Below are 115,343 nucleotides of genomic sequence, written 5' to 3' on the forward strand. Positions count from 1 at the left end.
TTTGAATTGAAAAAGAAAAAGCTATTTATGGGAACTATTATTGCATGTGTGGCGCTAACATTGTCTGCGTGTGGTTCCTCAGAAAATGTTGCAACATCAAAAGTAGGAAACGTGACAGAGAAAGAGTTAAGTAAAGAATTAAGGCAAACATATGGAAAAAGTACTTTATCTCAAATGATGTTAAATAAGGCATTGCTAGATAAATATAAAGTTTCAGATGAAGAAGCTAAAAAACAAGTAGAAGCAGCGAAGGAACAAATGGGTGACAAGTTTAAAGTGGCTTTAGAGCAAGTAGGATTAAAGAATGAAGATGAATTAAAAGAGAGAATGAAGCCAGAAATTGCACTTGAGAAAGCGATTAGAGCGACTGTCACAGATAAAGATGTGAAAGATAACCATAAACCTGAAATGAAGGTAAGTCACATTTTAGTAAAAGATGAAAAAACTGCGAAAGAAGTAAAAGAGAAAATAAATAATGGTGAAGATTTTACTGCTTTAGCGAAACAGTATTCGGAAGATACTGGTTCAAAGGAACAGGGCGGAGAAATAGCTGGTTTTGCTCCTGGTCAAACTGTGAAAGAGTTTGAGGAAGCTGCGTATAAATTAGATGCAGGACAAGTAAGTGAGCCAATAAAAACATCTTATGGTTATCATATAATAAAAGTGACGGATAAAAAAGAATTGAAACCATTTGATGAAGTAAAAGATACGATTCGAAAAGATTTAGAACAACAAAGACTGCAAGATGCGACAGGTAAATGGAAACAACAAGTAATCGATGATCTATTGAAAGAAGCAGATATTAAAGTAACAGATAAAGAATTTAAAGATACATTTAAATTCTTAGATGAGAAATAAGGTTTAGAAGAAAAACAGAGATTTAGCATAATGCTATATTTCTGTTTTTTTGTTTTCAATAGAAAAGGGAACTCATATAGAGTTCCCTTTTCGCGTTAGTGTGTGAGTTATAAATAGATAGTAAGACAATACAATATTACATTTAAATATTAAGAATTACAATAGGAAAATTTGGATGTAGATAAAAGGAATAAGTAATTAAATTCGCAAAATGTTGAAATGATAATGTTTTAGTTAATTAATTTTGTTAAATATAAACTAAATATATTTTCGTGGAGAGTGAATTGAGGACATAATTTAAAGAATGGTACATATCATATTTATTGGATTATAAATTAACTTTATAGGAAGTGACATGTTGAACATTTAGTACAAAAGGATGTTCTTAGTGATGATAAGAATTATTTATCCCGCTATTTGTGGGAGTCTTACTGCTCGTAAAAGCCCGATTGGTGAAGGCTAATAATCAGTGGGTGATGGACAAAACCCCCACTGATTATTAGCCTTCACTTTATTAAAATAGGATGAATATTTTTATATTTACTAGATTATTAAATTAATTTGGGGGAGAATATATGAAAGTTATTTTTAAGAGAGAAGGCGGAGGGAAAATTTTTGAATCATCTAATGAAAATATAAGCGTTCTATTAGCTGTATTAAAAGAAACAAAAGGGATAAAGATTGGGATGGTTGAGTATGAAGTATTAGAATATAAACTGGAATATTATCGGAATCCGAAAAAAACAGAAACAGAGAGAGAGTTACATATTATAATGCAACCCAAGCATATTCAATAAAGAAAGTGAAAAATTGATGAGTGTGAATCTTACTGCCTACAAATAGCAGGATAAATGGTAGTAATTGTCGATATGTATGAAACTTATGAGGAATGAATTGTTTTACATCATAAGTTTCTAAAGCTTTGTGAGTTCGTTCATAATAAAAGTGTATGCTTTTGTTGAAGGATGGTTAATGAGATATAGCTGAAATTTGTATTCCAGAAAGAACGTTAGTTAGGATAGAAAAGTAAAATTAGAAATATAATTAGTTCAATAAAAGCGACTTCACATTAGGTGGAGTCGCTTTTATTGTTGCTACACGTATTCTATGATGCGATAGGAAGTGCAAAGAAATTTGATTAATAAAAGGGAGTAATAAATGAGTATGAATAAACTTCATATATTAAAGTTGCATTTTGTTTGAAAAATTTACATGTTGCACTTCCGAAAGAACGTTCGTTCGTGTATAATTAGAACGAATGTTCTTTTGAAGTGGAGATTTCTACAAATTCATAAATAGTTTTGAATTGGAAAGCTACGCTACATATAAATAAGAGATGGATAAAGTGTATTTAGAAGTGAAATTAGTGAGGTATCATGGTCACAGTTTCGAACCATGTTGGAATATAAAGCAAAATGATACGGCAAACAAGTCATTGTCGTATCGAAAACATTTGCTTCAAGCCAATTATGTTCTTGTTGTAGATATCAAAACAAAGACGTTAAAAATCTAAACCTACGTAAATGGGACTGCCCTTCTTGTAGTACACATCATGATAGGGATATTAACGCAAGTATCAATCTAAAGAATGAAGCGATAAGGCTTCTAACCACAAGGACTGCGGAGATAGCCTAATAAATTAGAGTTCGATAGAACTCTTTACTTAGGAATCCCCCACTTCTAAACGAAGTGAAAGTGGGGTAGTTCAAGAATGGATAGATATAGAAAATTGAGGAGTAAAGAAAATGAATTATGTAAAGATACAGGAAAAAGGAAGAGAGTGGGTTCCGTTTACAGTAATGTCGGAACAATTATTAAGTATGAAAAAAATTATTGGAGAGAAATTAAAAGTCCAAAGACCGCTAATAACAAATGAAGCGAAAGACAGCATTTCAGACAAATTATTAACTTCATTATTGTCTGAAGAAGAGATGTTAGTGACATATTTTGAAGAAGGATACATACTTACGAGTTATATGACAGTGGTGCATATAAATCCAATTCAACAAATTGTAAAATGTACAGATGCATTTTATAAAACATATATATTTTCTGCAATGGACATAATTGATGTAACCTAAAAGAAGCTGAATTTTGAAGTTTAGCTTCTTTAATTTATCAAGCTATTTACGGACAGGCAGATTCACACCTCAAAATTCGGCTGTGAGTCAGGCTACCTGTTAAAACCAAATTTTTTGAAGAGGTGAAGAACTAAATGAAAAAGCAGCTAGCTGCAAGCTAGCTGCTTAGCCCCAGGGAAAGGGAGAAAAAGATTGGCACTCAAAAAATCAATGATAGCTGTGTATCAGCCTGAGTATAGTATAGACAAATTTTAAAATGTTATACAAAAATGATTACAGATCTGGTTAGGCCGTACCAACTTGGTTTTGATCTGCTAGATCAGAATCAAATGTATTAGTCGCGCTAACCCCACTAAAAGTGTTCACTACGAAACCAACGTTAGATGCGCCAGAGCCGTTATAAGCTTTCGTATTCTCTTTTGGAGAAACATTGTAGAAATCACCTAAGTTAAAAGATCCGTTACTATTTTGTACAACTAAATTCCCAACAACTGAGGGCATAATTTTCACCTGCTTTATAAGTAATTGTTTGCATTACTATATGAAGGTATAGTCTAATTGGTTCATTTGACAAATATTCCGGAATAGAAAAATGTTTGAAGCTTTGTTTAATCAATCGAGCAAAAAGTATGTTAAAATTAATGAAGAGCTGAATTTTAAAAAGAATAAATTTGAATAATTAATATATATGGAATTAAAGGAGGCAAAATGTAATGGATAATGTTATAAAAACAGTGGATTTAACAGATACAGAATCAAGTAAACTTGTTGCTTATATTTATAGTAATGATGTCACATTGATCGAAAAAGCATTTTGTCCTAATGAAATAAAATTAAAGTTTAATGAAATAGCAATTTTATCGGCAATTAAAACCGCATATATTACGAAAGTATCTATAAGGAAAGAACTTGAAGCAATTTTTCACGATACAGGCGTTTTATTAGTAAAGCAAAATGTTGGAAGGAATAGTATTCAATCTATAACAATGCATTTTGAGCAATTTAAAAAGTTGCAAAATGAGATTGAGAATTTAAATAAAAGTATGTTATAAGACTAGGTGGAAATTTATTGATAGAGGTGGGCTCTGTTAAGTTGAAAAAGTGGATTGAAAAGTATTTGGATAAATCGAACCGTAAACATAAATATACTTTCATTAAGGTGTAACCTATATTTATCGATGTGAGAAATGTAGGGAATAGAAGATACAATTTAAAAATAATAACGATACAAACAAAAAGAGTAACTATGATGGTTACTCTTTTTGTTTGTAATATGTAATATCAAAAATACTTCTAAAGTATGAAATGAATTGATACTTAAGTGAGAAGTTGAATAAGAATAAAAAGAGTAATATTAATGGAAAGGAGGAGATGAAATTGGAGCGAAACGACATTGGGAAACTTGTAATTATTACTGGAGTAACGCAAGGGTTAGGACGTGCAATGGTTGATAGGTTTCATGAATTGGGGTGGAACATAGCAGGTTGTGGACGCTCAAAAAATAAAATTGAAGAGCTTAATAAATATTACGGTGCTTCACATGATTTTCAAATAATTGATGTTTCAAATCATCACCAAGTTAGTAAATGGGCAAGTCGTATTCTTAATAAGTATAGGGCTCCCGATATGTTAATAAATAATGCATCGATTGTTAATCAAAATGCACCTCTATGGAAAGTTACCGCACAAGAATTTGAAAGTGTAATGAGTGTAAATGTGAACGGGGTAGTAAATGTCATTAGGGCGTTCGTCCCGGCGATGATAGCTAGGAAAGAAGGAATTATTATTAACATGAGCTCTAGTTGGGGAAGAGAAGGCGAGGCTGAACTTGCGCCATATTGTGCCTCGAAGTTTGCTGTTGAAGGTATCACACAGTCAATGGCAATGGAACTGCCAAATGGTATGGCAGTAGTTGCTTTAGATCCAGGTGGCAGTATTAGCACTCCAATGCTTCACTTATGTGCACCTCAATATGTAAAAGAATCTCCTACACCTGAAATGTGGTCACATAAAGCAATTCATTATATATTAAATATATCAATAGATAAAAACGGTGAGTCATTGACATGTCCGGCATACATTCATTGAGAAACTCCTTGTCAAAAAGAGCGCCTGAAAGGTGCTCTTTTGTATTATTAGTACATTAGGTGATGCACAAAATTACATATGAAAAATAGAATAATGAATTAAAGGTGATATTTGTTTGTTTTGAATGTACTAGAAAATTTAAATATAGGTGATGGGAAATGAACCTACGCGATTTAGAATTGACAGGTGCCTGGTTTCAAGTAGGAGGAAATCTTATAGCAGCAATTGGAACAACTAGAGGGTTTGCAGGGGAAGGAAAGATTGAGTCGGATCTCGTTATTGTAGGGAGTTCATTACAAGCTCTCGGATATATATTACAAATTATAGCAACTAATGATGTGAAAGATGAAGATAAATGTGAGAAGCAAGAGGTAACTATAGATAATAAAAATAAAGCGCTAGCGAAAACGGGGATTGAGTTATTAGCTTTAGGTAATATTTCAAATGTAATAGGAACGTATTTTAATCTTAATGAACAAATGAAAGAAAATGATTTCCTTATAATTACTGGAAATAGTTTGCAATCAATTGGCGCTTTTTTAGGAGTAGAAGTAGCATTGAATGAGATAAATGGAATACAGTGGATTATCGTATTAGGGAATTCAATGCAAAGTTTAGGTGCGGGATTACAAGCATATGAAGGTATTAAAAATATACCAAAAGAAGAAAAGGGAAAAGAAGACAGTAATATAGATAAAGAAGATCAACGTATACTAGGGCTAATAGGTATTTGGATACAGGCAATAGGTACTGTAATTTCAGCAATTGGATTAACCGAAATAGTAGAGGAACAACGATTGGAATCTAAGAAAAGGTGATGAAATACTCATTTCAATGAAGTTTGGAGTATTTCAATTTTAGAAGTAGGACAAGATGGATGTGTTAATTGTTTTTGTAGGCTTTTTCATATAGGCGTAGAATATACATATAAACGAACAGGTGAAAATAGCTTGTTAACGTTAGTGAGAGGTTCCTCATTTAGTTATACTATTATATGTGATTTTTGTAATGATGAGTTCTTATATACGCTTTTAGAAATAACATGATTTCATAGGTTTGGTAGTATAGGAGATGGATGGGGAAGAATCGAAAAATAAACATTAAGGAGTTTTTCAGACATGATGTACTTATTAGCAATTCTACTTCCGCCGGTAGCTGTTTTATTTTGCGGAAAGCCGTTTCAAGCGATTATTAATTTCATTTTAACCTTAATTTTTTGGGTTCCAGGAGCGATACACGCAGTTCTTGTCGTACATGATAAAAAAGCCGACAGGCGACTTAAAAAACAAGTTCAAGCGTACGATGAAATTAATAAAAGAAATAGAAGGTAAATTGCGATTGACATACAAAAAAGAAAGGGGATTTGATTCGCCTTTCTTTTTTGTATGTCAATCAAGTTTAAATTTTAGTATAGCGGTAAGAATTTTTAATATAAGTATTATGATAATAACTTTTAGAGTGTGCGTTTAATAAACCGGTGTAAATGCTTTCTGGAACATTAAAGAAATCATACATACCATTCTTTAGTTGAATACGTAAAATCATAGAAAAAGGATTATAGCCAACAGCAACTAATTTTTTTGAAATAACGGGAGATAGCTTCATCATTACGCAACTCCTTATTTTTCATTTTAGATGGTTTCTTGTAGAGAAGGGGATTGTCGTGTTGAAATCCTAATAATTAAAGGAGTATTATACTTATATGCAATATATTAAATGTTTGTTATACGTAATTATAAGGAAGTTCACACGAAGTACATATCGTTGTGCTATTTTTATTTCACCTTTGATTTATAAATAAGAAAATATTGACCATTTGAAAAAAAGGTATATTATTTATACGAGGTATTAAAAATTCACTTCTTACATTCTATGCTTTAAGGGGCAGTATTATTAGAAAGAATAGAAGTGAAAATAGTTTGTATAAGAAGTATTCTAAAATGTATAATCTGTGAATTGGGAAAATATTGAATGCTCCAGGTCAATATACTTTCTTGATTAAATGTATTTGGGAAAGTGACCTCAATATTTTCAAGTAAATCAACGGGAGAATTGAAAGGCAGGAGAAAGTAACATGTCAGAAAATTATCGTTCTCGAGAGGAGCGACGACAAGTTCAAAAGAAAAAACAGCCAGCTTCTAAAAAAACAAAACCAAAAGGTAAAACATCGTTTTTTCGTAAATTTTTAATCAGTTGTTTACTACTTGGTATTGTAGGTTTAGTGGCAGGGGTTGCTACCTTTTTCGTAATGATTAAGGATGCACCAAAACTTGAGAAAGCAAAACTTGTTAATCCGTTATCCTCAAAAATTTATGATAAAGACGGGAATTTGGTATATGAATATGGGAAAGAAAAGCGGACGAATGTTACGTATGATCAAATCCCTAAATTGGTAGAAAATGCATTTTTAGCAACAGAAGATTCGCGTTTTTATGAGCATAGCGGAGTAGATTTTAAAGGTACTGCTCGTGCAGTTTTAGTTAGTCTTAAGGGAGATTATGGCTCTCAAGGTGGTAGTACGATAACGCAGCAAGTTATTAAAAACTACTTCTTATCGATGGAAAAAACATCAAAACGTAAAGTTCAGGAAATATATTTAGCGTATAAGTTAGAACAACAGTATTCAAAACATGAAATTTTAGAGATGTATTTAAATAAAATTAATTTAGGTAATCGTTCATATGGAATCGCAACAGCAGCACAAAACTACTACGGTAAAGAATTGAAAGATTTAACATTACCAGAAGTTGCGATGCTTGCCGGTTTACCAAAAGCACCGAATAACTATGACCCAACGAAAAAAGAAAATGTTCAAAGGGCAACAGAAAGAAGAAATACTGTACTAGGGTTAATGAATCGACATGGTTATATTACAAAGGCAGAAATGGAAGAAGCATCGAAAGTACCAGTGGATAAAAATATTAAGAGTGCAGCTGAACTACAAGCGATGCCACATACTGCATTTATGGATGCAGTTGTGAAAGAAGTAGAAAAAGAAATACCAGATGTTAATATTGGATCTGACGGTTTAGAAATTTATACAACTTTGGATCCAAAAGCGCAAGATTTTGCTGATCAGCTTTTAAATGCAAATATTATTAATTATCCAAACGATAAGTTCCAAGGTGCTTTCACATTTATGGATACGAAAACTGGAGAAGTTCGCGCTATAGGTAGTGGGCGCGGTGAAAATAAAGCAGTATTTAAAGGACATAATATGGCGATTGAATTAGATCGTGCAGCTGGTTCAACGATGAAGCCAATCTTTGATTATGCACCGGCTATTGAATATTTAAAATGGGCTACGTATCATCAAATCGATGACTCTCCATTTAAGTATTCAACTGGCCAAGAAGTGAGAAATGCAGATAGAAGTCATTTAGGGCCAATCTCAATGCGTGAAGCACTAACAAAGTCACGTAATATCCCAGCTATTAAAACAGCTAAAGAGGTAGGTATTAGTAAATCGAAAGAGTTCTCTGAGAAATTAGGTATTACATTTAATGTAGCACCGACAGAATCAACAGCGATCGGTACAAATGAAGCGTCACCAACTGAAATTGCAGGTGCTTATGCGGCATTTGGGAATGACGGTAAGTATACGAAGCCGCATTTTGTTAAGAAAGTAGTTTATCCAGACGGCAAGTCACAAAGTTTTGGACAAAAACCAAAACCAGTTATGGCGGATTCTACAGCATATATGATTACTGATATGCTTCGTTCTGTAGTTACATCAGGTACTGGTACATCGGCAAATGTGGCCTCTTTAGATGTAGCTGGTAAAACAGGTACAACTAACTATTCTTCAAAACAACTAGCACAATATGGAATTCCAGAAAGTGCAACTCGTGATAGTTGGTTTGCAGGATATACACCGCAATATACGATGGCAGTATGGACTGGATATACGAAAGATGGTAAAGACGAGTATATTAGTAGTAAAAATACGAAAATTGCACAGTTGATCTTTAAAGAAATGATGATCAAGATGGCTACAGATAAATCACGCTTTAAAATGCCAAGTAGTGTTATTCAAGAAGGTAGTGAATTGCGTATAAAAGGTGAAAAACGTGATTCATCTCCAAATACTAGCGTACCGGATACAACGGAACAACCAAAACAAGATCAACAGCAAAAAACTGAAGAAGAGAAAAATCAAGAGGAATTAAAGAAACAGGAAGAACTTAAGAAACAAGAAGAGCAAAAGAAACAAGATGAACTTAAGAAGCAAGAAGAGCTTAAGAAGCAAGAAGAGCAAAAGAAACAAGATGAACAGAATAAGCAAAATGAACAAAACAATGGAAATGGTCAAGGAACTCCAAATCCACCAACTAATGGAGGCGGCCAAGGAACTCCAAATCCACCAACCACTGGAGGTGGCCAAGGAACTCCAAATCCACCAACCACTGGAGGTGGTCAAGGAACTCCAAATCCGCCAACCACTGGAGGTGGCCAAGGAACTCCAAATCCACCAACCACTGGAGGTGGCCAAGGAACTCCAAATCCACCAACCACTGGAGGTGGCCAAGAAACTCCAACCCCACCAACTACTGGCGGGAACACAGGAGAGGCTCCTTCCGATAATGGACAATAAATAATGCATTTAAAAAGCACCAAAGGTACCGATAAAACGGTTTCTTTGGTGCTTTTTATATTATAAAAATTAATATTATTTTTAAATGTTAAAAGTACCATAGAAATTTTGAAAGTAAATTGATGGGAAATGATAAAAAATTTGAGTCGGAGGTATTGGATAACTAGGGCTATAAAAAGTAGTACTACTAGGGTGTGTACCATGATGCCAAAATGAAGGGGTGACTTGGTCAGTCGATTGATATTGTTGCCAAACGGCAGGAAGTTCGATACCAACATCAGAACTAGCTGTATGAACGGCAGGAACATGTATTGAGGGAGCTGATGGGACAACGGCGGTTATTCTTGGTGATACCCACATGAAAACGATCACTCCTAAGTTTAATAATAAAATAGTATATTCTTCTAGAACATATAAAGGTACATATATAGGTTTTTTGCTTAAAACATAGGCATAAAGTCGTAAGACCAACTTAAATTGATGGTAGACCATTTATTATGAAAAGATACGTCTATTAGCGGAGGGCAAGGGAACATGAAAAATATACAATTGATGTGTTGATTGTAATATTTTACGTGTTTATGGAGGGATTTTAATGGAACGATTATGGACGAAATCATTTATACAAATGACTATCGCGATGTTATTTTTATTTACGGGGTTTTATTTACTTGTTCCAACGCTCCCGCTCTTTATTAAAGAGATTGGTGGAAATGAATCGCAAGTTGGACTGATGATGGGAATGTTTACAATAGCGGCAGTTGTAATACGACCGATTATTGGAGGTATGTTAGATCAATATGGTAGAAGATCTTTTATTATTTTCGGACTCATATTTTTTGGGATAACGATGTATTCGTATAATTTAGCATCGACTATTGTCCTTTTAGCTGTTTTACGCGTTATTCACGGAGTGACGTGGGCTGTTTCTACAACAGCAGTTGGAACAGCGATAACTGATATTATTCCAGATTCACGTCGTGGTGAAGGGATGGGCTGGTATGGCATGGCGATGACAATCGCGATGGCAATTGGCCCGATGATTGGATTATGGGTTGTACAAAATTATTCATTTCATGGTCTATTCTTGTTAGCAACTCTTTTATCCTTTATGGCAGTCGTATTATCGTTAATAACGAAAATGCCATTCACGCCACAAAAAGAAAAAGGGAAAATTCAGCTGTTTGAAAAATCCGTTTTATCAATAACGGTTGTTGTTTTCTTTTTATCATTTGCATATGGAGGAATAACAACATTTTTACCGTTATTCGCGTCATCAATTGATGTGAATCCTGGGACATTCTTTCTTGTATATGCAATTGCTTTAACAATTGTACGACCTATTTCAGGAAAACTATTAGATAAGTATGGAGAAGTTTTTATCATACTTCCGGCACTATGTATTACTATTTTAGCGATAGTTGTACTAACGATTTCAAATGGTTTGATAGGTGTAATGATTGCAGCGGCATTATATGGTGTTGGATTCGGTTCAGCACAGCCCGCTTTACAAGCAGCGATGCTGACAATTGTTGATCCTAGTAAAAGAGGAGTTGCTAACGCTTCATTCTTTACCGCTTTTGATTTAGGGATTGGATTAGGTGCGATTTTACTTGGAGTTGTTTCACAAATGTTTGGTTACCGTATTTTATTCGCAGGTAGTGCAATTTCAGGATTAATAGCTTTAATTATATTTGTCATTTTTGTAAAACAACGATTAGGCAAAAAAGATTTTGCGTAAACAGGAAGAGCGAAGATGAAAATTTCAATTGAACATGATGCTCGACGATGCTTTAAGGAAGAATTACGTATAAAGCATGATGAATCTATTTGATGTATTGTAAGGTACGGAGGAAATAGCTCAATTCAGCCCGGATATTCTTTAGGGATTGTTTCTGAGAAATCAGTTCGGGAAATAGTGTCAGTTGAGAAAGACGGTAGTTCATTTTTATAGATTTTGATAATCTTTCGTACTTTCAAAACTATGAATTAGTTGTAAGCTATCGTAAAGAAACGGAAGAAATTTAATTTAATTATGTAAAATAATAATTTTATTAAAAATAAATAAATTTTATATAAGAATTATATTTATGAGAATATGAAATAAATATTATAAAAAACCGAGCTGTGCATGAGTGCAGCTCGGTTTTTTATGTTTGCTGAAGAAAAAGGGATTAAAGGTATATTTAGTGGGATTATATGGATAATTGTTATATTTCGTTTTAAAACATTGTAAAAGGATGTCTGTCCTTTCTTTATAAAAGATGAAAGTTATTTTTGAAAAATTGTATTATTACATCGGTAAAAGTATAGGAAACTTATCATTATAAAATAAATTGAAATCTTCTAAAAACTCTGATACATTGAAATAGAAATGTAGTTTCATATTATTGTAAAGGCTTACAGTTATGTGCACGAAGATCTATTAGGATTGGAGGAAATAATGATGAAAGCTGAAGAAAAATTTTCCCCGGGATTAGATGGTGTAGTAGCAGCGGAAACGAAAATTTCGTTTCTTGACACAGTAAAAGGTGAAATTGTAATTCAAGGGTATGATTTAATCGAACTCTCAAAAACAAAAGAGTATTTAGACATTGTGCACCTTTTATTAGAAGAACGTTTACCGAATGAGGATGAGAAAGCAACAATTGAAAAGAAATTAAAAGAAGAATATGCAGTGCCAGAAGGTGTATTCAATGTTCTAAAGGCATTGCCTAAGGAAACGCATCCTATGGATGGGCTACGTACAGGTGTGTCTGCATTAGCTGGTTACGATAGTGATATCGAAAACCGCTCGTTAGAAGTGAATAAAAGTCGAGGATACAAGCTTTTAAGTAAAGTGCCAAATATTGTAGCGAATAGCTACCATATTTTAAATAATGAGGAACCAATTGAGCCTCTTCAAGAATTGTCATATAGTGCGAATTTCTTCTATATGTTAACTGGAAAGAAACCAAGTGAACTTGAAGAGAAAATCTTTGATCGTTCCCTTGTTTTATATAGTGAACATGAAATGCCAAACTCTACATTTACAGCACGCGTTATTGCATCAACGCAATCCGACTTATACGGCGCTTTAACAGGAGCAGTTGCATCCTTAAAAGGAAGTCTTCATGGCGGTGCGAATGAAGCGGTTATGTACATGCTTTTAGAAGCTGGTAATGTTGAGAAATTTGAAGAGTTATTACAGAAGAAACTATATAACAAAGAAAAAATTATGGGCTTTGGACACCGTGTTTATATGAAAAAGATGGATCCAAGAGCACTTATGATGAAGGAAGCATTAAAGCAGTTATGTGATGTGAAAGGCGATTATACACTATATGAAATGTGTGAAGCTGGAGAAAAAATTATGGAGAAGGAAAAAGGAATTTATCCGAATCTTGATTATTATGCTGCTCCAGTATATTGGATGCTTGGTATTCCAATTCAACTTTACACACCAATCTTCTTTAGTTCTAGAACAGTAGGGCTATGTGCACACGTAATTGAGCAACATGCGAACAATCGTTTGTTCCGTCCACGTGTAAATTATATTGGCGAGCGACATGCATTTAGTAAATAAAAACAACTGGGGAGTTGTTAGCGCCGCCCGCCAGATGGGTGTTTGACCGACACCCATCATTAATAATAACGAATTTTCGACAGAAAGGGAAGAATAGCATGATTAAAACAAATGAAATTAAACAAAAAGATGCATTATTAGAAGAAATTACGGACTATGTATTAAATAAAGAGGTTACAAGTGCAGAGGCATTTAGTACGGCTCGCTACGTATTACTTGATACACTTGGATGTGGAATTTTAGCACTACAATACCCAGAGTGTACGAAATTATTAGGACCAGTTGTACCAGGAACAATCGTGCCAAATGGTACACGTGTACCAGGAACATCTTATGTGCTAGATCCAGTAAAAGGCGCATTTAATATCGGATGTATGATCCGTTGGTTAGACTATAACGATACTTGGCTTGCAGCAGAGTGGGGACATCCATCTGATAACTTAGGCGGAATTTTAGCAGTTGCAGATTATATTAGCCGCGTTCGTATTTCAGAAGGAAAAGAACCATTAAAAGTACGTGAAGTACTAGAAATGATGATTAAAGCACATGAAATTCAAGGTGTACTTGCTTTAGAAAACAGCTTAAACCGTGTTGGTCTTGATCACGTATTATACGTAAAAGTAGCAACAACTGCAGTAGTTGCAAAAATGCTTGGCGGAACGCGTGAGGAAATCTTTAATGCATTATCACATGCGTGGATTGATAATTCTAGTCTTCGTACATATCGTCATGCTCCAAATACAGGTTCACGTAAATCATGGGCAGCAGGTGATGCGACGAGCCGCGGTGTTCATCTCGCAATGACTGCATTAAAAGGTGAAATGGGTTACCCAACGGCATTATCTGCACCAGGATGGGGATTCCAAGATGTGTTATTTAACAAGCAAGAATTAAAATTAGCAAGACCGCTAGAATCTTATGTAATGGAAAATGTATTATTCAAAGTGTCATTCCCAGCAGAATTCCATGCACAAACAGCTGCAGAATGTGCAGTGAAATTACATCCGGAACTTAAAGAAAGATTAGATGAAATTGATCGTATTACAATTACAACTCATGAGTCAGCAATTCGTATTATCGATAAAGAAGGTCCATTAAATAACCCAGCTGATCGCGATCACTGCCTACAATACATTACGGCAATAGGTTTATTAAAAGGAGATATCGTTGCGGATGATTATGAGGATGTAGTAGCGAATGATCCACGTGTAGATGAATTACGTAATAAGATGGTTGTTGTTGAAAATAAACAGTACAGTTTAGATTACCTTGACCCGAACAAGCGCTCAATCGCCAATGCTGTTCAAGTTCATTTTAAAGATGGTACTGTAACAGAAAATGTGGAATGTGAATACCCACTTGGCCACCGTTTCCGTAGAGACGAAGCAATTCCAAAAGTTGTTCGAAAATTCACTGCAAATATGGCAGGTCATTATTCTAGTAAGCAACAAGAAAAAATCCATGAAGCTTGTCTAAATGAAGAAAAACTAGAAAATATGAATGTAAACGAATTTGTAGATCTATTCTTAATTTAATAATAGGGGGAATTTAGAATGGCTTGGGTTGTGAATAAACAGTCGACACAAGAGGAGCTTACGAATCGCTTCCGAGCTTTAGTAGAAGCAAATGAAATTTTGCAAATTCCGGGTGCTCATGATGCAATGGCGGCTCTTGTTGCGAAAAATACAGGTTTTTCAGCTCTATATTTATCGGGAGCTGCTTACACTGCAAGTAAAGGACTACCAGATTTAGGAATCGTGACGTCTACTGAAGTAGCAGAGAGAGCAAGGGATCTAGTTAGAGCTACAGATTTACCAGTTCTTGTTGATATTGATACAGGATTTGGTGGAGTACTAAACGTAGCGAGAACAGCTGTAGAAATGGTGGAAGCGAAAGTTGCGGCTGTTCAGATTGAAGATCAACAATTACCAAAGAAATGTGGACATTTAAATGGTAAGAAACTTGTTACTACAGAAGAATTAGTTCAAAAAATTAAAGCGATTAAAGAAGTTGCGCCAAGTTTATATATTGTAGCACGCACAGATGCTCGCGGCGTGGAAGGATTAGATGCAGCGATTGAAAGAGCGAATGCATATGTAAAAGCAGGGGCAGATGCAATATTCCCAGAAGCGCTTCAATCGGAAGAAGAATTTCGTTTATTTACTAGCAAAGTGAATGCACCTTTACTAGCAAATATGACTGAGTTCGGAAAAACACCATATTATAGTGCAGAGGAATTTGCGAATATGGGCTTCCAAATGGTAATTTATCCTGTAACTTCACTTCGTGTTGCTGCAAAAGCATATGAGAATGTGTTTACGCTAATTAAGGAAACAGGTTCTCAAAAAGATGCACTTTCTAATATGCAAACGAGAAGTGAATTATATGAAACAATTTCATATCATGACTTTGAAGAGTTAGATACTGGAATTGCAAAAACAGTATTATCTGAAGATCAATAGGTAGAAGTATTTAGGCGATGAAAATACATCTTTGGCAAAACGAACTGCTTGATGTGAAAAATCATCGCCTTCTGTTTTCCATAATAAGATATTCCACTCATCGTAGACGAGCATATGCAAAGATCAACGAAGGCCGAAATGATAGGGGGATTCAGATGGAGAAAACGAAGTTACCATGGGATGAATTTTTTTCACTCAATAAAGATGTGAATAATACTTTCTTTACACCAGAAGATTTTTCAGGGGATGAAGATTTAATTGCAAAAACGACAGAACAATTCGTTAAACAAGAAATTGTCCCGCAAATTGAGAATATTGAACAACATAACTATAAAGTTTCTCGCCAATTATTTGAGAAAGCTGGTGAACTTGGATTATTAGGCATTGAGGTACCAGAAGATTATGGCGGATTCGAGTTAGGAAAGGCTGTCTCAGGTCTTGTAGCAGAGAAAATGGGTTACGCTGGTGCATTTAGCGTTTCTTTTAATATACACGCCGGTGTAGGTACATTGCCTTACATATATTATGGAACGAAAGAACAGAAAGAAAAATATTTACCGAAAATCGCATCGGGAGAATGGATTGGGGCTTATGCTTTAACTGAGCCAAATGCTGGTTCTGATGCATTAAGTGCAAAAACGAGTGCAGTATTGAATGAAGATGGTACTGCTTGGAAGTTGAATGGTGAGAAGCAGTGGATTACAAATGCTCATATGGCAGATGTATACGTTGTTTTTGCGAAGACAAATAAAGGAATGACAGCGTTTATTGTCGAAAGAACATGTGAAGGTGTATCAATAGGATTAGAAGAAAAGAAGATGGGGATTAAAGGATCTTCAACAGCGACGCTTATTTTAGAAGATGTTGTCATCCCTGCTGAAAATATTTTAGGGGAAGTTGGGAAAGGGCATCACGTAGCTCTTAATATTCTTAACTTCGCTAGACTAAAACTTGCTTTTGGAAATATTGGAACAGCCAAACAAGCAATCGGTTTATCAGTTCAATATGGAAAAGAGCGAAAACAGTTCCAAACGGAATTAGTAGATTTTACGATGATTCAAGAGAAAATTGCCAATATGATTATTTCTACATATGGAGCAGAAAGTGCAGCTTACCGTACAGCGGGTGTAATTGATGAAGCAATTCATGAGAGTGATGAAGATCTTATGAAAAAAATGTCCCAATTTGCAATTGAATGTGCACTGAATAAAGTAAACGCTTCTGAAACACTTGCTTATATCGTAGATGAAGCTGTACAAATTCATGGTGGTTACGGTTATATGCAAGAATACGAAGTAGAACGATTATATCGTGATGCTAGAATTAGTCGTATTTTTGAAGGAACGAATGAAATTAATAGATTAACAGTTGCAAAAATGTTAATGAAGCAAATCGAGCAAATAGAAGATGCTGAAGTAGAAATTGATGTGGCAAATGTAGAAAGAAACCATCGTTACATTTTATTAGCGAAAAAATTGTTGAAACAATCTTTGAAAACGCTCTCTAAAACTCCAGGTTTAAAAATTGAGCAAGAGCAAGAATATTCACGCGTATTATCAAATATGTTGACGGACGTGTACGTCATGGAATCAGCATTTTTACGTACGAGGAAAGCAGTTAGTAAAAATGGTGAGGAAAAAGAGCGTACGAAGCAAATGATAACAGGTGTTATTTGTGAAGAAGGATATCGTAAAGTAGAAGAAGCTGCGATTTCCATTCTTTCAGCAGCTGTCACAGAAGAACAAAATAGACAAGAAATATTAGCTGAAATCCGTCAATTATTAGTGCCATTATACTCAAACTTATTTACGAAAAAGAGAGATATTGCGAAAGTTATTATAAATCGCGGGAAATATATTGTGTAAATAGGAGGAAAGTGATATGAAAAAGATTGGTTTTATCGGTTTAGGTAACATGGGTCTTCCAATGTCTAAAAATTTAGTTAAATCTAGCTACACAGTATATGGAGTGGACTTGAATAAAGAGGCGGAAGCTTCCTTTGAAAAAGAAGGAGGAATTATCGGCCTATCAATCTCAAAACTAGCAGAGACATGCGATGTGATTTTTACAAGTTTGCCTTCACCTCGTGCTGTGGAAGCGGTATATTTTGGGGAAGAAGGATTATTTGAAAATAGTCACTCGAATGTAGCTTTAATTGATACAAGTACAGTATCTCCACAATTAAACAAACAATTAGAGGAATCGGCGAAGGAAAAGAAAGTAGACTTTTTAGCAGCACCTGTTAGCGGTGGGGTAATTGGTGCAGAAAACCGTACATTAACGTTTATGGTTGGTGGATCGAAAGAAGTATATGAGAAAACTGAATCTGTCATGGAAGTACTTGGAGCGAATGTTTTCCATGTTAGTGAGCAGATTGATAGTGGTACAACTGTTAAATTAATTAATAATCTATTAATTGGTTTTTATACAGCTGGTGTGAGTGAAGCTTTAACATTAGCGAAAAAGAACAATATGGATTTAGATAAAATGTTTGATATTTTAAATGTAAGTTACGGTCAAAGTAGAATTTATGAGCGTAATTATAAAAGTTTCATTGCATCAGAAAATTATGAGCCAGGCTTTACTGTAAATTTATTAAAGAAAGATTTAGGATTTGCGATAGAGTTAGCTAAAGAAAGTGAACTTCACTTACCGGTAAGTGAGATGCTATTAAACGTATATGAAGAAGCGAGTGAGGCAGGATATGGTGAAAACGATATGGCTGCTTTATATAAGAAAGTTAGCGAACAATTAATTTCTAATCAAAAATAGTGCACTTATAAAAACCATGATAAAAAAGGAGAGAATATAATGATTACAACTGAAATTAAACGAGTGAAAAATCATATTAATGGCGAATGGGTAGAATCTACTGGTACGGAAGTAGAAGCGGTTCCGAATCCGGCAACTGGAAAAATCATCGCTTACGTTCCACTTTCTCCAAAAGAAGATGTTGAAAAAGCTGTTGAAGCGGCAAAAGCGGCATACAAAACATGGTCTAAAGTGCCAGTTCCAAATCGTTCAAGACAACTATACAAATATCTACAACTGTTACAAGAAAATAAAGATGAGCTTGCAAAAATCATTACGCTAGAAAACGGTAAAACGCTAACGGATGCAACTGGTGAAGTACAGCGTGGTATTGAAGCGGTAGAACTTGCAACATCAGCACCAAATTTAATGATGGGACAAGCTCTTCCGAATATTGCTAGTGGAATTGATGGATCGATTTGGCGCTACCCAATCGGAGTTGTTGCTGGTATTACACCGTTTAACTTCCCGATGATGATTCCATTATGGATGTTCCCACTTGCAATTGCTTGCGGTAATACATTCGTATTAAAAACATCTGAAAGAACGCCACTTTTAGCTGAGCGACTTGTAGAGTTATTCTATGAAGCTGGTTTTCCAAAAGGGGTATTAAATTTAGTACAAGGCGGAAAAGATGTTGTAAATAGTATTTTAGAAAATAAAGATATTCAAGCAGTTTCGTTTGTTGGCTCTGAGCCAGTGGCACGCTACGTATATGAAACTGGTACAAAAAATGGTAAACGTGTACAAGCGTTAGCAGGTGCGAAAAACCATGCAGTTGTTATGCCAGATTGCAACCTTGAGAAAACAGTACAAGGTGTAATTGGTTCTGCGTTTGCAAGTAGTGGAGAGCGCTGCATGGCATGTTCAGTAGTAGCAGTAGTTGATGAAATTGCTGATGAATTCATTGATGTATTAGTAGCGGAAACGAAGAAGTTAAAAGTAGGTGACGGTTTCAACGAAGATAATTATGTTGGACCATTAATCCGTGAATCTCATAAAGAACGTGTTTTAGGCTATATTAATAGTGGTGTAGCAGATGGAGCAACTTTACTAGTAGATGGCCGTAAAATCAATGAAGAAGTTGGAGAAGGTTACTTTGTTGGTGCAACAATCTTTGATGGTGTAAATCAAGAAATGAAAATTTGGCAAGATGAAATTTTCGCTCCGGTATTAAGTATTGTAAGAGTAAAAGATTTAGAAGAAGGTATTAAGCTGACAAATCAATCGAAATTTGCGAATGGTGCTGTTATTTATACATCAAATGGAAAACATGCACAAACATTCCGAGACAATATTGATGCTGGTATGATTGGTGTAAACGTTAATGTTCCAGCACCAATGGCATTCTTCGCATTTGCAGGAAACAAAGCTTCATTCTTTGGAGATCTTGGTACAAATGGTACGGATGGCGTCCAATTTTATACACGTAAAAAAGTTGTAACTGAGCGCTGGTTTTAATAAAGTGAAATGGTAATGAGTGGGGGGCATTCCCACTCATTATAAAAATAATACAAACGAAAATACACTACTCATAATGGAGTAGTGTATTTTCGTTTGTATTGTGTTAACTATTTCTTTCAAAGGCTAATTTAATACCAAACCCAATTAAGACGATTCCTGTAATCCCTTGAATATAACGTTGTGTCTTCGGTTTTTTCATAAAAGCACTAATTTTATCAATTAAAAATATATAAAAAGCAAACCAAATGACTGTTAAAATGAGATAAGTAAGTCCCATAACGAGAAGTTGTATAAATGTATTATGATTTGGATTTAAAAACTGTGGTAAAAAAGTTAAAAAGAAGACTGCAACCTTAGGGTTTAGTAAATTTGTAAGAAACCCTTGGCGAAAGCAAGAAGTATGTTTATCGTCATTATTTATTGGAACGTCATTTGTATTTAAGTCTTCTGTATTTCTTACTGCTAAAAGGGCTTTAATACCAATATAGACTAAATATACAGCACCAACATATTTAAAAATAGAAAATAAAAGAGCAGACTTTACAATAAGTGCTGAAAGACCAATTACAGCAGCTAAAGTGTGAATTAAAAGCGCAACACAAGTACCAAAAACAGTTTTTACGCCGCCGATTTTGCCGGCAATCAATGTGTTTTTCGTAGCCATTGCTGTATCAGGACCGGGTAGAATAATAAGACATATAGACATAATAATAAACAGAAAAAAATTTTCCATAATGTTATCCGCCTTCCTTTGTTGTTTTTAGAAAATTCGATTAACGTTAGTTTAACATACATTTTAGTTAAATAAAATTAAATTATATTTAAAATTATTTAACTAAAAAGAAGAGGCCATATAGAGTAGCTGAGAGTGTGCTACAATATATGGCCTCTTTGTTTAAGCGTTAAGTAAGTTAAAGAATCGATTTACATCTTCTTCTGAAACATCACTTAATTGTTTATATTTATAATTTGGATTTTGGTCTTTATCAACTACAACGGACCGTACTCCTTCAAAAAAATCTTCATGTCGCATGAAGTTTTTAGCGAGTATAAGATCTGTCGCGAAACATTCTTCAACTGACTTTTCTTGGCCATCAATAAACTGTTTTAATGTTACCTTTAATGAAACAGGGGATTTGGATAATAGCTTTTCTTTCGTTGTTTGGGCAAATGGACTTTGATCTTTCTCTAACGATTGAATGATTCCCTCAATTGTATCGAATGCAAAATGCGAATTAATTTCTTCTACTGAAGAAGAAAGATTGCCATCTAAGTTTGGAGCAGTTGCAAATGTACGAATAACTTCTTTTAAATGAGTATGTACATCTTCTTTTTTCCAATTTACATTTTCAAGTGCGGTAAGGAAATTTGGTAATGAATCTGATGTCATAAAGTAATCAGCAGCGTTAATATATAATACATCAGGAGCTTTTAAAATAGATGCCGTTAAAGCAACATATCGACCAGTATATCCAGGCGCTTTATTTAAGAAATAAGCAGCACCGACATCAGGGAAGAAACCGATGTTCATTTCAGGCATTGCCCACTTCGTACGCTCTGTTACAATTCGATACGTCGCTCCATTTGTCAGACCGACACCACCGCCCATTACAATTCCATCTAAACAAGCGATAATTGGTTTTTTGTATTGATAAATAAATGTATCAATTTCATATTCTTCTTCAAAAAACTGCTCTGCATGTTGTAATGCAACTTCGTTAGAACGTGCTTCGTATAGCGTTTTAATATCACCACCTGCACAAAAACCTTTCGTCCCAGCTCCTTTTAAAACGATGAGTTCAATACGCTCATCTTGCTCCCATTCTTTAAGTTTTTGCCCAATTGGTTGTAACATGTCATAGGATAAAGAATTAAGTGCTTTTGGACGGTTTAAAGTAATAGATGCAACGCCGTTTTCGCTAACAGAAAATAAAACGTGTTCAGTCATTATAAATCCTCCCTTACTTATCTTTCTATTCTTATTTCTTGATACATGCTGAAATGTCCTCTATAATTTTTGTCTAAATTAGGTGCTTAGTGTTAGTATTTATCGCATATTTTGACGAGTTATATTTGCAGGATTTCAGAGAATGACGAGGAATATTACAACATTACTGTAAGTGCTATTATTTGAAAATGTCGTGTTGAAGGCGCTATTATATGTATAACTTATATTGAGTTAGTATACGTGGCGTAAATTAAAGAGTTGATGTAGAAAAAGTTAAAAGGCTGAATTATCTAACTTTTAAAGAGCGCGGGGTTTGTATATAATTAGAAATAGAGAAAGGAGAGATCGGAATGCCAGGACCTTTACTATTGTCGGTTATTATTTTGTCATCTCTTATGGTAGGAATTACACAGTATTTTCATCATACAGATACGACAGAAGAAGTGAAGGCTAAGGTACGTCTCGTGTTTCCGATTTTTATAATATCTATTTCCATATGCTTTTTATTAAATAAAGATGGGTATGTTGTGGCCGTATTTGCGTTTTTTGTAGCGATTGTCTTAATAACTGTATTGTACTACGTTATGAAAGAGTACTTACAAAAATAAGGATGCCTGAAAGGGCATTTTTATTTTTGTAGATTAATAATTTCACATACCGTATTTCATATAAAAAAACATAAAATATTTATAATTAAAAAAGTATGTACATCGCGGTGTATTTACTTGTCAATCTTGCATGACCACTATACTATTAAAATGTAGAGATTAGAAAAAAGGGGTTGTATCTAGCATGAAATTTGAGATGCATACAAAAATTATTTCAAATGAAAAAGAAGTAAGATTACATATAGAAGATAATTTATTTCAATTAATTTTAGATGGTTATCATCTATTTACTATTCAAGAAATATTGCCTTTATATAAATCAAACGAAGAAAGAATCGGTAGTGCAATTGTCCAAAAGTTAGAATGGGAGAATGGAAAAACTACACTAAACTATCAGCTTGTTTCACTACAATCAGTAAACTAAAAGGAGAAGGGTAATATGAAGTTTTTTCATACAGCGGATTGGCATTTAGGTAAGCTTGTTCATGGTGTATATATGACTGAAGATCAAAAAATTGTGTTAGATCAGTTTGTACAAGCTGTTGAAGAGGAAAAACCGGATGCTGTAATTATTGCAGGAGATTTATATGACCGAGCAATTCCACCTACAGAAGCAGTAGACTTATTAAATGATGTATTACAAAAGATAGTTATTGATTTACAAACACCAATAATCGCAGTTGCAGGAAACCACGATAGTCCGGACCGCATACATTTTGGTAGTAATTTAATGAAAAAACAAGGATTACATATTGTTGGACAATTCCAGTTTCCATACAATCCTGTTGTTTTAAATGATGAATACGGAGAGGTTCATTTCCATCTCGTTCCGTATGCAGATCCAAGTATTGTTAGACACATATTGAAAAATGAAGATGTTCGTTCTCATGATGATGCGATGCGTATTTTTATGAACGAACTCTCTGAAACGATGGATAAAGAAGCGAGACACATATTTGTAGGACATGCATTTGTAACTTCTTCAGGAGAGGCAGAGGAAAATACGAGTGATGCGGAACGACCACTTTCAATTGGTGGTGCTGAATATGTAAATAGCCATTATTTTGATAAGTTTCATTACACGGCGCTTGGCCATTTACATCAAGCGCATTTTGTACGTAATGAGACAATTCGTTATTCAGGTTCACCACTTGCATATTCTATTTCTGAAGAAAAGCATAAAAAAGGATATTATATTGTGGAACTGGATGAAAAAGGTGAAACAACAATTGAAAAACGTTTACTTACACCACGTCGTAAAATGCGTACAGTAGAAGCGAAAATAGACGATTTATTGCTTCATCCAGTGAGTGAAGATTATGTATTTGTGAAATTATTAGATGAAAATCCTGTCTTGCAGCCAATGGAAAAAATACGTTCTGTATACCCAAATGCAATGCATGTTGAAAGATCTATTCAAAGACGAGAGTTCACAGATGAAAATGAAGTAACTGTTTCAAGACATAAAACGGATGATTTATCTCTTTTAAAAGCATTTTATAAAGAAATGAAAGGGCTAGATTTATCAGAAGAGAAAGAACGTCTATTTTTAGATGTTTTGCAAACAGTGCAAGAACGGGAAGGTGAGCGAGGATGAGACCGATTCAGCTTATAATGACCGCGTTTGGTCCATATAAACAGAAAGAAGTAATCGATTTTAAAGATCTTGGTGAGCATCGTATTTTCGCTATTTCTGGAAATACAGGAGCTGGAAAGACAACGATTTTTGATGCGATTTGTTATGTATTATATGGAGAGGCTAGTGGAGAAGAGCGCAGTGATACAAACATGCTTCGTAGCCAATTTGCTGATGATGATGTTTATACAAGTGTGGAATTAACTTTTCAATTAAAAGGAAAAAGTTATGAAATTAAACGACAACTGGGCCATAAAAAACAAGGAAATAAAACAATTACAGGACATGCAGTCGAATTATATGAAGTAATTGATGAGGAAAAAGTTCCATGTGTCGATCGTTTTCATGTAACGGATGTAAATAAAAAAGTTGAAGATTTAATTGGATTAAGTAAACATCAATTTAGCCAAATTGTCATGTTACCGCAAGGAGAGTTCCGAAAATTATTAACATCTGAAACGGAAAATAAAGAAGAAATACTACGCCGCATTTTTAAAACAGATCGTTATAAATTAATGCGTGAGATATTAGATCAAAAGCGTAAACAATGGAAAGACGTCTTACAAGAAAAACAAAAAGAACGTGAGCTATATTTCCGTAATGTATTTAAATTACCAATACGTGATGGAGCATTATTAGAGACATTAGTGGAGCAAGAGCATGTAAATACACATCAAGTAGTAGAGGCATTAGAACAAGAAACAATTTGGTACAATGCAGAGGTTGAGCAATTACACTTAGAACAAAATGACAAAACGAAACAATTAAAAGAAGCAGAGGCACGTTTTCATGCAGCAAAAGCTGTAAATGAGAAATTCAAAGATTTAGAACAAAAGAATGAGAAGTACAGTATTTTACAAGAAAACCGTGCCGTAATCGAAATGAAAGAAAAATCTTTTAAACATGCGGAACAGGCGAAGCGATTATTACCATTTGAGCAATGGTATGAGGAAGCGATGCAATATGAACAGCAGTCTGAAAGTTTGTTAAAACAGATAATCGCAAAAAAAGAGCATATAATGAACAGTTTTGCACTTGCTCAGGAGAAATATGAAGCATTAAAGAATAAGGCATCCGAGCGAGAAAATGCTAAAAAACAAGTTCAAAGACTAGAAGAGTTACAGCCAATTATTGCATCATTAGCTGAGAAAAAGTTAAATTTGCAAAATGCTGAAATTCAAATAGGAAAATTAAAAGAAGGTATGCAAAAGTTAGATGAACAACTAGAAGCGCATAAAAATGAAAAACAAAGAATGTCTGGCGAATTACAGCAATTAGAAGCAGCGCTTGAACAATATGTAGCTAAAGTAGAAGAACTAACGAATATGCGAGAAGATGCAAAAGTATTAAAGCAGGCATATGATGTATGGCAAGAAAAACAAAAATACGAGCTAGAAAAAGAAAGTGCGTTTCATAAGATGCAACAGGCAGTTAGTACATATGAAAATATTGAACGCCGCTGGTTAAGTGAACAAGCTGGTATATTAGCTCTTCATTTACATGATGGTGAATCTTGTCCAGTATGTGGTAGTATGGACCACCCGAAAAAAGCTACAGAGCAAAGTAATGCAATTGATGAAAAAGAGTTAAATGAGCTAAGAGAAAAGAAAAATATTGCGGAAAAATTACATGTTCAATTAGAAGAAAAGTGGAATTTCTATCGAGTTCAATATGAACAAGTGATAGAAGAAGTGCTAAAGCGAGGCTATCGCTCAGAAGAATTAGTAGAAACATATAGTGCGCTTGTTCAAAAAGGGAAGCAATTAGCAGCAGAAGTTAATGCGTTAAAAGCAAGTGAAGAAACGCGTAAGCAAATTGCTGTGAATATAAAAAGCGTAGAAGAAAAAGTAGAAGAACTCCAGAAACAAAAGCGTGAAGTAGAAACTGTGCAGCACCGTACTGAAATGGAGTGTATGCAGCTTCGTACGTCATATGAACATGATAAGCAAAATATTCCGGAAAGCTTGCAAACGGTACAAGCTTGGAAAGTACAGTTTGACCAAGCTCTGCAAGAACTTAGGTTAATGGAAGATGAATGGGAGAAAGTACAAGAGGCGTATCAACATTGGCAAAATGAAAATATACGTATTCAAGTAGAACATGATAATGCTTCTAATCAATTTAATAGTGCAAAAGATAAGAAAGAAGAGACTTTCACACGCTTTATGAAAGAGCTAGAACAAAGTGGATTTACAGATCAATTAACATATAAAGAATCCAAATTAAATGATGCTGAGATGGATAAGTTACAACAAGAAATCCAAAGTTATTACTCATCTCTAGAAGTACTTACAAAACAAATTGACGAATTAAAAGCAGACTTAAAAGATAAAGAGTATATGGACATTTCTTCATTAGATGAGCAAGTGAGAGAATTGGAAATTAGCCTTGATATTATTAAAGAAAAACGACAACGTGCTCAAAACGCCGTATCATATATTACGGATTTACATGAAAATATTAAACGAATTGATGAACAAATTCATGAGGAAGAAAAAGCATTCCAAGAACTTGTTGATTTATATGAAGTAATGAAAGGGGATAACGATAGTCGTATATCCTTTGAACGTTACATCTTAATTGAGTATTTAGAACAAATTGTTCAAATTGCGAACGAACGACTACGTAAATTATCAAATGGACAATTTTATTTAAAACGAAGCGAACGAGTTGAAAAGAGGAATCGACAAAGTGGATTAGGATTAGATGTATATGATGCATATACAGGTCAAACCCGAGATGTAAAAACATTATCTGGCGGTGAGAAATTTAACGCATCACTTTGCTTAGCACTTGGAATGGCAGATGTAATTCAAGCGTATGAGGGTGGTATTTCCATCGAAACGATGTTTATCGATGAAGGATTCGGCTCATTAGATGAAGAGTCATTAACGAAAGCAGTTGACGCCCTAATCGACTTGCAAAAATCAGGTCGCTTTATCGGTGTAATTTCACACGTTCAAGAACTGAAAAACGCAATGCCAGCCGTATTAGAGGTAACGAAGCAGAAGGATGGGTGTAGTCAGACGAGGTTTGTGGTGAAATAAGCTTGTCAAATTGAAAGTATCTATCCTTACTTTGAACATTGTACCAAATTGTTATAACGTTTTTTCAATTAAGTTCAAATGAATTTAATAATGTTTTTATATAAAGCCGTCTCTATAGTAGAGGCGGCATCTTTATTATTTAAAGGAATGAATGATGCAATTATGAATCATTTGAAGAAGGTGGTGTATTTGCCAAACGATTATAACTTTTAAAGGCTGAAATTGCAGATATAACACCACCTGTTAAAAATAAAGCTGAACCACCAACTAAAATAATACGACTGACATACGTTTCACGAGCTTCTTCAACTTGTTCTTGTGACGGTGTTGGCATATAAAGTCCCCCTCAATAAGAATGTGTTTTGCAATAGTATATACAAATGCCTAACATGTGTTAAAAATGAAGAAGTTGTCTGTATAAGCATCTAAGTGAATTTAATGTTTAGCCAGTGTTAGTATTAAGTTCAACGCTTCTGCACAACTTCTGCACAAGTTTCAGTAGTTTATATGTCATGATATATCCGTAAAGTTAAATATTTAATAATAATGAATGAAACATTCGTTCATTATTAAGTGTGAGTTTCTTACGCACTCCCAAAAACAAGTGTCTTTATTGTTATTCTTTTGCATCAAAGCCCTCATCACACTACAAGGTATAACAAGAAGGGGATACGAACATGAATAATCGAATTTTAAAACACTTACAAAACATGAAAATGAATAAGAAAAGTTTAGGAGCCGTAGCATTAACGGCTGGAATCATAGGCACGACTCTCATTCCTCAAAATGCATATGCGCACGGTTTTGTTGAAAAACCTGGAAGTCGTTCTGCTTTATGTAGCCCAACTTATGGCGTACTGAACATGAACTGCGGAAGTGTTATGTATGAACCACAAAGTTTAGAAGCTCCAAAAGGATTTCCACAAGGTGGCCCAGTTGATGGACAAATAGCTTCCGCAGGTGGTAATTTTGGTGGTATTCTAGATCAACAAACAGCAGATCGTTGGTTTAAAAATACGATAACTGGTGGAGAGAATACGTTTACATGGAAATATACAGCTCCTCACTTAACTAGCCAATGGCATTACTACATTACGAAAAAGAATTGGAATCCAAATAAACCGCTAACAAGAGCTGACTTTGAGCCAATTGGAACTGTACAACATGATGGTTCTGCAGCTTCAAACAATTTAAATCACAAAATTAACGTACCTACTGATCGTAGTGGATACCATGTTATTTTAGCGGTATGGGATGTAGCTGATACAGCAAATGCATTCTATAATGTAATTGATGTAAATCTAGTCAATAATGAAAAACCAGACACAGAAGCACCAAGTAATCCAAATGGGCTTGAGGCAAGAAAAGTTACAGCAAATAGTGTAGAACTAGCATGGAACGCTTCTACGGATAATGTAGGGGTAAAAGGTTATCAGGTCCTACGCAATGGAGAGATTATTGACACAGTACCAGGCACTCATTTTATTGATAAACAATTACAACCAAGTACTGAATACTCTTATACTGTAAAAGCGATTGACGCAGCTGGAAATGTATCGAAGGTAAGTACGGCAGTTAAAGTGAAAACATCAGTAGCGACTCTTGATACAGAAGCACCTACACAGCCAAAAGGATTACACAGCATGGGAACGACAGCATCAAGCGTTGATCTGATGTGGAGTCCGTCTGACGATAATGACGGTGTAGACCATTACGATATCTCCAGAGAAATATCAGGCGTAATGAAAAAAATTGGAATATCCAACACTACTTCTCATATGGACAAAAATTTGCTTGCTAATACTACATATAAATATACGGTGAAAGCTGTTGATGTGGCTGGAAATGAATCAGCACAAAGCGATGTATTCACAGTTACTACAAAAACTGAAAGCGCTTCATACGAAGCGTGGGATTCAAAGAAGGCATATAAAAAGGGAGATAGAGTCGTACACGAAGGGAAAGTGTATGAAGCTGTCCAAAATTATCAAGGAAATGGGGATCCAAACTGGATTTATGCTTTATCATTATGGAAAACAGTGTAAGCTTTTACTGGTTTTGAACTAAGGAATGACTGACGGGCTTTGATGCAATAAAGTAATAATGAGAGTTCACTTTAAAGTTGAAACAAAAAAGACGACATATAAAATGTCGTCTTTTTTGTACGGATTTATTTTTTCTCCTGGTTTTCTACCTTTTCCGTTTTAGAAGCAAATCCACTTTTAAACCCATCAATAAAATTACAACCACTTAATGAAAATACAAATACACATATAAGACCAACTAAAATACCCTTTTTGTAATTCACTTTACAACAGCCTCCTAATTATCAATTCGCAAACTACATATTACTATACTTGAATTGTTAATATAAATTAAAATTACCTTAAAAATGAATTGTTAAATCATATAGTTGTAGGATATGACGTCATCTTATGAATATTTTTATACAGTAGATATATTTATTACTCATATAGTATTACTTCGAAAAGTAATTTCATTACAAAGAGGCATCTCTATACCTCTCCAACATACCACTAGACTGTAAAAATACATAATGTGTGTACCTTTTTGGATAGGTGAAGATATGTAAAAATATGAGGGTGAGAGTGAATGTGATTTTTAACGATTTTAGCTCACCGAAGGCTACGAGGTAAAAATAACTGAAGGAATACTAAAAAAATAATAACCGACGGATTTTCGTTTGAATACAAATGACTTTTATGGATTCATGAACTTGGCTCTTCAGGAAGAGCATTTTTGATAGCTTAATATAGGAGGTAAATAAATTATGAACGTTAACTATGGTAGACATACTATTATTGAAGTTGATTTAAATGCACTGCAACGTAATTTCCAACAGTACAAACAAGCTATTCCATTTGGTACAGCGATTATGACAGTTGTAAAAGCGAATGCCTATGGACACGGGGCAGTTCCGATTGCGAAGGCGGTAATAGAGGCAGGCACAAGTTACTTGGCAGTTGCGTTTGTAGATGAAGGAATTGAACTTAGAGAAGCTGGTATAACTGTACCAATATTAATCTTTGGATACACACCGTATGAAGCGATAGTAGATGCAATTACGTATGATTTAAGCATGACAGTATATACAATTGAGGATTTGCATGCTATAGAAGAGGTTGCTTCACAAATGGAAAAGAATGCGTACATCCATATTAAAATTGACACTGGAATGAGCCGAATCGGTTTACAACTTAATGAAGTCACATTGTTTTTACAAACATTAAAGTGTACAAAATATATTCAGGTTGAAGGAATGTACACGCACTTCGCTTGTGCAGATGAAAGGGATAAAGCATATACTCTCATGCAACAAGAGGTATTCCAAAAAGCCGTAAGCAAAGCAGAAGAGTTACAAATTGTTATTCCATGGATTCATGCCAATAATAGTGCTGCTACAATTGATATGAGAGAAACAAAAGGAAATATGGTCCGCCTTGGAATCGCGTTATACGGTCTCTATCCATCTGCAGATGTCAATCAAGAAGCTATTTCGTTACAGCCTATCCTGACATTTAAATCAAAAGTTGCGCATATCAAAAAAGTAAAAAAAGGAAATGGGGTTAGCTATGGAGCAACATACACAGCGAAAGGAGAAGAATGGATTGCGACGATACCGGTTGGATATGCGGATGGTGTCAGCAGGCAACTCTCGAATAAAGGGTTTGTATTAATAAAGGATGTGAAAGTTCCTATTATAGGACGTATTTGTATGGACCAGTTAATGTTGGACGTAACAAAAATCATGCCAATACATGTTGGGGATGAGGTGGTCTTTTATGGTAATCAAGGCGAGGAATCAATAAGTGTAGATTGCGTTGCAGATACATTAAGTACAATTAATTATGAGATTACTTGTATGTTAAGTAGAAGGATACCTCGCATCTATATAAAAGACAATAAGCCAATCGAAATAATAAATGAACTACGAAGAAGTCCTATCAGTTTATGTATAAATGAATGAAGAATCTTCATCATAAATTTATGCTAACTTCACATACAGCACATATTAAAATTGTATTATGTATATGTACCAAATAAATAAAATAAAAAACATTTCTGTTTTTAATGAAATGAAATCCTGTTATTTCTATATAAGGGTCTTATTTGCATATTGGGGATTGCGGTTTTCTTTAGAAATGGATCTAAATAAAAAGGAATCAATATAAAAGGGGAATGTCTTATGACAACATATACGAGCGAGATAAAAAAAAGTTTAGTAACTGAAGAAGATGTGGATATTTTAAAAATAATGGCGCATCCAATACGATTACAAATTGTAAATGAATTAAGTGCACGCAAAACTTGTAATGTAACACAATTAACAGAAATATTAAATATTCCTCAATCGACTGTTTCACAGCATTTATCAAAAATGAAAGGTAAAGTGCTAAGAGCTGAGAGAAGAGGGTTAGAAATTTATTATTATATTAATAATTTAAAAGCAAGCAAGATTGTTAGTGTTTTAGGATATGTAAATTAATGAATTGTTATTATACAAAATAGCCTCCGCTGTTAAGCAGGGGCTATTTTGTATTGTATTGTTTTATTTATTTGCATTTAAAATTTTATAGTTTTTATGATTTACAATTGTTCGGTCAAATTCAAAAGTACCACCGCTTACATCTGTGACTTCAACTAAGACCGATTCAGTGTATAGTTTTAGTACAGATGCTGTGATCTTTAAGTTATTTCGTTGAAATAGTATAGTATCGCCTACGTTTGCTTTCATAGTACCTCCTTATAAAAGTCAGAAATGTTTGTTTATTATATATATTAAACCACGTATAGATATATTAGTGAATGTTTAGTTTTATTTATCAATAAAATATTTGTTGTTTAGTAAAAATTAAAGTGCAACATTATGTAAATGAATTATATATTTTCTATTTTTTATGTATAAAATTGTAAAAAAACGTTGTAATTCTGTATGTTTCGTTGAAAAACAAGATATATGGAAGTTAAAATGTATAAAAGATGGAATTTTTGATTACAAGCATTGTAATGAGAAGCCAGATTACAAGACTATTAAATGATTTGTATCAAGAAATACAGACGCAACATGTTATAAACGTTGAAGAGTTAAATAAGAATAGGATAAGCAAAATATTGAAGTCCAGCCATGGATAATTCGATAATTTTTTTGGTAAAAGAGGATGTGAAAGCTCCGTAAGTCGTATTGATGCAAAACATTGTAAAAGCTGCTACGTATTTAACAAGCAGTTTTTTGTATTTCACCCTTCGTTTTCTGTAACTGATTCCATATTTTTGACGCTCCATCTTGTAAGTGCTTACATAAACGAAAACATCCTATACAATGAAGTTGTTAAGTCGAATGAGGTGGCGAAAATAAAAATAAAAAAAGCATATTTAGCGAATAGCATTGAAATAGAAAGAGGAGGAGAGATGGTATGAAAAAATCATCGGTTAATCCATGGCTTGTTGTCCTTGGAACAGTCATAGTACAAATGGGGCTTGGTACGATATATACATGGAGTTTATTCAATCAGCCCTTAGTGAGTAAATACGGTTGGAGTCTTAACGCTGTTGCTATAACTTTCTCAATTACTAGCCTGTCTTTAGCGTTTTCAACTTTGTTTGCGAGTAAATTGCAAGAAAAATGGGGACTTCGTAAACTTATTATGATAGCTGGACTAGCATTAGGAATTGGATTAATACTTAGTTCACAAGCTTCCTCATTAATATTGCTTTATGTACTAGCAGGGGTTGTTGTAGGTTATGCAGATGGTACAGCATATATCACTTCATTATCCAATTTAATAAAGTGGTTTCCAAAGCGTAAAGGTTTAATTGCTGGTATTTCTGTCTCTGCATATGGTTCGGGTAGCTTAATTTTTAAATATATTAACGCACAGTTAATTGAATCAGTTGGTGTATCACAAGCGTTTATATACTGGGGTTTAATTGTTACAGCTATGATTGTCCTTGGCGCTTGTTTAATCCATCAAGCTGCAGATCAAGGAGCAGTTCATGAAACAAAAACTCAGGAATATACAACGAAAGAAATGTTAGGCACAAAACAAGTATACTTATTATTTATTATGTTATTTACATCATGTATGAGTGGCTTATACTTAATTGGTATGGTAAAAGACATTGGTGTTCAACTTGTAGGGCTTAGCGCAGCGACAGCAGCTAATGCGGTGGCTATGGTTGCAATCTTCAATACATTAGGTCGTATTATTTTAGGACCGTTATCAGATAAAATCGGCCGTTTAAAAATCGTTACTGGTACATTTGTTGCTATGGCAGCTTCAGTCTTGGTTTTAAGTTTCGTAGATTTAAATTATGGTATCTACTTCGTATGTGTAGCAAGTGTAGCGTTTTGCTTTGGTGGAAATATCACTATTTTCCCAGCTATCGTTGGTGATTTCTACGGTATGAAAAACCATAGTAAGAACTACGGAATTGTGTATCAAGGATTTGGATTTGGAGCGCTCGCTGGTTCCTTTATCGGTGCAGTTCTAGGTGGATTCAAACCAACTTTCATGGTGATCGGCGTATTATGTGTCGTATCATTTATTATCGCACTTTTAATCCAAGTGCCTAAGCAGAAAAAAGAAAAAGAAGAAGAGTATCGCAGTGTAGCGTAAGTATATAAATCTTCTTTAACACTATGTTTACTAAAAAGCACCCTATTTAATAGGGTGCTTTTTTATGAATTACAACATGTGGAATTTTCTAGAGGCAAAAAAATGAGTAAAGTATCCGTTTGGATTATATTGGAATATCATAAATTGATATATTATATTCGAAATACTTATTAAATCTTAAATTATAAACACGACATGCATCGGTAATTGCAAGATATACTTTCTCGATATTTTCAGAAAAATGTTGAGAAAGTATATACTTGAGTTTTTGGTAAGGCTTTGTAAATGAAGGTATCTACAGTTTATCTTCTTCAATTTTAAAAAGAGGAGTACGAATTAAATTTTTTAATGTAAGTACTTATTAATGCTTTTAGATGTAATTGTATTGAGAAGTACTAAAATATTTTATCTGAAAAATAAAAATAGGTTGACAAGTTTATTGAGAAAGATTATCATTTCGGTGTAAGGATATTAAATGAAAAACATTATCAATGAATAATATTTTGATGAAAAGTACACTTGACCAATTAGTTTAGTAAGTGTATTATTTTTTACGTTGATAGTGATAATCGTTATCATTATTGCTATTTGTTTAATTAGATTAATTTTCAAATGAAAGGATAGAGGAAATGAACTTAGGGGAATTTGATGGAAAAACGGTTTTAGTAACAGGTGCAGCTCAAGGTATAGGCAGTGTTGTTGCCAAAATGTTTTTAGAAAGAGGAGCTACAGTTATTGCGGTTGATCAAAATGAAGAGGGGTTAAACGTACTCTTAAATGAAAATGAATTAAATGAAACACGTATGAAAACATTTCATTTAGATGTGAGTGATAGTACCGCTGTTGAAGATATGGTAAACGGTATTGAAAATGATATAGCACCAATAGATATATTAATAAATGTTGCAGGGGTATTACGTATGGGACCAATTCACTCTTTAAGTGATGAAGATTGGAATAAAACCTTCTCTGTAAATTCTACAGGAGTTTTCTATATGTCTCGAGCAGTAAGTAAACATATGATGCAAAGAAAGTCAGGGGCAATTGTTACAGTTGGTTCAAATGCGGCAAATACTCCGAGAATGGAAATGGCTGCGTACGCTGCATCAAAAGCCGCAACGACAATGTTTATGAAGTGTTTAGGATTAGAGCTTGCAGCATACAATATTCGCTGCAACTTAGTTTCTCCTGGTTCTACTGAAACTGAAATGCAAAGATTACTATGGGCTGATGAGAATGGAGCTGAAAATATAATTGCTGGTTCTCAAAATACATATAGACTCGGTATTCCGTTACAAAAAATTGCACAACCTTCAGAAATTGCTGAAGCAGTATTGTTTTTAGCTTCTGATAAAGCGAGTCATATTACAATGCACAATTTATGTGTCGATGGCGGAGCTGCATTAGGAGTTTAATAAAAAATTCAGGAGGTTATTATATTATGAATGAACTTACAGCCGTAAAGGAACTGTCAGAAAAACTTTTAGAAGATTATAAGACAGAATCTTCATTCTTTTTCGCTTCACCAACTCGAACAATATTAGCAGAAGGAGAGTTTACTACAGTAAAACATCGTGAAATTGAAAGCTTTCCAGAACTTGTACAAGCGGTATTAAGTAATGCAAAACAAGCCGGAAATCCGAATCCTATCGTTGTTGGTGCTTTGCCCTTTGATCGTAGAAAAGAAGTTCAACTTATCGTACCAGAACATAGTAGAATTACTGAGCGTTTACAGTTAGAGACGACAAATGAGATAAAACGAAATGAGAAACTGACATTTGAAATGACACCGGTTCCAGCTCCTGAAGTTTATATGGATGGTGTGAAGCAAGGAATAGCAAAAATTCAGGACGGAGATTTAAGGAAAATCGTTCTATCTAGATCATTGGATGTTAAATCTTCCGAGAAAATTGATCAACAAAAACTACTTCGTGAATTAGCGGAACATAATAAGCACGGCTACACATTTGCTGTTAATTTGCCGAAAGATGAAAACGAGTACAGTAAGACGTTAATTGGAGCAAGTCCTGAATTACTTGTTTCACGTCATGGTATGCAAGTAATTTCTAATCCGTTGGCTGGCTCAAGACCACGAAGTGAGGATCCAGTAGAAGATAAAAGAAGGGCAGAAGAATTACTTTCTTCTCCAAAAGATTTACATGAACATGCGGTAGTAGTTGAAGCGGTTGCCGCTGCGCTTCGCCCTTACTGTCATATATTACATGTTCCAGAAAAACCCTCAGTTATTCATAGTGAAGCAATGTGGCATTTGTCTACGGAAGTGAAAGGTGAACTAAAGGACCCAAATACGTCTTCTTTAGAATTAGCAATTGCTCTTCATCCTACGCCAGCAGTTTGCGGAACTCCAATGGAAGAAGCGAGAGAGGCTATTCAAAAAATTGAGCCATTTGACCGTGAATTCTTTACAGGAATGTTAGGGTGGAGCGATTTAAATGGAGATGGCGAATGGATTGTTACAATTCGTTGTGCTGAAGTGCAAGAGAATATACTTCGCTTATATGCAGGTGCTGGAGTTGTTGCTGAATCAAAGCCAGAAGATGAGTTAGCAGAAACATCAGCTAAGTTCCAAACAATGCTGAAGGCTTTAGGGTTAAGAGATAATTCGCTGAATGAAAAATAGGGGGAAGAAAGAATGTTAATAGGTTATACGGAATGGCCAAAAGAATTTGCCAATCGCTATCGAGAAGAAGGGTGTTGGCTTGGAGAAACATTTGGTTCGATGTTAAAAGAACGTGCTGAAAAATATGGGGATCAAATTGCGGTTGTAAGTAGTAATACGCATATAACGTATAGTGAACTTGATAAAAAGGTAGATCGCTTAGCTTCAGGTTTACTGAATTTAGGAATAAAGAAAGAGGACCGAGTTGTAATCCAGTTACCTAATATTATAGAGTTTTTCGAAATATGCTTTGCGCTATTTCGCATTGGAGCGCTTCCTGTTTTTGCACTACCTTCTCATCGCAGTAGTGAAATTAGTTATTTTTGCGAGTTTGGTGAGGTGAGTGCTTACATTATTTCAGATAAGGCTCTCGGCTTTGATTACCGAAAACTAGCAAGAGAAGTGAAAGAGAAAGTTCCCGCTTTACAACATGTAATCGTAGTGGGGGAAGAAGAAGAATTCGTGAATATAACTGATCTTTATATGGATCCGATTCCGTTACCAGAAGTTCAGCCAAGTGATGTTGCGTTTCTCCAATTATCAGGAGGGACGACAGGACTTTCTAAATTAATTCCTAGAACACATGATGACTATATTTATAGTTTACGTGTTAGCGTTGACATTTGTAATTTAAATGCAGAAAGCGTCTATATGGCAGTTCTTCCAGTAGCACACAATTACCCGATGAGTTCTCCAGGAACATTTGGAACTTTCTATGCGGGTGGAAAAGTAGTATTGGCAACTGGAGGTAGTCCAGATGAGTCATTTGCTCTTATCGAAAAAGAAAAAGTTACGATTACAGGGCTCGTTCCACCATTAGCAATGATTTGGCTTGATGCAGCATCTTCCCGTAACGACGATTTATCGAGCCTGCAAGTTATTCAAGTAGGAGGTGCGAAATTTAGTGCCGAAGTTGCGAAGCGTATTCGCCCTACATTTGGATGTACGTTACAGCAAGTGTTCGGTATGGCAGAAGGGTTAGTAAATTACACAAGATTAAATGATCCTGAAGAAATCATTATTCATACGCAAGGTAGACCGATGTCTACATTCGATGAAGTAAGGGTTGTTGATGAAAATGATAACGATGTAAAACCCGGTGAAGTAGGAAGTTTATTAACAAGAGGGCCATATACAATTCGTGGTTATTATAAAGCGGAAGAGCATAATGCACGATCATTTACAAAGGATGGATTTTATCGTACAGGAGATCTTGTGAAAGTAAATGAACAAGGTTACATCATTGTAGAAGGAAGAGATAAAGATCAAATTAATCGTGGCGGTGAGAAGGTTGCTGCGGAAGAGGTTGAAAATCATCTATTAGCACATGATGCAGTACATGATGTAGCAATTGTATCTATGCCTGACGATTATTTAGGAGAACGCACTTGCGCTTTTGTTATCGCTCGTGGACAAGTCCTAACTGCAAACGAATTAAAAATGTTCTTAAGAGAACGTGGTATAGCAGCTTATAAGATTCCAGATCGAATTGAATTTATTGAATCATTCCCACAAACAGGTATTGGAAAAGTAAGCAAAAAAGAATTACGTAAAGTCATTGCTGAAAAACTTATTAGAGTAAAACAATAATAAAAATCGGAAGGAAGTGATTAGATGGCTATCCCATCTATTTCAGTATATAAAATGCCAATTGAATCAGAACTACCAAAAAATAAAGTGAATTGGACGCCAAATCCGAAACGTGCAGTTCTTTTAATTCATGACATGCAAGAATATTTTCTTGATGCATATAGCGATAAAGAATCGCCAAAAGTAGAACTCATTTCAAATATTAAGGTGATAAGAGAAAGATGTAAGGAACTTGGTATACCAGTTGTTTATACAGCACAACCTGGTGGACAAACGTTAGAACAACGAGGGTTATTACAAGATTTTTGGGGTGACGGTATTCCTGCTGGACCAGATAAAAAGAAAATTGTGGATGAACTTACTCCAGATGAGGATGATATATTCCTAACCAAATGGAGATATAGTGCATTTAAAAAGACGAATCTATTTGAAATTTTAAATGAGCAGGGAAGAGATCAACTTATTATTTGCGGTATTTATGCGCATATTGGCTGCCTTTTAACAGCTTGTGAAGCATTTATGGATGGTATAGAGCCATTTTTTGTAGCAGATGCAGTTGCTGATTTTTCACTAGAGCATCATAAACAAGCATTGCAGTATGCATCAAATAGATGTGCAGTAACGACATCAACAAACTTACTATTAAAAGATTTACAAAGTGTAAAAAGCGATGAGAGTGAAGGAATCACTTTACAGAAAGTACATGAACTAGTTGCACAACTACTCCGTGAGCCAGTAGAGAGTATCGAAGTTGATGAAGACTTATTAAATAGAGGACTTGATTCGGTCAGAATTATGAGTTTAGTAGAGAAATGGCGTCGCGAAGGGAAAGAAATCACTTTTGCAGATTTAGCAGAACGTCCAACTGTTGATGATTGGTACCGTTTACTATCTTCACAAGCAGCACAAGTGCTGTAACAAATAGACTACATAATAAAGGGGTAGTAAAGAATGCCTAATAGTCAAAAGATTCGTTATTCGTTATCATCTGCGCAGTCTGGTATGTGGTTTGCGCAACAATTAGATCCGCTTAATCCGATTTATAATACTGGGGAATATATAGAAATAAACGGAAATATTAATCATGAAATTTTCGAGTTAGCTGTACGTAAAGTGGTAAAAGAAGCAGAAGCACTTCATGTTCGTTTCGAAGAGGATGAAATTGGCCCATGGCAAGTTATTGAGGAATCGTCAACGTTTCATATGCATTTTATTGACGTTCGTAAAGAGGGAAATCCTGAAGAAGCTGCTAAAGTATGGATGAAAAATGATTTATCTGTACCGATAGATTTAAAAGAAGATAAATTATTTACTGAAGCACTTATTCAAGTTGAAAATAATCGTTTCTTTTGGTATCAGCGCATCCATCACATTGTGATGGATGGCTATGGATTTTCACTTCTTAGCCAAAAGGTAGCGAATGAGTATACATCACTTATAGAAGAAACAAATAAGAATGAAAAGCCATTTGGTTCTCTTGCAAAAATTGTACAAGAAGATAATGAGTATCGTGAATCTAAACAATTTCAGGAAAATCGTACTTTTTGGCTAGAAAAGTTTGCAAATGAACCGGAAGTTATAAGTTTAGCAGAACGAGCGCCGAGAACATCAAATGGATTTTTACGAGAAACTGCTTATTTATCAAATGCTAGTACGAAAACTTTACTAGAAGATATTAATATTTCGTTAACGAGTTGGCCCGAATTTGTTGTAGCTGTAACAAGTATTTATATGCATAAATTAACAGGTGCAAATGATATTGTTTTAGGTTTACCGATGATGGGGCGTCTTGGTTCTGTATCTATTCATACACCTAGCATGGTAATGAATTTAGTTCCACTTCGTCTAAAGTTAACTCCAAATATAACTTTTGCAGAATTAATACAGCAAGTTTCTAAAGAAATTCGAGACGTACGTCGTCATCATAAATATCGTCATGAGGAATTAAGAAGAGACTTAAAGTTACTAGGTGAAAATCAAAGGTTGTTTGGGCCGTTAGTGAATGTTATGCCTTTTGATTACGGGCTTAACTTTGCTGGAAATCGTGGTATTACACATAATTTATCAGCAGGACCTGTCGATGACTTATCGATTAATGTATATAAGCGCTTCGATGAAAATAAGTTAATGATTCATTTTGATGCGAATCCGGAAGTATATAGCGATACGGAACTAGCATTGCATAAAGAAAGATTTATGAATCTATTAGAATTAGTGATAAATAATTATCATAAAGACGAGCCGATTGGAAAAATAAACATTACTCTTCCTGAAGAAAATCATAAAGTTTTATTGGAATGGAATGAAACGAAGAAAGCTGAAGAGCTAATTAATCTACCTATATTATTTGAAAAACAAGTACAAAAAAATCCAAATAAAATAGCAGTTACTTGTAATGGGATAAAACTTACGTATAAAGAGCTAAATGAACGAGCGAATGAACTAGCACACTATTTATTAGAAGAAGGAATAGAAGTAAATCAGTTTGTTGCCTTAGTATTTCCAAGATCAATAGAAATGGTAGTTAGTATGCTAGCAGTCCTAAAGGCTGGTGCAGCGTATTTACCGATAGATCCAGAATACCCAGCCGAGCGAATTCATTATATAGTAAATGATGCAAATCCAGTTTGTATCATAACACATTCATCTGTTTCATCTACTTTAGTTATAGAAAATGATATTAAAAAAATCATATTAGATAGCGAAGAAACGAAAATAGCGTTAAAAACATATTCTCATATGAATCTACCATTTAAAAATGATGAATCACTTTTAAACCAAGCTTATACAATTTACACTTCAGGATCAACTGGAAATCCAAAAGGTGTAATTGTTCCTATGAAAGGTTTAAGTAACTTCTTATTAGCTATGAAAGATATGTTTTCATTAAATGAAAACGATCATTTATTAGCAGTTACAACGTTTGCGTTTGATATTTCTGCTCTAGAAATTTATTTACCTCTTATTAGTGGTGCAAGTTTAACAATTGCACAAAAAGAGGTAATCCAAGAGCCTTCTGCGTTAACGACATTGTTACAAGAAGAAAGAGCGACAATTATGCAAGCTACACCGACGCTCTGGCAGGCGTTAATAACTGAATATCCAGAGAGGTTACAAAGGCTAAACGTACTCGTTGGCGGTGAAGCTCTTCCGGCACATTTAGCAAATAAATTAAAAGAATTAGGTTGCTCTATAACTAACTTATATGGACCAACTGAAACGACTATTTGGTCTACTTTCATAAATATTGATGACAGTGAAAATGGTATACCTCCTATTGGAAGACCAATTTGGAATACAGAAGTGTACGTTTTGGATGCAGGGTTACAGCCTGTTCCACCTGGAGTTATCGGTGAATTATATATTGCAGGAGAAGGACTTGCGAACGGATATTTAGGAAAACCAGCGTTAACGGCTGAACGGTTTGTTGCAAACCCTTATGGAAAAGCTGGAGCACGTATGTATCGCACAGGTGATCTTGTGAAGTGGCGTAAGGATGGTGTGTTAGAGTACATTAGTCGCGCAGATCATCAAATTAAAATTCGCGGTTTCCGAATTGAATTAGCTGAAATTGAAACGGTATTACAACGACATGAAAATATACAACAAGCAGTGGTAATGGTACGAGAAGATCGTCCAAATGATAAACGAATCATTGCGTATATCGTTGCCGAAGAGAAGGAAATGATTCATCTTTCAGAAATTCGCTCTTATGTTTCAGAAAGTTTAGCGAATTATATGGTACCATCAGCATTTGTTGTGCTAGAAGAATTACCATTAACACCAAATGGTAAGGTTGATAGAAAGAAATTACCTGCTCCTGATTTTAATGGAATGAACAATGAGAGAGTTGCTAGAAATCCGAAAGAAGAAATACTATGTGATTTATTTGCAGAAGTACTTGGTGTTTCGCGAATTAGTATAGATGATAATTTCTTTGAAATGGGTGGCCATTCGCTTCTTGCATCTCGTTTAATGGCAAGAATTCGTGAAACGTTAAGTGTAGAATTAGGAATTGGAAAGCTATTTGAATCACCAACTGTTGCTGAATTAGCGAACCAGTTGGATCGTGCAAAAAGCGCAAGACCAGCTATTAAGAAAGTAAGTAGGCCAAATGAAGTTCCACTTTCATTTGCACAGCGCAGGTTATGGTTCTTAAATTGTTTAGAAGGTCCAAGTCCTACTTATAATATTCCGTTAGTCATTCGTATGTCTGGAAAATTGAATGAGGAAGCACTGCAAGGTGCCTTTTATGATGTAGTTGAGAAACATGAAACACTTAGAACGATTTTCCCGAATTCACTTGGCAGTTCATATCAAAGAATTCTAGAAATGGATAAATTGAATTTAAAAATGATTATAACAAATACATGTAAGGATGAATTAGAAAGTACACTGTCTGAAGCTGTAAGATATAGCTTTAATCTTGATATCGAACCAGCAATTCGTTTGCAACTTTTTAAAGTGAGTGAAAACGAACATGTTTTACTATTTCTTTTGCATCATATTGTAGGAGATGGATGGTCATTACAAGCGTTAACGAGAGACTTTACAGCGGCTTATAAAGCACGATGTCAAGGTGATAGTGTTCAACTAGAAACCCTTCCAGTTCAATACGCAGATTATTCACTATGGCAACAACAGCTATTAGGTGATGAAACAAAACCAGACAGTATTATTTCAACACAATTAGATTTTTGGAAAGAAGGGTTAAAAGGTTTACCAGATCAAATGGAGTTACCTACAGATTACCAGCGCCCAATTGAAACTAGTTATCGCGGGGAAACAATTCATTTTCATTTAGATGAAGGTATGCATAGTAGGTTAGTGGAGCTCGCTCGTAAAAATGGAGTTAGTTTGTTTATGGTGTTGCAAGCAGGACTAAGTGCCTTATTTACAAGATTAGGTGCTGGAACTGATATACCATTAGGTAGTCCGATTGCTGGAAGAAACGACGATGTACTCACGGATATAGTTGGTTTATTTGTAAATACATTAGTGTTACGCACAAATACATCAGGAGATCCAAGTTTTAAAGAATTATTAAATAGAGTGAAACAGGTAAACCTTGCAGCTTATGAAAATCAAGATGTTCCATTTGAACGACTTGTTGAAGTATTAAACCCAGTAAGAACTCGAAATAGTCATCCGCTGTTTCAAGTTATGTTAGCTTTCCAAAATACGCCAGAAGCAACGTTTAATGTACCGGATTTAGAAGCGAGCCTTGAAATTCAAAGTGTTGGTTCTGCAAAATTTGATTTAACATTTGAAATTAGCGAGAGTAACAGAGTTGATGGTACTCCAAACGGCTTACACGGATTGTTAGAGTTTAGTACCGATTTATATAAACGTGAAACGGTTCAAAAACTAATAGAACGATTCATTCTATTATTAGATGATGCAGAGAAACATCCGGATCAATCAATTGGTAGATTAGAAATATTAACTTTAGCAGAGCGAAATACAGTTTTAGAAAAGTGGAATGGTGGTTTTCAAATTGTACCTGAAATGACATTGCCACAATTATTTGAAAAGCAGGCTCATGTAAATCAAAATTCTATTGCTGTCGTCTTTGAAGATGAAAAGCTAACTTATGAAGAGTTAAATAGAAAAGCGAATAAAATAGCTCGTTTGTTAATAGCGAAAGGAATCGGTCCTGATCAACTTGTTGCTTTAGCGATGCCGAGATCTTTAAATATGGTTGTAAGCTTACTTGCTGTTCTTAAAGCTGGTGCGGGATACCTTCCGTTAGATCCGGATTATCCGTCAGATCGTATCTCATTTATGCTACACGATGCGAAACCATCATGTGTTTTAACAAATTCAGATGTGGAAATTGAATGTGATGAGGCACTAAAGATTTTAGTTGATGATGTGAACGTAATAGAAGAAATTGAGAAATATAGTGAAGACAATATAGATGAAATGGAGCGCATGAAGCCGTTATCTCCTTCACATATTGCTTACGTTATTTATACGTCAGGCTCAACAGGTAGACCGAAAGGGGTTATGATACCTCATCAAAATGTAGTAAGACTTTTAGGAGCAACTGATCATTGGTTCCAATTTGACGCAGACGATGTGTGGACGATGTTCCATTCATACGCTTTTGATTTCTCGGTTTGGGAAATTTGGGGACCTTTATTATATGGAGGGCGTTTAGTTGTAGTACCACATACTGTAAGTCGCTCGCCGAAAGAATTTTTACAGCTTCTTGTTAAGGAAAAGGTTACTGTTTTAAACCAAACTCCATCAGCGTTCTATCAATTGATGCAAGCAGATCGTGAAAATGAAGAGGTTGGTCAAAAATTATCTTTACGATATGTTGTTTTTGGCGGAGAAGCACTTGAACTAAGTCGATTAGAAGATTGGTATAGTCGTCATCCTTATAACGCACCGAAGCTTATTAATATGTACGGAATAACGGAGACGACAGTACATGTTAGTTATATTGAATTAGATGAAAGTATCGTATCTTTACGAGCAAATAGTTTAATCGGGTGCAGTATACCGGATCTTAAAGTATACGTATTAGATAACTATTTACAACCGATGCCACCTGGAGTAGTTGGAGAAATATATGTTGCAGGTGCAGGGCTCGCTCGTGGATATTTAGGAAGAGCAGGATTAACTGCTGAACGTTTTATCGCAGATCCATTTGGTAAGCCAGGTACAAGAATGTATCGTACAGGAGACCTAGCGCGCTGGCGTCAAGATGGGACGTTAGATTATATAGGACGTGCAGATCATCAAATTAAAATTCGTGGATTCCGAATTGAATTAGGGGAAATAGAAGCGGTAATAATGAAACATCCTAAAGTTGAACAAGTAGCTGTTATTGTACGGGAAGATCAACCAGGGGATAAACGATTAGTTTCTTATATCGTCGCATCAAATAATGAAACGATCGATACGAATGAAATGCGTCAGTATGTTGGAGGTAGTTTGCCAGATTATATGGTTCCATACGCTTTTGTAGTAGTAAATGAATTACCTTTAACTCCAAACGGTAAATTAGATAGAAAGGCATTGCCAGCTCCAGAATTTATTGCATCATCTTCTAGCCGCGGACCGAGAACACCGCAAGAAGAAATGTTATGTGACTTGTTTACAGAAGTTTTAAGTGTGTCTCAAATTGGAATTGATGATGGATTCTTTGATCTTGGTGGTCATTCACTTCTTGCAGTGCAGCTGATGAGTCGCATTAAAGAGGCACTTGGAGTTGAACTAAATATCGGAACTTTATTTGCAGCACCTACTGTTGCAGGGCTTGCTGAAAGACTTGAAATGGGGAATGGTCAAAGTGCACTTGATGTGTTGCTTCCATTACGAGCAAGCGGAGATCAATTACCACTATTTTGTGTACATCCAGCAGGTGGATTAAGTTGGTGCTATGCAGGACTTATGAAATCTTTAGGAACAGATTATCCAATCTATGGTGTACAAGCACGTGGTATCGCTGAAAATGAAGAACTTCCAAAAAGCTTAGAGGAGATGGCGGCGGATTATTTAAAACACGTTCGTGAAATACAGCCTCACGGACCATATCGTTTACTCGGATGGTCGCTTGGAGGAAATGTTGTTCATGCTATGGCGGCGCAACTTCAAAATGAAGGGGAAGAAGTAGAATTACTCGTTATGCTGGATTCGTATCCTGGTCACTTCTTACCGAATACGGAAGCACCTACTGAAGAAGAAGCGTTAATCGCATTACTTGCTTTAGGTGGATATGATCCAGATAACATGGATGGTAAACCACTTACTATGGAAAGTGCGGTTGCAATACTTCGCAAAGATGGAAGTGCATTAGCAAGTCTTGAGGAAGAGACTATTTTAAACTTGAAAGAAACATATGTAAATTCAGTAGGGTTGTTAGGGAAATACGTGCCAAAAGTTTATAACGGGGATATTTTATTCTTTAGATCTACTGTTATACCAGACTGGTTTGATCCTATTTCTCCAAATACGTGGCTAAATTATTTAGACGGGGAAATCGTGCAGCATGACATTGATTGTAGACATAAAGATTTATGTCAGCCAGGTCCACTTACAGAAATTGGACAAGTGCTAGCGAAATATTTGCAGAATAAGAAAGGGGTAAGTAAAGTATGACGAATCCATTTGAAAATGATAATTACACATATAAAGTATTAATGAATGAGGAGGGCCAGTATTCTCTCTGGCCTGCCTTTCTCGATGTACCAATTGGATGGAATGTCGTACATGAAGAAGCTAGCAGACAAGTTTGCTTAGAATACGTTGAAGTTAACTGGAATGATTTAGAGCCGAAAAAAAATCAAATTAGCGAAAAAATATTAGTAGGAAAACAATAATGAAAGTAAAAATAAATCCAAAAGTAGTTGTAAGCATCGTTTATATAACAGCGATGTTTATGGCTGCGATGGATGCAACGATTGTGAATGTAGCACTGCAAACGATAAGCAAAGAACTGCAAGTACCCCCATCTGCAATGGGGACAGTAAATGTTGGGTATTTAGTTAGCTTAGCTGTTTTTCTTCCGATTTCTGGTTGGTTAGGCGATCGTTTTGGTACGAAAAAAGTATTTTTAACTGCCCTTTTCGTTTTTACAATTGCATCTGCATTATGTGGAATTGCGAATGATATTACTTCATTAAACATTTTTCGTATCATTCAAGGTGCTGGTGGCGGGCTTTTAACACCAGTCGGGATGGCGATGTTATTCCGAACATTTTCACCAGAGGAAAGACCAAAAATTTCTCGATTTATTGTACTTCCAATTGCTGTAGCACCAGCGATCGGACCAATTATTGGTGGTTTCTTTGTAGATCAAATGTCTTGGCGCTGGGCATTTTATATTAATCTGCCGTTTGGTATCATTGCGTTGCTATTTGGACTTCTATTTTTAGCAGAGCATATTGGAAAATCGGCTGGTCGTTTTGATTCTCTCGGTTTTGTTCTTTCAGCACCAGGTTTTGCGATGCTCATCTATGCACTCAGTCAAGGCCCGTCAAAAGGTTGGGTTTCTCCAGAAATAATTAGTATTGGGATAGCTGGGATTGTATTACTTACATTGTTTATTATTGTAGAACTTAAAGTAAAGCAACCGATGTTAGATTTACACTTATTAAAAGAACCGGTCTTTAGAAAAATGAGTCTTATTTCGTTGTTTTCATCAGCTGGTTTACTAGGAATGTTATTTATTTTTCCGCTTATGTATCAAAATGTAATAGGAGTTTCCGCGCTGGAATCGGGTCTTACGACATTCCCAGAGGCGATTGGATTAATGATTTCTTCGCAGATTGTACCATGGTCATATAAGAAATTAGGAGCTCGAAAGGTAATCTCTATTGGATTAGTAAGTACGGCGGTTATCTTTATTTTATTAAGTTTTGTAAATCATGATACGAATCCATGGCAAATTCGGGCACTATTGTTTGGCATTGGTATTTTCTTAGGTCAATCTGTCGGTGCGGTTCAATTTTCTGCTTTTAACAATATCACGCCACCTTCTATGGGGAGAGCAACTACTATATTCAATGTGCAAAACCGATTAGGATCTGCAATAGGAGTTGCTGTTTTAGCTAGTATACTATCTGGTTTTGGAAGTAATAACGTACAGAATAATGCACAGTCAGATTTTTTACCATATCAAGCTGCATTAATTGGATCAGCAATATTTTTACTCATAGCATTACTATTTTCTTTACGTATTTCTGATAAAGAGGTAATGTCAAAGAAGAATAAAAAGCCGTTATCTGTATTACAAAAAGAGAAAGAAGTTGTAAATGAATGAGTTGCAGCATGCTAATACTCTTTTGAAATAAAGTAATATTGGCATTTAAAAGGAGAGAGTTTTTACATGATAGAGAGTAAAGTTGTAGATTCTGTACCAACCCTTAATGAGAATAGTTGTCAAATATGGTGGGCAAGAATTTCAGATTTACAATCATGGCATTACAATTTACTAAATGATGTAGAGCGAGAGAAAGCAAATTCATATCATCATTCGGCAGACCGTGCACGTTTTATAATAGGTTGTGTAATTAGTAGATTAGTACTTGGAAAGGTACTTTCTATGTCGCCAGTTCAAGTACCGATTAATCGGATGTGCCCAGTATGTAAGTTACAACACGGTAGACCTCAATTACCAGAAGGTATGCCGCAAATATCAGTCTCACATTCGGGTGAGTGGGTTGTTGTTGCATTTACTAAATCTGCACCTGTGGGTGTTGATGTTGAGCAAATGAATCCAAATATAGATGTTATGAAAATGGCAGAGGGCGTATTAACAGACATTGAAATAGCACAAGTTATGAAATTACCTGATGAGCAGCGACTAGAAGGATTTTTAACATATTGGACTCGAAAAGAAGCAGTGCTGAAAGCGACAGGTGAAGGACTATTGATTCCACCAGTAGAAATTACAGTATCAGCTCCAAATGACCCTCCAAAATTGTTGATTTTTAAAGATAGACAAGAGTTAGCAGAAAATACAATGATGGAAGATGTAAGACCTAGTTTAGATTATATGGCTTCCATTGCAATATTTAGTAAAGAAGTAACTGAAATTACGCAGTTAGACGCGGGATTGCTATTAAATCATCGTTAATTTTTAATAAAATTTCTTATAGAAGAGGTGTTCCTCATGTTAGTAGCGGAAAATAGAAAAACTGAATTAATTTATAATGTACAGGCAATTAAAGATATGTTGTTTTCTAGAAATACGTCATCTATTCTAGCTTTAGAAAAACTTGTAAAAGATACAGTTCAGTTTGATGTACTTGAACAGGAAGCGCTCGATAGACAATACATTCCGAAAGAAGCAAAGAATTTCTTTGATAAAAACGGAACATTTCTTTATCGCGTATCTAATGTTAGTTATAAAGGTAAGGTGTTATCTGAAAATCTAATTTTTGCAGACACTTCGTTTTTACCGGATACAATAAAGAGTGAATTAGAGAGTGGAAATATTCCTGTTGAAAACCTTATAGAAAAGATGGAAGTAAGAAGAAACGTATTATATGAAGGATATCAGCCATCTGGAAATATTATCGAATTGTTTGATGGATGTTCTGTTGCGGCGAATGTTTATCCAACTAGAAAATATCAAATTGTAAATAACTGCAAATGTGTATTTTATATTTGTGAAGTGTATCATGCAGAGAATATAAAGGAACTGCTTAAATAAGAAATAAACAATAAACAATAAATAATAAACAAGAAACCAGCCTATAAAATGGCTGGTTTCTTGTTTATTTAACAGCTTCTTTTAATTCTTTTCCTGCTTTAAATGCTGGAACTTTACCAGCAGCAATCTGAATTTCTTCTCCAGTTTGCGGATTACGCCCTGTACGAGCAGATCTTTCACGCACTTCAAAAGTTCCAAAGCCGATTAGTTGCACTTTATCGCCAGATTGTAATGCATTAGCAATTGTGTCAAATACGGATTGTACAGCTGCAGAAGCATCCTTTTGAGAAATATCAGCTGATTGTGCTACATTTTTAACTAATTCTGTTTTGTTCATGTTTTCACCTCATAAAAAATTTTTTAGAATGAATGTTTTAGTATAATGGTTAGTAGAGATAAAGCTAACTTTGTGATTAGAAAGAATGCTGTATATTTATGTTAATTTCGTTGAAAGAAACTGAATCCCTGCTAATATTTAGGGATTAATTAAGAATTGATGCATACAACAAGCTGTAATATGAGGATGAGGGGGAATATACGGATGATTTTTCGTGAAAAGAATGAGAAAGAAAGTATATTAATTCGTCAACATGATCATGGTTTTTTAGCTGGTGAAATTGCAAGACATATAATAGAAGATTTTTTTGAAGATAAAATATACTTAAAAGAGACAATTGATGCTATATATGAGCATGATAGAGGATGGATAGAGCTTGATAAAGTACCAATTTTGAATGATACTAAAAATATTCCATATACATTTATGGATTGTCCAAGTTCATTACGCTTTGTTTTTTATACGATTGGTTTGAATGCAATTGAAGAGTCAAATCCATACGGGGCGCTACTTTGTAGTAAGCACTTTTTATCATTTTCATTAAATGAGGAAGATGAAGAGATGATGTCTTTTTATAAAAATGAATTGGAACGACAAAAAAGAATTTTGAAAACGTTAACAAAAGAACAATATGCGATGTTTGATAAACATTATAGATTATTAAAGTTTTGTGATGAACTTTCTTTATATGTATGTATGAATAAACCTGGTGTAAAAAAGAAAGATGAAATTGATTTATTTAAAGAGGGTTTTGAAGGAACAGAAATGTTTAATAGTAAGGGGGAGAAGCCTATTCAAGCTGAATGGGTGGATGAAGAAACAATTCAAATTACATCGTTTCCATTTAAAACGGAATTTTATACATATGTAAAATATAAAACTATAAATAAACATGAAGTTAAAGAAAAAGGGATTGTAAAAGCTGATAGAGAAGCGGAAGTGAAGAAGCAAAACATCCGTTTCATACAATAAGGAGGAGATTTAGATTGAAAGATTACATGTTAAAACAGTTTGATTACCATGCTTGGGCTAATACACGATTATTCAACCGACTAAAAGAGTTACCAAACTATGAGACAATTTTTAATGAACAGATACAGAGTGTATTCCCATCAATTAAGGATACTTTTGTACATATTTATATTACAGATCAAGTGTGGTTACACATATTGCATGGTAAAAGTATGGGTGAAGTAATACAAGACCGAGAAAAATTACGAAAACAAATCGAAACTAAATCGTTACATGAATTAGAAAAAATGTTTGAAAACATGGCAAATCAATATAAAGAATTTTTAAGTAGAATACAAGACGTAAATACTGTATTTGTTATTGAGAACCCATATGCAGGTGCATTAGACACTTCCATTTTAGAGTTAGTGCAACACGTCGTAAATCATGGTACATATCATAGAGGGAATATAACAGCAATGATCCGTCAACTTGGTTATTCATCTACAATGATGGATTTTGTACTTTATTTACATATGGTTCAGGAGGGAAAGGAATTGAAATAGAGAAAAAAGGAATGGCTTATTATAAATGAGCCATTCCTTTTTTTAGTGATTAACTTGCCTGTTTTTTATGACTTTCTTTCAATTTCTCTGCTTGTAAAAAGCGATTCGTTTCAGCGACAACAATACCACTTAATCCGATTAGACCAATTAAGTTTGGAATCGCCATAAGTCCATTTGCAATATCGGCAAATGTCCATACGACACCTAGCTTTAAATTAGCACCTATTGCAATCATAACGATAAAGATTGCTTTATAATATCGTACAGCACCTTGTCCGAATAAATAAGCTACACACTTCTCTCCGTAATACGACCAACCTAAAATAGTAGAGTAGGCGAATAATATAATGGCGATACCGAGAATCATACTACCAGCAGTACCGAATACGGATTGGAATGCTAATGTTGTAGCTTCAACACCAGTTTTACCTGATTTCCATGCGCCTGTAGTAATTAATACTAGCCCCGTAATTGTACATACAATAAATGTATCTAGAAAAGTACCAGTCATAGAAACTAAAGCTTGTTTTGCAGGTGAATCTGTTTTGGCAGCAGCCGCAGCAATAGGAGCACTCCCTAAGCCAGCCTCGTTAGCAAATACACCACGTGCCATTCCTATTTGAATTGCAGATGCAACTGTTGCTCCGATAAAACCACCAGCGGCTGCAGTACCTTGAAATGCACCAGAAAAAATAAGTGAAAATGCTTCTGGAATTTGATCAAAGTGATAGAAAATAATAATAAGGCCAGCGATTATATAAAAGAATGCTTTAATAGGAACGATATATCCAGTAACTCTACCAATCTTTTTTACACCGCCCAAAATAACGATAGCGATTAAGAATGACATGAGTATACCAGTTAATGCAGGAGGGAAAGAAAAATTGATTCGCATTGCCTCTGCAACTGAATTAGATTGAACCATATTACCGATACCGAAAGAAGCAGCTGTGCCGAATATAGCGAATAAAACAGCCAGCCATTTTTTCCCTAAACCACGTTCTAAATAATACATTGGTCCACCGGAGTATTCACCATTTTCATTACTAACACGGTATTTCACCGCAAGGATTGCTTCGGCATACTTTGTTGCCATTCCAAATAAAGCAGTAATCCACATCCAAAAGATTGCGCCGGGTCCACCGATTGTCACAGCAGTTGCGACACCTGCTATATTTCCCATACCAATCGTTGCAGCCATAGCTGTCATCAGTGCTTGGAAGTGACTAATATCTCCAGAAGATGATGTATCCTCTGATTTTTTAAAAGCTAGCTTGTGAGCGTATATTAGTTTACTAAACTGTAAACCTTTTAAGCGCACTGTGAGAATGATACCAGTTCCAACGAGTAGCAACAAAGTTGGTAACCCCCACACATACTGATTAATTTGTTCTAATACTTTACTTACTGTCTCCATCTGTATTCTCCTTTTTTAGAAAAAATAAAAACCACTTCAAGGAAATGAAATGGTCTCTGGAGAAACAAGGGATAGAAAAATAAACCGATACAAATCGGCATTTTCTTTCGCTTGTCTCTGTCCTTTTACCTGAGAGATTATCCGCTAGATTAGCGGATTTGCTCCTTCGGTGCTCGTTTTCCTCCGCGCTATATTAAGCGAGAGGGAGTCTCTCCAGAGATTCGTCCCCATGCAGTTCTACTTGTAAACAAGACCTGAGAGTTTCAAAGTTGGTTCAGCAACTTTTTGCCCCGTCGGTAGATCAATAGACCTTCTCCTGAATGGTTCATCCGAATTATAAAATTAAAAACTTAAACGCATTGATTCTGTATAGAATCAATAAAAACATTATAGATATACAATTAGTGAAATGCAATCATTTTTTATTTTGAAATAGTAAATAAACTTATTTTTTTGGTATTCCTAATTTATCTTCTATTTTATGATCTCAGGAGAGATTACTTATTATATATTCGAAAAATGAATGGTGATAAAAGAGATAGGACGTAACAATGTAGGATTATTTATGTCTTACTTTCAAATTTTCAATTCTGAATTATTTGAATTATAATTGTTGTATGTGTGGAATAAACCAATATTTTATAGGGAAATGAGTTGATAAATTGCCAAGAATAAAAAAAATAGGGCGTTTTTGTCCTGTGGATGATGAAGGATTTATTATAAACGATGCACATTTTAATAAAATTCAGCCTGTGTTTTTGGAGGTAATACAAGAAATAAAGGATACTTGTTGTCAATTTTTGCGGGATGATTTGCACAGTGTTTATATAAGGGGTTCTATTCCAAGAGGGATTGGGATAGAAGGGGTTGCAGATGTAGATATGATTATATTAGTTCGAAAGAATCCTCAAGTAATTGACTTAAGCTGGAGAAAGGAGCTAGAAGTCCAAATTACACAGCAGTTTAATTGTATATCAGGAGTGGAGTTAAGTTTTTATAGTGAAAAAGAAGTAATAAACTCAGAGGATTTTTCTTTTATAGGATTTATGATTCAGACACATAGTGTATGTATATTAGGTGAAGACGTAAAATTATATTTACCTAAATATAAAGTAAGTCAGGAGATAGTGTATGAACATCTCATTCATTTGCGGAAACAAATTGAACAAACACACGAAGAGTTAATTCATAATAAGGACGTAGATGATATAGAGGATTGTTGTCGTTGGATCATGAAGATTGTAGTCAGGGCAGGTCTAGCATTAACAATTGATAGAGAAGGGCTGTATTCCAGGGACTTATATCCAGCATATGAGTTATTTAGTAAGCATTTTCCCGAACAAGAAAAAAATATGAGGAAAGCACTACAATATGTAATTGAACCGATAAAAGATATAGAAGAAATCTTATCATTTTTAGATACGTTTGGTGATTGGTTGATAGAAAAAGCAGAGGATTCTTTGAAAAATATACAAATTTAATAAACTATAATTTCATTATGTAAACAGATTGTATTGAAGAATAGAAGAGAGGAGAGATATTGGGATTTTTACATTGTGGATGTATTCTCGCAAGGCAAGTATTCAGGTAATCAACTTGCATTATTTATGGAAAATTAGGAATTTTATAGTTAGGGAATCAATGATCTTAATGTCCGTGATTTTGCAGATTATTATGGAATCACAGAGGATATGGCAACAGGAAGCTCAAATGGATGTTTAGCGGCGTATCTTATAAAATATCGTTATCTTGGAACGGAAAAGATAAATATGCATGTTGAACAAGGGTATGAGATAAATCGCCATTCTCTAATACACATACAAGCAGAGGTGATTGAGAGTAAAATTAATGTTTGCATTGGTGGAAAAATAGAAAGTATTGCAAGTGGGAAATGGACCGTATCATAAGGGGGATTAGAAATGCTATTAAAAACAATATTTTGCAAGGTGGAAGAAGAGAAAAGGGAATTGTTTTCTGATGCGCAAGAAAAATGGCGTGATTTACAGTATTTAGACGGATTCTATGGACAATTTGGTGGGTGGAATGAAGCTGAAGCGTGTGTGTATACTTTATGGGAAGATCGAAATGCATATCAATCGTTTATGAATGAGGCTCACGATACAATTTATTTAAATAGTAATCAAAAAGATACGTTTCTTTCATGTGAAATTGAACTATTTCAAACGTTGTATGATATAACAGAAACTCCTTTGAAAGACGTAATTGCACAAGGGTCATTTGTAAGAGTTGCAATTTGCGATGTGAAAGAAGGAAAAGAAAAGTGTTTTTTACATACGCAAGAAACAATTTGGAATAAAGGAATGGAAAATGCAAAAGGAATGTTAGGTGGAGTTGTTGGGAAGTCTTTAAAGACTGAAAATCGTTACATAGTATTAACGTATTGGCAAGATGAAATAGCACATGAACTCTATATGAAAGAAATTTTCCCAGAGTTATATCAGTTAGCAAATGTAAATCAGTATGTTGAAAATATAAATGGGAAGAGAGTTATTCGGAAGGAAGAATGGTCTGTTGCCGCTTCTAAATAAAGTTAGAACTTATTAAAGTAGCTAGTTTCGAAAAATTTGATACAGAACATTAGTTCTTGTATAATTACTTTGTACAAGAATAAGAGGGGAGATATTTAAATGAGTAGAGTTTTAAGATTTGAATTGCAAGTCCCAAACCCTGAAGAAGCTATTCAATTTTATACAAATAGTTTTGGATGGAAGTTTGAAAAAATGCCTGGGCCACATGACTATTGGTTCATAATTACAGGTGAGAGTGATAGACCTGGTATCGATGGTGGATTAATGAAATCACCTGATGGTGCTACTAGGACAACTAATTCGATTGAAGTACCTTCAGTTGATGAGTACATAAATAAAGTTATTGAAAATGGTGGACAAGTAGTTGTACCTAAAACTGCTATTCCTAATATGGGTTACTTTGCTTATTGTATAGATAATCAAGGGCTTCTTTTTGGAGTATGTGAAGAAAATAGTGAAGCGTAAAAAATTAGGGGAGTTCGAGATTATTTTGTTTGTTGAACGATGTTTTCTATCAAAGATTATAATTATTGAACACTTTTGTATAAAAACTAGTATTCGTTTAGTTGAAGAAGGATCCATTTTGATTATTTTCAAAAGGGTTCTTTTTTATTTTTCACATATTGTGAGTTATTTAGGCATGATTAATCAAACTTATATCGGTATATTATCTATGAAAAAAGTAAATAAATGATGTTATATTCAAGGGTTAATCTATTGACTGCTAAACAGTTTGAGGTGAAAAGGAAAAGAGGACCAATTATTTTCGTGTAAACATGTAATTAAGTGAAGACGTCATATACCCTTTCATGTTAATATATTTAAGTTATAATAGGAGGCTTACCCTTTTGTATTGTACGGTAGAAGCAGTGTGAGCTTGAAATTTTTTATGAAAAGGATGTGCCTAACTTGCGTATCAATAAATTTATTAGTGAAGCTGGAAAAGCGTCTCGACGTGGAGCAGATAAGTTAATTAACGAGAGAAAAGTAATTATTAACGGTAAGGTTGCAAAAATTGGTGACCAAGTAAATCCAGGTGATGACGTACGAGTAAATGGAGAGCAACTTCGTATTGCTCGAGACCATGTGTATATCGCTTTAAATAAACCAGTAGGTATTACATGTACAAGTGAAAAAGCAGTAAAAGGTAATATTATCGATTTAGTGAATCATCCTTTACGAATTAATCACATCGGACGTCTCGACAAAGACTCAGACGGTTTAATTTTGTTAACGAATGATGGCGATATCGTTAATGAGATTTTACGTGCTGAAAACAAACATGAGAAAGAATATATCGTTTCAGTAGATAAGCCGATTACACCGGAGTTTTTAGAAAAAATGGCAGCAGGTGTTAAAATTTTAGATACAAAAACACTTCCTTGTGAAGTAACACAGTTATCAAAATATGAGTTCCAAATTATTTTAACACAGGGGCTAAATCGTCAAATTCGCCGTATGTGTGAAGCTTTGGGTTATCAAGTATACACGTTAAAACGTACGAGAATTATGAATATTGAGTTGAATAATTTACCAGTCGGACAGTGGAGAGATTTATCGAAAAAAGAGAAAAAACGCCTATTTTCAGACTTAAATTACGAACCACAAGATTGGTAAAAAAGAGAAGGGAGACCAAAAAATGTTTTTGGTTTCTTTTTTTGAATAAAAAATATATTTTTAACACTTGTAAAAATAAAATGAATAGGATATATTAAATAACAATAAATGTAATTGTTACAAAAGCAAAGAAAAGGACACGAGTTATTTTAAACGGTTATACAGAGAAGGAAGGAAAGCTGAGAACTTCCTAACGCAGTAAAATAACTTACCACCTTAGAGCTGCACTGGGGAAATCAAGTATCTAGTGCCGTGTAAGCGACGTTATCGCAAAAGAAGCCATTATGTTTTTTGTGATGGGAATCTGGGTGGAACCACGAATATAAGCATATTCGTCCCTATTTACTAGGGATGAATATGCTTTTTTATATTTTATTTCATAATAAGCGAAGAAAAGGACACGAGTTATTTTAAACGGTTATACAGAGAAGGAAGAAAAGCTGAGAACTTCCTAACGCAGTAAAATAACTTACCACCTTAGAGCTGCACTGGGGAAATCAAGTATCTAGTGCCGTGTAAACGACGTTACCGTAAAAGAAGCCATTGTATATTTGCGATGGGAATCTGGGTGGAACCACGGGTAAAAGCACACTCGTCCCTATTTTAGGGATGAGTGTGCTTTTTATTATGAAATGGAGAGATGAAAAATGAAAGAACAGATGATCGAAATTAAATTTCCAGATGGTAGCGTTAAAGAATTTGTGAAAGGCATTACTTTAGAAGAAATTGCTGGGGCAATTAGTAGTAGCTTGAAAAAGAAAGCAGTCGCAGGAAAAGTCAATGATAAGTCTTTTGATTTACGACGAAACATTGAAGAAAGTGCGAAAGTTGAAATCATTACTATGGATTCAGATGAAGGGGTAAAAATTGCAAGACACTCTGCGGCACATATATTAGCGCAAGCTGTAAAAAGAATTTATGGTGTTGTAAACCTTGGTGTAGGGCCAGTCATTGAAAATGGATTTTATTATGATATGGATCTTCAAAGTAGTGTAAACGTAGAAGATTTACCGAAAATAGAAAAAGAAATGAAAAATATTATAAATGAAAATGTAAAGATAGAGCGAGTTGAGGTTTCTCGAGAAGAAGCAAAAGAATTGTTTCAAGAAATGAATGATAGTTTGAAATTAGAGCTTTTAGAAGCAATTCCTAATGTGGAAAGTGTAACACTGTATAAACAAGGTGAATTTGTAGATTTATGTAGGGGACCACATTTGCCATCTACTGGTTATTTGAAAGCATTTCAATTAACTCAAGTTTCTGGTGCATATTGGCGAGGCGATAGTAACAATCAAGTGCTTCAGCGTATATATGGTGTTGCTTTCTCTTCTCAACAAAAATTAGAAGAGTATTTACATTTTGTTGAGGAGGCCGCAAAGAGAAATCATCGGAAATTAGGTAGTGAACTTGAATTGTTTATGTTTTCGGAAGAGGCTCCGGGAATGCCCTTTTACTTGCCAAAAGGACAGATTATTCGCAATGAATTAGAAGCATTTTTAAGAGAAATTCAAAATGAGTACAATTATCAAGAAGTGCGTACTCCATTTATGATGAATCAAGAATTATGGGAGAAGTCAGGACACTGGGGACATTACAAAGACAATATGTATTTCTCAGAAGTAGATCATAAAAGTTTTGCGTTAAAACCGATGAATTGCCCAGGCCATATGCTTATGTTTAAAAATAAATTACATTCTTATCGTGAATTACCGATTCGTATGTGTGAGTTCGGTCAAGTGCATCGACATGAATTTAGTGGCGCTTTAAACGGATTATTAAGAGTTCGTACTTTCTGCCAAGATGATGCTCATTTATTTGTAACACCAGAACAAATTGAAGATGAAATCAAATCAGTGTTGGCGCAAATTGACTATGTGTATAAAACTTTTGGTTTCGAGTATGAAGTAGAGCTTTCTACCCGTCCAGAAGATTCAATGGGTGATGATAAATTATGGGAGCAAGCAGAATTGGCATTAGAAAATGTATTACAGTCATTAAATTATAAATATAGATTAAATGAAGGTGACGGTGCATTTTACGGTCCGAAAATTGATTTCCATATTAAAGATGCTTTAAATAGAAGTCATCAGTGCGGAACAGTCCAACTTGATTTCCAAATGCCAGAAAAATTTGATTTAAATTATATAGATGAAAATAATGAAAAAAGAAGACCGGTTGTAATCCACCGCGCTGTATTAGGATCTTTAGATCGCTTTTTAGCGATATTAATTGAACACTTTGGAGGCGCGTTCCCAGCGTGGGTGGCACCGGTTCAAGTGAAAGTAATTCCAGTTTCAAATGCAGTGCATGAAAAATATGCAAATAGGATTGCAGATAAATTAGCACAAGCCGGAATTCGTGTCGAACGAGATATACGAGATGAAAAGTTAGGATATAAAATTAGAGAAGCGCAAATGCAAAAAGTTCCGTATGTTCTTGTTATTGGGGATAAGGAAATGGAAAGCGAAGCTGTAAATGTACGGAAATATGGTGAAGAGAAGTCAGAAGTTGTTGAACTAGATGCGTTTGTGGAAAGTATGAAAGAGGAAATTAAAAATAGGAAATAGAGATTGATAATAAAACACACCATTAATATGTAATACTGAAGTTAAAGTAATTAAAGATATATTAAATAACAATAATAAACGCAGAGAAGGGATAGCTTAATTGCTATCCCTTCATTTTAATTTCACTATTTAATCCCATTGATTGAAGAAAGTTGTTGTCTGTATTTATTGAGTGAATTCGTCGCTTTTGTACTCCAAAATATCACCTGGTTGACAATCTAAAGTCTTACATATCGCTTCTAATGTTGAAAAACGAACCGCTTTTGCTTTCCCATTTTTCAGAATGGAAAGATTCGCCATCGTAATCCCAACCCTCTCCGAAAGCTCCGTTACGCTCATTTTTCGTTTTGCTAACATCACATCAATATTAATAATAATTGCCATATTCTCCACCTCAGACCGTTAAATCATTTTCTGATTTTATATTAATAGCTTCTTGTAAAAGCCTTTGGAGAACAGCAGCAAAAACGGCGATCACCATAGAGGCGAAAATGATGGTCAATCCGATTGGTATGAAACTTGGAGGATCAATTTTTTTTGCCATGAGATAGTAGAGTGGCATACCTAGCAAGTACAAGGTACTGATCGTGATGGCACAGTATTTTATATTCTTTAAAGCCTTTACCGATAATTCCGAGAACGCTTGGTTCTTATCAATATAGCTTAAAAGTTTAAAAGCTTGATACAGAGCAAAGTAAAAAGGTATCACTGCCGCGTACATATCGATTAAAACGAGAGATTTCATATAAGCAATATCTGGATACAACTCTCCAGCAAAATTCCCAATCTTAGGCACCAAAAATATGCACAATGCAAGAACTGGGAATCCTATAAAAATAATAGCTAGCTTTAAAAAGAGTGTCGTAACTTGTTTCATAAAAAGCACCTCACTTATGTAATAACAACATGATTTTATCATGCGATTTATCGTTTTGCAATAAAAATGTATTGTTTTTTATTGTGTTATTATTTTTATTGAAATATCTTTTAAATTTTGATAACAATAAAAAGCATTTCTCATTCCAAAGAAATGCTCTTATGAAGTGGTTTGTTTTTTAACCTTACAAAAATGTAAGGTAAATGTAAGGGAAATCGAATGAAAGGATTTTAGAAAAGTGAGAATATTAAGCAGAGAAATCGTTTGTATTTCTTATGTATCTCAATCTGCATTTGGAAAATTTAAAAATTCTTAAGAATTTTTATGAGAAAAATATAAGAAATATATGGGAAATTTATACTATACAAAAGGGATGGAGTGAAAGAGATGTCAACAAATGTAGTTACTGTAGAAAGTGTAGAAAAAACGTATGGGAAAAGAAATGAGAATCAGTCAAAAGCATTAAGGGGTGTTTCATTAAGTATTAAAGAAGGAGAGTTTGTAGGGATTATGGGTCCTTCTGGATCTGGTAAAACGACATTATTAAATGTGATTAGTACACTTGATCAAGCGACAGGTGGTAGTGTAACAATAGCTGGCACAAATATTACTTCTATGAAGGGGAATGCATTATCAGATTTTCGTTCTCAAAAACTAGGATTTATTTTTCAAGACTTTAATCTACTAGAAAATTTATCAATTTATGAAAATATCGCTTTACCACTTTCCTTGCAAGGCGTACCGTCAAGTGAGATTACTGGAAAAGTAAATGGGGTTGCGACGAAATTAGGGATCACTGAAATTTTAACAAAATATCCGACTGCTGTTTCTGGTGGACAAAAACAAAGAACAGCGGCAGCACGAGCTTTAGTACATAATCCGGCAATCGTATTAGCAGATGAACCGACAGGAGCACTTGATAGTAAAAATGCAAAAAGTTTATTAGAAGCGATGCAAGATTTACATGAAAATCACAATGTAAGTATTTTGATGGTAACACACGATGCATTTAGTGCGAGCTATTGTGAACGTATTTTATTTATACAGGATGGACTTCTTTATAAAGAGTTAAAACGTCAAGGAACACGAGAAAATTTCTATCAAGATATTTTAGGTGTGCTTGCCCAAATGGGCTCAGCAACTGAGTCGAAGTAAGGGGGGCGAGACTATGTTATTCAAATTATCACGTCATAGTATGAAAAAAATGTTAAAGGATTATATGGTTTTACTTATTGGTCTAGTCATTAGTATTAGTATTTTTTACATGTTCCAAACGATGGCGATGAATAGTGAATTTACAAAAGATAATAGTCTCATTAGTAGTATCAGGCTCGTCTTCTGGGTCGGTGCAATATTACTTTCTTTCATAACTGTATTTTATATTATATATGCCAATTCTTTTTTACTTACACTAAGAAGAAAAGAACTCGGTATGTACATGATGCTTGGAGCGAAAAAGAAAAAAGTAGCGCAATTATTATTTATTGAGACTTTTGGTATGGGGATTGTCAGTATTATTATCGGTATTTTAGTAGGAATAGTACTTGCTAGTGTAGCAGGAAATTTTTTAATGAATGGAATGGAAATTTCAGCAAAAGGTAATTACGCATCTGTGTACACACCAGCTATATTAGTTACATCTATTTTCTTCTTAATATTATTTTTCATTACTGGTTTAATGAATAGTTTCCGATTATTACGTAAAACAGAATTAGAGTTAATACGTGAAGATGAAACGCAAGATGAGGTGAAGAAAAGTAAGACTCGCACTGTTATTATGACAGTACTAGGTGTATTGCTAGTAAGTACAGGATACTATTTTATGGTGAATATAAAAATGTTTGCTGAACTAGGATTTATAATAGCGACAATTGTTACGACAGTAGGAACGTATTTCATTTTTAGCTCGTTGCTCCCACTTTTTGTAATGAAAATTAAGGGAAATAAAAAACGAAATGAAACGGGATTAAATAGTTTTACTTATGCACAGTTACGTTTTCGAGTAACTAGTTTATCGAAGGTACTAGGCACTGTAGCGATGTTAATTGCATTAGGTGCAGGTGCAATGACAGCAGGTATGGCGTTTCAAAAGAATGTAGGCATTATGACAGACTTCTCACGTGTATATGATGTCGTAATTCATGATCCAAATGAACAAGATAAAGCGGCATTAAAAGAAATGGAAATTGTTGAAGAAAGCAAGTATAAGTATAAAGTAGATGGAGAAGCGGTTTATTATTTACGTAACGACTTAACTGAAAAACCCCCACTTATTTCAGATCATTTTGATACAAAGACTTTAAAAGAACCTGCTCGTAAACGTGTGGCTACACCTTTAACTGAACCTGTCTATTCTGCTTTGGAAGCTCCTGAAGTAGCGAATAAGCTTCCTCGTATGCCAAAAGATTGGGAAGATGCGGTTGTAAGAGAGATACAAATTACACATAATCAGTTTAACGGAAAACCGGTAAGAATTGCAGATGAAGAGCATTACAAAGGAATTCAAGGAACAGAGCATACTGTAACATTAGCAAAAGTAGATGATATGAAAAAATATAAACCGTTATTGACAGAAATTGATAAGAGGCAAAAAGAACAAATTGAAAAAACAACAGGTACAAAAGTAGAATTATATACGAAAATGACAACTTATCAGTTCGTGAACAGTTTCATGAGCGGAACAATGTTTATGGGATTTTTCCTTGGAATTGCATTTTTAGCAATGATGGCGAGTTCTCTTATGTTCAAAATATTAACAGGAGCTTCTCGTGATGTACGCCGTTATGAAATGTTACGAAAAATTGGTGTGAGACGTAGTATGTTAACAAAAAGTATATATAAAGAGATTTCATATTTATTTATCTTCCCAGCAATTATTGGAATCTCCCACGTTTTAGTAGGGCTTAACTTATTCAGTTTCATATTAGTTGACCCATTTGTAAAAGTGTGGATGCCAATAGGAATCTTCATAGTAATTTATTTCATTTATTATTGGATTACTGTCCAACTTTATAAAGGTATGGTAATGCCGAAAGAAGAAGTTGTGAAATAAAACAGTTTAATGGAAAAGTCCTTGTATGAAAACAAGGGCTTTTTTAATAGTATGTTCTTTATAAAGAAGGGAAAGATTGGATAATCGTCGAAAAATATAATATGACTTCCGAGAAATGACGGAAATCGATATGTTTTGTCGAGAGAAAGGGTATTTCCTTACAAGGTATAGGTACTATACATGAAGAATATTTCTGAATATTCATTTAAATAGAGGGGTAATAGTTATGTTCATTCGAATTGGTAAGTGGTGTGGGGTTACATGTTTACAATTATTTGCGGCGCTTATTTGTATTCTATTTTTAGGGGCACTACCGCGTTTATTTAAGGGATTACAAATTGATCTAATCGGTTTTTGGAACACAGTTGTGTTTCTTGGAGAGAAGTTACTTCAACCAGGTGAAATTACGTATGGATTTCGGAATTCAAGAAAGTTATTTCCACAAATATGGATTCATTATGTAGAGACAATGTTTGTATTTATTTCGGCATTTATACTATCTTTACTCATTGCGTATCTTATCGTTGTGTGGGTATTACAGCGCTCTCAATCAAAGCAACGTATGTGGAATGGGATTTTCGTCGCACTTGAAAGTATTCCGGACATTTTATTAATTTTATTATCTCAACTTCTAGTAGTAATAATCTTTCAAAAGACAGGTTTTATGCCAGTGAAATTTGCAGGACTTGGAGAGGAAAGGGCTCGCCTGTTACCAATAATATGCCTTACTTTACCTACAACATTATTATTTATTAAGTTACTACTATTACGTTTCAGAGAAGAATTAGAGAAAGATTATAGTATATTTGCTAAGAGTAAAGGGCTAAGTTTAAGACATATTTTGACGCACCATATTTCAAGAAATGTCCTGTTAACAACAGTCTATTATGCAAAAACGAATATTTTATTTATGCTATCAAACTTATATATTATTGAATGGCTGTTTAATACGTACGGTATGTTCGTTTTCGTGAAAGGAAATTCAAAATTAGAAATATTTACAGTGAGTTTAGTTTTATTATACGTACCGCTTTTTATACTATTTCGTTTATTACATACGCTTTTACAAAATGTTATAAAGGGGCGTGTGTAACATGTGGCAAGTTGTAAAAAGAGATGTGAGATTTTGGCTAGGTGTTACTTTTTTGAGTGTACTAATGATTGTTAGTATTGGAAATACGCTGTTTTTCGATGGGAATATTCGTGAACTAACGATGATGTATAACGAAAAAGGAGAATTAGAGGCTGCTCCGTTTTCACCGTCGAGTAAATTTTGGTTTGGAACTGATGAGAAAGGCCGTGACCTGTTCCAGTTAATAATAGAAGGAGCGAAATGGACAGTTGGTGCAAGTATCGTTATCGCAGTTTTACGTGTAGTAATTGGAGGAGCTATTGGTTTATTACTTGGTATGTACAGTAAACGCTCATTTCCAGTTATCTCATCTTTTTTTGATCCGTTTAGTATTGTACCAATGATTATGATTTCCTATTTTATGTTAAATGCAGTTTTAATGTTCGAAAGTGGAGAGGCTGCTGCTCCGTTTCATTTACGGGTTGCGTTTCAAATTATAGTTCTTGCGTGCCTTGCTGTACCGACTGTTATGTTGTATGTGGCGCAAGAAGTAAAACGTATTAAGAATGAAGAATTTATGTTGGCGGCCACTGTGCTCGGCGGAAGTAAGTGGCAGAGGTTGAAACGCCATGTATGGCCGCATATGTTACCATCATTTCTTTTATTAGTAGCCCAGCAATTTGTAAGTACTTTATTACTCCTCTTGCATCTTGGTTTGTTGGAATTGTTTTTTGGCGGGACAATAATTTTTGGTACAGAGGCAGATAGTGTAACAAAAGAGTGGACAGGTTTAATCGGACAAAATTTCCGTCACTTAACTACACATACATGGATTGTACTTATACCAATTGCTTTTTATAGTATGACAATATTGTCGGGAAATCTGATTAGTAATAGTATGCAAGATGCGATTAAGCTAGGAAATGTTAGAAAAGCGAATCGGAAGACGGAAGAAGTGAAAGTGGAGAAACAAATACAACCTACTATGAATGATTTTTCTTTCTATAAAGAGGTACAAAAATAAAGAAAGGTAGCTGAAGACAAATTGTTTTCAGCTATCTTTTTTCGTTTAAAGTGGAGGTAAATCAATTTTACCTTCTTCAAATAATTCTTTTATCATATGTTTCGTATAACCAGCTGCTTGACCAAATGTGATTTTTGCTGGCATTGGTGCTTCATTTACATCTACTACTACATCAATAATACATGGTTTATTTTGTTTTACTGCGTTTTCAAAAGCGGGGAGTAGTTCATCTAAATTTTCAACTCGATATCCAATACCACCGCAAGCCTCTGCGTATTTTGCAAAATCAGGATTCGTTAAGTCTGTACCAAATTCAATATTTCCCATAACTTCTTGTTCGAATTTAATCATTGCGATTTTATTATTGTTTAATACAACGACAACAATTGGTAGTTTATATTTAACAGCTGTTACGAAATCATTCATTGTCATTCCAAATCCGCCGTCACCACAAACTGCAAACACTTGTTTATCCGGGAAAGCAATTTGTCCAGCAAGTGCACCAGGTAAACCACAGCCAAGTGTTGCAAGCCAACTAGAAATGATAAATTTCTGGTTTGTCATACGGAAGTGCCTTGCAGTCCATACTGTTACATTTCCGACATCGACTGAAAGAATTGCGTCATCTTCTGCTACTTTCTGCAGTGCATGCATAACTCGTTGTGGTTTAATTGGAGTAGAAGAATCTTCTTCTTGAATGTGTAATTTTTCTTCCCACTTTTTCATCATTTCTTGATGATGCTCTAAGAAGGAATGATCCTCGTGTTTTTCTACATTTTCAATTAACCATTTTAATGTTTTATCAGCATCACCAGCTAAGCCGATATCTGTCGTATAACGTTTCCCGATTTGTGCAGGGTCTGTATCAATATGAAGTGTTTTTGCTTTTTCGGGTAAGAAACCAGTGAACGGATAAGAAGTACCAACCATAATTAAAGTATCTGCATGCTTCATTGCTTCATAAGAAGGTTTCGTCCCGATTAATCCTAATCCACCGATACAAAGAGGGTGTTCATCAGGAACAATCCCTTTAGCTGGTAATGTAAGTACGATTGGAGCACCGATATGTTCTGCAAATGCAAGTAAAGACTCTCTCGCATGTTTAGCTCCTTTCCCGGCTAAAATAACAGGTTTTTTCGCTTCATTAAGTGCGAGTTTCGCTACAGCTAAATCTTCTTCTTGCGGAAATATTTCTGGTAATGTAAAGGAAGAGTTTGTAATGCGCGCACCATTTTTCACTTCAAATTTTGGAACATCATCTGGAATTGTAAGAACAGAGACACCTTTTTTTGTATATGCCATTCGAATCGCTTGATTCACTACAGCAGGTAACTGTTCAGCTGACATTATTCGTTGGTTATAAACCGCAACATCATCAAACATTCTTTCTAAGTTTACTTCTTGGAAAAAATCCGTTCCGAGTAAATCGCTTTCTACTTGTCCTGAAATTGCTAGTACAGGAGCTTGATCGAGTTTTGCATCGTATAAACCATTTAATAAATGAATCGCTCCAGGTCCTGCAATAGCCATACAAACACCAAGTTTTCCTGTTAATTTCGCATAGGCTGCCGCTGCTAATGCGCCAGCTTCTTCATGGCGAACTTGAATAAATTTAATTTTCTCTTGTTTTTTTCTTAAAGCTTCAATAATAGAATTAATGGAATCTCCAGGCATACCATATATGTGTTCTACACCCCAGTCAATTAAAAGATCCACTAATGCTTCACCGGCTGTTTTTCCAAACATAATCGTTCCTCCTTATAATAGGTAGATACTATTATGTTTTGGAGAAAAAGGGAAAATATACAAATGATATAACTTATTTGTTTTAATGATGTCCAGTGAAAAAAGTGAAGGCTGTTATTAGTAAAAATCCACTAATAGACCACGATAGAAACGGAAGGAAAGGTAGCTGTTTTTTTGCTTTCCAAAGCATTTCGTGAATTGTGACATAGCCAAGAGAACCAATTGCGCTTCCCATAATAAGTCCTTGTAAATGGAGAGCTTTCCCGTCCATCATAATGCCAAAAACAGTACCGGTCCCTAGGATAAGAGAAAGTAATAAAGTTGTTAATAAAAATGAAATGTATTTATGTTTTGTAAAAAGAAATGGAATAATTAAAGCTAACCCTTCTGGAATATGGTGAATGACAATCGCAAGTAAGAAAGGAATGGCAGAGTCATTATGATTTATAAAAGCTGTACCTAACGCAAACCCACTCGGCATATTATGAATGAATATAGCAAAAGAAAGAAAAAGGAAGGTTTGCCATGCTTGTTGATCTTTCTTATGTATAATCGGATGATGACAATAGTTATCTAATAAGCTCATAACTAAAATACCGATAGCTATCCCAAGTATAGGACCTATTATGTCATAGCTTGAAAATGTTTCAGGAATAATTTCAAGTGATAAAAGCCCAAGTAAACCCCCACCACATAATGCGTATAAGCGATGCATCTTTTCTTCAATTAGTTGGCGTGTTGCTACTCCAACAGCACCTCCTAATAGTAATCCACCGAACGAAAAAAACGTAACGATTATAGGAATCCATAAACGTTCCATATCATCACACTCCAATTCTATCCCCTTGTTTTCAGCTTACTAATGGGGGAGGGAGATTAGTCCAAATTATTATGACTAATTATAGAGAAAAAACTGTAAATTCATTATAATTTATATATTAAAATGAAATGGGGAATGTAAGTGCAAACAAAATGGAATTTATCTGAATATGAAAATCCAAAACGATATGATATAGAAAATAAAAGTTTTTCAGATTTTCCGTTTTTACTATCATGGGCGCAAAAAATAAATATACAAAATGAATGGATTTTAGATATTGCATGTGGAACAGGGAGAGTCACTATTCCTTTTATCGAAAAAGGGTATCAAATGATTGGTATAGATATACATGAAGGAATGCTTGCTGAAGCGAAGAGTAAATCTGCGAGTTTAAAGAATATAAAGTGGTTACAGCAAGACTGCTTGCAATTGAGCGTCGAAGAAACAATTCCGTTAGCATTTATGGTAGGACATGGATTCCAACATTTTCTTACTAATACACATCAAAATCAATTATTAGCATCGATTCATAATGTAATAACTGATAATGGTATATTCATATTTGATACACGTTTTCCGTCAAAGGAAGAATTAATACAACCACCTACAGAAGAATATTGGACAACTATTACAGATGAAAAGGGAAGAAGATGTGATTTATATACTGAGATGAATTATGATTCAATTCAACAAATACAGCACTACATAACAACAAGAAGGTTTTATGAGGAGGATACGCTAGTAGAGGAACTGAAAACAACAATAGATCTTCGGTATACGTATCCGCAAGAATTAGAAAGATTACTTGTAGCGAATGGGTTTGAATTGTTACAGATATACAATGATTGGGAGGGGAATGAGTTGCAGGAGGATTGTTATATAGTAAGTTATTAGAAAAAATGATCAAACTGTATTTCACATTAACAATAGACTATGTGTCTTTGTTTTAATTGTAAGGAAGAATAAGAGGAGCTGCAGTGGAGTGCTATGGTGGGGACTGTGTATAAAGAAAATGAAGGGTAAGGTCATAATCAAATGTTGTTTACTGAGCCATTAGAGTTTTATATAATATACAAATAAACAAAACTGGATGGTTGCCAGTTTAGAGGGACATAAAAAAATGTCCTGGTATTTAGATAATGTTTATGAGTTAAATAAAGAAAAACGAATGTAATAAAAATTTACTATACTAACTTTATGGAGAGTAATGTTATGAAAGCAGAAAAAACACTTGAAACACTAGATAGGTACGCGGAGGAGTTTGATTTTCCAGTACTTGATAACTATAATTTTGACTTAGCACAATCCAGAATATCTGTTTTTCGAGAGGAAGACAACTGGCTCATTATATTTGAGGTTGTGGGCGTTGATGCAAACCTTGAGATATCGAATAACTTCTATGTGTATAGTAATAGCATGAGACAGCAAGGATTCTTTTCATGTTTCGATGAAATCTTAACGCTTGTAAATGAAGAATATTGGTACGATGATGAAGATCATTTCCTTGTAGATCCTTTTCATATGGAGTTACTTTTGAAAGGAGAACGTATCACTTTAACACCAACTGTAGAAGAGTATAAGCGTTTAGGAATTGAAACAGATTCATTTCATCCTACCAAACTTATTCGTTTTTTAACTTCTAAATATAAGGAGAAATTCTGGGTAAATCCCTCGGACATATTAGATGAAACCAATGCAGAATTTAAACCAAAGCTATTTTATCAAACAGAAGAATGGGAACATCCTGATATAAGTGATGATCAAAAACCGAGTGAGAGCATATTCTTTCAAAGTTTAGCTAAAGCGATTGAATTAAATAATGTGAATTTGATAACTGTAGGGAAAGTAAATAATGATTGGACCAATTGGACATGGAGTGATTTTGAAAAACAAGAAGAGGATGACATTTAAATAAGAAACTGTTTTTCCCCACCTATGATACATTGAAGCATTTGTAACATTATTTTATCGGTAAAGCCATGTATGAACTTCGCTTTCACATCTAAATCATTTGAGTTGAACAATCGTATTAGTTATTATTAATATGTGTGTCAAAATATTTTAAAAAAAGATTGATAAATGTTTCTTCGCTTTATTTTTAATGTGAGAAGGAATGTAAATAATGAACAAAAAAATAATATAGTTAGTGGCAGCGAAGGAAATGTTATAGTGTTTGATGCACACATTAAGCGGTTTTATGTCACAGGAAAGAGAAGCTTTTTGTTTGAATTTCAGGGTATACAAAATGTAAACGTTGACTGGGATTTATTTCTCATGCTAACATATAGATAATTTAATCAAGGCGGTGGAAATGTATTGGACTCAGATGTTGACTCGGATAGGTGGCTAAATGACCTCGATTTTCTCAGAGTACCCCTCATCATTTTGAGAATGTAGATTTTATACAATCTCATGTCAATGTGTATGAAGTAGGTCTGGAAAGAGAAAATATATCAGGAGGTGAATCCTTTAGTTTCAAGGAAGCTAAGGGAATTAGTTGGACATATTTAATTTAATCATGGTAGTGGTTTTAATCGCATGTACTGCATTTTTCGTAGCAATTGAGTTTGCTATTGTAAAAGTAAGAGGATCAAAGATTGATCAAATTGTATTAGAAGGAAAGAAGGGTGCGCTGGCAGCTAAGAAAGTGACATCAAACTTGGATGAGTATTTGTCAGCTTGTCAATTAGGGATTACAGTTACAGCAATGGGACTCGGGGCACTAGGTGAACCAACGATTGAGAGACTTTTACATCCTTTATTTGATAAGTGGAACATCAATCCTTCCATTGCAGGTGTATTATCTTTAGGAATTGCTTTTACTATTATGACGTACTTACATGTTGTAGTTGGTGAATTAGCACCAAAAACATTCGCGATTCAAAAGGCTGAGAAGGTTACTTTATTACTTTCGGCTCCGCTTATCTGGTTCTACAAAATCATGTATCCGTTTATTCGCTTGTTAAATGGCTCTGCAAGGATGATAACAGGAATGTTCGGCTTAAAACCTGCATCAGAGCATGATGTAGCACATACAGAAGAAGAATTACGATTGATTCTTTCTGAAAGTTATGAACGTGGAGAAATTAATCAAGCTGAATACAAATATGTAAATAATATTTTTGAATTTGATAATCGTATTGCGAAAGAAATCATGGTCCCCCGTACAGAAATTATAGGGTTACATGTAGATAATTCTTTAGCAGACCATATGAAAATAATCCGTGATGAAAAGTATACACGTTACCCAGTATTTGGGGAAGATAAAGATGAAATCATTGGCATGGTGAATGTGAAAGACTTCTTTATTCGTTATATGAATAAGGAAACAAAAGAATTCAATTCTATTCAATCGTATACGCGTCCAGTAATTGAAGTAATTGAGACCATACCAATACATAATCTTTTACTACAAATGCAAAAGAAACGTATTCCGTTGGCTGTGTTATATGATGAATACGGCGGTACGGCTGGTATTGTAACCATTGAGGATATACTGGAAGAGATTGTAGGAGAAATCCGTGATGAATATGATGAAGATGAGCGTCCGCCCATCCAGCAAATGAATGAAGGTCATGTTGTCGTAGAAGGTAAAGTATTAATTAGCGAATTAAATGATTTACTAGGATTACATATGAATGATAGTGATGTTGACACGATTGGTGGTTGGATTCTGATGCAGAATTATGATATCCAAGAAGGGCAAACAGTAAATAGCGAAGGATATGTATTTAAAATTCTTTCTAAAGACCCTCACCAAATCAAACGTGTTGAAATACAAAAAGAAATGTTGGAAGCAGCAACTGTATAGTTGCTGCTTTTTATTCAGCTGATAACATGGTAGCCATCCTCATTAAATTCATTGATTGATCAACTCTTTACCTGTTAACACATTACCGAAATAGGGAATGATTGTTTCCTTTGCATTCCAGGTTCAACACCCCTTCGATATTGTAAAATGTATCTCATTTATACAAATTGTAATATAATTTACATGTAAATTCGTAGCGTAAAATAGATTAAAAGCAACAAATGTTGAGAAAGGATGCCCTTGTCAAAATTAGTATTTGTATTTCACTAGATAATAAAAAATGTAGAATGATTTTATTTCTGACATTGTTATTTAATAGTAATCAAAATACAAAATAAAGAATTTTCTCGGCTGGAAATTGTTACACACTCATAAAATGGAGGCAATAGTTATGCAGCAAATTAAAAAAATAGGAAACTCATTTTGGTATATGACACCTGTTTCCGAGACTGATAGACCTATCTTAGGAATGGTAGTTGGAAAAGAAAAGACTTTGATGATAGATGCAGGTAATTCAGAAGCACATACACAATTGTTTTTAGAAATGCTAAAAGAGCAAAATATCTCAAATCCTGATTTTGTAGCATTAACGCATTGGCACTGGGATCATATTTTTGGATTGCCTGTATTACAAAATGCATTGTCTATCGCACATTTTGAAACAAAAAAAGAGATGAACACACTTGTTTCTTATGAGTGGTCGGATGAGGCATTGGACGCACGAGTGAAAGAAGGTACAGAAATTGAATTTTGTGCGGACTGTATAAAAAAAGAGTTCAGTGAAAAACCAAGAAATATTCAAATTCTTCCGCCGTCCTTAACCTTTCAGAAACAACTTGAATTAGACCTTGGTGATGTGACATGTGTGTTAGAGCATGTGGGCGGAGACCATTCACATGACTCTGTTGTTATTTATATTAAAGAAGAAAAGATTTTGTTTTTAGGAGACTGTATATATGCAGATATCTTTTCTGCAAAGCGGAACTATACAACGAAACGAACGTTTAAACTGATACAAGAGTTAGAGAAATTTGATGCCGAGACCTATATTCTTTCCCATGGGACAGCTATAAATCGGGATGAGTTTTCACAAGAAATTCATTTGCTAAAAACAGTAGGAACTTATACGGAAACTCATAAAGGCGATGAAGAGAAGATAAAGGCAGCATATAAACAAGAACTAGATAGAGAATTAAATGAAGATGAGCTAGAAACAATAACGTACTTTGTAAATGGTTATGAAATGGTTAATCTGTAAAACCTAACTCAAATCAGATTGAAGCTTATTCTGATTTGAATATAATTAAACTGTACAAAAAGAGTATTGAAAGTTAATTCAATACTCTTTTTAATAATTAAATATCCAGTCCCAACCAATTTCTAAATCTTTTTGCTGGCTCATCATCTGGGTTTACACCACTTTCAAGACTGGTTGTGAACGGTAGCCACTGCCAATCCTCGCATCCTACAAAAGCTATTCTTGACCAATTATCAATGAATTCAATGAAATTATTCGCAATCTTATATCCATGTCCTTCTCCATCCTCGTGACTTAGGTAAATTATCGGAGCATCTATATTATCTTGCATATCAAATGCTAAATAATCCCCATTGCCCACTTCACAAAATGCTAATTTATTATGCCACACTATATCATATTCATCTTCAGGATTTGGAAAAACCGTGTCAATCCAGTCTTTTCGTTCTTTTTCAAACTCAGAAAGACTTTCTAAACTCCAGTGGGGTGTTCCGCAAAAAATTTCACGAAATTCATTTGGTAGCTCCATATCGTCAGGTAAAAACCAGCGTAAGCTAAAATTTCCTGAAAACTCTAAAAGTACTTTTTTGAAACTATTTGGTAATTTAACACCAAGTTTTTTTTCCACTTGGATTATCTTTTCAAGAGAAGATGGTTCATCTATACAAACTTCTTGAACTTCACCGCCTATTTCTTTAATTCTAGAAGTTATTATTTCTATTCTTTCTTTTAGTAACTCGTAATCCATCATATCACCCCATGTTATATTAATTAAAGTATATCATTCTTAATATACTTTTCGTTTGGGTTTCTAACTTTTAGGAGTGATTTCTCAGAATATATGTATTGTAATCTTAAAAGTTATTTTTCGTAAAATTGAGGTTTCAAGTAGCAGCTTTTTTAGCTAATTCGGTAATATATTCAAAGAATGCATCACGTTTTACATCATAAATGACATTTACTGGTCTTCCGTTAGCAGTTTCCACTGTACGTCCTTGGCTGGGTCCGTATGTATGAACGATACTAGCAATCGTTTTTGTTTTTGCAAGATCAGCTTTCCCAACAAACGCAGCAGTTAATACATCCCACAAATAGTAAGTAGAGTTCGTTGAGAAGTGAACGAGAGGGGGAACCATTGCATAGCATTGACCAAGGAAATCAACACCAATATACTTACGCTCTTTTGCCCACTGTTCACGTATGTCTATAGTTAGCGGAACCTGGTTTGTACTTTCTAGAGTTACTAAATCAATGATTATATTAGCATTCCAAACACAAGCTACTGCTTCGGGATCCCAAAATGAATTCCACTCGGCTGTTCCGTCATGTTCTGGCTCATGTACATTGCCTGCAGTACGAAATGTACCGCCCATCCAAACGAGACGTTCAATTTTATCTTCGATTATTGGAGATTCATATAGTGCACGAGCAAGGTCAGTCAGGGGCCCTGTAAATAATAAAGTTGTTTTTCCATCAGTTTGTAGAAGAGTCTCTATTATATGATGATGTGCAGGTTTTTTTGATGCAGGTGTAACAACTTTCCCAAACTCATTTAAAATTGGTAAAGCATCTACATAAAATGCATGCATCCGCCATTCTTTTGGAAATGGGTTTTTTCCACGAGAGTTGGACGCTGCTACCTCAATATTATTTTTGCCGAAGCGATCTATAATTTTACGACTGGCAGACATTGCTGGTTCTAAATAACAATCTGCAGGAATAACTGAAACACCTGTAAGTTCTATATTTTCCATCTGGAGTAGTAAAAATAGTGATATTAAATCATCTACACCACCATCATGATTGAAGTACACTTTTTTCATCATTTTAATCTCCATTCTTTAAAATTTAACCAGGAATTAAATTTTAATTGATGAAAAATCATCAATAATTTCCACCACTTCAATTCTCCCATTAATCAGTAACTCAGGAAGTTCATTTCTAACGTTTCCTTTCCAATACTCTCTAGCTTGTTCCATTTTTTGAGCGAAAGGAATACCATCTTCTTTCGGCAAAAGGTTTCCATCACCTTCAAAAGAACTTCCGATTACTCGTAGTTTAACAATCTGCAAAACTTCTCGATTATAAGAATCAAATAGCGCTTTCCATTTCAAAGCATCCTCATAGCTTTTGGAAGCATATAAGCAAGACAACCTTGAGGGATATTCAGGAAATTCTTGCAGTCTAACCATTTCTACAATAGTTTCTCTAACCGCTCTAATTGTTTGATCTATATAATTCAGAACTACTTTAGCATTTTCATTATTTATATGTAATTCCTCATTGATATAATGCCTTTTTAAAATTTGAATGGAGTCTTCATCATTAGAATTTAATTGTTCTCTTTCAAAAAAGAAGTGATAGAGGGTATTAGTTTGATTTTTGTCAAAGTGAATGATTTGTCCGATACTCATTGTTTTCCTTGTAACGATGTGATATGCGTAAAATTCTGCTTTATTCACGGTTATCCTCCTAGTAGTAATTATCATATAATTCAATATTAAATTTAATAATTCAACATCAAAATATATAAAACCTTTGTAAGTAAAAAGTTATAAAGTGGGAGGATTGGAGTGAAGAGTGGAAGAAATGCACGTAAACGCTTTAAAAATGTTCACAAAATGTTCACTTACGAAGGAGTTTCCAATATCGATATAATGACAAAGACTCAAAGAGAAGGGGTGATGAAAATTGCCAACAACAAGAAAGGAAAACCTCCAATTTGGTATGATGATGTGCCTCGGGATGGTTATCGTTATGACGTTTTACAATTTATTAATGAATGGAGCAGGAGGACCAATTCATATTAAGGAAATCGCATTAGAACTAATAATTGGATTTATTATTGCGCTATTAATTGAAATATGTATCGTTGGACCGTGTGCGAAAAAGATTGTATTTGCATTACCATTTGATAAATCAAAAAAAGTAAACATGATTATTGCGATGGCAACAACAATGGTAATCGGAATGGTATTCTTTATGTCATTTTACGGAATGGCTATGATGTATTTACATAATGGGTTACATGGTGACTCATTCGCTTCAATGTATTTCTCGATTTTCATTAAAAATTTCATTATGGCGTACCCACTTCAATTAATAATAATGGGACCTCTTGTACGTTTCTTATTTGGAAAGTTTGTTTTGAAGAATAAGGCTGTTAATGTAGCGTAGTTTTAATTACTAAAATATTATATATGGATTAAATATTTTAAACACATCTCACATATTTTGAGATGTGTTTTTTCGTGTACATTACTAATTATTTTCATATCGATGTGACATTTGTCCTTTTGTCGTTGTAGTATTGTAGCTTTTAATTAAATCATAGATAGAAGATTAGGAGATGATTTTTTTGAAAGGTATTTTACTTTCAGTTTTTGGAGGAGTATTCATTACACTTCAAGGTACGTTTAATGCGAAACTTAGTTCAGATATCGGTATATGGTCGACGAGTATTATGACGCATTTAATTGGGTTTCTTATTGCAACAACTATATTTTTGTTAAAGAAAGAAGAGAAAGTAACGGATTTAAAGGGTGTAAAAAAAGTATATTTAGCAGCTGGCGTACTTGGTGGGTTGATTATTTGTGCGGAAACAATGGCGATATATTCAATGGGAGTTACATTAACAGCTGGAACACTTATGGTTGCTCAATTATTAACAGCTACTGTTATTGAAATGAAAGGATTATTTCATATAAAAAAGATACAAATGGAGAGATACCATATTGTGGGGACAATAGTAATGATTTTAGGTATTTTTGTGTTTAATATGTAAGGAAAGAAGGGACTGTAAGTGGATAATAAATCAGACTTAATTATTCAATATTTGAAAGCTTATAATATACTTGAAATTTTTTCAGGAATAAGTACTGACAATTTTCAAGTAAATCATTTTGAAAAAGGCAAGCTTATTTGCGATAAAGATGATGAAATTCATCGTTTATATTTTGTTATTAAAGGAAAAGTAAAAGTTTACACGATTACACCAGAAGGAAAGAAACTAATCCTTCGCTTTATCAATCCATTAGCAATTGTTGGTGATATTGAATTAATACAAAATAGCAAAGCACATAATGTTGTTGAAGCTTGTTCAGATGTTGTAGCAATCTCCATTTCTAATACAGTTATTAGAAATAAGTTATTACATGATCCTATATTTATGAAGTTCTTGCTTGAAAACATTGCGAACACGTTAAAAATATCGACTCGTTTTACAGCTCTAAATTTACTTTATCCAGTAGAAGTACGTGTAGCTAGTTATTTACTTTCGATTTCAACGGATAGTAATGGGAATATGTATAAAGAGGATTTAGATTCAACTTCTGTATCAAGTATTGCAGATTTTATAGGTGTAAGTTATAGGCATGTAATTCGAGTTTTACAAAAATTTTATAGTGAAAAATTAATTGAAAAGAATAATGGAGTTATTGTAATTAAAGATTTTTCTAGAATGAATGAAGTTGCTAAAGATAATATATATGAGTAGTGAAAGGGAGAGAAGGGTTATGATTGGATTTAGTTTAGCTATATTAGCTGGAATATTAATTAGCTTACAATCTGTTTTTAATACGAAAGTGAATGAAATTGTAGGACAGTGGTTAACAACTGCATGTGTTCTTGGAATAGGTCTCATAAGTTCTGTTTTATTTCATATCATTACAGAGAAAAGTATAAGCGTTAACTTTTATACTGCAAATTATTTATTTTATATAAGTGGATTGTTTGGTATCGGATTAATTATTTGTATAATGGGTGCAATAAAGAGTTTAGGTCCAGCTTATACGGTGCTCATTAGCCTTATTACTCAATTAGTTGTTGCATTATGTGTTGATACATTTGGATTGTTTGGAATGGAGAGAGTACCTATACAAATAAATAAATTAATTGGTATAGGTCTATTAATTGTAGGGGTAGGAATTTTTAAAAATCTTTTTTCGAATAAGAAAGCTATTACTATAAATGAGGATAGGGCCTAAAGAATTTAAAGGAAAAAGGTGTTAATAATTAGAACATATACATTTAGGTGGTAGTAAATGAGCGATAAGGAGAGAAAATAAATGATTCAGTACATGTTGGAAGATGGTGTACATTATATTATGAGTGCAGTGACATAACTAGGAGGTTTCCACTATGACAGCTTTATTTAAAGCTATGGAGTTCCAGCTGAAAACTGAACGACTTGATCTGAGTATGTGGGAGGAATCCGATTCAGTCTGGATGAGAAAATTAATTGGCGAACGTGGTGTGGATATGCCACCCCTTGACGCCGTTCGTAGCAAGCTTATCGAGATGCGTAAGAGAGCAGGCGAAAATGGCATTTCCCTTCTCACTATTCGCCGACGAGACGAAGGTGATTTCATCGGATACTGTGGCTTGATTATCGGTCGTTCCACACTGGAAGAGCCGGAGATCGCATACGAGTTGTTCCGCAGTGCTCATGGCAAAGGCTATGCGACTGAGGCAGCATCTGTTGTGCTGGACGCTGCGATTGCTACGGGGCGCCACAGACTTTGGTCGACTGTAGGCGCTTGGAATGTTGCGTCCTTCCGGGTGTTAGAAAAGATAGGATTTAAGAGGCATCACAGTACGTGGGACGAGCGCGGTGAGATTGTTTGGAACGTACGCGACCTTTAGAAATCCCGGACCTAACTCGAAACTATTGAAAAGGAGAAGAGGTCATTAGTTTGGGCAAGAATCCAGATAAAGATAAAATAACTGATTTATAATTCAAATAGTGACAAACTATAACTGAAGCATGTCCTCGAAAGCGGAGTGTTGCCTTCGCACCGAGGCTATGCCCTCCCCCAAAAACCAATCGAACGTTTCAAGTTATATATCTTTATTATACTGATTAAACTAAATATTTATTGTTTACTTATTTCATTCATTATGTAAATAAAAAAGGATAATTAGCCCTCATAATGGACTAACTATCCTATAGATTAATATATAAGCTATAGATTTATCATTTTTCAAACCGTATATGAACGAACTTCAACATCTTTATTAAATTTACAATTCGCATCATAATTCGTGTACTTCCATCCCAATCTTTATTTGTAGGTATATGTTTAAAGAAAGGGGAGCAGCTTAATATTTTTATGTTAGAAGACCACTTTTCTATTGTCTTTGGATTATTTACGTAAAAATACATCATAGCGCCGTTATTACCAGATTTTTTTACAGTAGCATTCGAAAGTGTCAGTGCGAACTTTGATTCGGCATCAAAATATAACTCTCCTCCAGGAAAACGTTTTGCCATAGCGACAAATATCTCCTTCAGTTCTTCTTCTTTAAAGTAATAAAACACACCTGCTGATATAAAAAGAATACCGTCTTTTGGATCATATTTTATATCGTTGAACCAAGAAGTGTCAAAAAATGATTTGGCAATGCTTATATTTCGTGGTGTATCTTCAATTAATGTTTTGCGGAAAGCGATCGCATCAGGCAAATCAAGGTTATACCACTGTATAGTACCGTTATCAATTCTTGAAAAAGTAGTGTCTAGTCCAGAACCGATATTTACTATAGTAGCATTCGGATGTTTTCTAATAAATTGTTTAATAGTATCGTCTATTTTTCTTGCACGGGTAATGTAAGTGATACATCCATATTCGCCAAATGTATCTGCTATTTTAGAGAAATCAAAGTCGCATTCTTTAATAATCCGAATAGCTTCCGTATCATCTAAAATATCCTTGTTTTTCTCACTACCATATGCTCGTCCCCATAGTGGAATAAGCATAGTACTTTGAACTGATTGTAAATCTATTTCTTTAACCATGAAACGTCCTCCATTTAATAATAAAAAAATATCATATATATATGATTAGTCGTTATTTAGCATTTTTGATAGCATTTTATTTGATTTATACAGTCCATAAGTTAAATCACGTTGATCTTCTTCACTGAGTTTTTCAAGATTACTAGTGAAATTATTATAAATTTGTTTCCATCTTTCATAATGTACTTTTTCAGCTTTATCTGTTAAGGAAATTAAAACAGCTCGTTTATCTACTGTATCTTGTTTTTTTACAATGTATCCGTTTTGCTCTAAATTACGAACGGTTACACTTAATTGTTGTTTAGGTATGTTTAAATAACTAGCAATCATTTTTAAATTTACAGCGACTTTTTGCTGGGCAATATACTCAACTATGTGTTGCTCTAAATGTGTAAATTCAGTGGATTTCTCTGATAATAATTTGAAAGTACCTGACATATTTAATAATAAATTCATGTATTCGTTTATTAATTCTTTATTAGTCATTATTTTTCGTGTCCTTTATCAATTTAGTAATTATTTTATTACTATTTTTACTTAAAATCAAATAATAACATTGATATTAGTAATTGTTTATTTACTAATATCAATGTTATTTAAATCGTGAGAGATGCAGTAGAGGAAAAGTTAAAGTTTTTTATGAGCGGTGAGTAGAAAGATTATAAAATATTACTTTATACATAAAAAACTAATGAAGCCAATGTCTTTTTCAGTCATTATACTATTAATAATTTTATGGTAAAATCTTTTACATAATGAAATAAAGGGGTAGTATTCTATGGGTTATTTCTCAAATAGTTTATTAGTTTTGTTTGTTCTTATCGTATGTAGCTGTATGATTTTTGGTTGATAATATAATGATGGATTGATATAAAAGAAGGTATCTCACAAAGATGAGATACCTTTTTTTTCTTATAATTGTAATTTAGATTCAGTATTTGGTGATGGTTGAAATGTATATATTTTATACTCACCATTAGTTGATATATTAAACAAATATTAAATAGAGAAATATATATGGTACCAATCTTATTAAGTTCCTTATGTTTTTAAAGAGAAGGAGTTTCATTTTTTTTTATTGAAGTATTGTTCTAGTCAGTTTAACAACGGTCAAAAATTTTATGGAATAAAAACAAAAAGGATGATAAGGAGTATTTACATGAAAACTATTTTAAATTACACGATTGAACCCCCTAAAGATTTCAATGAATTATTAACTATGTATGAATCTTTAGGATGGAATTCTCTTGAATTATCGGTTAACGAGTTAGAGCAAATGTGTAAGCAAAGTTGGTATGCAATATATGTTTTTGATGACCAAAAGTTAGTAGGGATGGGACGCGTTATATCAGATGGTGTAATTACTGGCATTATTTGCGGAGTGTGTGTATTACCGGAATATCAGTCCAAAGGCATTGGGAAGGAAATAGTGGAACGATTAATCCGGCACTGTGAACAAAAACGAGTTATTCCACAACTTATGTGTGTTGAAGATTTAAAATATTACTATGAATCAATTGGATTTGAGGAATTTTCGATTGGTATGACGAAACATATTAAACGATAGCGGGGCTTTGTAATTTAGAATTACTTGTTTATCAGGCCAATTTTTAGATTTCAAAAATTTCGTTATAAAGGAGAATAATGTTATGGAGATTGCTAAAGGGGTAGAGATGTTACATCTTGAATTTCAAGAGTATATTATTCACCCAATTCTTTTATGGGATGATGAAATGGCAGTTTTAATAGATACTGGATTTCCTGGACAAATTGAAGATATACGAATAGAGATGGGGAAGGTTGGAGTATCGTTTGATAAACTAAAAGCCGTGATTTTGACGCATCAAGATATAGATCATATAGGTAGTCTTCCTGAACTAATACAAAACTGTGGAAGTAATATAAAAGTCTATGCTCACGATCTAGATAAGCCGTATATCGAGGGGGAGTTACCTTTGTTGAAGGATGCACAAGTACAGAATCCTCCGAAAGGAAAAGTGGATGATACTTTGGTTGACGGCCAAGAACTTCCATATTTCGGTGGTATTCTTATTATTCATACCCCAGGGCACACTCCTGGTCATATTAGTTTATATTTGAGACAAAGTAAAACTCTTATCGCTGGGGATTCAATGTATAGCGTAAACGGAATTTTAGGGGGAATTCATGCCCCAACTACTTTGGATATAAAAGAAGCGCAAAATTCTTTAAAGAAGTATTTAAATCTAGAAATTGATTCTGTAGTTTGTTACCATGGTGGATTAAGTAAGGGGAATATAAATGCACAAATTCAAGAGCTATAGATAAGGATTTTTTGTTAATCAGTGCTAAAGTATAATTTAATTGCTAGTATATAAATAAAACCCTTAAATTAATAAAGAGCATGTTTGAAGGAATTTCAAATGTGCTCTTTATTAAATATAATCAATTTAATTTTGATGACTTAATCCATTCCAATAAAACGAAACGATTTCTTTTGCTAATTCATCTATATTTGCAAGAGTAGGATTGTGATTCTCATCTTTAAAATTCCCGATTGATAATAAAGCGACGAAAGCATGGGCAGCAAATTTAGGATTTCCTTTAGGAATTTCTCCAAGGAGAATTGCGTTATCTAGCGCTTTTTCCAACACTTCATACATGTTATCCTCGGCATTTTTTAATTCCTTTAATTGCTCTTCAGATAAAGAAAGTTTTGCATCTTTCATAAAATTATTCATATCAATATCCATCGTTGCGTGTAAGTATACTGTAGCAAAGTTCAATAATCTTTCTTCCAAAGTTTTATTCGTAGAGAGTATTTGATCCATATTTTCTCTTATGCGCACCATCATTTGAATCATAGTAGCGGTAAATAGATCAGCTTTTGTTGAATAGTAATAGTAGACAGTTGCTTTTGTAACTCCACATTCTTTCGCGACCTCATCCATTGAAACAACTTGATAATTTTGAGTGAGAAATAACCTAGTTGCAACTTCTAAAATGATTTCTTTTGTAGACTTTGTATTTTTATTTTGACGAGGCCTTCCGAGAGGACGTTGTTTTTGATCCAAATACATTCGCTCCTGACATTTATTATTGAGATAATTATAACATAATTTTTTAATCATTCTTGATTAATTAACCGACCAGTATATATAATTAATATTGGAGGGAAAAAGGAAGGTGGGGTTTTATGAAAAAGCACCCGTTACATATGTTAGGGAGGCTTGTAGCAGGGAAGAATACGCAATGGATAACTTTATCGGTATGGATTCTTATTACATTAGTACTTTCATTTACGTTACCACAAGTAAACAGTACGAAAGAACCGAATCCGAAAAATTTACCTGAAACAGCTATGTCACAGCAAGCTGAAGCACTTATGAAAAAAGAATTTCCTAATAATGCAGGAAACCCGTTGTTAGTTGTATGGCATCGGGATGGTGGATTAGAGTCAAAAGACTACAAATTAATACAGGACGTTTATAAAGAGTTAAAAACGGACCCTTTAAAAGAACAATCATTGTTACCACCATTTGATACAATTCCAGAGCAAGTATTATCAAAAAGTGCATCAAAAGATGGTACATCATTTGTCACACCAATATTTTTTAATAAATCTGCTGGAACGGATATATTAAAAGGTAATTTAGAAGAGTTACGAAAAATAGTGAATAGTAAAGTGGATGAAGATCCGTTCAAACAAAAAATTACCGACTCTGGTTTACATGTTCGATTATCTGGACCTGTAGGTATTCAAACGGATGCGGTAAGTTTATTTAGTCAAGCTGATGTGAAATTATTAGTTGCTACTGTACTACTAGTATTGGTTTTATTAATTTTACTGTACCGTTCACCAATTTTAGCAATTTTACCTTTACTCGTTGTTGGTTTTGCATACGGAATTATCAGTCCGACACTGGGCTTTTTAGCAGACAATGGATGGATTAAAGTAGATGCACAGGCTATATCGATTATGACTGTCTTACTGTTTGGAGCAGGAACGGACTATTGTTTATTTCTTATTTCAAGATATAAAGAGTACTTGCTAGAAGAAGAAAGTAAGTATAAAGCATTGCAACTTGCGATAAAAGCATCAGGTGGAGCAATTATAATGAGTGCACTTACTGTAGTATTAGGGTTAGGAACGTTATTACTTGCTCATTATGGAGCTTTTCATCGATTCGCAGTTCCATTTAGTGTGGCTGTTTTCATTATGGGAATTGCTGCTTTAACGATTCTTCCAGCATTATTATTAATTTTCGGTAGAGTTGCATTTTTCCCGTTCATACCGAAAACAGCTGAAATGAATGAAGAGTTTGCAAGAAAGAAAAAGAAAGTAGTAAAAGTAAAAAATACTAAAGGGTTCTTTAGTAAAAAACTTGGGGATATTGTTGTACGTAAACCGTGGACAATTATTATGCTAACCGTATTTTTATTAGGAGGCTTGGCTTCATTTGTACCGCGTATTCAATACACGTACGACTTATTAGAATCATTCCCGAAAGATATGCCATCACGCGAAGGATTTACATTAATTACGGATCATTTTTCAGCTGGAGAATTAGCGCCAGTAAAGATTGTAGTTGATTCAAAGGGGAAAGATTTACCTATTAAACAAGAAATAGAGAAATTATCTTTTGTTAATAAAGTGAAAGAGCCAATGAAGGGAAAAGAAAATAATCAATTGCAAATGTATGAAGTTTCTTTAGTGGAAAACCCATACTCAATTGAAGCATTAGATCAAATCCCTAAATTGAAAAATAGTGTAGAAAAGGTATTAAAAGATGAAGGAATTAGTCAATCTGAGAATCATTTATGGATTGGCGGAGAAACAGCTTCCTTATATGATACAAAGCAAATTACTGAACGGGATGAAGCGGTTATTATTCCGGTTATGATTAGTATCATCGCTTTACTTTTACTCGTGTATTTACGTTCAATCGTTGCGATGATTTACTTAATTGTAACTGTCGTTTTATCTTTCTTCTCTGCATTAGGAGCAGGCTGGATTTTACTGCATTTCGGTATGGGAGCTCCCGCGATACAAGGTGCGATACCGTTATATGCATTCGTATTTTTAGTTGCTTTAGGAGAGGATTATAATATCTTTATGGTTTCTGAAATATGGAAGAATAAAAAGAAACAAAATCATTTAGAATCAGTTAAAAATGGTGTTATACAAACAGGTAGTGTAATTACATCCGCAGGTTTAATTTTAGCAGGAACATTTGCAGTATTAGGTACATTGCCAATTCAAGTTTTAGTTCAATTCGGTATTGTGACAGCAATCGGTGTATTGCTAGATACATTTATTGTAAGACCACTGCTTGTACCTGCGATTACAGTCGTTTTAGGACGCTTCGCTTTTTGGCCAGGAAAGCTTTGGAAAGAAGAAAAGCAATTACAAAAAGAAGATACTTTATAAAAGAAGGTTGCCGATAAAGTCAGTAAAACTGATTTTTAGGCCACCTTCTTTTTTGTTGGTCTGATATAGAATGATCATTTTGAATATACAATGAAAAATATAGATGAAATGTAAAATGAAGTTTTAAGTGCATTAAAATTTTTCTTATCAGACATAATAATTCGTAAGAAATTCCAATTGAGTGAGGAATTTCTAAAATTATTTATCGTTATAGGATGATTAAAATGTGGGACATGATTGTTTTGTATGTACCTGAGTGGAAAGTTTTTATACAAGCCTTTATCGTACTATTCATTCCATATATAATTTCAAGATTTTTTAGTTGGATTCGCACATTAGAAAAAGAATAATATAACGAACTACATTCAAGTGAAAACAAATATTGATATGTAAAGAAGAATGGTATAAGAAGCTTTTTTGGAGAAAGAGTGATGAAGGTGAAAGCTCAAGATTCAATGGTTAATCAAAGAAAAGATCAAAGTAATACATATGAAGATGAGCCCACTAAAGTTCCTGAATCCTATTTTACAGGTAATTTCAATTTAGATTTAGAGGTTATAAAAAAAGAGGCTCTTGATAATTCGGACGTTTATTGTCGAGAGTTTAATATCGGCGGGACTAGCATCCGCGCAGTTCTTGTTTTTGTAGAAGGATTGTCAGATAAGGATCTTATTGATATGCACATTATGAAATCATTAATGTGTAAGTTTCCTGATGAGTATAAAGATGAATCGTCTAATATGAAAGATAGTGTTTCAAAAGAGTTTATTAAAAACCGAGTTCTTCCTATTAGTGGAGTGGAAGAAGTGCAATCTGTGCAAAAAATGATGTCAAAGGTGTTAATGGGTTCAACGGCGTTATTTATTGATGGACTATCAGATGTATTAATACTTAATACAAAAAAAGGGAAAACACGCAATGTTGAAGAGCCGATATCAGAGGGGACGGTCAGAGGTCCACGAGTAGGTTTCACAGAAGTTTTGTCGGATAATACTGCTTTGTTACGGTTACATGGTGAAAACGAAGGATTATCTTTAATAAAGTTTCATGTGGGAGAACGAGCAAAAAAAGAATTGGTCGTTGCCTTTATGAAAGAGATTGCTGATCCGGAATTAGTAGAAGAAGTTAAGAAGAGAATTCAGAAAATTAATATTGATAATGTGCCAGAGTCAGGTTATGTAGAACAACTTATTGAAGATAATTATCTAAGTCCTTTTCCGCAAGTACAGAGTACGGAACGCCCTGATAAAGTAATCGCTGCACTAATGGAGGGAAGGGTTGCAATTCTATTGGATGGAACACCTTTTGCGTTAATTGTTCCGGTTACATTTAGTATGATGATGCAATCACCTGAAGATTATTATGAGCGCTGGATACCAGGTACGCTGATTCGGTTATTACGCTTTGTAACAGCCTTTATTGCTCTTTTTGCTCCAGCTCTGTACATTTCATTTATATCGTTTCATCCCGGATTGATTCCGACTAAGTTAGCAATTTCAATTATAGGAGGACGAGAAGGCGTCCCGTTTCCTGCAATTATAGAGGCCTTGTTTATGGAAATTGCTATCGAAATTTTACGAGAAGCAGGGCTGCGATTACCTAAACCAATTGGTTCAGCAATGGGAATAGTAGGAGGGTTAATCATTGGACAAGCTTCTGTAGAAGCAGGAATTGTGAGTCCAATTATGGTAATCATTGTGGCGGCCACAGCTATTTCTTCTTTTGCACTTTCTCATTATAGTACAGCAATTCCATTACGTATTCTTCGCTTTGTAGCTATGTTTTTTGCTTCTGTATTTGGATTATATGGAGTTGTGCTATTTTTCCTCTTTATATGTAGCCATATTGCAAGGCTTAAAAGTTTTGGTGTCCCTTATGCTAGCCCAGCTGTCTTATATCAATTTACTGATTGGAAGGATTTTATGGTTCGTATGCCAATTCAGATGATGAAGCGGCGTCCGAAAATGTTGAAATTAAAAGACTATGTACGGAAAGGAAGTGAAGAGGAATGATTACGAACTCAAAGGATAAAATTCCTACTTCACAAGCAGCTGTTATTCTTATCAATTATATACTTGCAATCGGAATTCTCACTTTACCTAGAACCGCGGCTGAGAAAGTGAATACACCTGATGTTTGGATAACTGTTATTTTAGGTGGATTAATTGCGATGGTTGCGGGTGTAATTATCGTGAAGTTAAGTCAACAATTTCCTGAAAAAACATTTTATCAATATAGCCAAGAACTTGTAGGGAAATGGCTTGGAGTGTTAATTAGTTTATTGATTATCGGTTACTTTTTTACACTCGCTTCATTTGAACTAAGAACGTTGGAAGGTATAACAAGTTTCTTTCTACTAGAAGGTACGCCTGACTGGGCTATTATTATGCCATTCATGTGGATAAGTCTTTACTTAAATTTAGGCGGAATAAATGCGATAGCACGTTTATTTGAAATTATTTTTCCAATTACAGTTTTTATTTTTTTAGTGACATCTTTTATGAGCACTGGAATATTTGAACTCGATAATCTTCGTCCTGTATTAGGATTAGGTATTGTTCCTGTACTAAAAGGTCTAAAAACAACAACTATGGCATATTCGGGAGCGGAAATTATGTTGTTACTATTAGCATTTATGAAGAAGCCATCTCAAGCTGTAAGGGTTGTAATAATTGGCACTATGATTCCTTTATTTTTTTATGTCATTACAGTTGTAATGGTTATTGGTGCGTTTTCTATCGATGGGGTATTGATGAGAACATGGCCTACAATTGATCTTATGAGAAGCTTTGAAATTCAAGGTTTAATTTTTGAACGGTTCGAATCTTTGCTATTAGTGATATGGCTAATGCAAATTTTTGCAACATATACGATTTGTTATTATGCAGCTGCTTTAGGATTAGCGCAGCTTTTTAATAAAAATATTCATTCCTTCTTGTATGGATTACTCCCAGTAATATATATCGTTGCCGCAATTCCGAAAAACATAAATGAGTTATTTGAATTTGGAAATATGATTAGTAACGCAGCAATAATTTTATTTGGTATTCTTCCGTTTCTTCTCCTTATGATTTCGAAGGGGAGGAAAAAAAGGCATGAACCAAAATGTTAAAGGTAGAAAAAATATAATTAGAATAATGTCAATCGTTTTTCTCTTATTACTTACAGGATGCTGGAGTAGTCATGAAATTGAGGAGTTAGGTTTCGCCGTAGGTATAGCAATAGATAAAGAAAAAGAAACAAAGATTGAGAAAGAAATTGAAGAAAAGGGCGGTGGATATAAAAAGAAGAATTTAATAACAACCACCTACCAATTTGTTAAAGCACAATCATCATCAGATGGAGGGAAAGGTGGAGTATCACAACAAAAAGGTTATATGAATGTTGCAGAAACAGGAGATTCTCTTCATCAATCAATACGTGAAGTTGCATTAAGAAGGCAAAGGCCTATTATTTTTCATCATACGAAAGTAATAGTTGTTAGTGAAAATATTGCTCGAACATATAATTTAACGCAGTTATTAGATATCTATGTTCGGGATAATGAGATGAGACCTAGTTGCTTTATTATGGTTAGTAAAGGGCTAGCTAGTGATGCGTTAAAATCAAAAGAACCTGGGGAAATTCCAGCATTTCGCTTGGTTGAAATCGAGGATAATCAATATAGATCCTCACGAATTTTACCGTCGATGCCACTTGCTAAACTACCAGGAAAGGTGAAATCTGGGGCGAGTTTTCTTTTACCGAATGTGATTTCCATAAACGGAGAAGTGAAATATGTAGGTGCCGCTGTAATTAAGGGGCGTACAAAAAAACTTCGTGGATTTTTGAATGAAAATGAATTAGAAGGCTTAATGTGGATCACTGCAAAAGGGAAAAGTGGCTTAGTGAAAAGTTATGATAAAAAGACGAAAAAATTAGTTATGTATGAAGTGAAATCTATGAAAAGTAAAATTACGCCCCATGTTAAAGGGGATAAAATCTCTTTCGATGTCAATGTGCAGTCTGTGGGACGGCTATCCGAAAACTGGTCTGAATCAGAGGAAGCTTTTAAAAATACATTTCTCAAAAGGACGGAGCAATCTGCCCAACAAGAAGTGAAGCGATTAGTGAAACATACATTACAAAAAATTCAAAAGGAATATAAAACTGATGTTGCTGGCTTTAATACTAGTTTGAAAATCGAGTATCCAAAAGTATGGAAGAAAGTTGAAAAGGATTGGGATAAAGTGTTTAGTAAGGCGCCAATTAAATATAATGTTAAGCTAACCATTGAAGACTATGGTACGGAAGGCGCATAACGAAGAAATAATTTAAAATATACAAAAGCTCTGAAGCATGAATTTTTTATAAAAATGCTCCAGAGCTTTTTATTGTGCAGGTTTATTGTAATTAGCAAATGAATGAGAAGATAAATATTCCGTTTTAATATTCTTTATTTTATAATTATTTATAAATGCTAGTAAATATAATCGCTAAAAATAGGAGTAATGAATGGGAAATTAGATTGGGTAAATCTATTGGAACCATTTCATCCAAGTAAAGATGATGTTCCTTATGTAATAATGGGAAAAGTATTAAAAACAAAAGTGAATTAATAACTTTGTTGTACATATAAGTTATTGGTTTTTAACATTTAAGGGGAAAACAAAATGACGATAATATCTATTGAAAAAGCTACAATTTTAGATGCTGAAAAGTTGACAGAAATAATGAAAAGAACATTCGATGAAGAAGCAAAACAATGGTTGTGTGATCAAGATGGTGTAATTGATTATAATATTCAACCACCAGGATATTTATCAGTTGAAATGATGAAATATTCGATTGAAGAACTGGAATCTTTCAAAGTGATAATGAATAAAGAAATTATCGGGGGAATTATAGTTACGATTTCTGGTAAGTCTTACGTTAGAATTGATCGTATATTTGTAGATCCTAAACATCAAGGAATAGGAATTGGAGCACAGGTTATTGATTTTATAGAAGAAGAGTTTCCAAGCGTAAGAATTTGGGATCTTGAGACGTCTAGTAGACAGATTAATAATCATCATTTTTATAAAAAAATGGGCTATGAAACAATTTTTGAAACGGAAGATGAGTATTGTTATGTGAAAAAAATAAAGATAGCCTTAAGCGAAGAAAACTTAGTTAAAAATAAAGATATGAAAAATGGTCAATACGAAAACTGTAATTTGGCAAATACAGAGTATTATCAAGTAAATTTAAAAAATAGTTCATATGTTAGCAGTAATGTAAGTCAATGAACCTTTAGAAATATTAATTTTAGAAATTCCTCATATGCAGATTTAAATATTTCTGGCAGTAAATTTAATTTTGTGACTTTAGGTGGAGTTCAATTTAGAGATACAAGCCTTGGAGAGGATAAAGATCCTATTTCATTTGATAGATGTGATTTGGAAAGTACTACAATACGTAGTAGTAATCTGAAAAATATTAAAATAGAAAATTGTGATATTACTGGTATGAAAATAAATGGTATTTCAGTAGAAGAACTGCTTGAGTCGTATAATAGGGTAAAAAATTAAATAAAAAATCACTTAGCATATTCTAAGTGATTTTTTCATTTTGAACGAGAGGAATATAAGAGATGATGTTCAAAAAGCGAATATTATATCGAAATAATTATATAAAAATAACACAAAGAAATAAGGGTTGGCAGGATTTTAATATGGGATATTAGAATATGAATATTTGAATGGAGGGGAAAAAGATGGAGATTAACGTTAGAGCAGTAGAAACACAAGATGCTAGAGCAATTCATCGTATATGCATTCAAGATGATGTTTTACCATATATGGTTTTCCTACCTAGTATGCGTGTAGATGCAATGGAGAATAGAATTCGAAATTTAGCACAGAATCAATTTGAATTTGTAGCAGAATATGATGGAGAAGTTGTTGGATTTGTCGGTTTAACCCAAAGTCCAGGGCGAAGATCTCACTCGGGTGATTTATTCATCGGAGTAGATAGTGAGTATCACAATAAAGGAATTGGAAAAGCACTTCTTACAAAAATGCTTGATTTAGCTGATAATTGGCTAATGTTAGAACGAGTGGAACTTGGTGTATTAGAAACGAATCCTAGAGCCAAAGTATTATATGAAAAATTTGGATTTATCGAAGAGGGTGTAAAGGTTGGGAATTTGAAGGCTCATGGGAATTTTGTTAACGAAATCATGATGAGTCGTTTTAGACCAAATGGTTTGATTGTACATAATAAATAGGGGTGTAAATTGAACAGAAATATCGATTTGTTTTGAAAAAAGTATGGCAAAAGGACGCCATGCTTTTTTCAGTTTATTAAAAATAAAGAGCAATTTTTATTTAAAGGATGTTTTAAAGGATGAAGCATTAGGAATCATCTCAATCCGGAAAGCATATGACTTAATAGAATCTATTTCTATGTGCAAGGGGAATGCATATGTGGAAAGTTCAAAAACCTTGAAAAAACGATTGCATAAGTATATTTAAATTTTATTTATTTTCATACATAGTATAATTGAGCATTCGAGGAACAAGGAGTGATTGTAATGTCGACAGACCAACCTATTCCTGGACATTTTATTATGGACCCACAGCGAGCTATGCTGTTGCCACCGGAATTGAAAGCAGCTCCATCTGAATCATTAACAGAACAATTATTTATTGAACGATCTATAACTGAAAATAGATTTTGGTTACGTATTATGAAAGAGCATGCTTTGTTTCTTGGTGAGGGGTTTAATCGTAACGATAAAAATTTAATTCAGCAAGTAGAACAGTTTTATAATCAGTTTGATAGGCAGCTGCAAAAAGCATTTACTATTCCACAAACTGTTCAAGCGGTAAGGCAATTAAATGAAGAGAGCATTCAGTTAGTGTATGCTTTTCGTAATTATAAAAGAAACTTACTAATTTTAATCATCAATTGTAAAGTGAAAGGGTTTAATTTTCCACTTTTAGTGGATCACGTTGCACGAGAAGCGGAATATTTTATGCGGACACTTCAAAAGTTTAATGAAGGCAAGATGGATCCTATTCAAGATGCGATTATTAGCGAGAATGTTTTCTGGTTACGAATTATGATGGAACACTCACGTTTTATTGCTTCATTACTGGATCAATCGGAGAGAAATCTTGTTCATACAGCGTTGAAATTTGGAGATGATTTTGAAATTCTTCTTAATCAAGCTAGAGATGTTGAATCGATGTTATATCAAAAAGAACCGACATATCCGATTATAGGAAAAATGAATAAAGATAGTGAAAATGCTACTGTTGAGTTAAGGAATTTCAAAAAAGCAGGATTAGAGTTAATTCAAACATGCCAAATTCGAAATGTCATAAATCCATTGCTTGCTGATCATGTTACAAGAGAGGCAGAGCATTTCCTCTTTATGATTCATGTATTGGAGCAAAGGCTAAAGCAAAAGCAAGTGGAACAATCTCCGCAATAATAAATAAACAAGAAAAGCATGGCAAACTAATGTCATGCTTTTCTTGTTTATCCCGCTATTTGTGGGCAGTAAAACTCCCACCTCAAAATTTGGCTGGAGCAAAGAAGTTATGTGGGAGATCAACTGCCCGTAAACGCCCTATTGGTGAAGGCTAATAATCAGCGGGGGATGAACAAAACCCCCACTGATTAAAGTTTCACTTTATAAATTGTGATTTGATTGTTTCGGTTGTAATAAAAATAATGCTAATCCAATGAAAATAAGTAGAATTCCTAGTCCTTGCTGTAAAGAAATTGTTTCATCTAAAATGAAATAGGCTAAAATACAAGTTCCAATTGTCTCTCCTAAAATACTCATCGAGATAACAGTAGCGCTCATCCATTTTAATAACCAATTAAAAATTGTTTGTCCTAAAATCGTTGCAATGAATGCAAGACCTATAAAGGACCACCATGTTTGTGCAGTGTAATTGAAGAAAGATGATTGTTGTGTGTAAGCAAATATACCGAGAAAGAGTGAACTACTGCCATAACTAATTACCGAGTACGGTATTAGGGATAGGTCTTTACGAACATATTGACTAATGAAAAAGTAAGCTGTTATGACGCCAGCAGCAATAAAAGCTAAAATATCGCCGTATAAAGCCTCGCCACTAATTTGAAAATCTTGCCACCCAATCACGATACTTCCTGAAATTGCAATAAGGCGGCCTATAATCGCACCTTTCGTAAACCGTTCCTTAAATAAAAAATAACCACCGACCATTGAAAATAAAGGTTGCAACGTTACGATAACTGTAGAACTTGCTATGGAAGTATACTGTAATGATTCAAACCATAGTACATAATGAGCTGCTAGAAATAATCCAGATAAGAGTCCAAATCCCCATTGCTTTTTTGATAATGAGCGAAGTTCGCTTCGATTGTTTGTATTAAATATTAGAAACGGTAAAAGAATTACCGTAGCAAACAATAATCGATAAAAAGCAGTGATTGCTGCAGGGGCATCGGCTATTTTTACGAAGATAGCTGAAGTAGATAAGGCGAACACGCCAAAAAATAAGATGAAATATGAAAGAATAGATGATTTCAAAGTTTCTCCCTCCGATTGGTTGTTTATTATAATGAACTGTATATAATATAATGTACAAAAGTTAGTATATAAGCCTAAGATGAAATAAGGAAGGATTAATTGCCACTGTTTAGTATGTCAGCACAAAAGGGACAAAAGATGTATTATGATGGACGAAAGGAAGTTGTAACAATGATTCATTATCGGCTAGGTCAAACTGTTTTAAGTTATCGTAAGAAAAATAATATGACAATTCGTGAATTTGCTGATTATGCAGGAATCAGTACTTCACTTATTAGTCAAATTGAAAGAGGACATGCCAATCCTTCTTTAAATGTATTGGAATTAATAGCGAAAGCATTAAATGTACCGCTGTTTACTCTTTTTATTAATGATATCGATACAGACTCACTTATTTCTAAGAAGAAAGATCGGAAAAAAGTATATCGAGAAAATAATGATCATATTGTTTATGATGTGTTAACACCAGATTTTATGAAAGCTCGCATTGAAATGTTAATGATGGATTTAAACGGATATGCAAATACAACAGAAAGTCACTATTCCCACGAAGATAAGGAAGAAATTGCAGTTGTAATGAAAGGGGAAGTGTATGTGGAATTGGAAGGGAATGAATATTTTTTAGAAGAAGGAGATGTTGTGCGTATTCCACCGAACGTGAAACATAGATTTTTGAATAAGAGTGATGAAATGAATCACATCTTATTTGTATTAACACCTTCGTTAAGCTAAGGAAGTAGCTTAAGGATACATACTAAGTGGTAACATAATAGAAAGTATCAATTACATAAAGATTTGCGTGTATAATAAAACAACTATCTATAAATACATACACATTTGATTTTCACTTTGTATGTTTAAGAAGATGAGAGATTTGACAAAAAAATAAGATAGTTCCATGACTATCAAACCAAATAATTCAGATAAACAAAGAGTGAAAATTTTTAAGGCTTTGGCAGGAGTAAAACGAGAAATTGTTCGTTATTTATTTCATAATCAAAACAAACACAATTGTGGAAGATTGAGACTGCATTAGGGATGAATAAGTATCATCTCAAAATATTATTAGAAGCAAATTTAATTCTTGTTGAGCGACAGGGGCAATTTTAATTTATAACTGTAAAGGAGGAAACTTTTCAAGAGTTTTCACCTGGCTTTTTGCCGACTTTGTAGATGCTAAAAAACCATTTTTATTAGGGTTTAGAGGGGATAAGAGAGATGGGAAATATAAGTGTATTAAAAGATGGGCTTTCAATTATATCTCAATGTAAAAAAGAAACAAATGATATTTGGCATGCACATTTCGGAGCAGCTGCCATTGCTAGTTATTTTTTTACGAAAAACAATAACATTGATGAAAAAACTGCCTGTAACATTTATTCTCAAGCGAAAATGATGCTCCATAAGCAAAGGTTAGGCGAAACAATTGATAATAAACAAGGTGTCGATTATCAAAGTGCTGAAGAAACGATAATTAAATCTTTGGAACAAACGATTGATGAACTCCATTGGGTTGGTCATAATGTAATTTACGCTTCTTTAAGTTTACTAGCCATTAAGGAGTTAAGTCATTGGGGGAGTGAGCAAGATATTAATAATATAGCAAACCTTATATTATCGTTTCAAAAAACAATTCCCGGTAGATCTTGGATTGGTTTTACAACTAAAGAAGTAAAGCAACTAATTATAAATAATGAGGAGATTCAAAGCGAAATTAAAAACCCAAAGCAATTATCTAAATTTATTTTAAATGAATTATCTGAACTTAATGTTATATAAGGCAGAATCACATCACGATTTAATTGGTCATATGCTTACCTTCTCACATGCGATTAATATATTATATGACTTAGGGCATATAGAATTATTTCAACGAGGAATAAAACCACTATTAAAGCTAGTTTATGTACTTAGAAAAAGTCGCAATTTAATGCCGAATGCCCAAATAATATTGAATTCTCCTGTAGATCGTTTACCTCTTACAAAAGCAAAACAAGTTGATACACTTCCGCTAGATAATGCATTTTGGCTTAAAGACTACAGCGAATTTAATTGGGATTTTGGGCACATATTTAAATTTTCATATAGTTATTTTGATCACTTAACAAGGGTTCCAGAATATAAAGATAAAACATTTGAGAAATTCTGTTGTATTATTAATGAGTAAAAGTGTCTAACTTTAAATTAATAGTAAATGGTACACATTCATAAACTAACATATTTATAAAAAATGGTAGAAAATTATAATGACCTGTAATAATAGGCTTAGTTTAAGTCTCTTTTTTTGTTAGTAGTATATTGTTTTTTCAAATATGTAAGATTTTACATTAGCATGAGACTTTTACTTATTATGTAAGTAGGCTATACTAAAATACATATATTTTGAAATTGGAGCGAATAAAGACGACATGGAATTAGTGAAGTTAGAAAAAATAATTGAATTGAAAAAAGAAGAATTATTGAATCTAGTCTCAAATTATGGACTTCAACATGAAAAAGTAATAGCACTCAGCCAAGAAATTGACAAATTAATAAACTGGTTTATGTTTTTAAAATAGAAAGAACTATGACGTGAGTTGAATATGTTATAGTTCTTTTTTATTCATATATATTGTCTAATTTCTTACAGAATGCGCAAGCTGCTAGTCGACTATGATAATTTTTGGTTATAATAATAAAGGAATTATTAATTGTATCGGTTAGGGGCGCAGCAAATATGAAAACAGTCGTTGTCATCGGTGGAGGTATTACTGGACTTTCTACTATGTTTTATTTAGAAAAATTAAAGAAGGATTATAATATAGATTTAAATTTAATCCTTATTGAGAAAGAAGAGTATTTAGGTGGTAAAATCCACAGTGTGGAAGAAAATGATTTTATTATGGAATCTGGAGCAGATTCTATTGTAGCTCGTAATGAACATGTTTTGCCGCTTGTAAAAGATTTAAATTTAGAAAATGAAATGGTATATAACGAAACAGGTATTTCTTACATATACTCTGATAACATATTACATCCAATTCCTGCTGACACTATATTTGGGATTCCTATGAGTGTTGAATCATTATTTAGCAGTACGCTAGTCTCAAAAAAAGGGAAAATCGTTGCTTTAAAAGATTTTATTACGAAAAATAAGGAGTTTACAAAGGATACATCACTTGCTGTATTTTTAGAAAGCTTTTTAGGGAAAGAATTAGTGGAAAGACAAATTGCACCTGTGCTTTCAGGTGTATATTCTGGTAAATTGAAGGAGCTTACAATGGCATCTACGTTACCATATTTACTTGAGTATAAAAATAAATATGGAAGTATTATTAAAGGTTTTGAAGAGAATAAAAAACAATTTCAGTCAGCAGGAAATAAAAAGTTTGTATCATTTAAAAGTGGACTATCTACGATTATTAATCGCTTAGAAGAAGTGCTGACGGAGACTGTCATTAATAAAGGTGCTGTAACAACAGTGATAAGTAAAAAAGGGGATCGGTATGAGGTTTCTTTTGCAAATCATGAGACAATACAAGCTGATTATGTCGTTTTAGCAGCTCCACATGATATCGCACAAACGTTATTACAGTCTAATGAGTTAAATGAGCATTTTAATAAATTTAAAAATTCATCGCTTATAAGTATTTACTTAGGTTTTGACATACTAGATGAACAACTACCGGCTGACGGCACAGGTTTTATCGTAACGGAAAACAGTGATTTACATTGTGATGCTTGCACATGGACAAGCAGGAAGTGGAAACATACATCTGGTAAACAAAAGCTATTAGTAAGAATGTTTTATAAGAGCACTAATCCAGTATATGAAACGATCAAAAGTTATAGTGAAGAAGAATTAGTACGAGTTGCTTTATATGATATTGAAAAGAGCCTCGGAATTAAAGGTGAACCGGAAGTAATTGAAGTTACAAATTGGAAAGATTTAATGCCGAAATATCATTTAGAACATAATCAAGCTGTTCAATCATTACAAGAAAAATTGGCCGTGCTTTATCCTAATGTATACTTAGCTGGTGCTTCATATTACGGTGTAGGAATTGGTGCTTGTATTGGAAACGGAAAGAATACTGCCAATGAAATAATTACGACATTGAATGAACAGTCAAAATAATAATATTGAATACATATGTAAATAAAATGTCCCTCCAACATAATGGAGGGACATTTTATTTGTAATTATTTCACATTAATTGCAATCTTTTTATGATTGGCTTTATTCTCTTTAATAGTTAATGTTATTTTTCCAGATTCTTCAAAGGAATACGGTGAGAGCCGATAAAGTTCTTTAATACTATGTTTTTCTTTTAATTTATTTGTAGGAATTAATGTTATATTAGGCTTCCATGTTTCCTGTTTGCCTGAAGGGTAGTCTACTATTATTTCTGGATTATTTAATTGTATTGTTTCCCAAGAGACAAAATACAGTTCAACTTCTGTATCTTTTTTTAGTAATTCTTCTGAGAAATAACCAAACTCACCAACATTACCAAAAACAGTGAAATTTTGATTTTGCAATTTAATATCTAAATATCTAGGTTGATATGTTGCTGCGTGATACATTCCGTATGAAAGAGAGAGTGTAGCAGCGATTAATATACCAACTGAAAATGTCTTAAAGCTATTTCCTTTAAAACTTGTCATCATAAATGAGTTTGGTGTGAATTTTTTTGCGAATAAAAAAATGAGTAAAATGAGCAAGAGGGATAAGCCAATGAAAATATACATAAAGTTTAAGCACCTCCGTAAGAAATATTTACTGTTTTTCTATATTTTAACATGAGAGGGTATAAATTAGGGGTGGTTTTTAGAGGGGAATTAATAAATACAACGAAGTTATATATTATTAATAGGATAAACATCGCTAGAAATATTTGATTTGTGGGACATTAAGGACATTCCTAATTATAAATACTTTTTCTGCTATAATAAATGAGTAGAGAGAAAGGAGTGATCCTATGGTATTTCCTATGTTAGAAACAGAACGCTTGCGCTTAGTTGAAATAGAACAATCTTATTGTCAAAAAATATATGAAATATTCTCATTAGATGAGGTAACGTGTTATTACGGTATGAATTCTTTTACTGAGTTTGGACAAGCTTCACGTATGATTGAATCTTTTTCAAAAAATTACTTTGAGAAAAAGGCAATGCGTTGGGGGATTGTATTAAAAGACACAAATAATTTAGTAGGAACAATTGGATTAAATAATTTACAACTTTGGAGTAAACGCTCAGAGATTGGATATGATTTGCATCCTCGTTATTGGGGGAATGGTTATGCTTCTGAAGCAGCCAGGGAGATTATTACTTATGGATTTCGAGATTTAGGCTTATTTAGAATTGGAGCTATTACATATCCTGAAAATATAACTTCGTGTAATATGTTATCTAAATTAGGTTTTCAACAAGAAGGGCTGTTACGTGGATACATTCATCAAGGAAATAAACAACACGATGCATTAATGTATTCTATTGTACGAACAGATGTAGAGGATATTCATTATTAATAAAAAAGCCCCTCTTATTTAAAATAAGAGGGGCTTGTAAAAATCAACCTATTTTAGGTAATAAACGTTCTCCGCTTTTCATACTACTTTTACATAAAGGGCATTTAGGCTCTTCTTCAAATGAAAAGTTCTTTCTCATCCATCCTAAACAATCCTCTGATTCACATTCCCAAACAGGGGTTTGTTCTGGTGGTACTTCTGCTACATCGTTCTTTCGATTGCGATACATGTAACCACTCCTTTTATGTAAAAATTTTTAGTTATATATTAAAAAGGTTGTTAACCGAGCTGGTAACAACCTTTTTATTGATTGAATTATAGCTTTACAACGTTTTTAGCTTGAGGTCCACGGTTACCGTCTTCAACTTCGAAGCTAACTTCTTGACCTTCGTCAAGAGATTTGAAGCCGTCGCCAGTGATAGCTGAGAAGTGAACGAATACGTCGCTACCGTCTGCAACTTCGATGAAACCGAAACCTTTTTCGCTGTTAAACCATTTTACTTTACCTGTTAATGTCATGGTAATGCCTCCTAAAATTTAAAAAGATTACAATATGATCGGCCTTATTCGATTGAAAATAAAAGTTCACATATTATCAAAAATCCATAAGGAGTAAAAAACATTCCTGATTGATACTTGATAATATGCAAAGAAAGTATAGTGCTAAATTGACCTTAATTACTATCTTACAACAAATGGTGGGAAATAGCAAGTGCTGGTAATACCAGCGAATGAATTGGGTGATACTGGTAAAAGGCACGGAGACATCTCTTTTATTTATATATTATTCCTAATCTGAATTTATTCTAAACAGAAATCATTTATTTTTAAAAATATGTTTAAGGGAAATGATATATATTTTAAGAATACAGATGATTACAATAATAAGGAGGATAGAATATTGCTAAATAAACAATTTAAAATAATTGAAGCAGCAAAAGAAGGAAGAAGAAAAGTTCATCCTATTTTCGCTGTTATACTTGCAATTGTATTTTTAACTTTAGGTGAATTTTTCATGTTGTTTATGCTGTTTTTACCGAAAGCAGATACATCATTTGTAAAGGCAATTTATAATAATATTGAGATGATATTAACGTTTGGTGGGGCTATATTTTTTATTTTTTTATGGATTAGGTTTGTAGAGAAAAGGTCATTTTCATCCATTGGTTTTTGGAAAGTGCAATGGATGAGAAAGTATTTGAGAGGTGCGTTAATAGGATTTGTCTTCATTTCAATACCAGTAATTGTACTTGTATTAACAGGTACTGTAAAACTACAAACGCAACAAATTACGGCAACCGCCATATTTGGTATTGTAGGATCTTTAATTGCTTTTTTAATACAAGGTGCAACGGAAGAAATTATTGTACGAGGCTGGTTGTTTCCAGTTATTTCTGTTAGAAGTCGTATATGGGTTGGGATTATAGTGACGTCCTTTTTATTTGGTTTTCTTCATTTACTTAATCCAGGTATTACAATTCTTTCAATATCGAATATAATATTAGTTGGTGTATTTGCAGCTTTTTACGTATTAAAGGACAGTAGTCTTTGGGGGATTTGTGCATGGCATTCCATTTGGAATTGGGCACAATATAATGTCTATGGTTTTGCAGTTAGTGGCATGACGATATATTCAACACCACTATTTAAACCTGTAACAAATGGGTCAGAAGTGCTTCATGGAGGCTCATTTGGTATTGAAGGTAGTATCATTACAACAATAATGCTTTCTATCGCTTCAATCGTTTTATGGAAACAGTTATGGGGGCGAAAAGTGAAACAACGAGATATTAGCTAATGAAAGAGGGAGAAAATATGGGGATTGTAGCGTTTGAGGGAGCGAGCGCTGTTGGTAAAAGTACAACATGTCGTGAATTAGAAAAAAATTACGGTGCATTTATTATACCTGAAGTTAATCTATTATTTGAAAGACCAGAAAATGAACATAGAACATGGTATTTTGAAAAACAAGTAGAGCGCTGGAATATAGCAGTGCAGAAGTCGCAGCAATATGAGTTAGTAATACTCGATGGTGATATTTATCAGCCACTTAGTTATAATTGGTGTTTCCATTTTGATATATTTAATCAGCCGTTATCTTTAATAGAAAACTTTTATAAAGAAAAGATGATAAATAGAGAAATTGGTTTTCCAGATCAATATTTTTATTTGTACACGAATGATGAAGAACTTAGAAAACGAAAAGAATTTGATGAGACGAGAAGCAGAAGAAATTTTGAAAAACATTTACATATATCAAAACCGTTGCAGCGTTATTATGGAAATTTAAATACCGTCACAGACGGGTACTGTAAATTGATTGAAGCAAAAAGTATAAAGTCGAATGAATTAGAAATTGTGAAAAGTTTAAACAGCTTAAACATGTGTGAAGAAAGACGTTTTGATGTTTCGAGGTTAGATGCTATTACGGAGTGGTTAAAAGAGAATCGAGCATAAAGTAAAAACAACGAGTGTTTTAGAAGGCGCTCGTTGTTTTTTTTGTTTCCATATAATATAAAGGGAAATTTTGTAGAATATCTTTATTTTTTAACAGAATAATCTTTCAATTTCACGAAAAAAGAAATACAATATAAGGAAATATATATAAATAATATGATAGGGGATGGGATGAACTATTTTGAATGAAGGAACTGTTTTATATAAGAAATAATGAGGTAGTAAGAACAGAGATATTTGGGAGGAAACAAGCAAGATGAAAACATTATTTAAAATCATAGGAATTATAGCTGGTATGGCGGTAATCGGGGTAGGTGTAACGTATGGTATGCTGTATTATCTGAATAATAGTAAACCAGCTGCGAAAAAGGCATCACCAGCCGCTCCGGCAGTAGAAGTGCTAGCTGATAGTAATGTAAAAGCTGAAGATGCAAAGCTTTTAGAAAATGGCAATCATTCATTGCCGAATAGTGGTTTTAATAAAAATTTCAAATGGACAGATGAGAACATACAGACAGCATTACATGAAATGGCACATCAAAAAACAAAAGCTGATCAAAAGTGGGGCTATATTTTTATTACACAAGAACGTGTTGAAAGTTTACTTGAAATTATAAATAGTAATGATGTTGCACAAAAAAGTACATATGTGGATATTTTAGAACGATGGAAACAAGGAAAATATGAAAAGGTTGATGTGGACCACAATAAGATTTGGAAATTGCAAAGTGGAAATTTAGGAGAAGGGAAAGGAGTAATGTCAGAAAAGGAGCAAAAAGAATTAATTAATCAAGTTTTTATACAAAAAGGTACATATTCAGGTAGTAAATTAATTGCAGGTGAGGTACAAGCTAATAAATAATATACATATTGATTTTGAAACACCTTTACTGTTATGAACACAAATGTTTTAACAAAAATGAGTAATTGCTTTTTAGAGCAGTTACTCATTTTTGTTATTACTCGCTTACTTTTCTATTCTATTCTCTCTAATAATGTAAGAAACGATTGTAAAACGGGTGATATCCATCTAGATTTATGATAGATTACATGGCTTTGAATGACTGCTGGAGTTTCGATGGGCTGAAAACAGAGTTGCTCTTTTTGACAACTTTCTTGTACAACGATGTAAGGGAGAATTGAAATTCCTAACTCACACATCACAGATTGTTTAATGACTTCAACATTGGAAGTTTCGAATGTTTTAGCGGGAATATTCCCACTTTGACGTAAAAAACGATCTACCATCGGTCTATAGCCGCAGCTTTGTTCAGTAAATATAAATTGAGTATTTTGTAATAAAAGGAGCGGATCAGTGTTTGAAGGGAAATGAGCAGGGAAAATCCATCCAAATGTTTCATTACATAAATTACACGTAATAAAATCATTATGTTCCATACTTTCTCCAATTATGAAAATAACATCTGTTTCTCCTTCACGCAGCTCATTCATTGCTTGTTCGTTTGTAGTTGTTTCCAGTACGATATTTACTTTCGGATTTTCCTGTTTGTAAGTACGTAATAATTGTGGTAAACGATACACTGCTAATGATTCGTTAGAGGTAATTGTTAATGTTCCCTCTAAATTATCACTATTTTGAGGGATTTCTTGCGCTTTTTCATAAATAGCAAGTAATTCTAGGGCATAAGGATGAAATTGATGACCTGCTTTTGTAAGAAGTACTTTTTTCCCTAATCGATCGAAAAGAGGGAGATGTAAATCGTTCTCTAATGCTTTCATATGCGCTGTCACAGTAGATTGAGCATAGCCTAACGCATGAGCAGCTTTAGAAAAACCACCATATTTAACAATCGCACAAAATGTTTTAACATGTCTCATTTCCATAAGTAATCCCTCTTTTATTATCATGATTTGTGAATGATTATATCATGTATTTCAATTTTCCAAATGATTAAATTCTTTATAAAATGAAATTGTAGCAATATTCATTTAAGTGATATTGGAGGAGAAAAGATGATCAAAAAAGGTTATCATGTAGCTGTTGTTGGAGCTACAGGTGCAGTTGGGCAGAAAATTATTGAACTGTTAGAGAAAGAAACTAAATTTAATATAGTTGAAGTTATATTGCTTTCATCAAAACGATCCGCTGGTAAGGTAGTGCAATTTAAAGGACGAGAGATAATTGTACAAGAGACAAAATCAACTAGTTTTGAAGGTGTAGACATTGCATTTTTTAGTGCTGGAGGAGAAGTTTCTAGACAATATGTAAATCATGCAGTTTCTAGTGGTGCAATCGTAATTGACAACACAAGTGAATACCGAATGGCACACGATGTACCACTCGTCGTTCCAGAAGTAAATGCACATACTTTAAGAGAACATAAAGGGATCATTGCAGTTCCGAATTGCTCAGCTCTACAGATGGTAACAGCTCTTCAACCTATTCGAAAATCATTTGGTATAGAACGAATTATTGTTTCAACGTATCAAGCCGTATCAGGATCAGGAATTCATGCGATTCATGAATTAAAAGAACAGGCTAAGTCAATGCTTACAGGTGAGGAAGTGAAGAGTACTATATTACCAGCGAAAAAAGATAAAAAACATTATCCAATTGCATTTAATGTTTTGCCGCAAGTGGATATATTTACAGACAACGATTTCACATTCGAAGAAGTAAAGATGATTCAAGAGACGAAGAAAATTTTAGAAGATCCAAATCTGAAAATGGCAGCTACTTGCGTCAGAGTTCCAGTTGTATCGGGGCATTCTGAATCGGTTTATATTGAACTTGAAAAAGAAGCGACCGTTGCAGAAATTAAAGAAGTACTACTGAATGCACCAGGTGTTATTTTACAAGATAATCCTAGTGAACAAATTTATCCAACGCCATTATATGCAGAGGGTAAAAGAGATACATTTGTAGGTAGAATACGCAAAGATCCGGATACGCCAAAAGGATTCCATCTTTGGATTGTTTCTGATAATTTATTAAAAGGTGCGGCTTGGAACTCAGTTCAAATCGCAGAGACATTGGTGGAAAAGGGGATTATTTAGTATAAATTTATATAAACATTGAAAATAGGAGGATATATGGGAAACCGTTAATTATAATGGTTTCCCATTTTTTACTTAATGAGTATTCTCCTAACTTCAATTTGAATTTAATTTAAGTTAGTTTTTATAGTGTTTTTATAAATATCAATTTTATTTGCAGAGAATTTTAAAAATCTAGGCTCTCCATTAATTGTGAGATAAATATTAATTGAGATTGGCATCTCAACCTTTTTCACTACATCTTCTATAGCAATATACTCATTTTCTTTTTCGTTATAAAAAACAATGGAACTAATTAATACCTCGTTATTTTCAATATCAATACTACACATCATAGGGAATTTCTGATCATTATATATTATTAATTCGCCCAGTACTATTGAACCGTTTAATTCTTCTGTGAAATTTATAGTTTCCACTGGTTTTACCCACGTTTCATCGCACTCTTCATTTTCCTCTTCATCTATTGCCCATTCCCATATCGGGTTTTGTTTCAAGTCTTTAATAGTTAATTCATCAATTGGTTTGCTTTTACTCATATACAATTACTCCTTTCATCCTAATAAATGGATGATTAAAAAATATTCTTTCTTTAACTGAACAATATGGCCATTTGCATCCCTTTGAAATACAAGTTTTCGCATTTTCATAATCAGTTGAACGCCAATAAACAGGTTCAATGTAGAGTTTATTCCATTTGATATTATTTTAACTAGTTTCGAAATACTGTACTCATCCTAATAACCTCTCGAATACTTGTTCTTACAGTAATTTTAACAATGTTTTGAGTAGGTATCAAATAGTTATTAACTGACCTGATTGAAAAGAAAAAAGGATTGTTAATGTATGTGGAAAAGAGCGAAAAACATCAAGAATGAACAAAAGGATTTCGGTATGATATGGATATATTCAATGTGAGGGGGAATTTAAGGTGTATCAAATAAAGGGGTATTTTTCGTCACTAAAAGGAAAATATTATGAAATTGGTAAGCAACAAGGAGAATTCGTAAAGAAACATCCGTATCTCATTCCACAATTTATACAGCAAGAAAATTTAATATGGGATAACCATTGGACAGAATCTAGAAATGTACTAAAACAATATTGTCCAGGAATTAATGAAGAAATTGAAGGCTTTTGCGAAGTATTGAAAATTCCTTCAAGGAATATGATGTAATATTATCAGACACTATTAAAAGCAGGTTGTAGTCATTGTGCAGTATTACTTAAAAAAACTGATTTAAAGCATACATATGTATTAAGAAATTTTGATTTATCACCCAAAATAGATGATATGCGTTTTTGTTCGACGCATGTTGAAGGTGCATATGCACATAGTGGCTTTTCTACTCAATATTTTGGCCGAACAGAAGGAGTTAATGAGCATGGGTTATCTATTACATTTTCAGCATGTGGTCAACCTGTAGGGAATATTGAAGGTTTAAGAAAACCGATGGTAAATGGTTTGCAATGTTTTGCGGTAATTCGAGTAATATTGGAGAAATGTAGAAATACGCAGGGAGCTACATCATTAATAAAAGAAATGCCTATAGCAAGTAATATTAATATAATTGTAGCGGATCCTTTAAACGCAGCACATATTGAAATATTTGACGGGCATAAATCAATAACAACAATTAATGAGGAAAGCCAAGCTTTTATCGTATCAACAAACCATGCAGTCAGTTCACCTATTCAGAAATTAAATAATAGGAAATTAGAACAATCTACAAAAAGATATCACATTTTACATGAGCATTTAAATCGAAATGAGCAGGTGAGCATGGAATCTTTAAAAGGATTGGTAGAAGAAGAATATCCTATCGGGGTGACGGTGCATAATTATGAAGAGTGGTTTGGGACTTTGCATTCTGTATTAATTGATTTACAGGATCGTACATTGAATATTTGCTTCGGATCGCCACTTTTAAACGAGTGGTACTCATTGAAAGTTGGAGAAAGCCTTCCGTTTTCCGAAGTGAATGTGAACTTTAAAAATAAAACTTATGCTGACTTTTGGAGAGAAGAGAAAAATGAAATGACTCCTAAAGATTAAAAAGGAATAAGATGGTAAAATGAAGGGGTGGGAATAGACAGGAGGGATTGCCATTGCTACAAGCTATGTTACCAATTGTTCTAATCCTTTTTCTAGTCGCTTTGATGTATATAACATATCAAAAAAGAAAAAAAGCGGGGATAAAAGGATTAAAAAGTTCATTAACTTCTATTTGTTGCTTTTTAATTGCAATCTTAAATTTGTTTGCATATTGGCTTCATTTTGGGGGTATTTTTACTTGGCTAGTCTCAATCGTATTGTTGCTAGTGGGGGCGTATTTTACAAAATATATTCCAATCTCAAAAAAGGTGCACTAAAATTACACGAGTTTATATGTAATGTTTTATTTCAATGTGCTATAGATGCCTTTAAATCAATGCTTTTGAGCATTTCGATATGTGTTTGCAAACATTTTGTAAACACATATCGAAATATACTCTTCGCGAATGTTTTCGCTGCATCTTCTTGCATATTGGGTAAGACATGAGAATATACCCTTAAAGTTAAAGAGATATCAAATGTCAATGACAGAATTCATGAAGTTTGTAAAGTGCGAGAACGAAGGTGTTTTTGACATCAAGCAGATGTACAACGCGGAAAAAGCTTTCAAGAAAGTGCAGAACCACCGAAATCTACATTTTGCTTACATGGGTATGCGAGTAAATGTAGCTGGCAAGTGGGGTACGATCGTTGGAAACTGGAAAACTAATTTGTTCGATGGGAAAATAGAAGCGTACAACTGCCACCCTTATTGGGAAATTGCTTACTTCGATGAAGAGGGCAATGCGGTTCATAGCTGTCAAAAGGGAGAGTATGCGATATAAGTAAAAAAGGACGAGCAGTCGTACCTACTGTCCTTTATAGGAGAAAAATTATTCTGGACTAGAACTACGAATAACCAGAAAACGCGCTTTTAACCAGTGTTGTCAAAGATGTAATAATTTATGCAACAAAAAAGCTTAGTAGGAATTCAAAACACCAAAATGGCTTGCATTGGTAAACAGGCTCAAAAGTAGTATATGCAAAATGAAAAATTCCATACAAAAAGCAGACAACAATTTTGGTTGTCTGCCAGTGAGTCGAATGAGTTAGCTAATTGTGATAAATTGCTTTCCCATTTTAAGAAGAGTGAAGCTGCTAGTTCAAACAGCTTGTAGGTAGTCTTTTCGATATTTTAAAAAATATACAGAGAAAGCAGATAAGTGACGAATCTACCTGCTTCTGCTGTAACAAAAGAAAGAAGTATTAGCCGTGGATACGGCGGCTTGAAAATAGTATGTATTGGTTTTGAAAAAATATTCAAGGAGTGAAGGGAAATGGGATGGGGACAAATTTGAGGGCTATTTAATCGAACAGCTTCGTACCCGTCACAGTCGGTATCCTATTGTGACGGGTATCTGACTTATATTATTGAGAGAACGGGACGGAAGGATGCCACAGTATTGTTGCAGGAATCCAGACGGACCTGCGCGCTTGCCCCAGCATTCGCGAGTTGCGTCACGGCATTCAAGATAGCAGATCTTCTGCCAGATTTGACGGCTACGTTATAGTTCACGACTAGGGGCGAACTGGGTCCTGATGGGGAAAGCGATTGAGAATTGCTTGATGATAGGTTGTTCTTAACGTGACGTTCGCTGTCAGCGTGAAACCTTCTATAGTAATGCCAGTCAGCGTTGTCCCATTAAATGAGGTGAGTTTGACTGTAAGCATGTAACGGTTTTGCATATTTATTTTTCCTTTATTATTAGACTCAATTTATTTTATGCTTGTCTAACAATTTAGTGTAGACACTTGCATCATAATAAGTTGAAAGATATATAAGATTATATTTTGATAAGGCGTGGGGATAAAAAGAAGGCAGTTGAACAAAAACGTTATTTGAATAAAAGCTAGTGGACTAGTTTTTAACACTCACTGAAATTAATACTCATAATATACTTTGTAATAACTTATATGGAAGTGAGTTGAATACTAATGTTTTATTCATATTTTGATACCCGAGATAGAATGCGTCCGTATGGTACGGCGGGTATTACGTATAGCGGAGCACAAAGTACAATTCAAGCTGTTCAACAAGCGTTACAAGCACAGCAGCAAATGCAACAAATACAGCAAGGCATACAACCGTACTATTTATCTATGGAGTATTATTATCCAATGCATCATATTACACCATACGGAATTTCTGTTTCAACAATTCCATATGGAACTGTATACAATTTATAAAAATATGCGGGGGAATAAATTTGAGTATTTATATAAGGGCGCAAGTACAGAGCGCCCTTATAAGAAATGATTCGTATCTCATGAATTAATATTCAATTAAATGTGTAATTAAGATTAATATAAAAATTTTATTTTGTATGTATTTGAAACACGAAAAGAGCACTTAATAAAGTGCTCTCATGACGAGATCATTCACTCAAAAGAAAGGAATACACCATATCATACGAAAATATTTTGAAATGCTCTTGGGTAAATTAATTATTATTTGTAAAAAAAAGCAGCTAGCAAAAGCTAACTGCTCGGATATGATGGGGATTAATGGAAGAAAAGAGGAATATGATTAGTGTCTCTCTGTTTTTTATATTATTCGCAAATAAACCCGGTTGCTATACCAGTTGGAGCAACACCTACTGGGACCGTATCAATAACCGTATTTGTAGCAGTATTGATGACAGAAACAGTATTACTAGCTTGGTTTGTAACATAGGCGCGAGTGCCATCTGGTATGATAGTCACTTGGTCTGGTGATAGTGCAACCGGAATGGTATCGATGACGGTGTTTGTCAACGTACTTATTACAGATACATTATTACTTACTTTATTTACAACGTAAATACGAGCTCCATCCGGTGTAATAGCTATACCAACAGGTTCGGTACCTACGTTAATTGTATCAATAACGGAATTTGTAGCGGTGTTAATAACAGAAACAGTATTGCTGTTTTGATTTGTGACATAAGCACGAGTCCCATCTAGTGTGAAGACGATTATCCTAGGTCGAATACCGACATTAATGGTACCAACAACTGTGTTGGTAGCAGTAGCGATAACAGAAATTGTATTACTTAATTCGTTTGCAACATACGCAAGGGTCCCATTTGGAGAAACAGTAATTCCTTGCGGAGCGATTCCAACATTAATGGTACCAACAACTGTGTTGGTAGCAGCGTTAATAACAGAAACTGTATTATTACCATGATTTCCAACATAAACAGTTGTGTTATCGGGAGAAACAGCTACACCAATCGGGTTAGTTCCAACAGGGATGGTATCGATAACTGTATTAGTGGCAGTATCAATAACGGAAACTGTATTAGAAAAAATATTAGTAACATAAGCACGAGCCCCATTTGGAGAAACTGTTACTTCAAGAGGGGCATTATCTACAGTAATTGTAGCGACTACTGTATTTGTCCCGGTGTTAATAACAGAAACTGTATCATCTGCAGGATCATCAATGGCTCCTGCGTTTGTAGCATAAACAAGGAAATTACATCCAGTTCCCGTCGGCCCAGTAGGCCCAGTAGGTCCCGTCGGTCCAGTTGGCCCCGGTGGGCAATCACAATCTCCCGATGGCCCAGTAGGTCCCGGTGGTCCTTCAGGCCCTTGAATACCTTGCACGCCTTGAGGTCCAGTAGGTCCTTCAGGCCCTTCAGTTCCTTGAATGCCCTGCACGCCTTGAGGTCCAGTAGGTCCTTCAGGTCCTTCAGGCCCTTCAGTTCCTTGAATGCCTTGCACGCCTTGAGGTCCAGTAGGTCCTGGTGGCCCAGGAACTCCTGTTCCTGTCCCTGAACCAGTAGGTCCTGGTGGTCCTTGAATGCCTTGAATACCTTGCACACCTTGAGGTCCAGTAGGTCCTTCAGGCCCTTCAGGCCCTTCAGTTCCTTGAATGCCTTGCACGCCTTGAGGTCCAGTAGGTCCTTCAGGCCCTTCAGGCCCCGTCGGCCCCGTCGTTCCAGTAATGTTTAATAGTGAACTATTCAAGACTCCTTGTAAAATTAAGCTAAATGTCTGCTGTAACAAGGGGTCCGATATATTTGAACAACTAATAAGTGAAGACAAGTTTTGGAATAGAAATTGGAATAATGCTGAGATTTGAGTGAGAGTTGCAGTAGGTAAGGAATTGATTAATTGGTTTATAGTTCGTAAAACTAAATTTCTATTTGGTGTATTTGGTTGTACTGCTATTAATAAATCATTTAATGCCTGTAATGCTGTTTGGAGTATTTGTCTAGTTGTAGGATTTGGTGTTGTGAAGAAAGAAAGGATAGCTTGGTTTAATTGGTTTATTATTTGCAATAATTCTTGTTGTTGAGAATTTGAGAAAAAAACAGGTGTACAACAATTACTTTGATTACAAGGGGATACAGAAATAAAGCAGGGGCGCTGAAACTTATCACACGAATTTGGTGAATTTGACTTATTATTATGTCTCATAAATAACTCCTCTAAAAAATTTTAAATGTTAGATATGTCTTGATAATTTATATTAGCAACTGAGTTTAAAGTATTTATGGGTATATGTTTAATATGAAATGTTCAGAAATTTTTCTTCCTTCAAAGTATATGTCAATAAAGTGAAGATGATCTTATTTTACATGTAATCATATATATAAATAAAATGAAGATGCTTTTATAGTACATATAATCAATACTTAGTTACTAATAGGATGTTGTAATCATAGGAATAGAAGATATTATGATATATGATTTTATTAATATGACTCGCATTCCATATAACGGGCATCTGATTTGAATTTTTTCCAGTATCTTAATACATTTAAGAGACTGGATTGTTTAGTGGAAATAAAACTTAATAAAATAATCCTTTTATAAATAAGTAGATCGAACGGAGGGGAACCGTATCGTATGAATCAATTGTCATTTTCTGAAGACATCGATGAAAAAGAGATGCGAAGACTTGTGGTGAAGGAGCTGAAAAACTACAAAGCATTGTGCGTTCGGATGAAAAATCAAGAAGAACAGGCTCAAACGGGGGCATCGTTCTTTTTCCTAAAATGAAAGGTGACGATAAGAATCATGAGATACGTTTTAAACAAATTGAACGGACATTGAAATATGCTCTTGATAATGATCAACGTCAGATAATTGAATTGAAGTATTTTGGGAGTGAGAAAGTCAAAGATTCCTATGTTTATAATGAATTGATGATGAGGCGTGATAGTTTTTATGAGAATAAAAAAATAGCTATCCGTTTGATAGCTACTGCTTTAGGGATTATATGAACGTGGTTTTATTTTAGTGAAGATGAAATTATGATCTTTTGTGTTACTGATATAAATTGTTATATGATACGTGTAATCCATCTTACTCGCTCTGCCTTGTGGCAGGGCTTTTTTATATAATAATATAAATTAAGTAGTTAAAGAGGTGTGTTTAAATGAGCTGGGAAGAATCATATAGAAGAGAGCAACCATGTCCATGTGGTAAGGGAAAATATATTGAAATTATGAAGGTGTATGCAATAGAAGAAATATAAGAAAGTGCTAACACGTATGCGGAATAGACATAAAACATCGCTGATTTGCCATTCATAAAAATAGACTTTTCTTAGCAGAAATCAATAATTATAAATACTTATAAAATTAGCTCTGATATAGCAGATATTGAAGCGAAGAAAAATAAAGATGGGAGTGCATATTGGAAATACGAAGATGACCAAACAAAATTATGGAATATACGACTATAGAACTAGAAAATGATGACATAAATCTAAATATTATTGTTTAAATTCATATTTTATAATGTCCATTTAGCCCGCATTAACTGCCCGTAAACCCCCTCTGATTAAAGTTTCACTTTATAAAAATGAGCCCATAGTAAAAATAACCTAAAAATAGGCATATGAACAAGGTGCATCATCTAGTGATAGGTCATATTTTGTTGGTGTACGTATTGAACTTAGTTTATCCCGCTATTTGTGGGCAGTAAAACTCCCACCTCAAAATTCAACTGGAGCAAAGAAGTTAGGTGGGAGCCCTGCTGCCCGTAAACGCCCGATTGGTGCGGGCTAATAATCAGTGGGGGATGAACAAAACCCCTACTGATTAAAGTTTCACTTTATAGCGCTATTTCTACTTAGATTTAACGAACAGAAATATAGGAAAGTATCGATGGGGTTTTAGTTTATAAACGGAGGTCATGAAGATGAATAATTTTCAACAAGAACTACAAGCGTTAAGCCTTAATGATTATCAGCCTGGAAATATTGTGTATTGGGACCAGCAAAACCAATATCCATATTACTATATTACAGATGATGCTCGTCGCTGTGGCGGCTGTGGCGGTGGTCGTTGTGGTGGTTGTGGTCGTTGTGGCGGTGGTCGTTGTGGTGGATTCCGTTGTTTTGGTTGCTTCGGTTGCTTTAGTTGTTTTGGTTGTGGTGGTTGCTCTAATTGCTCTAATTGCTCTAATTGTTTTGATGGTTTTAATGGTACTACTGTAACATTTGAATATTGATAAGAGACAAAAGGAATCCATTTTGAAAAAAGATTGATCGAAACGGATTCCTACTTTGTGAAGCATTATATAATTTTTATAAAAATGTGCTAACAAGTTTGCAAACAGACTTGCTAACACCTATACGAAATAGACATAAAATATCGCTGATGTGAAGCTTAATAATACGATAATAATTTAGCACTTATAATGAATAATAGGTTATTAGAAAAGAAACCATAAAATGTAATGTTTTATATCATTATAAAAAGAGATTATTCTAATAGGTCGTTGTGTAACGGCTGCATAGGATAATCTCTTTTTATGCTTATTTTTGTAAAGAATGTACTGTTATTTTGAGTTGCTCAATAAATTTCCGGGTAGCAGCGCACATATATTTATCTCTTCTATAAATAAGTCCTATATCTATTGTTGGAGTGGGGTTTTCAATTTTAATAGCTTGTATGTGCTCATTTTGCAAAAAGTCTATATACGGTTTTGGTAACACGGTAATCCCCATACCTTGTGCGACCATTTGAATTAAAGATTCCATTGTACTAATTTCTAAAATTGGCTTTGGTTTAAAGTTAAAGTTTTGGCAATGAGATGTAATTAGTTCTGTTAAATAGAAATTTTTAGGTAGAAGAATTAAAGGATAGTCCTGTAATTCTTCAATAGATACATACTTACGTTCAGTTAAAGAATGGCTGGTTGGCACAACTAATGTAAGTTCACTTTTATATAGTGGGATAGAAACAATCTCTTTATCTTGCACCGGGAGAAATGTAATACCAATATCTAATTCATTTTGTAATAATTTTTCACGAATTTCTCCTGTACGAAGCCCCAACACAGAGAGTTCGATATTTGGATATTGCTTATTGAAATCTAATATAGCTGGTGGTAGTAAATAATTTACTACGGTTAACAAAGATCCTATTGTTAAGGAACCATGATGTAATCCATTTAAATCTTGAATGGCAGAACGAGCTTGTTCGACTTCGTGAAAGATTGTTTTACTGTGCGATAATAAAACTCTGCCTGCTTCAGTTAAAGATATTTTTTTACCAATTCGATCGAAAAGTGGCATGCCTACTTCATGTTCTAATGCACGTATTTGTTGGCTTAGTGAAGGTTGTGAAATATTTAATTTCTCGGCTGCTTTTGTGAAATGTAATTCTTTCGAAACAGCTAAAAAGTATTCTAATTGTCGTAATTCGATTGAAATCACCTCAAGTTTAATCATAGGATATACCTATCATTATTATATAAATAATTGAATTGAACAATGGTTTTGTGGGATATATAATCACTTTATCAGAAATGGATTGATTAAAAAATTAGATGAGGTGAAGAAGAATTGTTGAAATCTAGTGTATTACCGGGCAGTTATTCACAAGTACTTCAAAAAAGGTATGAGGAGGCTGTACCGACAGGAATATATCATTTAACGCCTTTATATGTAAAAGAAGCAAGGGGAGCGATAATAACAGATGTAGATGGAAATCAGTTTATTGATTTTGCTGGTGGAATTGGTATGCAAAATGTTGGACATTGTCATCCGAAAGTTGTAAGAGCGGTACAAAAACAAGCAGAATCATTTATACATCCTTGTTTTCATGTAACTCCATATGAAAATTATATTACTTTAGCGGAGAAAATTAATGAGAAAGTGCCAGGTACAAGTAAGAAAAAAACGATGTTTGCCAATAGTGGTGCGGAAGCGATTGAAAATGCTGTAAAGATCGCACGTAAAGTAACAGGGAGGAGTAAAGTAATTTCGTTTGAACGAGGATTTCATGGGAGAACATTAATGACAATGTCTCTATCGACCAAAGAAACTCCATATAAAGCAGGATTTGGTCCGTTCGTTTCAGACATGCATATATTGCCGTATCCGTACTATTACAGAGCTGAAGAAGGAGTTTCTCCTGAAGAAGTGGATTCTCAAGTCATCTATCAGTTTGAAAAGTTTTTAGAAGAAGTATCACCTGAAAAAGTAGCAGCGATCGTAATGGAACCAGTACAAGGAGAGGGTGGGTTTATTGTTCCTTCCATTTCATTTGTAAAACGATTACGAGAAATTTGTAATCAATACGGTATTTTAATGATAATGGATGAAGTGCAAACTGGATTTGGCCGAACAGGGAAATGGTTTGCAACGGAACATTTT

The 115,343-nt window shown here is 34.1% G+C and carries 103 protein-coding genes, 8 pseudogenes, 1 riboswitch and 2 other annotated features (1 of these 114 only partly in view); of the genes and pseudogenes, 81 read left to right on the top strand and 30 right to left on the bottom strand.

What is annotated here, in order from left to right; translation table 11 throughout:
- Nucleotides 1-6 precede the first annotated feature (6 nt).
- From NSS97_RS11830 to NSS97_RS11845, 4 genes and pseudogenes are all read left to right on the top strand, one after another.
- The gene (locus NSS97_RS11830; RefSeq protein ID WP_341112613.1) at nucleotides 7-858 is read left to right on the top strand and encodes a peptidylprolyl isomerase PrsA; all 852 of its coding nucleotides are present in this window, start codon (nucleotides 7-9) and stop codon (nucleotides 856-858) included.
- Between the two features lie 575 nt (nucleotides 859-1,433).
- Nucleotides 1,434-1,655 carry a hypothetical protein gene (locus NSS97_RS11835; RefSeq protein ID WP_002012623.1) on the top strand — a complete coding sequence of 74 codons (222 nt, stop codon included), beginning with the start codon at nucleotides 1,434-1,436 and terminating at the stop codon, nucleotides 1,653-1,655.
- A 565-nt stretch (nucleotides 1,656-2,220) separates the two neighbouring features.
- Nucleotides 2,221-2,493: pseudogene (locus NSS97_RS11840) on the top strand (zinc ribbon domain-containing protein); the annotation flags it as partial.
- Between the two features lie 110 nt (nucleotides 2,494-2,603).
- A complete protein-coding gene (locus NSS97_RS11845) occupies nucleotides 2,604-2,939 on the top strand; it encodes a YolD-like family protein (protein ID WP_002085766.1) in 336 nt (111 codons plus the stop codon).
- Nucleotides 2,940-3,224: 285 nt separating this feature from the next.
- Here the strand turns inward: NSS97_RS11845 and gerPF are convergent, their stop codons facing one another.
- Complete coding sequence (gene gerPF, locus NSS97_RS11850) at nucleotides 3,225-3,440, bottom strand: spore germination protein GerPF (protein WP_001141569.1); 216 nt, start codon at nucleotides 3,438-3,440, stop codon at nucleotides 3,225-3,227.
- 212 nt (nucleotides 3,441-3,652) lie between these two features.
- Between gerPF and NSS97_RS11855 the strand changes: the two genes are divergently transcribed.
- The 4 genes from NSS97_RS11855 (at nucleotide 3,653) to NSS97_RS11870 (ending at nucleotide 6,358) form a co-directional block, all read left to right on the top strand.
- Nucleotides 3,653-3,991 (top strand): hypothetical protein, encoded by a 339-nt coding sequence (locus NSS97_RS11855; protein ID WP_341112616.1) that lies wholly within the window; start codon nucleotides 3,653-3,655, stop codon nucleotides 3,989-3,991.
- Nucleotides 3,992-4,316: 325 nt separating this feature from the next.
- Complete coding sequence (locus tag NSS97_RS11860) at nucleotides 4,317-5,027, top strand: SDR family oxidoreductase (RefSeq protein ID WP_002085764.1); 711 nt, start codon at nucleotides 4,317-4,319, stop codon at nucleotides 5,025-5,027.
- 158 nt (nucleotides 5,028-5,185) lie between these two features.
- On the top strand, nucleotides 5,186-5,845 hold the full coding sequence (locus NSS97_RS11865; RefSeq protein WP_044441165.1) for a DUF6944 family repetitive protein: 660 nt from the start codon (nucleotides 5,186-5,188) through the stop codon (nucleotides 5,843-5,845).
- A 300-nt stretch (nucleotides 5,846-6,145) separates the two neighbouring features.
- Nucleotides 6,146-6,358: a YqaE/Pmp3 family membrane protein gene (locus tag NSS97_RS11870; RefSeq protein WP_002085763.1), complete on the top strand. Its 213-nt coding sequence runs from the start codon at nucleotides 6,146-6,148 to the stop codon at nucleotides 6,356-6,358.
- A gap of 67 nt (nucleotides 6,359-6,425) precedes the next feature.
- Here NSS97_RS11870 and NSS97_RS11875 read toward each other — a convergent pair whose 3' ends face one another.
- Complete coding sequence (locus tag NSS97_RS11875; RefSeq protein WP_002085762.1) at nucleotides 6,426-6,635, bottom strand: KTSC domain-containing protein; 210 nt, start codon at nucleotides 6,633-6,635, stop codon at nucleotides 6,426-6,428.
- A 466-nt stretch (nucleotides 6,636-7,101) separates the two neighbouring features.
- Between NSS97_RS11875 and NSS97_RS11880 the strand changes: the two genes are divergently transcribed.
- Entirely contained in the window at nucleotides 7,102-9,621 is a 2,520-nt protein-coding gene (locus NSS97_RS11880; protein WP_044439793.1) for a PBP1A family penicillin-binding protein, read from the top strand.
- 81 nt (nucleotides 9,622-9,702) lie between these two features.
- On the opposite strand, the gene NSS97_RS11885 is transcribed toward NSS97_RS11880, so the two are convergent.
- Nucleotides 9,703-9,981 carry a hypothetical protein gene (locus NSS97_RS11885; protein ID WP_107887481.1) on the bottom strand — a complete coding sequence of 93 codons (279 nt, stop codon included), beginning with the start codon at nucleotides 9,979-9,981 and terminating at the stop codon, nucleotides 9,703-9,705.
- 235 nt (nucleotides 9,982-10,216) lie between these two features.
- Here NSS97_RS11885 and NSS97_RS11890 point away from each other — a divergent pair, with 235 nt between their 5' ends.
- The 8 genes and pseudogenes from NSS97_RS11890 (at nucleotide 10,217) to NSS97_RS11925 (ending at nucleotide 19,920) form a co-directional block, all read left to right on the top strand.
- The gene (locus tag NSS97_RS11890; RefSeq protein ID WP_016094095.1) at nucleotides 10,217-11,362 is read left to right on the top strand and encodes an MFS transporter; all 1,146 of its coding nucleotides are present in this window, start codon (nucleotides 10,217-10,219) and stop codon (nucleotides 11,360-11,362) included.
- A 15-nt stretch (nucleotides 11,363-11,377) separates the two neighbouring features.
- Nucleotides 11,378-11,649: pseudogene (locus NSS97_RS11895) on the top strand (HesB/YadR/YfhF family protein).
- A 415-nt stretch (nucleotides 11,650-12,064) separates the two neighbouring features.
- On the top strand, nucleotides 12,065-13,186 hold the full coding sequence (gene mmgD, locus NSS97_RS11900; RefSeq protein WP_341112620.1) for a citrate synthase: 1,122 nt from the start codon (nucleotides 12,065-12,067) through the stop codon (nucleotides 13,184-13,186).
- A gap of 98 nt (nucleotides 13,187-13,284) precedes the next feature.
- A complete protein-coding gene (prpD, locus tag NSS97_RS11905; protein ID WP_002085755.1) occupies nucleotides 13,285-14,721 on the top strand; it encodes a 2-methylcitrate dehydratase in 1,437 nt (478 codons plus the stop codon).
- An 18-nt stretch (nucleotides 14,722-14,739) separates the two neighbouring features.
- Nucleotides 14,740-15,648: a methylisocitrate lyase gene (prpB, locus tag NSS97_RS11910; RefSeq protein WP_002168448.1), complete on the top strand. Its 909-nt coding sequence runs from the start codon at nucleotides 14,740-14,742 to the stop codon at nucleotides 15,646-15,648.
- Between the two features lie 155 nt (nucleotides 15,649-15,803).
- The gene (locus tag NSS97_RS11915) at nucleotides 15,804-17,513 is read left to right on the top strand and encodes an acyl-CoA dehydrogenase family protein (RefSeq protein ID WP_044439787.1); all 1,710 of its coding nucleotides are present in this window, start codon (nucleotides 15,804-15,806) and stop codon (nucleotides 17,511-17,513) included.
- A gap of 16 nt (nucleotides 17,514-17,529) precedes the next feature.
- On the top strand, nucleotides 17,530-18,420 hold the full coding sequence (locus tag NSS97_RS11920) for an NAD(P)-dependent oxidoreductase (RefSeq protein ID WP_002012741.1): 891 nt from the start codon (nucleotides 17,530-17,532) through the stop codon (nucleotides 18,418-18,420).
- A 39-nt stretch (nucleotides 18,421-18,459) separates the two neighbouring features.
- Nucleotides 18,460-19,920 carry a CoA-acylating methylmalonate-semialdehyde dehydrogenase gene (locus tag NSS97_RS11925; RefSeq protein ID WP_002127280.1) on the top strand — a complete coding sequence of 487 codons (1,461 nt, stop codon included), beginning with the start codon at nucleotides 18,460-18,462 and terminating at the stop codon, nucleotides 19,918-19,920.
- Nucleotides 19,921-20,026: 106 nt separating this feature from the next.
- Here the strand turns inward: NSS97_RS11925 and NSS97_RS11930 are convergent, their stop codons facing one another.
- Both NSS97_RS11930 and NSS97_RS11935 read right to left on the bottom strand, forming a co-directional pair.
- Nucleotides 20,027-20,659, bottom strand: coding sequence for a LysE family translocator (locus tag NSS97_RS11930; RefSeq protein WP_107887483.1), 633 nt, complete (start codon nucleotides 20,657-20,659; stop codon nucleotides 20,027-20,029).
- A gap of 159 nt (nucleotides 20,660-20,818) precedes the next feature.
- Nucleotides 20,819-21,871 (bottom strand): enoyl-CoA hydratase/isomerase family protein, encoded by a 1,053-nt coding sequence (locus NSS97_RS11935; protein ID WP_002065275.1) that lies wholly within the window; start codon nucleotides 21,869-21,871, stop codon nucleotides 20,819-20,821.
- A gap of 350 nt (nucleotides 21,872-22,221) precedes the next feature.
- Between NSS97_RS11935 and NSS97_RS11940 the strand changes: the two genes are divergently transcribed.
- The 4 genes from NSS97_RS11940 (at nucleotide 22,222) to NSS97_RS11955 (ending at nucleotide 27,162) form a co-directional block, all read left to right on the top strand.
- Nucleotides 22,222-22,479, top strand: coding sequence for a hypothetical protein (locus NSS97_RS11940; protein ID WP_002012747.1), 258 nt, complete (start codon nucleotides 22,222-22,224; stop codon nucleotides 22,477-22,479).
- 184 nt (nucleotides 22,480-22,663) lie between these two features.
- Nucleotides 22,664-22,903, top strand: a complete 240-nt coding sequence (locus tag NSS97_RS11945; RefSeq protein WP_002085739.1) for a DUF2584 family protein — start codon at nucleotides 22,664-22,666, stop codon at nucleotides 22,901-22,903.
- Nucleotides 22,904-22,918: 15 nt separating this feature from the next.
- On the top strand, nucleotides 22,919-24,076 hold the full coding sequence (locus NSS97_RS11950) for an exonuclease SbcCD subunit D (protein ID WP_002012752.1): 1,158 nt from the start codon (nucleotides 22,919-22,921) through the stop codon (nucleotides 24,074-24,076).
- Nucleotides 24,073-27,162, top strand: a complete 3,090-nt coding sequence (locus NSS97_RS11955; RefSeq protein WP_341112622.1) for an SMC family ATPase — start codon at nucleotides 24,073-24,075, stop codon at nucleotides 27,160-27,162. Before NSS97_RS11950 ends, NSS97_RS11955 begins: the two co-directional genes overlap by 4 nt.
- Before the next feature lie 160 nt (nucleotides 27,163-27,322).
- Here the strand turns inward: NSS97_RS11955 and NSS97_RS11960 are convergent, their stop codons facing one another.
- Nucleotides 27,323-27,496, bottom strand: a complete 174-nt coding sequence (locus NSS97_RS11960; protein ID WP_002157923.1) for a hypothetical protein — start codon at nucleotides 27,494-27,496, stop codon at nucleotides 27,323-27,325.
- A 343-nt stretch (nucleotides 27,497-27,839) separates the two neighbouring features.
- Between NSS97_RS11960 and NSS97_RS11965 the strand changes: the two genes are divergently transcribed.
- A complete protein-coding gene (locus tag NSS97_RS11965; RefSeq protein ID WP_107887486.1) occupies nucleotides 27,840-29,207 on the top strand; it encodes a lytic polysaccharide monooxygenase in 1,368 nt (455 codons plus the stop codon).
- A gap of 125 nt (nucleotides 29,208-29,332) precedes the next feature.
- Here the strand turns inward: NSS97_RS11965 and NSS97_RS11970 are convergent, their stop codons facing one another.
- A complete protein-coding gene (locus NSS97_RS11970; protein ID WP_162836435.1) occupies nucleotides 29,333-29,470 on the bottom strand; it encodes a hypothetical protein in 138 nt (45 codons plus the stop codon).
- 483 nt (nucleotides 29,471-29,953) lie between these two features.
- Between NSS97_RS11970 and alr the strand changes: the two genes are divergently transcribed.
- Nucleotides 29,954-31,150: an alanine racemase gene (alr, locus tag NSS97_RS11975; protein WP_341112625.1), complete on the top strand. Its 1,197-nt coding sequence runs from the start codon at nucleotides 29,954-29,956 to the stop codon at nucleotides 31,148-31,150.
- Nucleotides 31,151-31,369: 219 nt separating this feature from the next.
- Nucleotides 31,370-31,669: an ArsR/SmtB family transcription factor gene (locus NSS97_RS11980; protein ID WP_002012759.1), complete on the top strand. Its 300-nt coding sequence runs from the start codon at nucleotides 31,370-31,372 to the stop codon at nucleotides 31,667-31,669.
- A 63-nt stretch (nucleotides 31,670-31,732) separates the two neighbouring features.
- On the opposite strand, the gene NSS97_RS11985 is transcribed toward NSS97_RS11980, so the two are convergent.
- On the bottom strand, nucleotides 31,733-31,918 hold the full coding sequence (locus NSS97_RS11985; RefSeq protein ID WP_002012762.1) for a YkvS family protein: 186 nt from the start codon (nucleotides 31,916-31,918) through the stop codon (nucleotides 31,733-31,735).
- A gap of 679 nt (nucleotides 31,919-32,597) precedes the next feature.
- On the opposite strand from NSS97_RS11985, the gene NSS97_RS11990 reads away from it, so the two are divergent.
- The 10 genes from NSS97_RS11990 to NSS97_RS12035 all read left to right on the top strand — a co-directional run bounded on the left by NSS97_RS11990 (nucleotide 32,598) and on the right by NSS97_RS12035 (nucleotide 49,240).
- Nucleotides 32,598-33,800: an L-lactate MFS transporter gene (locus tag NSS97_RS11990; protein ID WP_088045589.1), complete on the top strand. Its 1,203-nt coding sequence runs from the start codon at nucleotides 32,598-32,600 to the stop codon at nucleotides 33,798-33,800.
- A 629-nt stretch (nucleotides 33,801-34,429) separates the two neighbouring features.
- Entirely contained in the window at nucleotides 34,430-35,215 is a 786-nt protein-coding gene (gene dhbA, locus NSS97_RS11995) for a 2,3-dihydro-2,3-dihydroxybenzoate dehydrogenase (protein WP_341112629.1), read from the top strand.
- Between the two features lie 26 nt (nucleotides 35,216-35,241).
- Entirely contained in the window at nucleotides 35,242-36,441 is a 1,200-nt protein-coding gene (gene dhbC, locus NSS97_RS12000; protein WP_044439765.1) for an isochorismate synthase DhbC, read from the top strand.
- A 12-nt stretch (nucleotides 36,442-36,453) separates the two neighbouring features.
- Nucleotides 36,454-38,070 (top strand): (2,3-dihydroxybenzoyl)adenylate synthase, encoded by a 1,617-nt coding sequence (locus NSS97_RS12005; protein ID WP_341112631.1) that lies wholly within the window; start codon nucleotides 36,454-36,456, stop codon nucleotides 38,068-38,070.
- 24 nt (nucleotides 38,071-38,094) lie between these two features.
- Nucleotides 38,095-38,988: an isochorismatase family protein gene (locus NSS97_RS12010; protein WP_044439761.1), complete on the top strand. Its 894-nt coding sequence runs from the start codon at nucleotides 38,095-38,097 to the stop codon at nucleotides 38,986-38,988.
- Between the two features lie 33 nt (nucleotides 38,989-39,021).
- Nucleotides 39,022-46,182: an amino acid adenylation domain-containing protein gene (locus tag NSS97_RS12015; RefSeq protein ID WP_107887489.1), complete on the top strand. Its 7,161-nt coding sequence runs from the start codon at nucleotides 39,022-39,024 to the stop codon at nucleotides 46,180-46,182.
- The gene (locus NSS97_RS12020) at nucleotides 46,179-46,403 is read left to right on the top strand and encodes an MbtH family protein (protein ID WP_000184075.1); all 225 of its coding nucleotides are present in this window, start codon (nucleotides 46,179-46,181) and stop codon (nucleotides 46,401-46,403) included. The genes NSS97_RS12015 and NSS97_RS12020 overlap by 4 nt, the downstream gene beginning before the upstream one ends.
- A complete protein-coding gene (locus NSS97_RS12025; RefSeq protein WP_107887490.1) occupies nucleotides 46,403-47,845 on the top strand; it encodes a DHA2 family efflux MFS transporter permease subunit in 1,443 nt (480 codons plus the stop codon). The genes NSS97_RS12020 and NSS97_RS12025 overlap by 1 nt, the downstream gene beginning before the upstream one ends.
- A 66-nt stretch (nucleotides 47,846-47,911) precedes the next feature.
- Nucleotides 47,912-48,661, top strand: coding sequence for a 4'-phosphopantetheinyl transferase Sfp (gene sfp / locus NSS97_RS12030; RefSeq protein ID WP_044439748.1), 750 nt, complete (start codon nucleotides 47,912-47,914; stop codon nucleotides 48,659-48,661).
- 36 nt (nucleotides 48,662-48,697) lie between these two features.
- Nucleotides 48,698-49,240 carry a cold-shock protein gene (locus tag NSS97_RS12035; protein ID WP_107887491.1) on the top strand — a complete coding sequence of 181 codons (543 nt, stop codon included), beginning with the start codon at nucleotides 48,698-48,700 and terminating at the stop codon, nucleotides 49,238-49,240.
- Nucleotides 49,241-49,304: 64 nt separating this feature from the next.
- Here NSS97_RS12035 and NSS97_RS12040 read toward each other — a convergent pair whose 3' ends face one another.
- Nucleotides 49,305-49,577 (bottom strand): HU family DNA-binding protein, encoded by a 273-nt coding sequence (locus NSS97_RS12040; RefSeq protein ID WP_002012780.1) that lies wholly within the window; start codon nucleotides 49,575-49,577, stop codon nucleotides 49,305-49,307.
- Between the two features lie 204 nt (nucleotides 49,578-49,781).
- On the opposite strand from NSS97_RS12040, the gene NSS97_RS12045 reads away from it, so the two are divergent.
- Both NSS97_RS12045 and NSS97_RS12050 read left to right on the top strand, forming a co-directional pair.
- Nucleotides 49,782-50,549, top strand: coding sequence for a DUF3891 family protein (locus tag NSS97_RS12045; RefSeq protein WP_107887492.1), 768 nt, complete (start codon nucleotides 49,782-49,784; stop codon nucleotides 50,547-50,549).
- Between the two features lie 14 nt (nucleotides 50,550-50,563).
- The gene (locus NSS97_RS12050; RefSeq protein ID WP_341091403.1) at nucleotides 50,564-51,094 is read left to right on the top strand and encodes a DinB family protein; all 531 of its coding nucleotides are present in this window, start codon (nucleotides 50,564-50,566) and stop codon (nucleotides 51,092-51,094) included.
- 49 nt (nucleotides 51,095-51,143) lie between these two features.
- Here NSS97_RS12050 and NSS97_RS12055 read toward each other — a convergent pair whose 3' ends face one another.
- On the bottom strand, nucleotides 51,144-52,511 hold the full coding sequence (locus NSS97_RS12055; protein ID WP_002012784.1) for an alanine/glycine:cation symporter family protein: 1,368 nt from the start codon (nucleotides 52,509-52,511) through the stop codon (nucleotides 51,144-51,146).
- Between the two features lie 107 nt (nucleotides 52,512-52,618).
- Nucleotides 52,619-52,738: riboswitch (glycine riboswitch) on the bottom strand.
- A 435-nt stretch (nucleotides 52,739-53,173) separates the two neighbouring features.
- On the opposite strand from NSS97_RS12055, the gene NSS97_RS12060 reads away from it, so the two are divergent.
- The 6 genes from NSS97_RS12060 to thrS all read left to right on the top strand — a co-directional run bounded on the left by NSS97_RS12060 (nucleotide 53,174) and on the right by thrS (nucleotide 59,244).
- A complete protein-coding gene (locus tag NSS97_RS12060; protein WP_002085716.1) occupies nucleotides 53,174-53,992 on the top strand; it encodes a hypothetical protein in 819 nt (272 codons plus the stop codon).
- A gap of 156 nt (nucleotides 53,993-54,148) precedes the next feature.
- Nucleotides 54,149-54,418, top strand: coding sequence for a PhzF family phenazine biosynthesis protein (locus NSS97_RS12065; RefSeq protein WP_078176586.1), 270 nt, complete (start codon nucleotides 54,149-54,151; stop codon nucleotides 54,416-54,418).
- Nucleotides 54,419-54,430: 12 nt separating this feature from the next.
- A complete protein-coding gene (locus tag NSS97_RS12070; RefSeq protein WP_341112634.1) occupies nucleotides 54,431-55,060 on the top strand; it encodes a YdbC family protein in 630 nt (209 codons plus the stop codon).
- 99 nt (nucleotides 55,061-55,159) lie between these two features.
- Entirely contained in the window at nucleotides 55,160-55,525 is a 366-nt protein-coding gene (locus NSS97_RS12075) for a VOC family protein (RefSeq protein ID WP_002031902.1), read from the top strand.
- Between the two features lie 444 nt (nucleotides 55,526-55,969).
- Complete coding sequence (locus NSS97_RS12085; protein WP_002085707.1) at nucleotides 55,970-56,677, top strand: pseudouridine synthase; 708 nt, start codon at nucleotides 55,970-55,972, stop codon at nucleotides 56,675-56,677.
- A gap of 119 nt (nucleotides 56,678-56,796) precedes the next feature.
- Nucleotides 56,797-57,020 (top strand) — a binding site (T-box leader).
- Nucleotides 57,021-57,057: 37 nt separating this feature from the next.
- Nucleotides 57,058-57,280: a binding site (T-box leader), on the top strand.
- 44 nt (nucleotides 57,281-57,324) lie between these two features.
- Nucleotides 57,325-59,244, top strand: coding sequence for a threonine--tRNA ligase (gene thrS / locus NSS97_RS12090; protein WP_107887494.1), 1,920 nt, complete (start codon nucleotides 57,325-57,327; stop codon nucleotides 59,242-59,244).
- Between the two features lie 165 nt (nucleotides 59,245-59,409).
- Here the strand turns inward: thrS and NSS97_RS12095 are convergent, their stop codons facing one another.
- Both NSS97_RS12095 and NSS97_RS12100 read right to left on the bottom strand, forming a co-directional pair.
- Complete coding sequence (locus NSS97_RS12095) at nucleotides 59,410-59,628, bottom strand: helix-turn-helix domain-containing protein (protein WP_002141696.1); 219 nt, start codon at nucleotides 59,626-59,628, stop codon at nucleotides 59,410-59,412.
- 10 nt (nucleotides 59,629-59,638) lie between these two features.
- The gene (locus tag NSS97_RS12100; protein ID WP_107887495.1) at nucleotides 59,639-60,121 is read right to left on the bottom strand and encodes a DUF2975 domain-containing protein; all 483 of its coding nucleotides are present in this window, start codon (nucleotides 60,119-60,121) and stop codon (nucleotides 59,639-59,641) included.
- Nucleotides 60,122-60,508: 387 nt separating this feature from the next.
- Here NSS97_RS12100 and NSS97_RS12105 point away from each other — a divergent pair, with 387 nt between their 5' ends.
- From NSS97_RS12105 to NSS97_RS12120, 4 genes are all read left to right on the top strand, one after another.
- Nucleotides 60,509-61,276, top strand: coding sequence for an ABC transporter ATP-binding protein (locus NSS97_RS12105; protein ID WP_002127303.1), 768 nt, complete (start codon nucleotides 60,509-60,511; stop codon nucleotides 61,274-61,276).
- A gap of 13 nt (nucleotides 61,277-61,289) precedes the next feature.
- Entirely contained in the window at nucleotides 61,290-63,173 is a 1,884-nt protein-coding gene (locus NSS97_RS12110; RefSeq protein WP_341112636.1) for an ABC transporter permease, read from the top strand.
- A gap of 226 nt (nucleotides 63,174-63,399) precedes the next feature.
- Nucleotides 63,400-64,266 (top strand): ABC transporter permease subunit, encoded by an 867-nt coding sequence (locus tag NSS97_RS12115; protein WP_107887497.1) that lies wholly within the window; start codon nucleotides 63,400-63,402, stop codon nucleotides 64,264-64,266.
- Between the two features lies 1 nt (nucleotide 64,267).
- Nucleotides 64,268-65,269 (top strand): ABC transporter permease, encoded by a 1,002-nt coding sequence (locus tag NSS97_RS12120; RefSeq protein ID WP_044439724.1) that lies wholly within the window; start codon nucleotides 64,268-64,270, stop codon nucleotides 65,267-65,269.
- A gap of 45 nt (nucleotides 65,270-65,314) precedes the next feature.
- On the opposite strand, the gene NSS97_RS12125 is transcribed toward NSS97_RS12120, so the two are convergent.
- Nucleotides 65,315-67,015, bottom strand: a complete 1,701-nt coding sequence (locus tag NSS97_RS12125; protein ID WP_341112637.1) for a pyruvate oxidase — start codon at nucleotides 67,013-67,015, stop codon at nucleotides 65,315-65,317.
- Nucleotides 67,016-67,097: 82 nt separating this feature from the next.
- Nucleotides 67,098-67,835 carry a ZIP family metal transporter gene (locus NSS97_RS12130; protein WP_107887554.1) on the bottom strand — a complete coding sequence of 246 codons (738 nt, stop codon included), beginning with the start codon at nucleotides 67,833-67,835 and terminating at the stop codon, nucleotides 67,098-67,100.
- A gap of 141 nt (nucleotides 67,836-67,976) precedes the next feature.
- On the opposite strand from NSS97_RS12130, the gene NSS97_RS12135 reads away from it, so the two are divergent.
- Together NSS97_RS12135 and NSS97_RS12140 are read left to right on the top strand one after the other, a co-directional pair.
- Entirely contained in the window at nucleotides 67,977-68,729 is a 753-nt protein-coding gene (locus NSS97_RS12135; RefSeq protein WP_107887499.1) for a methyltransferase domain-containing protein, read from the top strand.
- A gap of 318 nt (nucleotides 68,730-69,047) precedes the next feature.
- Complete coding sequence (locus tag NSS97_RS12140) at nucleotides 69,048-69,746, top strand: DUF7003 family protein (protein WP_341112641.1); 699 nt, start codon at nucleotides 69,048-69,050, stop codon at nucleotides 69,744-69,746.
- A gap of 11 nt (nucleotides 69,747-69,757) precedes the next feature.
- On the opposite strand, the pseudogene NSS97_RS12145 reads toward NSS97_RS12140, so the two are convergent.
- Nucleotides 69,758-69,859: pseudogene (locus NSS97_RS12145) on the bottom strand (ArsR/SmtB family transcription factor); the annotation flags it as partial.
- A gap of 473 nt (nucleotides 69,860-70,332) precedes the next feature.
- On the opposite strand from NSS97_RS12145, the gene NSS97_RS12150 reads away from it, so the two are divergent.
- Together NSS97_RS12150 and NSS97_RS12155 are read left to right on the top strand one after the other, a co-directional pair.
- Nucleotides 70,333-71,646 carry a CNNM domain-containing protein gene (locus NSS97_RS12150; RefSeq protein ID WP_107887500.1) on the top strand — a complete coding sequence of 438 codons (1,314 nt, stop codon included), beginning with the start codon at nucleotides 70,333-70,335 and terminating at the stop codon, nucleotides 71,644-71,646.
- A 376-nt stretch (nucleotides 71,647-72,022) separates the two neighbouring features.
- The gene (locus NSS97_RS12155; protein WP_107887501.1) at nucleotides 72,023-72,904 is read left to right on the top strand and encodes an MBL fold metallo-hydrolase; all 882 of its coding nucleotides are present in this window, start codon (nucleotides 72,023-72,025) and stop codon (nucleotides 72,902-72,904) included.
- Nucleotides 72,905-73,001: 97 nt separating this feature from the next.
- On the opposite strand, the gene NSS97_RS12160 is transcribed toward NSS97_RS12155, so the two are convergent.
- The 3 genes from NSS97_RS12160 to NSS97_RS12170 form a co-directional block, all read right to left on the bottom strand.
- Nucleotides 73,002-73,652, bottom strand: a complete 651-nt coding sequence (locus NSS97_RS12160; protein ID WP_088265786.1) for an SMI1/KNR4 family protein — start codon at nucleotides 73,650-73,652, stop codon at nucleotides 73,002-73,004.
- A 136-nt stretch (nucleotides 73,653-73,788) separates the two neighbouring features.
- The gene (locus NSS97_RS12165; protein WP_107887502.1) at nucleotides 73,789-74,730 is read right to left on the bottom strand and encodes a nucleoside hydrolase; all 942 of its coding nucleotides are present in this window, start codon (nucleotides 74,728-74,730) and stop codon (nucleotides 73,789-73,791) included.
- Nucleotides 74,731-74,763: 33 nt separating this feature from the next.
- Nucleotides 74,764-75,366 (bottom strand): DUF2441 domain-containing protein, encoded by a 603-nt coding sequence (locus NSS97_RS12170; protein ID WP_078422461.1) that lies wholly within the window; start codon nucleotides 75,364-75,366, stop codon nucleotides 74,764-74,766.
- Nucleotides 75,367-75,595: 229 nt separating this feature from the next.
- Here NSS97_RS12170 and NSS97_RS12175 point away from each other — a divergent pair, with 229 nt between their 5' ends.
- The 5 genes from NSS97_RS12175 (at nucleotide 75,596) to NSS97_RS12195 (ending at nucleotide 78,547) form a co-directional block, all read left to right on the top strand.
- Complete coding sequence (locus NSS97_RS12175; RefSeq protein ID WP_107887503.1) at nucleotides 75,596-76,081, top strand: DUF2798 domain-containing protein; 486 nt, start codon at nucleotides 75,596-75,598, stop codon at nucleotides 76,079-76,081.
- 181 nt (nucleotides 76,082-76,262) lie between these two features.
- Complete coding sequence (locus tag NSS97_RS12180; protein WP_107887504.1) at nucleotides 76,263-76,688, top strand: DMT family transporter; 426 nt, start codon at nucleotides 76,263-76,265, stop codon at nucleotides 76,686-76,688.
- An 18-nt stretch (nucleotides 76,689-76,706) separates the two neighbouring features.
- A complete protein-coding gene (locus NSS97_RS12185) occupies nucleotides 76,707-77,399 on the top strand; it encodes a cyclic nucleotide-binding domain-containing protein (RefSeq protein WP_107887505.1) in 693 nt (230 codons plus the stop codon).
- 19 nt (nucleotides 77,400-77,418) lie between these two features.
- Nucleotides 77,419-77,889, top strand: coding sequence for a DMT family transporter (locus tag NSS97_RS12190; RefSeq protein WP_085311005.1), 471 nt, complete (start codon nucleotides 77,419-77,421; stop codon nucleotides 77,887-77,889).
- 154 nt (nucleotides 77,890-78,043) lie between these two features.
- Nucleotides 78,044-78,547, top strand: coding sequence for a GNAT family N-acetyltransferase (locus NSS97_RS12195; protein ID WP_107887506.1), 504 nt, complete (start codon nucleotides 78,044-78,046; stop codon nucleotides 78,545-78,547).
- A 331-nt stretch (nucleotides 78,548-78,878) separates the two neighbouring features.
- On the opposite strand, the gene NSS97_RS12200 is transcribed toward NSS97_RS12195, so the two are convergent.
- Both NSS97_RS12200 and NSS97_RS12205 read right to left on the bottom strand, forming a co-directional pair.
- Nucleotides 78,879-79,700, bottom strand: coding sequence for a class I SAM-dependent methyltransferase (locus tag NSS97_RS12200; protein ID WP_044439690.1), 822 nt, complete (start codon nucleotides 79,698-79,700; stop codon nucleotides 78,879-78,881).
- 45 nt (nucleotides 79,701-79,745) lie between these two features.
- A complete protein-coding gene (locus NSS97_RS12205) occupies nucleotides 79,746-80,186 on the bottom strand; it encodes a MarR family winged helix-turn-helix transcriptional regulator (protein ID WP_107887507.1) in 441 nt (146 codons plus the stop codon).
- Nucleotides 80,187-80,859: 673 nt separating this feature from the next.
- Here NSS97_RS12205 and NSS97_RS12210 point away from each other — a divergent pair.
- Nucleotides 80,860-81,267: a GNAT family N-acetyltransferase gene (locus NSS97_RS12210; protein ID WP_002085668.1), complete on the top strand. Its 408-nt coding sequence runs from the start codon at nucleotides 80,860-80,862 to the stop codon at nucleotides 81,265-81,267.
- 82 nt (nucleotides 81,268-81,349) lie between these two features.
- Complete coding sequence (locus NSS97_RS12215; RefSeq protein WP_107887508.1) at nucleotides 81,350-82,003, top strand: MBL fold metallo-hydrolase; 654 nt, start codon at nucleotides 81,350-81,352, stop codon at nucleotides 82,001-82,003.
- Between the two features lie 126 nt (nucleotides 82,004-82,129).
- Here the strand turns inward: NSS97_RS12215 and NSS97_RS12220 are convergent, their stop codons facing one another.
- A complete protein-coding gene (locus NSS97_RS12220) occupies nucleotides 82,130-82,753 on the bottom strand; it encodes a TetR/AcrR family transcriptional regulator (protein ID WP_002085667.1) in 624 nt (207 codons plus the stop codon).
- Between the two features lie 122 nt (nucleotides 82,754-82,875).
- On the opposite strand from NSS97_RS12220, the gene NSS97_RS12225 reads away from it, so the two are divergent.
- The 8 genes and pseudogenes from NSS97_RS12225 (at nucleotide 82,876) to NSS97_RS12260 (ending at nucleotide 92,569) form a co-directional block, all read left to right on the top strand.
- A complete protein-coding gene (locus NSS97_RS12225; RefSeq protein WP_107887509.1) occupies nucleotides 82,876-85,110 on the top strand; it encodes an MMPL family transporter in 2,235 nt (744 codons plus the stop codon).
- 431 nt (nucleotides 85,111-85,541) lie between these two features.
- Entirely contained in the window at nucleotides 85,542-87,122 is a 1,581-nt protein-coding gene (locus tag NSS97_RS12230; protein ID WP_107887510.1) for a spore germination protein, read from the top strand.
- The gene (locus tag NSS97_RS12235) at nucleotides 87,119-88,222 is read left to right on the top strand and encodes a spore germination protein (protein WP_044439671.1); all 1,104 of its coding nucleotides are present in this window, start codon (nucleotides 87,119-87,121) and stop codon (nucleotides 88,220-88,222) included. Before NSS97_RS12230 ends, NSS97_RS12235 begins: the two co-directional genes overlap by 4 nt.
- The gene (locus tag NSS97_RS12240; protein ID WP_107887511.1) at nucleotides 88,206-89,411 is read left to right on the top strand and encodes a Ger(x)C family spore germination protein; all 1,206 of its coding nucleotides are present in this window, start codon (nucleotides 88,206-88,208) and stop codon (nucleotides 89,409-89,411) included. Before NSS97_RS12235 ends, NSS97_RS12240 begins: the two co-directional genes overlap by 17 nt.
- Nucleotides 89,412-89,609: 198 nt before the next feature.
- Nucleotides 89,610-89,708 (top strand): annotated as a pseudogene (locus NSS97_RS12245) (GNAT family N-acetyltransferase); the annotation flags it as partial.
- Nucleotides 89,709-89,762: 54 nt separating this feature from the next.
- Nucleotides 89,763-90,659, top strand: a pseudogene (locus NSS97_RS12250) (GNAT family N-acetyltransferase).
- A 185-nt stretch (nucleotides 90,660-90,844) separates the two neighbouring features.
- A complete protein-coding gene (locus NSS97_RS12255; RefSeq protein ID WP_060751767.1) occupies nucleotides 90,845-91,357 on the top strand; it encodes a GNAT family N-acetyltransferase in 513 nt (170 codons plus the stop codon).
- A gap of 306 nt (nucleotides 91,358-91,663) precedes the next feature.
- On the top strand, nucleotides 91,664-92,569 hold the full coding sequence (locus tag NSS97_RS12260; RefSeq protein ID WP_002165842.1) for a DUF2935 domain-containing protein: 906 nt from the start codon (nucleotides 91,664-91,666) through the stop codon (nucleotides 92,567-92,569).
- Between the two features lie 201 nt (nucleotides 92,570-92,770).
- Here NSS97_RS12260 and NSS97_RS12265 read toward each other — a convergent pair whose 3' ends face one another.
- On the bottom strand, nucleotides 92,771-93,661 hold the full coding sequence (locus NSS97_RS12265; RefSeq protein ID WP_341112668.1) for a DMT family transporter: 891 nt from the start codon (nucleotides 93,659-93,661) through the stop codon (nucleotides 92,771-92,773).
- Between the two features lie 114 nt (nucleotides 93,662-93,775).
- On the opposite strand from NSS97_RS12265, the gene NSS97_RS12270 reads away from it, so the two are divergent.
- The 4 genes and pseudogenes from NSS97_RS12270 to NSS97_RS12285 all read left to right on the top strand — a co-directional run bounded on the left by NSS97_RS12270 (nucleotide 93,776) and on the right by NSS97_RS12285 (nucleotide 97,778).
- Entirely contained in the window at nucleotides 93,776-94,393 is a 618-nt protein-coding gene (locus NSS97_RS12270) for a helix-turn-helix domain-containing protein (protein ID WP_002031957.1), read from the top strand.
- 486 nt (nucleotides 94,394-94,879) lie between these two features.
- Nucleotides 94,880-95,828, top strand: a pseudogene (locus NSS97_RS12275) (hypothetical protein).
- A gap of 241 nt (nucleotides 95,829-96,069) precedes the next feature.
- Nucleotides 96,070-96,219, top strand: coding sequence for an aspartyl-phosphate phosphatase Spo0E family protein (locus NSS97_RS12280; protein WP_002012842.1), 150 nt, complete (start codon nucleotides 96,070-96,072; stop codon nucleotides 96,217-96,219).
- 158 nt (nucleotides 96,220-96,377) lie between these two features.
- Nucleotides 96,378-97,778 (top strand): protoporphyrinogen oxidase, encoded by a 1,401-nt coding sequence (locus tag NSS97_RS12285; RefSeq protein WP_002168406.1) that lies wholly within the window; start codon nucleotides 96,378-96,380, stop codon nucleotides 97,776-97,778.
- A 65-nt stretch (nucleotides 97,779-97,843) separates the two neighbouring features.
- Here the strand turns inward: NSS97_RS12285 and NSS97_RS12290 are convergent, their stop codons facing one another.
- Nucleotides 97,844-98,392 carry a hypothetical protein gene (locus tag NSS97_RS12290; protein ID WP_107887514.1) on the bottom strand — a complete coding sequence of 183 codons (549 nt, stop codon included), beginning with the start codon at nucleotides 98,390-98,392 and terminating at the stop codon, nucleotides 97,844-97,846.
- A gap of 230 nt (nucleotides 98,393-98,622) precedes the next feature.
- Here NSS97_RS12290 and NSS97_RS12295 point away from each other — a divergent pair, with 230 nt between their 5' ends.
- Nucleotides 98,623-99,174, top strand: a complete 552-nt coding sequence (locus tag NSS97_RS12295) for a GNAT family N-acetyltransferase (protein ID WP_002031946.1) — start codon at nucleotides 98,623-98,625, stop codon at nucleotides 99,172-99,174.
- Nucleotides 99,175-99,217: 43 nt separating this feature from the next.
- Here NSS97_RS12295 and NSS97_RS12300 read toward each other — a convergent pair whose 3' ends face one another.
- Together NSS97_RS12300 and cspD are read right to left on the bottom strand one after the other, a co-directional pair.
- The gene (locus NSS97_RS12300; RefSeq protein ID WP_000286202.1) at nucleotides 99,218-99,403 is read right to left on the bottom strand and encodes a cold-shock protein; all 186 of its coding nucleotides are present in this window, start codon (nucleotides 99,401-99,403) and stop codon (nucleotides 99,218-99,220) included.
- Nucleotides 99,404-99,489: 86 nt separating this feature from the next.
- A complete protein-coding gene (cspD, locus tag NSS97_RS12305; protein WP_002012849.1) occupies nucleotides 99,490-99,693 on the bottom strand; it encodes a cold-shock protein CspD in 204 nt (67 codons plus the stop codon).
- 382 nt (nucleotides 99,694-100,075) lie between these two features.
- On the opposite strand from cspD, the gene NSS97_RS12310 reads away from it, so the two are divergent.
- The 3 genes from NSS97_RS12310 (at nucleotide 100,076) to NSS97_RS12320 (ending at nucleotide 102,493) form a co-directional block, all read left to right on the top strand.
- Nucleotides 100,076-100,972 (top strand): CPBP family intramembrane glutamic endopeptidase, encoded by an 897-nt coding sequence (locus NSS97_RS12310; protein WP_341112670.1) that lies wholly within the window; start codon nucleotides 100,076-100,078, stop codon nucleotides 100,970-100,972.
- Nucleotides 100,972-101,631, top strand: a complete 660-nt coding sequence (locus tag NSS97_RS12315) for an AAA family ATPase (protein WP_107887515.1) — start codon at nucleotides 100,972-100,974, stop codon at nucleotides 101,629-101,631. The genes NSS97_RS12310 and NSS97_RS12315 overlap by 1 nt, the downstream gene beginning before the upstream one ends.
- A 256-nt stretch (nucleotides 101,632-101,887) precedes the next feature.
- The gene (locus tag NSS97_RS12320) at nucleotides 101,888-102,493 is read left to right on the top strand and encodes a DUF6241 domain-containing protein (RefSeq protein WP_107887516.1); all 606 of its coding nucleotides are present in this window, start codon (nucleotides 101,888-101,890) and stop codon (nucleotides 102,491-102,493) included.
- A 113-nt stretch (nucleotides 102,494-102,606) separates the two neighbouring features.
- Here NSS97_RS12320 and NSS97_RS12325 read toward each other — a convergent pair whose 3' ends face one another.
- The gene (locus NSS97_RS12325; RefSeq protein ID WP_044441709.1) at nucleotides 102,607-103,476 is read right to left on the bottom strand and encodes a LysR family transcriptional regulator; all 870 of its coding nucleotides are present in this window, start codon (nucleotides 103,474-103,476) and stop codon (nucleotides 102,607-102,609) included.
- A gap of 129 nt (nucleotides 103,477-103,605) precedes the next feature.
- Here NSS97_RS12325 and NSS97_RS12330 point away from each other — a divergent pair, with 129 nt between their 5' ends.
- The gene (locus tag NSS97_RS12330; protein WP_107887517.1) at nucleotides 103,606-104,649 is read left to right on the top strand and encodes an aspartate-semialdehyde dehydrogenase; all 1,044 of its coding nucleotides are present in this window, start codon (nucleotides 103,606-103,608) and stop codon (nucleotides 104,647-104,649) included.
- Between the two features lie 107 nt (nucleotides 104,650-104,756).
- Here the strand turns inward: NSS97_RS12330 and NSS97_RS12335 are convergent, their stop codons facing one another.
- Nucleotides 104,757-105,188 carry a hypothetical protein gene (locus NSS97_RS12335; protein WP_107887518.1) on the bottom strand — a complete coding sequence of 144 codons (432 nt, stop codon included), beginning with the start codon at nucleotides 105,186-105,188 and terminating at the stop codon, nucleotides 104,757-104,759.
- 392 nt (nucleotides 105,189-105,580) lie between these two features.
- Between NSS97_RS12335 and NSS97_RS12340 the strand changes: the two are divergent.
- Together NSS97_RS12340 and NSS97_RS12345 are read left to right on the top strand one after the other, a co-directional pair.
- A pseudogene (locus NSS97_RS12340) lies at nucleotides 105,581-106,705 on the top strand (C45 family autoproteolytic acyltransferase/hydolase).
- Between the two features lie 53 nt (nucleotides 106,706-106,758).
- Nucleotides 106,759-107,022 (top strand): hypothetical protein, encoded by a 264-nt coding sequence (locus NSS97_RS12345; protein ID WP_044441703.1) that lies wholly within the window; start codon nucleotides 106,759-106,761, stop codon nucleotides 107,020-107,022.
- A 112-nt stretch (nucleotides 107,023-107,134) separates the two neighbouring features.
- Here NSS97_RS12345 and NSS97_RS30470 read toward each other — a convergent pair.
- Nucleotides 107,135-107,221: pseudogene (locus NSS97_RS30470) on the bottom strand (tyrosine-type recombinase/integrase); the annotation flags it as partial.
- Nucleotides 107,222-107,223: 2 nt separating this feature from the next.
- Between NSS97_RS30470 and NSS97_RS12350 the strand changes: the two are divergent.
- Both NSS97_RS12350 and NSS97_RS12355 read left to right on the top strand, forming a co-directional pair.
- Nucleotides 107,224-107,529 (top strand): hypothetical protein, encoded by a 306-nt coding sequence (locus NSS97_RS12350; RefSeq protein ID WP_107887519.1) that lies wholly within the window; start codon nucleotides 107,224-107,226, stop codon nucleotides 107,527-107,529.
- Between the two features lie 1,150 nt (nucleotides 107,530-108,679).
- A complete protein-coding gene (locus tag NSS97_RS12355; RefSeq protein ID WP_002085634.1) occupies nucleotides 108,680-108,931 on the top strand; it encodes a DUF3947 family protein in 252 nt (83 codons plus the stop codon).
- Nucleotides 108,932-109,294: 363 nt separating this feature from the next.
- Here NSS97_RS12355 and NSS97_RS12360 read toward each other — a convergent pair whose 3' ends face one another.
- The gene (locus NSS97_RS12360) at nucleotides 109,295-111,148 is read right to left on the bottom strand and encodes a YVTN family beta-propeller repeat protein (RefSeq protein WP_341112685.1); all 1,854 of its coding nucleotides are present in this window, start codon (nucleotides 111,146-111,148) and stop codon (nucleotides 109,295-109,297) included.
- 432 nt (nucleotides 111,149-111,580) lie between these two features.
- On the opposite strand from NSS97_RS12360, the gene NSS97_RS12365 reads away from it, so the two are divergent.
- Together NSS97_RS12365 and NSS97_RS12370 are read left to right on the top strand one after the other, a co-directional pair.
- On the top strand, nucleotides 111,581-111,733 hold the full coding sequence (locus tag NSS97_RS12365; protein ID WP_162836442.1) for a hypothetical protein: 153 nt from the start codon (nucleotides 111,581-111,583) through the stop codon (nucleotides 111,731-111,733).
- A 1,146-nt stretch (nucleotides 111,734-112,879) separates the two neighbouring features.
- Nucleotides 112,880-113,191, top strand: a complete 312-nt coding sequence (locus NSS97_RS12370) for a heterocycloanthracin/sonorensin family bacteriocin (RefSeq protein WP_063226656.1) — start codon at nucleotides 112,880-112,882, stop codon at nucleotides 113,189-113,191.
- Nucleotides 113,192-113,498: 307 nt separating this feature from the next.
- Here the strand turns inward: NSS97_RS12370 and NSS97_RS12375 are convergent, their stop codons facing one another.
- Nucleotides 113,499-114,401: a LysR family transcriptional regulator gene (locus NSS97_RS12375; protein ID WP_085963395.1), complete on the bottom strand. Its 903-nt coding sequence runs from the start codon at nucleotides 114,399-114,401 to the stop codon at nucleotides 113,499-113,501.
- A gap of 129 nt (nucleotides 114,402-114,530) precedes the next feature.
- On the opposite strand from NSS97_RS12375, the gene gabT reads away from it, so the two are divergent.
- Nucleotides 114,531-115,343 carry the 5' portion of a 4-aminobutyrate--2-oxoglutarate transaminase gene (gabT, locus tag NSS97_RS12380; protein ID WP_002085627.1) on the top strand. Its footprint extends 513 nt past the window's final position, so the window shows 813 of its 1,326 coding nt (coding positions 1-813); its start codon is at nucleotides 114,531-114,533; its stop codon lies off the right edge, out of view.

The organism is Bacillus sp. FSL R12-0074 (assembly GCF_038005725.1).
Taxonomy (GTDB): domain Bacteria; phylum Bacillota; class Bacilli; order Bacillales; family Bacillaceae_G; genus Bacillus_A; species Bacillus_A mycoides.

Coding starts and splice junctions, on each gene's coding strand:
- NSS97_RS11845 (WP_002085766.1), top strand. CDS start 2,604: ATGAATTATGTAAAGATACAGGAAAAAGGAAGAGAGTGGGTTCCGTTT.
- NSS97_RS12290 (WP_107887514.1), bottom strand. CDS start 98,392: ATGTATATTTTCATTGGCTTATCCCTCTTGCTCATTTTACTCATTTTT.
- NSS97_RS11870 (WP_002085763.1), top strand. CDS start 6,146: ATGATGTACTTATTAGCAATTCTACTTCCGCCGGTAGCTGTTTTATTT.
- NSS97_RS11965 (WP_107887486.1), top strand. CDS start 27,840: ATGAATAATCGAATTTTAAAACACTTACAAAACATGAAAATGAATAAG.
- NSS97_RS12115 (WP_107887497.1), top strand. CDS start 63,400: ATGTTCATTCGAATTGGTAAGTGGTGTGGGGTTACATGTTTACAATTA.
- NSS97_RS11915 (WP_044439787.1), top strand. CDS start 15,804: ATGGAGAAAACGAAGTTACCATGGGATGAATTTTTTTCACTCAATAAA.
- NSS97_RS12025 (WP_107887490.1), top strand. CDS start 46,403: ATGAAAGTAAAAATAAATCCAAAAGTAGTTGTAAGCATCGTTTATATA.
- NSS97_RS12280 (WP_002012842.1), top strand. CDS start 96,070: ATGGAATTAGTGAAGTTAGAAAAAATAATTGAATTGAAAAAAGAAGAA.
- NSS97_RS12200 (WP_044439690.1), bottom strand. CDS start 79,700: ATGGTTAAAGAAATAGATTTACAATCAGTTCAAAGTACTATGCTTATT.
- NSS97_RS11980 (WP_002012759.1), top strand. CDS start 31,370: ATGACAACATATACGAGCGAGATAAAAAAAAGTTTAGTAACTGAAGAA.
- thrS (WP_107887494.1), top strand. CDS start 57,325: ATGAAAGAACAGATGATCGAAATTAAATTTCCAGATGGTAGCGTTAAA.
- NSS97_RS12155 (WP_107887501.1), top strand. CDS start 72,023: ATGGAGGCAATAGTTATGCAGCAAATTAAAAAAATAGGAAACTCATTT.
- NSS97_RS12295 (WP_002031946.1), top strand. CDS start 98,623: ATGGTATTTCCTATGTTAGAAACAGAACGCTTGCGCTTAGTTGAAATA.
- NSS97_RS11835 (WP_002012623.1), top strand. CDS start 1,434: ATGAAAGTTATTTTTAAGAGAGAAGGCGGAGGGAAAATTTTTGAATCA.
- NSS97_RS12140 (WP_341112641.1), top strand. CDS start 69,048: ATGAAAGCAGAAAAAACACTTGAAACACTAGATAGGTACGCGGAGGAG.
- NSS97_RS11890 (WP_016094095.1), top strand. CDS start 10,217: ATGGAACGATTATGGACGAAATCATTTATACAAATGACTATCGCGATG.
- NSS97_RS11945 (WP_002085739.1), top strand. CDS start 22,664: ATGAAATTTGAGATGCATACAAAAATTATTTCAAATGAAAAAGAAGTA.
- cspD (WP_002012849.1), bottom strand. CDS start 99,693: ATGACATTAACAGGTAAAGTAAAATGGTTTAACAGCGAAAAAGGTTTC.
- NSS97_RS12355 (WP_002085634.1), top strand. CDS start 108,680: ATGTTTTATTCATATTTTGATACCCGAGATAGAATGCGTCCGTATGGT.
- NSS97_RS11960 (WP_002157923.1), bottom strand. CDS start 27,496: ATGCCAACACCGTCACAAGAACAAGTTGAAGAAGCTCGTGAAACGTAT.
- NSS97_RS12330 (WP_107887517.1), top strand. CDS start 103,606: ATGATCAAAAAAGGTTATCATGTAGCTGTTGTTGGAGCTACAGGTGCA.
- NSS97_RS12190 (WP_085311005.1), top strand. CDS start 77,419: ATGATTGGATTTAGTTTAGCTATATTAGCTGGAATATTAATTAGCTTA.
- NSS97_RS12325 (WP_044441709.1), bottom strand. CDS start 103,476: ATGGAAATGAGACATGTTAAAACATTTTGTGCGATTGTTAAATATGGT.
- NSS97_RS12235 (WP_044439671.1), top strand. CDS start 87,119: ATGATTACGAACTCAAAGGATAAAATTCCTACTTCACAAGCAGCTGTT.
- NSS97_RS11855 (WP_341112616.1), top strand. CDS start 3,653: ATGGATAATGTTATAAAAACAGTGGATTTAACAGATACAGAATCAAGT.
- NSS97_RS12370 (WP_063226656.1), top strand. CDS start 112,880: ATGAATAATTTTCAACAAGAACTACAAGCGTTAAGCCTTAATGATTAT.
- NSS97_RS11885 (WP_107887481.1), bottom strand. CDS start 9,981: ATGTGGGTATCACCAAGAATAACCGCCGTTGTCCCATCAGCTCCCTCA.
- NSS97_RS12070 (WP_341112634.1), top strand. CDS start 54,431: ATGCTATTAAAAACAATATTTTGCAAGGTGGAAGAAGAGAAAAGGGAA.
- NSS97_RS12165 (WP_107887502.1), bottom strand. CDS start 74,730: ATGATGAAAAAAGTGTACTTCAATCATGATGGTGGTGTAGATGATTTA.
- NSS97_RS12120 (WP_044439724.1), top strand. CDS start 64,268: ATGTGGCAAGTTGTAAAAAGAGATGTGAGATTTTGGCTAGGTGTTACT.
- NSS97_RS12125 (WP_341112637.1), bottom strand. CDS start 67,015: ATGTTTGGAAAAACAGCCGGTGAAGCATTAGTGGATCTTTTAATTGAC.
- NSS97_RS12260 (WP_002165842.1), top strand. CDS start 91,664: ATGTCGACAGACCAACCTATTCCTGGACATTTTATTATGGACCCACAG.
- NSS97_RS12160 (WP_088265786.1), bottom strand. CDS start 73,652: ATGGATTACGAGTTACTAAAAGAAAGAATAGAAATAATAACTTCTAGA.
- NSS97_RS12195 (WP_107887506.1), top strand. CDS start 78,044: ATGACAGCTTTATTTAAAGCTATGGAGTTCCAGCTGAAAACTGAACGA.
- NSS97_RS12130 (WP_107887554.1), bottom strand. CDS start 67,835: ATGGAACGTTTATGGATTCCTATAATCGTTACGTTTTTTTCGTTCGGT.
- NSS97_RS11925 (WP_002127280.1), top strand. CDS start 18,460: ATGATTACAACTGAAATTAAACGAGTGAAAAATCATATTAATGGCGAA.
- dhbC (WP_044439765.1), top strand. CDS start 35,242: ATGAATGAACTTACAGCCGTAAAGGAACTGTCAGAAAAACTTTTAGAA.
- prpB (WP_002168448.1), top strand. CDS start 14,740: ATGGCTTGGGTTGTGAATAAACAGTCGACACAAGAGGAGCTTACGAAT.
- NSS97_RS11920 (WP_002012741.1), top strand. CDS start 17,530: ATGAAAAAGATTGGTTTTATCGGTTTAGGTAACATGGGTCTTCCAATG.
- NSS97_RS12215 (WP_107887508.1), top strand. CDS start 81,350: ATGGAGATTGCTAAAGGGGTAGAGATGTTACATCTTGAATTTCAAGAG.
- NSS97_RS12045 (WP_107887492.1), top strand. CDS start 49,782: ATGATTTTTCGTGAAAAGAATGAGAAAGAAAGTATATTAATTCGTCAA.
- NSS97_RS12055 (WP_002012784.1), bottom strand. CDS start 52,511: ATGGAGACAGTAAGTAAAGTATTAGAACAAATTAATCAGTATGTGTGG.
- alr (WP_341112625.1), top strand. CDS start 29,954: ATGAACGTTAACTATGGTAGACATACTATTATTGAAGTTGATTTAAAT.
- NSS97_RS12300 (WP_000286202.1), bottom strand. CDS start 99,403: ATGTATCGCAATCGAAAGAACGATGTAGCAGAAGTACCACCAGAACAA.
- NSS97_RS12205 (WP_107887507.1), bottom strand. CDS start 80,186: ATGACTAATAAAGAATTAATAAACGAATACATGAATTTATTATTAAAT.
- NSS97_RS11950 (WP_002012752.1), top strand. CDS start 22,919: ATGAAGTTTTTTCATACAGCGGATTGGCATTTAGGTAAGCTTGTTCAT.
- dhbA (WP_341112629.1), top strand. CDS start 34,430: ATGAACTTAGGGGAATTTGATGGAAAAACGGTTTTAGTAACAGGTGCA.
- NSS97_RS12360 (WP_341112685.1), bottom strand. CDS start 111,148: ATGAGACATAATAATAAGTCAAATTCACCAAATTCGTGTGATAAGTTT.
- NSS97_RS12350 (WP_107887519.1), top strand. CDS start 107,224: ATGTCAATGACAGAATTCATGAAGTTTGTAAAGTGCGAGAACGAAGGT.
- NSS97_RS12005 (WP_341112631.1), top strand. CDS start 36,454: ATGTTAATAGGTTATACGGAATGGCCAAAAGAATTTGCCAATCGCTAT.
- sfp (WP_044439748.1), top strand. CDS start 47,912: ATGATAGAGAGTAAAGTTGTAGATTCTGTACCAACCCTTAATGAGAAT.
- NSS97_RS12100 (WP_107887495.1), bottom strand. CDS start 60,121: ATGAAACAAGTTACGACACTCTTTTTAAAGCTAGCTATTATTTTTATA.
- NSS97_RS12315 (WP_107887515.1), top strand. CDS start 100,972: ATGAAAGAGGGAGAAAATATGGGGATTGTAGCGTTTGAGGGAGCGAGC.
- NSS97_RS12210 (WP_002085668.1), top strand. CDS start 80,860: ATGAAAACTATTTTAAATTACACGATTGAACCCCCTAAAGATTTCAAT.
- NSS97_RS12040 (WP_002012780.1), bottom strand. CDS start 49,577: ATGAACAAAACAGAATTAGTTAAAAATGTAGCACAATCAGCTGATATT.
- NSS97_RS12255 (WP_060751767.1), top strand. CDS start 90,845: ATGGAGATTAACGTTAGAGCAGTAGAAACACAAGATGCTAGAGCAATT.
- NSS97_RS12225 (WP_107887509.1), top strand. CDS start 82,876: ATGAAAAAGCACCCGTTACATATGTTAGGGAGGCTTGTAGCAGGGAAG.
- NSS97_RS12095 (WP_002141696.1), bottom strand. CDS start 59,628: ATGGCAATTATTATTAATATTGATGTGATGTTAGCAAAACGAAAAATG.
- NSS97_RS12035 (WP_107887491.1), top strand. CDS start 48,698: ATGTTAGTAGCGGAAAATAGAAAAACTGAATTAATTTATAATGTACAG.
- NSS97_RS12230 (WP_107887510.1), top strand. CDS start 85,542: ATGAAGGTGAAAGCTCAAGATTCAATGGTTAATCAAAGAAAAGATCAA.
- NSS97_RS11875 (WP_002085762.1), bottom strand. CDS start 6,635: ATGATGAAGCTATCTCCCGTTATTTCAAAAAAATTAGTTGCTGTTGGC.
- NSS97_RS12285 (WP_002168406.1), top strand. CDS start 96,378: ATGAAAACAGTCGTTGTCATCGGTGGAGGTATTACTGGACTTTCTACT.
- NSS97_RS12105 (WP_002127303.1), top strand. CDS start 60,509: ATGTCAACAAATGTAGTTACTGTAGAAAGTGTAGAAAAAACGTATGGG.
- NSS97_RS11865 (WP_044441165.1), top strand. CDS start 5,186: ATGAACCTACGCGATTTAGAATTGACAGGTGCCTGGTTTCAAGTAGGA.
- NSS97_RS12320 (WP_107887516.1), top strand. CDS start 101,888: ATGAAAACATTATTTAAAATCATAGGAATTATAGCTGGTATGGCGGTA.
- NSS97_RS11985 (WP_002012762.1), bottom strand. CDS start 31,918: ATGAAAGCAAACGTAGGCGATACTATACTATTTCAACGAAATAACTTA.
- NSS97_RS12010 (WP_044439761.1), top strand. CDS start 38,095: ATGGCTATCCCATCTATTTCAGTATATAAAATGCCAATTGAATCAGAA.
- NSS97_RS12020 (WP_000184075.1), top strand. CDS start 46,179: ATGACGAATCCATTTGAAAATGATAATTACACATATAAAGTATTAATG.
- NSS97_RS12075 (WP_002031902.1), top strand. CDS start 55,160: ATGAGTAGAGTTTTAAGATTTGAATTGCAAGTCCCAAACCCTGAAGAA.
- NSS97_RS12335 (WP_107887518.1), bottom strand. CDS start 105,188: ATGAGTAAAAGCAAACCAATTGATGAATTAACTATTAAAGACTTGAAA.
- NSS97_RS11990 (WP_088045589.1), top strand. CDS start 32,598: ATGAAAAAATCATCGGTTAATCCATGGCTTGTTGTCCTTGGAACAGTC.
- NSS97_RS11935 (WP_002065275.1), bottom strand. CDS start 21,871: ATGACTGAACACGTTTTATTTTCTGTTAGCGAAAACGGCGTTGCATCT.
- NSS97_RS12110 (WP_341112636.1), top strand. CDS start 61,290: ATGTTATTCAAATTATCACGTCATAGTATGAAAAAAATGTTAAAGGAT.
- NSS97_RS11955 (WP_341112622.1), top strand. CDS start 24,073: ATGAGACCGATTCAGCTTATAATGACCGCGTTTGGTCCATATAAACAG.
- NSS97_RS11940 (WP_002012747.1), top strand. CDS start 22,222: ATGCCAGGACCTTTACTATTGTCGGTTATTATTTTGTCATCTCTTATG.
- NSS97_RS12365 (WP_162836442.1), top strand. CDS start 111,581: ATGAATCAATTGTCATTTTCTGAAGACATCGATGAAAAAGAGATGCGA.
- NSS97_RS11880 (WP_044439793.1), top strand. CDS start 7,102: ATGTCAGAAAATTATCGTTCTCGAGAGGAGCGACGACAAGTTCAAAAG.
- NSS97_RS12240 (WP_107887511.1), top strand. CDS start 88,206: ATGAACCAAAATGTTAAAGGTAGAAAAAATATAATTAGAATAATGTCA.
- gerPF (WP_001141569.1), bottom strand. CDS start 3,440: ATGCCCTCAGTTGTTGGGAATTTAGTTGTACAAAATAGTAACGGATCT.
- NSS97_RS12015 (WP_107887489.1), top strand. CDS start 39,022: ATGCCTAATAGTCAAAAGATTCGTTATTCGTTATCATCTGCGCAGTCT.
- prpD (WP_002085755.1), top strand. CDS start 13,285: ATGATTAAAACAAATGAAATTAAACAAAAAGATGCATTATTAGAAGAA.
- NSS97_RS12270 (WP_002031957.1), top strand. CDS start 93,776: ATGTCAGCACAAAAGGGACAAAAGATGTATTATGATGGACGAAAGGAA.
- mmgD (WP_341112620.1), top strand. CDS start 12,065: ATGATGAAAGCTGAAGAAAAATTTTCCCCGGGATTAGATGGTGTAGTA.